This window comes from Kitasatospora sp. NPDC101157 (genome assembly GCF_044768255.1).
GTDB lineage: Bacteria > Actinomycetota > Actinomycetes > Streptomycetales > Streptomycetaceae > Kitasatospora.
This window is the reverse complement of sequence record NZ_JBIWPL010000027.1, coordinates 1-115,343: the sequence shown is the minus strand read 5'-3', so window position 1 is coordinate 115,343 and position 115,343 is coordinate 1. Positions and strand designations below refer to the sequence as shown.

94 protein-coding genes (1 of these 94 running past the window's edge) are annotated in these 115,343 nt (G+C 73.4%); 68 read left to right on the top strand and 26 right to left on the bottom strand.

What is annotated here, in order from left to right; genetic code table 11:
• A protein-coding gene (gene rny / locus ACIRVF_RS35625; RefSeq protein WP_402827539.1) for a ribonuclease Y crosses the window boundary here: on the top strand, positions 1-526 show its final stretch. It extends 941 nt beyond the left edge of the window; only the last 526 of its 1,467 coding nucleotides appear in the window; the start codon falls outside the window, past its left edge; the stop codon is at positions 524-526.
• Positions 527-532: 6 nt separating this feature from the next.
• Here rny and ACIRVF_RS35620 read toward each other — a convergent pair whose 3' ends face one another.
• The 5 genes from ACIRVF_RS35620 to ACIRVF_RS35600 form a co-directional block, all read right to left on the bottom strand.
• Entirely contained in the window at positions 533-2,248 is a 1,716-nt protein-coding gene (locus ACIRVF_RS35620; protein WP_402827537.1) for an FAD-dependent monooxygenase, read from the bottom strand.
• A 122-nt stretch (positions 2,249-2,370) separates the two neighbouring features.
• Positions 2,371-3,225: an amino acid ABC transporter permease gene (locus ACIRVF_RS35615; RefSeq protein ID WP_402827535.1), complete on the bottom strand. Its 855-nt coding sequence runs from the start codon at positions 3,223-3,225 to the stop codon at positions 2,371-2,373.
• 73 nt (positions 3,226-3,298) lie between these two features.
• Entirely contained in the window at positions 3,299-3,949 is a 651-nt protein-coding gene (locus ACIRVF_RS35610) for an amino acid ABC transporter permease (RefSeq protein ID WP_402827532.1), read from the bottom strand.
• A 43-nt stretch (positions 3,950-3,992) separates the two neighbouring features.
• Positions 3,993-4,895 (bottom strand): glutamate ABC transporter substrate-binding protein, encoded by a 903-nt coding sequence (locus ACIRVF_RS35605; RefSeq protein WP_402827529.1) that lies wholly within the window; start codon positions 4,893-4,895, stop codon positions 3,993-3,995.
• 119 nt (positions 4,896-5,014) lie between these two features.
• Positions 5,015-5,788 carry an amino acid ABC transporter ATP-binding protein gene (locus ACIRVF_RS35600; RefSeq protein ID WP_402827526.1) on the bottom strand — a complete coding sequence of 258 codons (774 nt, stop codon included), beginning with the start codon at positions 5,786-5,788 and terminating at the stop codon, positions 5,015-5,017.
• Positions 5,789-6,180: 392 nt separating this feature from the next.
• Here ACIRVF_RS35600 and ACIRVF_RS35595 point away from each other — a divergent pair, with 392 nt between their 5' ends.
• Both ACIRVF_RS35595 and ACIRVF_RS35590 read left to right on the top strand, forming a co-directional pair.
• Positions 6,181-6,939, top strand: coding sequence for a response regulator transcription factor (locus ACIRVF_RS35595; protein WP_402827523.1), 759 nt, complete (start codon positions 6,181-6,183; stop codon positions 6,937-6,939).
• 6 nt (positions 6,940-6,945) lie between these two features.
• A complete protein-coding gene (locus tag ACIRVF_RS35590; RefSeq protein WP_402827520.1) occupies positions 6,946-8,379 on the top strand; it encodes a sensor histidine kinase in 1,434 nt (477 codons plus the stop codon).
• Positions 8,380-8,383: 4 nt separating this feature from the next.
• Here ACIRVF_RS35590 and ACIRVF_RS35585 read toward each other — a convergent pair whose 3' ends face one another.
• Positions 8,384-9,403 (bottom strand): TAXI family TRAP transporter solute-binding subunit, encoded by a 1,020-nt coding sequence (locus ACIRVF_RS35585; protein WP_402827518.1) that lies wholly within the window; start codon positions 9,401-9,403, stop codon positions 8,384-8,386.
• A gap of 139 nt (positions 9,404-9,542) precedes the next feature.
• Here ACIRVF_RS35585 and miaB point away from each other — a divergent pair, with 139 nt between their 5' ends.
• Together miaB and ACIRVF_RS35575 are read left to right on the top strand one after the other, a co-directional pair.
• The gene (miaB, locus tag ACIRVF_RS35580; RefSeq protein ID WP_402827516.1) at positions 9,543-11,045 is read left to right on the top strand and encodes a tRNA (N6-isopentenyl adenosine(37)-C2)-methylthiotransferase MiaB; all 1,503 of its coding nucleotides are present in this window, start codon (positions 9,543-9,545) and stop codon (positions 11,043-11,045) included.
• A gap of 103 nt (positions 11,046-11,148) precedes the next feature.
• A complete protein-coding gene (locus ACIRVF_RS35575) occupies positions 11,149-11,847 on the top strand; it encodes a class III extradiol dioxygenase subunit B-like domain-containing protein (RefSeq protein ID WP_402827514.1) in 699 nt (232 codons plus the stop codon).
• A 10-nt stretch (positions 11,848-11,857) separates the two neighbouring features.
• Here the strand turns inward: ACIRVF_RS35575 and ACIRVF_RS35570 are convergent, their stop codons facing one another.
• Positions 11,858-12,115 carry an antitoxin gene (locus ACIRVF_RS35570; protein WP_402827511.1) on the bottom strand — a complete coding sequence of 86 codons (258 nt, stop codon included), beginning with the start codon at positions 12,113-12,115 and terminating at the stop codon, positions 11,858-11,860.
• 178 nt (positions 12,116-12,293) lie between these two features.
• Between ACIRVF_RS35570 and miaA the strand changes: the two genes are divergently transcribed.
• The 5 genes from miaA to hflX all read left to right on the top strand — a co-directional run bounded on the left by miaA (position 12,294) and on the right by hflX (position 18,991).
• Positions 12,294-13,229: a tRNA (adenosine(37)-N6)-dimethylallyltransferase MiaA gene (gene miaA, locus ACIRVF_RS35565; RefSeq protein WP_402827508.1), complete on the top strand. Its 936-nt coding sequence runs from the start codon at positions 12,294-12,296 to the stop codon at positions 13,227-13,229.
• 229 nt (positions 13,230-13,458) lie between these two features.
• Positions 13,459-13,971, top strand: a complete 513-nt coding sequence (locus ACIRVF_RS35560) for a hypothetical protein (RefSeq protein ID WP_402827505.1) — start codon at positions 13,459-13,461, stop codon at positions 13,969-13,971.
• Between the two features lie 62 nt (positions 13,972-14,033).
• Positions 14,034-14,960: a diaminopimelate epimerase gene (gene dapF, locus ACIRVF_RS35555; protein WP_402827502.1), complete on the top strand. Its 927-nt coding sequence runs from the start codon at positions 14,034-14,036 to the stop codon at positions 14,958-14,960.
• Between the two features lie 168 nt (positions 14,961-15,128).
• Positions 15,129-17,492, top strand: coding sequence for a RelA/SpoT family protein (locus ACIRVF_RS35550; RefSeq protein ID WP_402827499.1), 2,364 nt, complete (start codon positions 15,129-15,131; stop codon positions 17,490-17,492).
• Positions 17,489-18,991 carry a GTPase HflX gene (hflX, locus tag ACIRVF_RS35545; RefSeq protein WP_402827496.1) on the top strand — a complete coding sequence of 501 codons (1,503 nt, stop codon included), beginning with the start codon at positions 17,489-17,491 and terminating at the stop codon, positions 18,989-18,991. Before ACIRVF_RS35550 ends, hflX begins: the two co-directional genes overlap by 4 nt.
• A 42-nt stretch (positions 18,992-19,033) precedes the next feature.
• Here the strand turns inward: hflX and ACIRVF_RS35540 are convergent, their stop codons facing one another.
• On the bottom strand, positions 19,034-20,215 hold the full coding sequence (locus ACIRVF_RS35540) for a trypsin-like serine peptidase (RefSeq protein WP_402827493.1): 1,182 nt from the start codon (positions 20,213-20,215) through the stop codon (positions 19,034-19,036).
• 64 nt (positions 20,216-20,279) lie between these two features.
• On the bottom strand, positions 20,280-21,458 hold the full coding sequence (locus tag ACIRVF_RS35535) for a trypsin-like serine peptidase (protein WP_402827490.1): 1,179 nt from the start codon (positions 21,456-21,458) through the stop codon (positions 20,280-20,282).
• Between the two features lie 337 nt (positions 21,459-21,795).
• On the opposite strand from ACIRVF_RS35535, the gene ACIRVF_RS35530 reads away from it, so the two are divergent.
• Genes ACIRVF_RS35530 through ACIRVF_RS35510 form a run of 5 tightly spaced genes read left to right on the top strand, consistent with a single transcriptional unit; the run spans position 21,796 to position 29,562 of the window.
• On the top strand, positions 21,796-23,592 hold the full coding sequence (locus ACIRVF_RS35530) for an IucA/IucC family protein (protein ID WP_402827487.1): 1,797 nt from the start codon (positions 21,796-21,798) through the stop codon (positions 23,590-23,592).
• The gene (locus ACIRVF_RS35525) at positions 23,484-24,176 is read left to right on the top strand and encodes a GNAT family N-acetyltransferase (protein WP_402827577.1); all 693 of its coding nucleotides are present in this window, start codon (positions 23,484-23,486) and stop codon (positions 24,174-24,176) included. Before ACIRVF_RS35530 ends, ACIRVF_RS35525 begins: the two co-directional genes overlap by 109 nt.
• A 9-nt stretch (positions 24,177-24,185) precedes the next feature.
• The gene (locus ACIRVF_RS35520; RefSeq protein WP_402827484.1) at positions 24,186-25,625 is read left to right on the top strand and encodes a lysine N(6)-hydroxylase/L-ornithine N(5)-oxygenase family protein; all 1,440 of its coding nucleotides are present in this window, start codon (positions 24,186-24,188) and stop codon (positions 25,623-25,625) included.
• Positions 25,603-27,426 carry an IucA/IucC family protein gene (locus ACIRVF_RS35515; RefSeq protein ID WP_402827481.1) on the top strand — a complete coding sequence of 608 codons (1,824 nt, stop codon included), beginning with the start codon at positions 25,603-25,605 and terminating at the stop codon, positions 27,424-27,426. The genes ACIRVF_RS35520 and ACIRVF_RS35515 overlap by 23 nt, the downstream gene beginning before the upstream one ends.
• A 12-nt stretch (positions 27,427-27,438) precedes the next feature.
• Positions 27,439-29,562 carry an ATP-dependent DNA helicase gene (locus ACIRVF_RS35510; protein ID WP_402827478.1) on the top strand — a complete coding sequence of 708 codons (2,124 nt, stop codon included), beginning with the start codon at positions 27,439-27,441 and terminating at the stop codon, positions 29,560-29,562.
• Between the two features lie 158 nt (positions 29,563-29,720).
• On the opposite strand, the gene lexA is transcribed toward ACIRVF_RS35510, so the two are convergent.
• Positions 29,721-30,506: a transcriptional repressor LexA gene (gene lexA / locus ACIRVF_RS35505; protein ID WP_402827574.1), complete on the bottom strand. Its 786-nt coding sequence runs from the start codon at positions 30,504-30,506 to the stop codon at positions 29,721-29,723.
• Between the two features lie 438 nt (positions 30,507-30,944).
• Here lexA and nrdR point away from each other — a divergent pair, with 438 nt between their 5' ends.
• The 14 genes from nrdR (at position 30,945) to ACIRVF_RS35435 (ending at position 47,815) form a co-directional block, all read left to right on the top strand.
• Positions 30,945-31,442, top strand: coding sequence for a transcriptional regulator NrdR (gene nrdR, locus ACIRVF_RS35500; RefSeq protein ID WP_402827475.1), 498 nt, complete (start codon positions 30,945-30,947; stop codon positions 31,440-31,442).
• A gap of 237 nt (positions 31,443-31,679) precedes the next feature.
• Positions 31,680-34,556, top strand: a complete 2,877-nt coding sequence (locus ACIRVF_RS35495) for a vitamin B12-dependent ribonucleotide reductase (RefSeq protein WP_402827472.1) — start codon at positions 31,680-31,682, stop codon at positions 34,554-34,556.
• A gap of 163 nt (positions 34,557-34,719) precedes the next feature.
• Positions 34,720-35,478, top strand: a complete 759-nt coding sequence (locus ACIRVF_RS35490) for an SDR family oxidoreductase (RefSeq protein ID WP_402827469.1) — start codon at positions 34,720-34,722, stop codon at positions 35,476-35,478.
• Between the two features lie 71 nt (positions 35,479-35,549).
• Complete coding sequence (locus tag ACIRVF_RS35485; RefSeq protein ID WP_402827466.1) at positions 35,550-36,080, top strand: Clp protease N-terminal domain-containing protein; 531 nt, start codon at positions 35,550-35,552, stop codon at positions 36,078-36,080.
• A gap of 228 nt (positions 36,081-36,308) precedes the next feature.
• The gene (locus tag ACIRVF_RS35480) at positions 36,309-38,075 is read left to right on the top strand and encodes a sensor histidine kinase (protein ID WP_402827463.1); all 1,767 of its coding nucleotides are present in this window, start codon (positions 36,309-36,311) and stop codon (positions 38,073-38,075) included.
• Positions 38,075-38,515: a roadblock/LC7 domain-containing protein gene (locus ACIRVF_RS35475; RefSeq protein ID WP_402827460.1), complete on the top strand. Its 441-nt coding sequence runs from the start codon at positions 38,075-38,077 to the stop codon at positions 38,513-38,515. Before ACIRVF_RS35480 ends, ACIRVF_RS35475 begins: the two co-directional genes overlap by 1 nt.
• Positions 38,512-38,880, top strand: a complete 369-nt coding sequence (locus ACIRVF_RS35470; RefSeq protein WP_402827457.1) for a DUF742 domain-containing protein — start codon at positions 38,512-38,514, stop codon at positions 38,878-38,880. Before ACIRVF_RS35475 ends, ACIRVF_RS35470 begins: the two co-directional genes overlap by 4 nt.
• Complete coding sequence (locus tag ACIRVF_RS35465; RefSeq protein WP_402827454.1) at positions 38,861-39,490, top strand: GTP-binding protein; 630 nt, start codon at positions 38,861-38,863, stop codon at positions 39,488-39,490. The genes ACIRVF_RS35470 and ACIRVF_RS35465 overlap by 20 nt, the downstream gene beginning before the upstream one ends.
• Positions 39,487-40,725, top strand: a complete 1,239-nt coding sequence (locus ACIRVF_RS35460; RefSeq protein WP_402827451.1) for a cytochrome P450 — start codon at positions 39,487-39,489, stop codon at positions 40,723-40,725. Before ACIRVF_RS35465 ends, ACIRVF_RS35460 begins: the two co-directional genes overlap by 4 nt.
• A 60-nt stretch (positions 40,726-40,785) precedes the next feature.
• Positions 40,786-42,000 (top strand): cytochrome P450, encoded by a 1,215-nt coding sequence (locus tag ACIRVF_RS35455; RefSeq protein ID WP_402827449.1) that lies wholly within the window; start codon positions 40,786-40,788, stop codon positions 41,998-42,000.
• Positions 42,001-42,289: 289 nt separating this feature from the next.
• Complete coding sequence (locus ACIRVF_RS35450) at positions 42,290-43,675, top strand: ABC transporter substrate-binding protein (protein ID WP_402827446.1); 1,386 nt, start codon at positions 42,290-42,292, stop codon at positions 43,673-43,675.
• Positions 43,676-43,810: 135 nt separating this feature from the next.
• Positions 43,811-44,833, top strand: coding sequence for a carbohydrate ABC transporter permease (locus tag ACIRVF_RS35445; protein ID WP_402827444.1), 1,023 nt, complete (start codon positions 43,811-43,813; stop codon positions 44,831-44,833).
• The gene (locus ACIRVF_RS35440; protein WP_402827441.1) at positions 44,830-45,864 is read left to right on the top strand and encodes a carbohydrate ABC transporter permease; all 1,035 of its coding nucleotides are present in this window, start codon (positions 44,830-44,832) and stop codon (positions 45,862-45,864) included. The genes ACIRVF_RS35445 and ACIRVF_RS35440 overlap by 4 nt, the downstream gene beginning before the upstream one ends.
• A 268-nt stretch (positions 45,865-46,132) precedes the next feature.
• The gene (locus ACIRVF_RS35435; protein ID WP_402827438.1) at positions 46,133-47,815 is read left to right on the top strand and encodes a DUF4153 domain-containing protein; all 1,683 of its coding nucleotides are present in this window, start codon (positions 46,133-46,135) and stop codon (positions 47,813-47,815) included.
• Between the two features lie 158 nt (positions 47,816-47,973).
• On the opposite strand, the gene ACIRVF_RS35430 is transcribed toward ACIRVF_RS35435, so the two are convergent.
• Positions 47,974-49,425 (bottom strand): MFS transporter, encoded by a 1,452-nt coding sequence (locus tag ACIRVF_RS35430; RefSeq protein WP_402827571.1) that lies wholly within the window; start codon positions 49,423-49,425, stop codon positions 47,974-47,976.
• Between the two features lie 495 nt (positions 49,426-49,920).
• On the opposite strand from ACIRVF_RS35430, the gene ACIRVF_RS35425 reads away from it, so the two are divergent.
• From ACIRVF_RS35425 to ACIRVF_RS35415, 3 genes are all read left to right on the top strand, one after another.
• A complete protein-coding gene (locus ACIRVF_RS35425) occupies positions 49,921-50,556 on the top strand; it encodes a TetR-like C-terminal domain-containing protein (protein ID WP_402827435.1) in 636 nt (211 codons plus the stop codon).
• Between the two features lie 248 nt (positions 50,557-50,804).
• Positions 50,805-51,503, top strand: coding sequence for a ribonuclease HII (locus ACIRVF_RS35420; protein WP_402827432.1), 699 nt, complete (start codon positions 50,805-50,807; stop codon positions 51,501-51,503).
• A 99-nt stretch (positions 51,504-51,602) separates the two neighbouring features.
• Positions 51,603-52,292 carry a hypothetical protein gene (locus ACIRVF_RS35415; RefSeq protein ID WP_402827430.1) on the top strand — a complete coding sequence of 230 codons (690 nt, stop codon included), beginning with the start codon at positions 51,603-51,605 and terminating at the stop codon, positions 52,290-52,292.
• 234 nt (positions 52,293-52,526) lie between these two features.
• On the opposite strand, the gene ACIRVF_RS35410 is transcribed toward ACIRVF_RS35415, so the two are convergent.
• Positions 52,527-53,246, bottom strand: a complete 720-nt coding sequence (locus ACIRVF_RS35410) for a hypothetical protein (RefSeq protein ID WP_402827428.1) — start codon at positions 53,244-53,246, stop codon at positions 52,527-52,529.
• A 366-nt stretch (positions 53,247-53,612) separates the two neighbouring features.
• The gene (locus ACIRVF_RS35405) at positions 53,613-55,808 is read right to left on the bottom strand and encodes a RecQ family ATP-dependent DNA helicase (protein ID WP_402827426.1); all 2,196 of its coding nucleotides are present in this window, start codon (positions 55,806-55,808) and stop codon (positions 53,613-53,615) included.
• A gap of 229 nt (positions 55,809-56,037) precedes the next feature.
• On the opposite strand from ACIRVF_RS35405, the gene ACIRVF_RS35400 reads away from it, so the two are divergent.
• Complete coding sequence (locus tag ACIRVF_RS35400) at positions 56,038-57,555, top strand: DUF4192 domain-containing protein (RefSeq protein WP_402827424.1); 1,518 nt, start codon at positions 56,038-56,040, stop codon at positions 57,553-57,555.
• Positions 57,556-57,590: 35 nt separating this feature from the next.
• On the opposite strand, the gene ACIRVF_RS35395 is transcribed toward ACIRVF_RS35400, so the two are convergent.
• Positions 57,591-58,904 carry an alpha/beta fold hydrolase gene (locus tag ACIRVF_RS35395; protein ID WP_402827421.1) on the bottom strand — a complete coding sequence of 438 codons (1,314 nt, stop codon included), beginning with the start codon at positions 58,902-58,904 and terminating at the stop codon, positions 57,591-57,593.
• Between the two features lie 711 nt (positions 58,905-59,615).
• On the opposite strand from ACIRVF_RS35395, the gene ACIRVF_RS35390 reads away from it, so the two are divergent.
• The 8 genes from ACIRVF_RS35390 (at position 59,616) to ACIRVF_RS35355 (ending at position 70,249) form a co-directional block, all read left to right on the top strand.
• On the top strand, positions 59,616-61,739 hold the full coding sequence (locus ACIRVF_RS35390) for a glycogen debranching N-terminal domain-containing protein (RefSeq protein ID WP_402827568.1): 2,124 nt from the start codon (positions 59,616-59,618) through the stop codon (positions 61,737-61,739).
• Between the two features lie 152 nt (positions 61,740-61,891).
• A complete protein-coding gene (locus ACIRVF_RS35385) occupies positions 61,892-62,650 on the top strand; it encodes an NUDIX domain-containing protein (protein WP_402827419.1) in 759 nt (252 codons plus the stop codon).
• A gap of 157 nt (positions 62,651-62,807) precedes the next feature.
• The gene (locus ACIRVF_RS35380) at positions 62,808-63,152 is read left to right on the top strand and encodes a hypothetical protein (protein ID WP_402827416.1); all 345 of its coding nucleotides are present in this window, start codon (positions 62,808-62,810) and stop codon (positions 63,150-63,152) included.
• 144 nt (positions 63,153-63,296) lie between these two features.
• Positions 63,297-64,778, top strand: coding sequence for an ATP-binding cassette domain-containing protein (locus ACIRVF_RS35375; protein WP_402827413.1), 1,482 nt, complete (start codon positions 63,297-63,299; stop codon positions 64,776-64,778).
• A 3-nt stretch (positions 64,779-64,781) separates the two neighbouring features.
• Positions 64,782-65,687: a hypothetical protein gene (locus ACIRVF_RS35370; RefSeq protein WP_402827410.1), complete on the top strand. Its 906-nt coding sequence runs from the start codon at positions 64,782-64,784 to the stop codon at positions 65,685-65,687.
• 242 nt (positions 65,688-65,929) lie between these two features.
• Positions 65,930-66,862, top strand: a complete 933-nt coding sequence (locus ACIRVF_RS35365; protein ID WP_402827408.1) for a FadR/GntR family transcriptional regulator — start codon at positions 65,930-65,932, stop codon at positions 66,860-66,862.
• A gap of 589 nt (positions 66,863-67,451) precedes the next feature.
• Positions 67,452-69,107 carry an RNA polymerase sigma factor gene (locus ACIRVF_RS35360; protein ID WP_402827405.1) on the top strand — a complete coding sequence of 552 codons (1,656 nt, stop codon included), beginning with the start codon at positions 67,452-67,454 and terminating at the stop codon, positions 69,105-69,107.
• Between the two features lie 338 nt (positions 69,108-69,445).
• Positions 69,446-70,249: a S1 family peptidase gene (locus ACIRVF_RS35355; protein ID WP_402827565.1), complete on the top strand. Its 804-nt coding sequence runs from the start codon at positions 69,446-69,448 to the stop codon at positions 70,247-70,249.
• 161 nt (positions 70,250-70,410) lie between these two features.
• On the opposite strand, the gene ACIRVF_RS35350 is transcribed toward ACIRVF_RS35355, so the two are convergent.
• Positions 70,411-70,644 (bottom strand): hypothetical protein, encoded by a 234-nt coding sequence (locus ACIRVF_RS35350; RefSeq protein WP_402827402.1) that lies wholly within the window; start codon positions 70,642-70,644, stop codon positions 70,411-70,413.
• Between the two features lie 539 nt (positions 70,645-71,183).
• Between ACIRVF_RS35350 and ACIRVF_RS35345 the strand changes: the two genes are divergently transcribed.
• The 6 genes from ACIRVF_RS35345 (at position 71,184) to ACIRVF_RS35320 (ending at position 78,377) form a co-directional block, all read left to right on the top strand.
• On the top strand, positions 71,184-73,295 hold the full coding sequence (locus ACIRVF_RS35345) for a type IIA DNA topoisomerase subunit B (protein ID WP_402827399.1): 2,112 nt from the start codon (positions 71,184-71,186) through the stop codon (positions 73,293-73,295).
• A 156-nt stretch (positions 73,296-73,451) separates the two neighbouring features.
• Entirely contained in the window at positions 73,452-73,937 is a 486-nt protein-coding gene (locus tag ACIRVF_RS35340; RefSeq protein ID WP_402827396.1) for a DUF1453 domain-containing protein, read from the top strand.
• Positions 73,938-74,022: 85 nt separating this feature from the next.
• Entirely contained in the window at positions 74,023-75,180 is a 1,158-nt protein-coding gene (locus ACIRVF_RS35335) for a sensor histidine kinase (protein ID WP_402827562.1), read from the top strand.
• Positions 75,177-75,962, top strand: coding sequence for a response regulator (locus ACIRVF_RS35330; RefSeq protein WP_402827393.1), 786 nt, complete (start codon positions 75,177-75,179; stop codon positions 75,960-75,962). Before ACIRVF_RS35335 ends, ACIRVF_RS35330 begins: the two co-directional genes overlap by 4 nt.
• Positions 75,963-76,089: 127 nt before the next feature.
• Positions 76,090-76,704 (top strand): DUF485 domain-containing protein, encoded by a 615-nt coding sequence (locus ACIRVF_RS35325; protein WP_402827390.1) that lies wholly within the window; start codon positions 76,090-76,092, stop codon positions 76,702-76,704.
• Positions 76,701-78,377, top strand: coding sequence for a cation acetate symporter (locus ACIRVF_RS35320; protein WP_402827387.1), 1,677 nt, complete (start codon positions 76,701-76,703; stop codon positions 78,375-78,377). Before ACIRVF_RS35325 ends, ACIRVF_RS35320 begins: the two co-directional genes overlap by 4 nt.
• Positions 78,378-78,467: 90 nt before the next feature.
• Here ACIRVF_RS35320 and ACIRVF_RS35315 read toward each other — a convergent pair whose 3' ends face one another.
• Together ACIRVF_RS35315 and ACIRVF_RS35310 are read right to left on the bottom strand one after the other, a co-directional pair.
• The gene (locus ACIRVF_RS35315) at positions 78,468-79,157 is read right to left on the bottom strand and encodes a response regulator (RefSeq protein ID WP_188306076.1); all 690 of its coding nucleotides are present in this window, start codon (positions 79,155-79,157) and stop codon (positions 78,468-78,470) included.
• Entirely contained in the window at positions 79,157-80,749 is a 1,593-nt protein-coding gene (locus tag ACIRVF_RS35310; protein WP_402827384.1) for an ATP-binding protein, read from the bottom strand. Before ACIRVF_RS35310 ends, ACIRVF_RS35315 begins: the two co-directional genes overlap by 1 nt.
• A 300-nt stretch (positions 80,750-81,049) precedes the next feature.
• Between ACIRVF_RS35310 and ACIRVF_RS35305 the strand changes: the two genes are divergently transcribed.
• From ACIRVF_RS35305 to ACIRVF_RS35295, 3 genes are all read left to right on the top strand, one after another.
• Positions 81,050-81,856: an ABC transporter ATP-binding protein gene (locus tag ACIRVF_RS35305; RefSeq protein ID WP_402827381.1), complete on the top strand. Its 807-nt coding sequence runs from the start codon at positions 81,050-81,052 to the stop codon at positions 81,854-81,856.
• On the top strand, positions 81,846-82,727 hold the full coding sequence (locus tag ACIRVF_RS35300; RefSeq protein WP_402827378.1) for an ABC transporter permease: 882 nt from the start codon (positions 81,846-81,848) through the stop codon (positions 82,725-82,727). The genes ACIRVF_RS35305 and ACIRVF_RS35300 overlap by 11 nt, the downstream gene beginning before the upstream one ends.
• A 96-nt stretch (positions 82,728-82,823) precedes the next feature.
• Positions 82,824-83,882: an ABC transporter substrate-binding protein gene (locus ACIRVF_RS35295; protein WP_402827559.1), complete on the top strand. Its 1,059-nt coding sequence runs from the start codon at positions 82,824-82,826 to the stop codon at positions 83,880-83,882.
• 106 nt (positions 83,883-83,988) lie between these two features.
• On the opposite strand, the gene ACIRVF_RS35290 is transcribed toward ACIRVF_RS35295, so the two are convergent.
• Both ACIRVF_RS35290 and ACIRVF_RS35285 read right to left on the bottom strand, forming a co-directional pair.
• Positions 83,989-84,891: a sucrase ferredoxin gene (locus ACIRVF_RS35290; RefSeq protein WP_402827375.1), complete on the bottom strand. Its 903-nt coding sequence runs from the start codon at positions 84,889-84,891 to the stop codon at positions 83,989-83,991.
• A gap of 132 nt (positions 84,892-85,023) precedes the next feature.
• Positions 85,024-87,474 carry a DNA topoisomerase (ATP-hydrolyzing) subunit A gene (locus ACIRVF_RS35285; protein ID WP_402827372.1) on the bottom strand — a complete coding sequence of 817 codons (2,451 nt, stop codon included), beginning with the start codon at positions 87,472-87,474 and terminating at the stop codon, positions 85,024-85,026.
• Between the two features lie 307 nt (positions 87,475-87,781).
• Here ACIRVF_RS35285 and ACIRVF_RS35280 point away from each other — a divergent pair, with 307 nt between their 5' ends.
• From ACIRVF_RS35280 to ACIRVF_RS35270, 3 genes are all read left to right on the top strand, one after another.
• Positions 87,782-89,125 carry a M16 family metallopeptidase gene (locus ACIRVF_RS35280; protein ID WP_402827369.1) on the top strand — a complete coding sequence of 448 codons (1,344 nt, stop codon included), beginning with the start codon at positions 87,782-87,784 and terminating at the stop codon, positions 89,123-89,125.
• Positions 89,126-89,145: 20 nt separating this feature from the next.
• The gene (locus ACIRVF_RS35275; protein WP_402827556.1) at positions 89,146-90,510 is read left to right on the top strand and encodes a M16 family metallopeptidase; all 1,365 of its coding nucleotides are present in this window, start codon (positions 89,146-89,148) and stop codon (positions 90,508-90,510) included.
• A gap of 346 nt (positions 90,511-90,856) precedes the next feature.
• The gene (locus ACIRVF_RS35270; RefSeq protein WP_402827366.1) at positions 90,857-92,050 is read left to right on the top strand and encodes an RtcB family protein; all 1,194 of its coding nucleotides are present in this window, start codon (positions 90,857-90,859) and stop codon (positions 92,048-92,050) included.
• Positions 92,051-92,123: 73 nt separating this feature from the next.
• Here the strand turns inward: ACIRVF_RS35270 and ACIRVF_RS35265 are convergent, their stop codons facing one another.
• On the bottom strand, positions 92,124-92,405 hold the full coding sequence (locus ACIRVF_RS35265; RefSeq protein ID WP_402827363.1) for an HPr family phosphocarrier protein: 282 nt from the start codon (positions 92,403-92,405) through the stop codon (positions 92,124-92,126).
• Between the two features lie 227 nt (positions 92,406-92,632).
• Here ACIRVF_RS35265 and ACIRVF_RS35260 point away from each other — a divergent pair, with 227 nt between their 5' ends.
• From ACIRVF_RS35260 to ACIRVF_RS35245, 4 genes are all read left to right on the top strand, one after another.
• On the top strand, positions 92,633-95,479 hold the full coding sequence (locus ACIRVF_RS35260; RefSeq protein WP_402827360.1) for a GNAT family N-acetyltransferase: 2,847 nt from the start codon (positions 92,633-92,635) through the stop codon (positions 95,477-95,479).
• 92 nt (positions 95,480-95,571) lie between these two features.
• Positions 95,572-96,171 carry a DUF5998 family protein gene (locus ACIRVF_RS35255; protein ID WP_360237602.1) on the top strand — a complete coding sequence of 200 codons (600 nt, stop codon included), beginning with the start codon at positions 95,572-95,574 and terminating at the stop codon, positions 96,169-96,171.
• Between the two features lie 94 nt (positions 96,172-96,265).
• Positions 96,266-97,453: an alkaline phosphatase family protein gene (locus tag ACIRVF_RS35250; RefSeq protein ID WP_402827357.1), complete on the top strand. Its 1,188-nt coding sequence runs from the start codon at positions 96,266-96,268 to the stop codon at positions 97,451-97,453.
• 70 nt (positions 97,454-97,523) lie between these two features.
• On the top strand, positions 97,524-98,180 hold the full coding sequence (locus ACIRVF_RS35245) for a thymidine kinase (RefSeq protein WP_402827354.1): 657 nt from the start codon (positions 97,524-97,526) through the stop codon (positions 98,178-98,180).
• A gap of 42 nt (positions 98,181-98,222) precedes the next feature.
• Here the strand turns inward: ACIRVF_RS35245 and ACIRVF_RS35240 are convergent, their stop codons facing one another.
• Complete coding sequence (locus tag ACIRVF_RS35240; RefSeq protein ID WP_402827554.1) at positions 98,223-98,966, bottom strand: VOC family protein; 744 nt, start codon at positions 98,964-98,966, stop codon at positions 98,223-98,225.
• Positions 98,967-99,194: 228 nt separating this feature from the next.
• On the opposite strand from ACIRVF_RS35240, the gene ACIRVF_RS35235 reads away from it, so the two are divergent.
• Entirely contained in the window at positions 99,195-100,070 is an 876-nt protein-coding gene (locus ACIRVF_RS35235; RefSeq protein WP_402827351.1) for a sulfurtransferase, read from the top strand.
• Positions 100,071-100,131: 61 nt separating this feature from the next.
• Here the strand turns inward: ACIRVF_RS35235 and sepH are convergent, their stop codons facing one another.
• Entirely contained in the window at positions 100,132-101,211 is a 1,080-nt protein-coding gene (gene sepH, locus ACIRVF_RS35230; RefSeq protein ID WP_402827348.1) for a septation protein SepH, read from the bottom strand.
• Positions 101,212-101,728: 517 nt separating this feature from the next.
• On the opposite strand from sepH, the gene ACIRVF_RS35225 reads away from it, so the two are divergent.
• Entirely contained in the window at positions 101,729-102,601 is an 873-nt protein-coding gene (locus tag ACIRVF_RS35225) for a hypothetical protein (protein ID WP_402827345.1), read from the top strand.
• A 49-nt stretch (positions 102,602-102,650) separates the two neighbouring features.
• On the opposite strand, the gene ACIRVF_RS35220 is transcribed toward ACIRVF_RS35225, so the two are convergent.
• Both ACIRVF_RS35220 and ACIRVF_RS35215 read right to left on the bottom strand, forming a co-directional pair.
• Positions 102,651-103,973: a D-arabinono-1,4-lactone oxidase gene (locus tag ACIRVF_RS35220; protein ID WP_402827342.1), complete on the bottom strand. Its 1,323-nt coding sequence runs from the start codon at positions 103,971-103,973 to the stop codon at positions 102,651-102,653.
• A gap of 158 nt (positions 103,974-104,131) precedes the next feature.
• A complete protein-coding gene (locus tag ACIRVF_RS35215; protein ID WP_402827551.1) occupies positions 104,132-105,394 on the bottom strand; it encodes an MFS transporter in 1,263 nt (420 codons plus the stop codon).
• A 131-nt stretch (positions 105,395-105,525) separates the two neighbouring features.
• Here ACIRVF_RS35215 and ACIRVF_RS35210 point away from each other — a divergent pair, with 131 nt between their 5' ends.
• Both ACIRVF_RS35210 and ACIRVF_RS35205 read left to right on the top strand, forming a co-directional pair.
• Positions 105,526-106,668, top strand: a complete 1,143-nt coding sequence (locus tag ACIRVF_RS35210; RefSeq protein WP_402827339.1) for a ferrochelatase — start codon at positions 105,526-105,528, stop codon at positions 106,666-106,668.
• An 18-nt stretch (positions 106,669-106,686) separates the two neighbouring features.
• Positions 106,687-107,505 (top strand): inositol monophosphatase family protein, encoded by an 819-nt coding sequence (locus ACIRVF_RS35205; RefSeq protein WP_402827336.1) that lies wholly within the window; start codon positions 106,687-106,689, stop codon positions 107,503-107,505.
• Between the two features lie 131 nt (positions 107,506-107,636).
• Here the strand turns inward: ACIRVF_RS35205 and ACIRVF_RS35200 are convergent, their stop codons facing one another.
• A complete protein-coding gene (locus ACIRVF_RS35200) occupies positions 107,637-107,822 on the bottom strand; it encodes a hypothetical protein (RefSeq protein WP_030285471.1) in 186 nt (61 codons plus the stop codon).
• Positions 107,823-108,265: 443 nt separating this feature from the next.
• On the opposite strand from ACIRVF_RS35200, the gene ACIRVF_RS35195 reads away from it, so the two are divergent.
• The 4 genes from ACIRVF_RS35195 (at position 108,266) to ACIRVF_RS35180 (ending at position 112,407) form a co-directional block, all read left to right on the top strand.
• The gene (locus ACIRVF_RS35195) at positions 108,266-108,919 is read left to right on the top strand and encodes a response regulator transcription factor (protein WP_030285473.1); all 654 of its coding nucleotides are present in this window, start codon (positions 108,266-108,268) and stop codon (positions 108,917-108,919) included.
• 111 nt (positions 108,920-109,030) lie between these two features.
• Positions 109,031-110,350, top strand: a complete 1,320-nt coding sequence (locus ACIRVF_RS35190) for a sensor histidine kinase (protein ID WP_402827332.1) — start codon at positions 109,031-109,033, stop codon at positions 110,348-110,350.
• A 267-nt stretch (positions 110,351-110,617) separates the two neighbouring features.
• Positions 110,618-111,601 (top strand): acyl-ACP desaturase, encoded by a 984-nt coding sequence (locus ACIRVF_RS35185; protein WP_402827329.1) that lies wholly within the window; start codon positions 110,618-110,620, stop codon positions 111,599-111,601.
• A 506-nt stretch (positions 111,602-112,107) separates the two neighbouring features.
• Positions 112,108-112,407: a DUF4193 domain-containing protein gene (locus ACIRVF_RS35180; RefSeq protein WP_030285479.1), complete on the top strand. Its 300-nt coding sequence runs from the start codon at positions 112,108-112,110 to the stop codon at positions 112,405-112,407.
• A gap of 229 nt (positions 112,408-112,636) precedes the next feature.
• Here the strand turns inward: ACIRVF_RS35180 and ACIRVF_RS35175 are convergent, their stop codons facing one another.
• Positions 112,637-113,086, bottom strand: coding sequence for a DUF3093 domain-containing protein (locus tag ACIRVF_RS35175; RefSeq protein ID WP_402827326.1), 450 nt, complete (start codon positions 113,084-113,086; stop codon positions 112,637-112,639).
• A gap of 135 nt (positions 113,087-113,221) precedes the next feature.
• On the opposite strand from ACIRVF_RS35175, the gene ACIRVF_RS35170 reads away from it, so the two are divergent.
• The 3 genes from ACIRVF_RS35170 to ACIRVF_RS35160 all read left to right on the top strand — a co-directional run bounded on the left by ACIRVF_RS35170 (position 113,222) and on the right by ACIRVF_RS35160 (position 115,131).
• Positions 113,222-113,800: a PaaI family thioesterase gene (locus tag ACIRVF_RS35170; RefSeq protein WP_402827548.1), complete on the top strand. Its 579-nt coding sequence runs from the start codon at positions 113,222-113,224 to the stop codon at positions 113,798-113,800.
• Complete coding sequence (gene dut, locus ACIRVF_RS35165; RefSeq protein WP_402827323.1) at positions 113,797-114,264, top strand: dUTP diphosphatase; 468 nt, start codon at positions 113,797-113,799, stop codon at positions 114,262-114,264. The genes ACIRVF_RS35170 and dut overlap by 4 nt, the downstream gene beginning before the upstream one ends.
• Before the next feature lie 69 nt (positions 114,265-114,333).
• Positions 114,334-115,131 carry a DUF3710 domain-containing protein gene (locus tag ACIRVF_RS35160; RefSeq protein ID WP_402827320.1) on the top strand — a complete coding sequence of 266 codons (798 nt, stop codon included), beginning with the start codon at positions 114,334-114,336 and terminating at the stop codon, positions 115,129-115,131.
• Positions 115,132-115,343 lie beyond the last annotated feature (212 nt).

Below are 115,343 nucleotides of genomic sequence, written 5' to 3'. Positions count from 1 at the left end.
GGCCGGGATGATGGCCGCCGAGCTGGGCGTGGACCCGGAGCCGGTGCGCCGGGCGGCGCTGCTGCACGACATCGGCAAGGCGCTCACCCACGAGGCCGAGGGCAGCCACGCGGCGGTCGGCGCGGATCTCGCCCGGCGGTTCGGCGAGGATCCCGAGGTGGTGCACGCGATCGCCGCGCACCACGGCGAGGTGGAGCCCCGTACGGTGACGGCCGTGCTGACCCAGGCCGCCGACGCCTGCTCGGGCGGCCGGCCAGGGGCGCGCAAGGAGTCGCTGGAACTGTACGTCCGGCGGCTGGCCCGGTTGGAGGAGATCGCGCGCTCGCACGCCGGGGTGGCCGAGGTGTACGCGATGCAGGCCGGGCGCGAGGTCCGGGTGATGGTGCGGCCGGACGCGGTGGACGACCTCGGGGCGGAGCTGATCGCCCGCGAGGTGGCCCGGCAGGTCTCGGCGGAGCTCACCTACCCGGGCCGGATCCGGGTCACGGTGGTCCGTGAGAGCCGGGCCACGGCGGTAGCCGGCTAGCTGGTCCTAGCTGGCGGAATCCACTTCCTGGGGCTCCTGGGCGGGCTCCGGTTCGGGCTGGGCGGCGAGCGGGGCCGGGCCGCCGCGCGCGCGGTCGGCGAGGGCCAGGAGGTCCTCGGCGGCGGCGCCCTGGGTGACGCCGACCAGGTGGCCGTCCGGGCGGATCAGCAGCACGGTGTGCGGCCCGGCGCCCGGGTACTCCTCGGTGACCAGCACCTCGGCCGGCACGGGCAGTGCGGCGGCGACCTCGGCCAGCCGGGGCATCAGCCCGGCGCCGAGCCAGTGCTCGGCCGACCAGACCGCGGTGCCGGGGGCGACCAGCAGCAGCAGGAAGGTGGCGCCGAGCCGGGCGTGCAGGTGGTCCGGGGTGCCGTCGTCGGTGAGCACCGGAAGGTCCGGGACGAGCACGCCGGGGGCGGTGGCGGGCAGCAGTTCGCTGAGCGAGGTGACGCCGCGCGCGCCGCGCTGCACCGGTACCCGGCCGGGGACGCCGGAGGGCGCCGCCGGGTAGGCGGGCGCACCGCCGAAGCGGCCGGTGCCCAGCTGGCCGTCGGCGAGCAGCGGGGCGTGCTTGCGGAAGCCGCCGACCAGCAGCGAGCGCCGGGTCTGCTGCCAGCCGCGCAGCGGGCGCAGCAGCGGCATGGACTGGTCGACGGCGCGCAGTCGGGCGCCGACCGCGCCGCGGCGCTCGACCTCGTAGCCGTCCAGCAGGGAGCCGCCGGGCTGGGGGCCGCCGGAGTGGAGGTGCCAGGCGAGGGCGAGCCGCCAGGCGAGGTTGTCGGCGTCGCGCAGCCCGTCGGCGAGGTTCTGCATGCCGAGTGCGCCGTGCAGGTGGGCCGCGTCGCCGGCCAGGAAGCAGCGGCCGTTGCGGAAGCGGGCGGCGAGGCGCTGCTGGGCGGTGTGGTCGGCGGCGGCGAGCAGCTCGTAGCGGGGGAGTTCGCCGCACCAGCCGGTGAGGGTGGAGGTGACCCGGGTGAGCAGGGTGTCGCCGGTGACGATGCCGGGCCAGGTGGCGTGCGGGTCGACCGGTTCGGTGGGGGCGGGCCGGCCCGGGGGCAGCCGCCAGTCGAGCCGCCAGACGCCGTCCGGCAGCGGTCGGGCGGTGGCCTCGCGGTCGCCGCGCCACGGGGGTTCGCGGTGCAGCCGGGCGCCGTCGAAGGGCAGGTCGACCCGGACGGTGGCGATGGCGTTGCGGTCGACGGCCGGGCGGCCGGGGAAGCGGATCTTCAGCAGCTTGCGGACGGTGGAGCGGGCGCCGTCGCAGCCGACCAGGTGGCTGCCGCGCCACCAGGTGCTGGAGCCGTCCTGGGTGCCGTGGGTGCGGACGCTGACGCCGTCCCGGTCCTGTTCGAGCTCGACGACCCGGTTCAGCGGGACCAGCCGGACCAGCGGGGTGCCGGTCAGGGCGTCCCGCAGGCCGCGCTGGAGGCGGTGCTGGGGGAGGTGGAAGGTGGGCGAGTCGGTGAGGTCGATCCGCAGCACCTCCTGGCGGCGGCGCCAGATGGCGAAGGAGTCCCACAACGCGGAGTCGGAGACGGCCCGGGAGTAGCCGATCCGGGTCAGGAAGGCGGTGGCGTCGGCGCCGAGGACGACGCTGCGGGGGCCCTCGGGGCAGAGCCCGGAGCCCTCGTCCAGGACGACGGTCGGCACCTCGTGCCGGGCCAGCGCGAGGGCCAGGGCCAGACCGACCGGTCCGGCCCCGACCACGATCACCGGGTCCATGCGGGGACCTCCGGGCACGAACCGGCCCATGGGCCGGCGTCAGTTACCGCTGCCGCATATGCCGCGTGGATGCTCCCGGGAGGTGTCACGAACAGCAATGCAACAGTTCACCTGCGTGTCCGTCAAGCAGCAGCTGAAGTGCGCCGGTTCGCGCCGCGACGGCCGCGTGCTTCGATCCACCGCGCGAGCGCGGTCAGGAGCAGGCACAGCGCGATGTAGATCGGTGCGATCACCAGGACCACGGGGATGTAGGGGAAGCCCGCGGCGTTCATCGGCTGACTGGCGATCTTCTTGCCCATGAACAGCAGCTCGTTGTACGTGATGATGTAGCCGAGCGAGGTGTCCTTGAGGGTGACGACCAGCTGGCCGATCATCGACGGCAGCATCGAGCGGACGGCCTGCGGCACCAGGATGGTGGACATCACCTGGGTCTTGCGCATTCCGAGGGCGTACGCCGCCTCGCCCTGGCCGCGCGGCACGGCGTTGACGCCGCTGCGGATGATCTCGGCCTGGACCGAGCCGTTGTAGAGGGTGAGCCCGAGCACCAGCGCCCACATCGGGTCCTTGGCGAAGAACGCGTAGTAGAGCGCGACGATCAGGATCAGCAGCGGCATCGCCCGGAAGAACTGGACGATCGCCGTGCAGACCCAGCGGACCGGCCGGTGGTCGGAGAGCGTGCCGGAGGCCAGCAGCGCGCCCAGGGCGAGCGAGAAGGCGGCCGCCAGGCCGAAGGCCTTCAGAGTGGCCAGCAGGCCGTCCACGATCATCTGCTGGACGAAGTTGTACTGGAACGGGTCCCACAGGTCGGCGTCGAACTGGCCGTTGTCGGCGAGCGCGCTGACGGCGTACCAGAGGAGCCCCGCGATGCCGAGCAGGGAGAGGACGCCGAACAGCCGGTAGCGGGCGCGGGTCCGGGGGCCGGGGATGTCGTAGAGGACGCTCGCCGAGCCCTGCCGCTGACGCTGGAGCATGCTCATGCGCCCACCTCGCTTCGCACGGCAGGGGCATCCGCCCACGCGCACCTCTTGATCATGTGCTCGCTGCGCTCGCTCATCGGACCACCGCCAGTCGGGATTCCAGGAAGCGGAAGAAGGAGGCGACCGTCGCACTGATCAGCAGGTAGGCGCAGGCCACCCAGAAGAAGATCGAGAAGATCGAGTAGCCGCGCTCGGAGAAGGTCTGCTGGGCGCTGTACAGCTCACTGACGCTGAACGCTCCGGCGATCGCCGAGTTCCTGGGCAGCGCGATGAAGACGCTGCTCATCGGGCCGAGCACCGTACGGGAGGCCTGCGGCAGGATCACCAGCGTGAGGGTCTGGAAGAAGTTCATGCCCAGGCTGCGGGCCGCCTCGGCCTGGCCGAGCGGCACGGTGTTGACACCGGAGCGGATCACCTCGCAGACGAACGAGGCGGTGTAGCCGCCGAGCGCCAGCACCGCGAAGGTGAGGTGGCTGAAGTGCACCCCGAGCGGCGGCAGGCCGAAGGTGACGGCGAAGAACAGCAGGGTCAGCGGGGTGTTGCGGAACAGCGTCACCCAGGTGGTGCCGAAGGCGCGCAGGACCGGCACCGGGGAGACCCGGAAGGCCGCCAGCAGGGTGCCCAGCAGCAGGGCGAGCAGGGCGCTGAGCGCGCTCAGCTCGATCGTCTGCAGGAAGCCGTCGCGGAACAACGCGAAGTTGTCCTGCTCGAACAGGAACCCCATCCGGCGGCCCTCCTCTCACAGATGGTCGGGAAGCGGGGGTGGATCAGTAGCGGTCGAGGGTCGGGATCGCCGGGGCGGCCGAGCCGGACGCGCCCAGGGTCGCGTCGTAGGCCTTCTTCCAGTCGCCGTTGTCCTCGTGGGCCTTGAGGGCGTCGCTGATCGCGTCGCGCAGCGCCTTGTCGTCCTTGTTCAGGCCGACGCCGTAGTTCTCCTTGGTGAACGGCTTGCCGACCACCTTGAGCTTGGGCGCGTACTTGGAGGCGTAGCCCTTGAGGATCGCGTCGTCGGTGGTGACCGCGTCGACCTCGCCCGACATCAGCTTCTCGACGCAGGCCGAGTAGGTGTCGAACTGGGTGATCTTCGGGTTGTACGGCTGGATGTTCTTGATCGAGGTCGAGCCGGTGGCGGTGCAGACGTTCTTGCCGCTGATGCTCTCCGGGCCGGTGATCGAGGTGTTGTCGCTCTTCACCAGGAAGTCCTGGCCGGCGATGTAGTACGGGCCGGCGAACGAGACCGTCTTCTTGCGCTCGTCGTTGATGCTGTAGGTGCCGACGTAGAAGTCGATCTGGCCCTTGGCGATGGCCGGCTCGCGCTGCGAGGACACCAGGGTCTGCCACTTGATCTGCTGCGGGGAGAAGCCGAGGTCGGCGGCGACCATCTTGGCGATCTCGATGTCGAAGCCGCTGCGGTCACCGCTGGCGACGTCCTCCCAGCCGAGGTTCGGCTGGTCGGCCTTGGCGCCGATGATCAGCTGGCCGCGCTTCTTGGCCTCGGCGATGACCGGGGAGTCGACCTTGACGTCGGTCTTGACCGTGTAGGTCGGCAGCGCCGGGGCGTTGCTCGCGGTCGCCGCGTTGGAGGCGGGGGTGCCGTCCTTGCCGCAGGCGGCGGTGGCGGTGAGCGCGACGGCACAGAGCGCCACGGCGAGGGTGCGGGAAGTCCTCATGAGGGTTGTACTCCTGGGGCTTGGCCACGGTGCGGACCGGGCTCTGGCGTCTGGAAGTCGTGCACGGGCAGGGCCGTCCGGCGCCGTTGCCGGAGGCGGCCCCGCGTGGTCTCGAAGCGTCAGTGGTGCAGGATCTTCGAGAGGAAGTCCTTGGCGCGGTCGGAGCGCGGCGCGGTGAAGAACGCGTCCGGGGTGTTCTGCTCGACGATCTTCCCGTCGGCCATGAACAGCACCCGGTTCGCGGCGGAGCGGGCGAAGCCCATCTCGTGGGTGACGACGACCATCGTCATGCCGTCGGCGGCCAGCTGGCGCATGACCTCCAGCACCTCGTTGACCATCTCCGGGTCGAGCGCCGAGGTCGGCTCGTCGAAGAGCATCACCTTCGGCTTCATCGCCAGCGCCCGGGCGATCGCCACGCGCTGCTGCTGGCCGCCGGAGAGCTGGGCCGGGAACTTGTCCGCCTGCGCCCCGACACCGACCCGGTCGAGCAGTTCGCGGGCGGTCTTCTCGGCGTGCGAGCGGATCACCTTGCGGACCTTGACCTGGGCCAGGACCACGTTCTCCAGCACGGTCTTGTGCGCGAACAGGTTGAAGCCCTGGAACACCATGCCGACCTCGGCGCGCAGCTTGGCCAGCTCCCGGCCCTCGGCGGGCAGCGGGCGGCCGGACAGGGTGATCGTGCCGGAGTCGATGGTCTCCAGCCGGTTGATCGTCCGGCAGAGCGTGGACTTGCCGGACCCGGACGGTCCGATCAGGACGACCACCTCGCCCTGCCTGATCTCCAGGTCGATGTCCTGGAGCACGTGCAGCGCTCCGTAGTGCTTGTTGACGTTGCTCAGCACGACCAGCGGGGCGGCTGCGGGGGTGGAGTCCTCGACCGGGCTCTCGGTCATCGCGCCTGCTCCCTAACTGTGTCGAACTGGGTCGTTTCGTGCCTACCCGGAAGTCCCAACTCCCTTGGATGGCAAAGGTGGTGCGAATCCGGGAGCCGCGACCGGCGGAGCCGCAGCCCCCGGTGGGGTGACCTTAGGAGCGCTGACGGTGCCCCGTCAGCCGATCTGAGCGGAACTTGAGGATCACGAAACGGCCACACGGTGCGTACGCACCGTTCGCGAGTGGGCCGACGGGGCATGTCACAGCGGGAATCCGTGCCGGTGCTCGCCGTCCCCCACGAGCCCGGTACGCGGTCGAGCCTGGCGCCCGGCCGCGCACTGGCCCATACTGCGCAGGACCGGGCCCCCACCGAATCGGCCCGGCGACCACGTGGGGGAGGGAGGAGAACGGGATGCGACTGCTGCTCGTCGAGGACGACGAACGCGTGGCCGCGGCGCTGGTAGCGGTGCTCGGACGGCACGGCTTCCAGGTGCGGCACGCCCGCAGCGGGCACGAGGCGCTGGACGCCCTGGTGCCGGACGGCAACGAGCCGTACCGCGTCGTGCTGCTCGACCTCGGGCTGCCCGACCGCGACGGCTTCGAGGTGTGCAGCCGGATCAGGGCCGGCAGCGGCGTCCCGGTGATCATGGTGACGGCCCGCGCCGACATCCGCTCCCGGATCCACGGCCTCAACCTGGGCGCCGACGACTACGTCACCAAGCCGTACGACATGGGCGAGCTGCTCGCCCGCATCCACGCGGTCGCCCGCCGCGGCGCCCAGCCGTCCTCGGCGGCGGTGCCCGCGCCCGACGCCGTACCGCAGCAGCGCGGCCCGCTGGAGTCCCGCGGCATCCGGATCGACCGGGAGCGCCGCCGGGTCAGCGTGGACGGCCGCGACGTGCCGCTCACCCGCAAGGAGTTCGACCTGCTGGCGCTGCTCGCCCAGAGCCCCGGCGTGGTCTACCGGCGCGAGCAGATCTTCAGCGAGGTCTGGCGCAGCGGCTGGGAGGGCAACGGCCGCACCCTGGAGGTGCACATCGGCTCGCTGCGCAACAAGCTCGCGCTGCCGGGCCTGGTCGAGGCCGTGCGCGGCGTCGGCTACCGGCTGATCCCCGACGGCCCGACCTCCACCGCGGCCGACCAGGCCCCGTCCGCCCCCGCGGAGCACTGACCGCACGTGCGCACCCGCCTGCTCGGCATCCTGATCGCCCTCATGCTCTGCGTCCTGGCCGCCCTGGGGCTGCCGCTCGCGGCGGCGTTCGCGGCGGCCGAGCAGAGCAGGGTGGTGGTCGACCGGCTCGACGACGCCGCCCGCTTCGCCCAGGACCTGCCCACCTCCGGCGCCGCCGCCCTGGACTCAGCGTTCAAGGCCGACCCCGAGCCCGCCCCCGGCGACCTCAGCCGGCGGCACGCGATCGAGGCCGAGGTCCAGCGCTACTTCGACCTGTACGGCGTGCGCCTGGGCATCTTCCAGCGCGACGGCGCGCCGATCGCGGTCGCCCCGCGCGACTGGCGGGTGCCCGCCGTCGGCTGGGGCGCCCAGGCCTTCCAGGAGGCGCTGGACGGGCGGCGCAGCCACAACCCGCCGCAGGTCTGGCCGTGGTCCGAGGAGCGGACGATCACCGTCGCCGCCCCGGTGGTGCGCGACGGAGACGTGGTCGCGGTGGTGCTGAGCGAGTCCCCGGCCGGGGCGCTGCGGGCCCGGGTGCTGCACAAGTGGCTGGTGCTCGCCGGCGGTGAGGCGGCCGCGATGGCCGTCGCCGTGCTGCTGGCCGTGCGGCTCACCGAGTGGGTGCTGCGCCCGGTGCGCACCCTGGACCGGGCGACCCACGACATAGCGACCGGCCGGATGGCCGCGCGGGTCGCTCCCGGCGGCGGACCGCCCGAACTCCAGCGGCTGGCACGGTCGTTCAACGAGATGGCGGACCACGTGGTGCACGCCATGGACCAGCAGAAAGCCTTCGTCGCGGACGCCTCGCACCAGCTGCGCAACCCGCTCTCGGCCCTGCTGCTGCGGGTCGAGGTGCTCGGCCTGGAACTGCCCGAGGGGCACGAGGAGGAGCTCGGCGGTGTGCGGGAGGAGGGCTCCCGGCTGGCCCGGGTGCTGGACGACCTGCTGGGGCTGGCCACCGCCGAGCACGCCCGCCCCGAACCCGAGCAGACCGACCTCGCCGAGCTGACCCTCGCCCGGGTGGACGGCTGGCGGCCGGTGGCCGAGCAGCGCGGGATCGAGCTGCGCTGGGACGGCCCGGCGCTGGCGATCGGCATGGCGGACCCGATCGGCTTCGGCTCCGCGCTGGACGCCGTCCTCGACAACGCGCTCAAGTTCGGCCCGTCCGGCAGCGAGGTGCGGCTGCGGGTCGCGGTGCGCCGGGACGAGGTCGCGGTGACCGTCAGCGACGCCGGGCCGGGGCTGACCGAGGACGAGCTGTCCCGGGCCGGGGACCGGTTCTGGCGCAGCGCGCGGCACCAGAACGTGGACGGCTCCGGGCTGGGCCTGTCCATCGCCCGCACCCTGCTGGCGGCCAGCGGCGGCACGCTCGGCTTCGCCCCGGTCAAGCCGACCGGGCTCGCGGTGACCCTGGCGGTGCCGCGGCCCGAACAGCCGTGAAGCCCTAGGGTTTCACCGACCGGTAGTAGCGCGCCGCGCCCTCGTGCAGCGGGAGCGGGTCGGTGTAGACGGCGGTGCGCAGGTCGACCAGCTGGGCGGCGTGCACCTGGGCGCCGATCTGGTCCCGGCTGTCTATCACCGCCCGGGTCATGCCCTCCACCAGGCCCGGGTCCACGTCGTCCCGGGTGACCAGCAGGTTGGGCACGGCCATGGTGGCGACCGGGTCCTTGGGATCGGCGTTCGGGTAGGTGCCCTTGGGCATGGTGGCCGCCCGGTAGGCGTCGACGCCGTCGCCCTCCGCCTTGTGCAGCGCCTCGGACAGGTCGGCCAGCGGGACGACCCGGATCCGGAAGCGCTCGGAGAGGTCGGTGAGCGCGCTGGTGGGCAGGCCGCCGGACCAGAAGAAGGCGTCCAGCTTGCCCTCGCGCAGCGCGTCCGAGCCGTCGCTGACGCCCGCCGGGACGGCGGTGATGTCGTGGTCCGGGTCCAGTCCGGCCGCGGTCAGCAGCCGCCTGGTCACCAGGTTCACCCCGGACTTCGGCAGCCCGACGCCGACCCGCAGGCCCTTGAGGTCGGCGGTGCGGTGCACCGGGGAGTCGGCCGGGACGATCAGCTGCAGGTAGTCGTCGTACAGCCGGGCGATCGCCCGCAGCCGGTCCTTGCCGGGGCCCTGGTAGGCGGCGACCGCGTCGGCGGTGGCGATGGAGAAGGTGTCCTGGCCGTTGATCACCCTGGTCAGGTTCTCCACCGAGCCGTCGGTGCTGTCCAGGGCCAGCCGCACCCCCGGCATGGTCTGCGAGACGTGGGCCCGCAGCAGCTGCCCGTACCGGTCGTAGACCCCGCGCGGGACGCCGGTCGCGAAGTGGGTCTCCCCGCGCGGGTACCCGGGTGAGCGGCCCGCCGACAGCCACCAGCCGCCGAGGCCGGCCACCAGGAGCACCAGGACCAGCACCGTCCGCCACAACGGGCTGCGGGCCGCGCGGCGGACGGCGGCGCCGAGACGTGACGGTTCGGTGGGGGTCATGCAGGGATAGTGCCAGGCGCTCCGGCCGAACGGGAGGGGAACGGACCGGCGAAGCTGCGGGAGCCGGCCGGCGAAGCCCCGGGACCGCCGCGGTGAAGCTCCGGGAAAACCGGCTCGCGGCTGCCCGTACCCTGGTCTGGTGAGCGGTGAGAGCGGATTGAAGAGCTACAAGGTCGTCACGCACGGCTGTCAGATGAACGTCCACGACTCCGAGCGGCTGTCGGGCCTGCTGGAGGACGCCGGGTACGTCAAGGCCGGCCAGGACGGCGACCCGGACCTGGTCGTGTTCAACACCTGTGCGGTGCGCGAGAACGCCGACAACAAGCTGTACGGCAACCTCGGGCAGCTCGCACCGGCCAAGAGCCGCCACCAGGGCATGCAGATCGCCGTCGGCGGCTGCCTGGCCCAGAAGGACCGCGAGACCATCGTCAAGCGCGCCCCCTGGGTCGACGTGGTGTTCGGCACCCACAACATCGGCCACCTGCCGGCGCTGCTGGAGCGGGCCGCCGTCGAGCGCAAGGCCCAGGTCGAGATCCTGGAGTCGCTGGAGACCTTCCCCTCCACGCTGCCCACCCGCCGTGAGTCCGCGTACGCGGCCTGGGTCGCCATCTCGGTCGGCTGCAACAACACCTGCACCTTCTGCATCGTCCCCGCGCTGCGCGGCAAGGAGGAGGACCGCCGTCCCGGCGACGTCCTCGCCGAGATCGAGGCGCTGGTGGACGAGGGCGTCATCGAGGTGACCCTGCTCGGCCAGAACGTCAACGCCTACGGCTCCGACCTGGGCGACCGCGAGGCCTTCTCCAAGCTGCTGCGCGCGGCCGGCGGGATCGAGGGCCTGGAGCGGATCCGCTTCACCTCGCCGCACCCGCGCGACTTCACCGACGACGTGATCGCCGCGATGGCCGAGACCCCGAGCGTGATGCACCAGCTGCACATGCCGCTGCAGTCCGGCTCGGACCGCGTCCTCAAGGCGATGCGCCGCTCCTACCGGCAGGAGCGTTTCCTCGGGATCATCCGCAAGGTCCGCGAGGCGATGCCGGACGCGGCGATCTCCACCGACATCATCGTGGGCTTCCCCGGCGAGACCGAGGAGGACTTCGAGAAGACGATGCACGTCGTCCGCGAGGCCCGCTTCACCAACGCCTTCACCTTCCAGTACTCCAAGCGCCCCGGCACCCCCGCCGCGGAGATGGCGGACCAGGTGCCGAAGGAGGTCGTCCAGGCCCGCTACGACCGGCTGATCGCGCTCCAGGAGGAGATCTCCTGGGACGAGAACAAGAAGCAGGTCGGCCGCACCCTGGAAGTCCTGGTCGCCGAGGGCGAGGGCAAGAAGGACGACCGGACCCAGCGGTTGTCCGGGCGCGCGCCCGACAACCGGCTGGTGCACTTCACGAAGCCCGAGGAGCCGGTGCGCCCCGGCGACATGGTGACCGTCGAGATCACCTACGCCGCTCCGCACCACCTGCTGGCCGAGGGCCCGGCCTTGGCCGTGCGCCGTACCCGGGCCGGCGACGCCTGGGAGAAGCGCCAGGCCAAGCCCGCCGACAAGCCGGCCGGCGTGATGCTCGGCCTGCCGAAGATCGGCGCCCCGGCCGAACTGCCGCTGGCCGCCCCGGCGGGCGGCGCCTGCTGCGGCGACTGACGCCCGCGCCCTGACGGCGGCCCGGCGGGAGCACCTGCGCTCCCGCCGGGCCGCCGTCGTCCCCGGGCCCGGTTCGCGGGCGGCAGGGCCTAGAGTGATCAGCATGCTGGTAGCCGCCGCCGTGTGCCCCTGTCCGCCGCTGCTCGTCCCCGAGGTCGCCGCCGGGGCCGCGCCCGAGCTGGACGCGCTGCGCGCCGCCTGCGACGAGGCGCTGGCGGCGCTCGTCGCCGCCGAACCGCAGCTGGTCGTGGTGGTGGGCGCCGGGCCGGAGGCCGAGGTGTGGACCGAGGGCGGGGCCGGGTCCTTCCACCGCTACGGGGTGCCGCTGGTCGCCAAGCTGCCCGGGGCGCGGGTCGAGGGGCCGGAGCTGGCGCCCTCGCTGACCGTCGGCGCCTGGCTGCTGGAGCGCGCCGGGGTGACCCTGCCGACGCACGCCTGCGCGGTGCCCGCCGACGCCCCCGCCGACCGGATGCTCGGCCTCGGCCAGGGCCTGGCCGGCCTCGCCGACCGGGTCGCCCTGCTGGTCCTCGGCGACGGCAGCGCCTGCCGCTCGCTGAAGGCGCCCGGTTACCTGGACGAGCGGGCCGAGGGCTTCGACGCCGCGCTGGCCGCCGCCCTGGGCTCCGCCGACCTGCCCGCCCTCGCCGCCGTCGACCCGGCGCTGGCCGCCGAACTCAAGGCGGAGGGCCGGGCGCCCTGGCAGGTGCTGGCCGGCGCCGCCGAGGGCGCCGGACTCACCGGGCGGCTGGGGTACCAGGACGCCCCGTACGGCGTCGGGTACTTCGTGGCGTCCTGGTCCTGACCGGTTACGGCTACGGCTGCGGGGGGCGGGGGGTCTGACCCTCCTCGCCGCCCGGCTTCGGCTTGTGGGCGAAGTCGCCGACCGCGTCCTTGGCCTTGCCGGTGCCGTGCTCGATCTTTTCGCTGTACTTGCCCTTGGTGGCCTTGTCGATCGCGCCGCCGGCCTTGTCCACGAACTGGTCGATCTGGTCGCTGTGCTTGCCCGCGAGCTCGCTGGCCTTCTCCTTGAGCTCCTCGGCCTTGCCCTTGAGGTTGTCCATCAGACCCATGGCGATCTCCTTCGTTCCCTGTCCCCTGTACAACGCACGCGACGGGTAAAGCGTTCGCAAAAACGGCGGTCGGCCGCGGCGAGGGCCGGGCGGGCCGGGGAACGGTCATGTCCTCGCGCAGTCGGGGGCGGGCGGCAGCCCGGTCCCGGCCGCCGCGGCGGTTTGCGAGACTGGAGCGGTGAGCAGCTCCCGTGTGATCAGCATCGTCGGCGCGACCGCCGCCGGAAAGTCCGACCTGGCCGTCGCCATCGCCCGCAGCCTCGGCGGCGAGGTGATCAACACCGACTCGATGCAGCTGTACCGGGGCATGGACATCGGTACGGCCAAGCTGACCATGGACGAGCGCGGGGGCGTGCCGCACCACCTGCTGGACGTCTGGGACGTCACCGAGGCCGCCAGCGTCGCCGAGTACCAGCGGCTGGCCCGGGCCGAGATCGACCGGCTGCTCGCCGCCGGGCGCACCCCCGTCCTGGTCGGCGGCTCCGGGCTGTACGTCCGGGCCGCGATCGACGAGATGGAGTTCCCCGGCACCGACCCCGGGGTGCGCGCCCGGCTGGAGGCCGAACTGGAGCAGGCCGGCCCGTACGCGCTCCACCGGCGACTGGCCGAGCTGGACCCGGCGGCCGCCGAGGCGATCCTGACCGGCAACGGGCGGCGGATCGTCCGCGCCCTGGAGGTCATCGAGATCACCGGACGGCCGTTCACCGCCAACCTGCCGAGCAACACCGCGGTGTACGAGGCGGTGCAGATCGGCGTCGCCGTCCCGCGCCCCGAGCTGGACGAGCGGATCACCCTGCGGGTGGACCGGATGTGGGAGGCCGGGCTGCTGGACGAGGTGCGGGAGCTGGAGAAGGCCGGACTGCGGGAGGGCCGGACCGCCTCCCGGGCGCTCGGCTACCAGCAGGTGCTCGACCACTTCGCCGGCGAGTGCACCGAGGGCGAGGCGCGGGCCGAGACCGTCCGCGCCACCAAGCGCTTCGCCCGCCGTCAGGAGTCCTGGTTCCGCCGGGACGACCGCATCCACTGGCTCTCCCGGCCGGCCGGCACCGACCCGGTCGAGTTGCTGGACCGCTCCCTCGAACTGATCGGCCGTCAGGAAGTTCCGGCCGCGTAGGACGGGTTCCGGCCAATTCGGTGGTGCACCTGCGTGCGCAGGCGACCGTGCAGAGCGCACCGGGGGTCACGGCCCGATCACGTGATGGCCACGGATCACCCGAGGACCCCGGTCAGGCCCCGAACGTCCCCTCTGGACATGCCATCATCGATGCCATAAGGGTCGGCCCGCGCGGGTCGACCGTGCCCGGCCGCGAGTCCGCTCGTGTCGAACTGTCAGGGGAGGCCGTGTGTCGACGGGTACCGGCCCCGAACCCGGCCAGAGCGGGAGCGTCACCGCACCGGCCGAGGAGTTCGACGAGTCGACGATGGGCGACCTCCCCGTGCTGACCGGCCTGGAGGCGCCGACCTCCTACGCCTCCGCGGTGCCCGCGCTGGACACCCGCACCCCGCCGGACGCCGCCGTGCACGAGCGAGAGATCCGGCCGCTGCGCCGGCTCCGCTGGTGGCAGACCCTGCCGATCGCGCTGCTCGGCACCCTCGGCTCGCTGATGTTCGCCTTCCCGCTCGCCTTCGGCTCCGCCGGGGCGCGGGCCACCATGATCGGGATGCTCGGGCTGCTGTTCACCGCCGCCTCGTTCGGCTGGGGTGCGATGGCCGCCCGGCACGCCGGCTACAAGTGGCCGGGGCTGCCGCGCCGGGGCTCCGGGCAGCGGGCCGGCTGGAAGGCCATCGTGGTCTACACCCTGATCGCGCTCGCCGCCTGCGCGCTCGCGGTCTGGCGGGTCGCCTACCTGCGCTGAGCCGGGCGGCGCCCTCCTTCCCGCCCGGCGGCGGGCGGGCGGGCATCAGTACCATCGGAGGGGTGAGCGCATCCTCTCCCCAGCAGTCCTCCTCCCAGCGGGCCGGCCTCCCCTTCTTCAAGGGGCACGGCACCCAGAACGACTTCGTGATCGTGCCGGACCCGGACGGCGTGCTGGAGATCGGCCCGGAGGCCGTCGCCGCGCTGTGCGACCGGCGGGCCGGCATCGGCGGCGACGGGCTGCTGCGCGTGGTGCGCGCGGCCGCCGACCCGGCCGCCGCGGACCAGGCCGACCGGGCCGAGTGGTTCATGGACTACCGCAACTCCGACGGCAGCATCGCCGAGATGTGCGGCAACGGCCTGCGGGTCTTCGCCCGCTTCCTGGTCGAGACGGGCCTGGCGAAGCCGGGTGAGCTGGCGATCGCCACCCGCTCCGGGGTGCTCACCGCGAAGGTCGCCGAGGACGCGGGGGACGGCACTCCCGGCCAGGTCACCATCGACATGGGCCGGGCCCGGCTGCCCGGCCCGGACGGCATCGAGGTCGCGGTCGGCGGGCGGCGCTGGCCCGCGCTGAACGTCAACATGGGCAACCCGCACGCGGTGGCCTTCGTGGAGAGCCTGGACCACGCCGGGGACCTGTTCACCGCGCCGCTCACCAGCCCCGAGGGGGCGTACCCGGAGGGCGTCAACGTCGAGTTCGTGGTGGACCGCGGCCCGCGGCACGTCGCGATGCGGGTGCACGAGCGCGGCTCGGGCGAGACCCGCTCCTGCGGCACCGGCGCCTGCGCCGTCGCGGTGGCGGCCATCCGCCGGGACGGCGTGGACCCGGCGGTCACCGGCGAGGCGGTCTCGTACACCGTGGACGTGCTGGGCGGCCGGCTGGTCATCACCGAGCACCCGGACGGCCAGGTGGAGATGACCGGGCCGGCGGTGATCGTGGCCGAGGGGCGGCTCGACGAGCGCTGGTGGGCGGCCCTGACCCAGGCCTGACAGCCCGGTTTGCCCAGTTCGCGCGGTGACGAATCCCCCCGATCGGGTGATACCGCTCGCGGACGGGAATCACTGCGTCGCGGAACGTGCTCTGCTCGGTAGCATGGACCACCGGGTCGATCACCCCGCGGGGAGGGGCAGCGCCCGGCGACGTTGCCGGAGGTGCCGATGACCATCGAAGCCGGGCAGCCCCCTTTCGCGGGGCAGCCGACGAGCGTACGGCAGGCCGGGGCCAGGAGGCCCCTCGGAGAGCTCGGCCGGGCCGCCCTCGGCCGGGCCGGGCGGGCCGCCTTACTGGCGACCGGGCGCCCGCCCGTGCCGGACGCCCTGGAACCGCTGGTCCGGGTGCACCGGCAGCACCACCCGCAGGCGGACCTCGCCCTGCTCGCCCGGGCGTACCGGCTGGCCGAGGCCAGCCACCGCGGCCAGAAGCGCAAGAGCGGCGAGCCGTACATCACCCACCCGCTGGCCGTCACCATGATCCTGGCCCAACTCGGAGCCGGGACGACCACCTTGGTCGCCTCGCTGCTGCACGACACGGTCGAGGACACCGAGTTGACGCTGGACCAGGTCAGCGCGGGGTTCGGCCCGGAAGTCGCCTACCTGGTCGACGGGGTGACGAAGCTGGAGAAGGTCGACTTCGGCGCCGCCGCCGAGGCCGAGACCTTCCGCAAGATGCTGGTCGCCACCGGGGACGACGTCCGGGTGATGGTGATCAAGCTCGCCGACCGGCTGCACAACATGCGCACCATCCGGCACATGAAGCCGGCCAGCCAGGTGCGGATCGCCAAGGTCACCCGGGACGTGCTGATCCCGCTGGCCGAGCGGCTCGGCATCCAGGTGCTCAAGGCGGAGCTGGAGGACATCGTCTTCGCCACCCTGCACCCCGAGGAGCACGCCCGCACCCGCGCCCTGATGGCCGGTCACGAGGCCGAGCCGGACGCCCTGCTGGAGCCCTTCGCCCGCCGGCTGGCCCGCCAGCTGGCCGAGGCCGGGATCGCCGCCGAGGTGACGGTACGGCCCCGGCACTGCGTCTCGCTGCACCGGGTGCTGGTCAAGCGGGCCGCCGCACCCGGCCCGGACGGGCAGCCGCAGCGGCCGCAGCCGGCCGACTTCGGGCGGCTGCTGGTGGTGGTCGAGGAGAACGCCGACTGCTACGCCGTGCTCGGTGAGCTGCACACCTGCTGGACGCCGTTGCCGGGGGAGTTCAAGGACTTCGTCGCCGCCCCCAAGTTCAACCTCTACCAGTCGCTGCACACCGCCGTGGCGCTGGACGGCGAGGTGGTGGAGGTACTGGTCCGGACCCGGCGGATGCACGAGGTGGCCGAGACCGGGGTGGTCGCGCTCGGCGACCCGTCCCGGTCCGGCGCCGCCCAGGACGCCGACGAGCTGGACCGCACCGACCCGGCCCGGCCCGGCTGGCTGAGCCGGCTGCTGGAGTGGCAGCAGGAGACCCCCGACCCGGACGCCTTCTGGTCCGCACTCACCGCCGACCTGGCCGGCGACCGCGAGATCACCGTGGTGACGGAGAGCGGTGAAACGCTTCAGCTCAGGGCCGGGGCCAGCTGCGTGGACGCCGCCTACCTGCTCGGCGAGGAGACCGGCCACCGATGTATCGGCGCCCGGGTCAACGGCCGGCTGACCGCACTGTCCACCGTGCTCCAGGACGGGGACGTGCTCGCGGTGCTCACCGAGGGCCCGCCGGCCGCCGGCCAGCGCGGCGCCGAACCCTCGGGACCCTCCCCGGAGTGGCTGGCGCACGCCCGTACCCCCGCCGCCCGGCTGGCCATCGAGCGCTGGCTCGCCGACCACCCGGCCCGGCTGCCGGTGGTGCGCACCGGACCGGCCGGCGGCCAGCCCGCCCCGCCCGCGCACCCGGCGGGCGAGCGGCGGTCCGCCCCGGTCGCGGTGGCCGGCCGGCCCGGGGCGACGGTGCGGCTGGCCCGCTGCTGCACGCCCGTCCCCCCGGACGAGGTGGCCGGCTACCCGATCCGCGGCGGCGCGGTCGCCGTGCACCGCACCGGCTGCCCCGCCGGGCAGCGGCTGCGCGCCGACGGGCGCGCCGAGCTGGAGGTCCGCTGGCAGCCGGAGGACGCCCCCGCGGCCGGCCACCCGCCGACCCTGCTGCGGGCCACCCTGCGGGCCGAGGCGCTGAACCGGCCCCGGCTGCTCGCCGACCTCACCGCGGCGATCTCCGCCGAGGGCGTGGGCATCGTCTCCGCCGAGGTCGAGCCGCCGCAGGAACTGCGGGTCCGGCACACCTACACGGTCGAGCTGCCCGAGCCGGGCGCCCTGCCCGCCCTGATGCGGGCGATGCTCAGGGTCTCCGGGGTGTACGACGTGAGCCGTCCGCACGCCCCCGAGGGGACGCAGGCCCGGCACTCCGGTGGAAATGGGGGTGACCCGCCCCTGCCGGGCGTGGGACCATCATGGGGAATTCACGGCCGGTCCACGGCGTTCCCAGAGCACAGGAGCTCTGGCGGGACTCAAGGGCCTCCGCCGCAGCATTCCAGCGACCAAAGGACAGAATGACCTCCACGTTCGACACCCGCGACCACGCCGACGCCCCGCGCCGCCTCGACGGTCTGCGGGCGGAAGCCCTCATGGACGAGGACCTCGCGGCCATCGACGAGGACCTCGGCCACAACTACGACGGCGACCAGTACGACCGCAGCGAGCGCGCAGCGCTGCGCCGGGTCGCCGGCCTCTCCACCGAACTCGAAGACGTCACCGAGGTCGAGTACCGCCAGCTTCGTCTGGAGCGCGTGGTGCTCGTCGGCGTCTGGACCGACGGCACCCTGGAGGAGGCGGAGAACTCGATGGCCGAGCTCGCCGCCCTCGCCGAGACGGCCGGCTCCGAGGTCCTGGACGGCGTCATCCAGCGCCGCGACAAGCCCGACGCGGCCACCTACATCGGCTCCGGCAAGGCGCAGGAGCTGCGCGACATCGTCGCCTCCAGCGGCGCCGACACCGTGGTCTGCGACGGTGAGCTCACCCCCGGCCAGCTGATCCACCTGGAGGACGTGGTCAAGGTCAAGGTCGTCGACCGGACGGCCCTGATCCTGGACATCTTCGCCCAGCACGCCAAGTCCCGGGAGGGCAAGGCGCAGGTGTCGCTGGCGCAGATGCAGTACATGCTGCCGCGCCTGCGCGGCTGGGGTCAGTCGCTGTCCCGGCAGATGGGTGGCGGTGGCTCCGGCTCCTCGGGCGGAGGCATGGCCACCCGTGGTCCCGGTGAGACCAAGATCGAGACCGACCGGCGCCGGATCCGCGAGAAGATGGCGAAGCTCCGCAAGGAGATCGCCGACATGAAGAAGGGCCGCGACACCAAGCGCCAGGAGCGCAAGCGCCACCAGGTGCCGTCCGTGGCCATCGCCGGGTACACCAACGCCGGCAAGTCCTCCCTGCTCAACCGGCTCACCGGCGCGGGCGTGCTGGTGGAGAACGCGCTGTTCGCCACCCTGGACCCGACCGTGCGCCGGGCCCAGACCCCGAGCGGGCGGCTGTACACCCTGGCCGACACCGTCGGCTTCGTCCGGCACCTGCCGCACCACCTCGTCGAGGCCTTCCGCTCGACCATGGAGGAGGTCGCCGACGCGGACCTCATCCTGCACGTGGTGGACGGCTCTCACCCCGAGCCGGAGACGCAGCTGGCCGCCGTCCGCGAGGTCATCGTCTCGGTCGACGCGCAGAACGTCCCCGAGATCGTGGTGATCAACAAGGCGGACGCCGCCGACCCGCACGTGCTGCAGCGCCTGCTGCGCCGCGAGCCGCACGCCATCGTGGTGTCGGCCCGCAGCGGGGCGGGGATCGAGGAGCTGCTGAAGCTCATCGACGACGAGCTGCCGCGTCCGGCCGTCGAGGTGCGGGCCCTGGTGCCCTACACCCAGGGCGCGCTGGTCTCCCGGGTGCACAAGGAGGGCGAGCTGCTCGCCACCGAGCACACCGGCGAGGGCACGCTGCTGCACGCCAAGGTGCCGGCCGAGCTGGCCGCCGAGCTGGAGCACTTCACGGTCGCCCTGCAGGGCTGACCGGCCCGCTGGAGCAGCCCCCGGACGATTTCCGTCCGGGGGCTACTTCACGTTCTTGGCGAAGTAGTCGAAGGCCTGCTTCGCCTGCTCCTGGAGGGACGGCCCGGCCAGGTAGCCGACCGGGTTGCGGTTGCCGATCGAGCTGACGCTGACCAGGTTGGGCTTGCCGTCCCGGGTGACGAACCAGCCGCCGCCGCCCGCGCCGCCGGTCATGGTGCAGCCGGTCACGTACATCGGCGGGCGGGCCGGGTCGAAGGACAGCCGGCCCGGCGCGGCGGCGGAGTCGCAGCGCTGCAGCTCGGTGCCGTCGAAGGGCCGCTCGACCGGGTAGCCGAAGACGGTGGCCGAGGTGATCCGCTCGCGGGGGGCGTTGAACCAGACCGGGACGGAGCCGCCGACGGTCTCCTCCAGGGAGCGGCCGGAGTCGGACTCCCCGCGCACCCGGACGATCCCGTAGTCGTACTGGTCGTGGGCGCCGACGCCGCCCTCCTGGAGCCAGGTCGGCGACACCAGCGCGCGCACCGCCGTCCAACGGCCGTACGGGGCGGCCTGCCGGTCGTCGTACGGCTTGCCGCGGGCCGCCCGGCCGTCCCGGTTGAAGGCGGGCACGAAGACCAGGTTCTTGACCCAGCCGCCGCCCTTGCCGTCGTGCAGGCAGTGGGCGGCGGTGTAGACCAGGTCGCTGCGGCCCGGGTTGAGCGGGTCGGAGACCACCGTGCCGGAGCAGACCGCGTCGCCCTGGGAGGTGGTCATCAGCAGCTTGCCGACCAGGGCGGCGTCCGGGCCGTACGGGTGCGGCTGCGGACGGGCCTGGACGGCGGCCGGCGGGGTGTCGCGCTGGACGGTGGCCGGGGAGGCGGCGGTCAGGGAGTACTCGGGGGTGGGCCGGGCCCTGGCGGCCTCCGTCCGGGCGGCCGTCCAGTAGCCGGGGGCCACCTGGTTGCTGAAGCCGCTGTCGGCGACGTACCGGGCCCAGTCCTCCAGCTTCCAGCCGCTCAGGTCGCCGAGGCTGGTCGGCGCGGCCTTGGGCAGCGCCGCGGGCGGGGCGGCCGGGGCGGCCGGGGCGGCGGGGCCGTCCGGGCCGCAGGCGGCCGCGGTGAGCGTCAGGGCGGCGAGCAGCGCGGCGCCGGCCGTGGCGGCCCGCCGCGCCCTGGAGTCTCCGGCGCGGGTGTTGCTCGTGGTGCTCACAGTGTCCGTGGTGCTGATGGTGCTGGTGTTGCTCATGGTGCCGTCAATGCTGGTGGTGCTGATGGTGCGCAAGCTGAGGAGACCCCCGTGGTGGTGCCGGTCACTGCTTCCTGGAGATCCAGTCCAGGGCCTGCTTGGCGACCGTCTCCAGGTACGGGCCGCTCAGCGAGGTGTGCTCCTGGGTGCCGATCGAGGTGTTGCTGACCAGCGCGGTCCGACCGTCCGGCATGGTGGCGAACCAGCCGCCGCCGCTGGCGCCCTGGGTCATGTTGCAGCCGACGGTCAGCATGGACGGGCGCTTGGCGTCGAAGGACAGCCGGGTGGGCTTGCCCCCGTCGCACTTGTACAGCTCCTGGCCGTCGAACGGCTTGACCAGCGGGTAGCCGACGGCCGACACCTTGAGCTGGTCGCGGGGCGCGTCGAACCACACCGGGGCGGCCGAACCGACCGTCTCCTCCAGGGACTTGCCGTTGTCGTTCTGGTTGTGCACGCGCATCACGGCGAAGTCGTACTGGTTGGCGGCGTCGCCGGTCGGGCCGCCCTCGACCATCCACTGCGGGGAGGTGACGACCTGGTCGGCCCACCAGGTGCCGAGCGGGGCCAGCTCGGACAGCGGGGCCTTCCTGCCGCCGCTGGAGGCACCGGAGTTGTTGTACGCGGGGACGAAGACCAGGTCCTTGTAGAAGTCGCCGCCCTTGCCCTGGTGGACGCAGTGGGCGGCGGTCCAGACCAGGTTGCTCCTGCCCGGGTGCTGGGGGTCGGCGACCACCGTCGCCGAGCAGTTGCCGCGGCCGCCCTGGGCGGAGAAGAACACCTTCCCGGAGGGCTGCTTGAGGTACGGGCGGGGCACCTGGACGGCCTTGACCACCGGCGGCTCCGGGTCGGTCACGCCGTCGTCCGCGGCCGGCTTGGCGGTCGGCGGGGCCGGGTCGGCGGGCTTGGCGTCGCCCATCTTGTCCGGGTTCCAGAAGTCCTTCACCACCGGGTTGTTGAAGACGTGCTTGGACGCCCACTTGTCCCAGTCGTCGAACTTCCACTTCTTCAGGTCGTCCCAGCTCTTCGGCAGGCCCTCCAGCAGGCCGCTCGGCAGGCCGGACGGAAGGGTGATCCCTCCGATGACGCCGCCGCCCGGGCTCGCCGAGGCGCTCGCGTCCGTGGCGGGCGGCGGCGCCGCGGTCCGGTCGTCACCCGCCGGGCCGTCCGGTCCGCAGGCGCTCGCGGCCAGCAGTGTTCCGGTGACCAGGGCGGCGGCCATGGCTGACCGGTGGATCGATGGCATCTGTGCGCTTCCCCCTGTGCTCGGTGCGGACTTCGGTACGGCGGCTCGCCGCCCTGGAGTCTTCCATCGACGGCGAGGACGGCGGCGGCCGCCCCCCGGGTTCCGCAACTGACCGGTGGTCACCGGTCCGTGACGCGGGGCCGTTCCCCTCGTTGGCACAGCAGGGCGGCCCGGCCCGGTGGTGCACTATCCCCGGTCTTCACCCGGACGAGTGATCCATCCTTGTGATCTCCCGTCAGGGATAGGTAACCCTTACCTGACGCGACGGTGCGAGCGCCCGCCCACCTCCTCCGCCACCAGCGCGCGTCCGCACCTCCACGCGCACCAAGGAGCAGCCTTGAGCACCACCCTCACCGGAGCCCCGCCCGTACCGCCGCCGACAGCGGCCCGGGCCGCCTCGCCCGACCCGCTGCTGCACCCCGACCCCGCCGTCGCCGCCGAACAGGCCGCGCTGGAAGCCCTGTTGAGGTGCTGGACGCGGGAGACCGGCGCCCGCCCCGGAACGGACGGCCGACTGCGGATCGACGTCCTGGGCGGCGCCGCCCGGCTCACCGCCCCGGTCCGCTACTGGTCGTCCGGCGGCTGGCACCGCTTCGGGCCGGCCACCCTCTCCGCCGGCGAGGGGACCGCGGCGGCCCCGGTGGACGCCGTCACCGCCGCCGCACTGCTCGCCGCCGCGGCCGCCGAACGGCCCGACCCGGGACAGGTCGCCGACCTCGCCGCCCGGGTCGCCGACTCGGTGATGCGCACCGCCGAGATCCTCGCCCACCGCCGCACCGGCGCCGAACCCGGCGGGCCGGAGAGCTCCCACTTCCTCTCCGCCGAACAGTCCCTGCTGCTCGGCCACCCGCTGCACCCCACCCCGAAGAGCCGCGACGGCCTCGGCCCGGCCCAGAGCGCCGCGTACTCGCCCGAACTCCACGGCTCCTTCCAGCTGCACTGGTTCGCCGTGGACCGCGCACTCCTCGCGACCGGCTCGGCCGTCGCCCGGAGCGCCGACCGGCTCACCGCCGCCCTGCTCGGCGGCGCCGCCGCCCTGCCGCCCGGCACCGCCGCCCTGCCGCTGCACCCCTGGCAGGCCCGCGAACTCGCCCACCGCCCGGCCGTCGCCGCCCTGCTCGCGGACGGACTGCTGCACGACCTCGGCCCGGCCGGTGAACCCTGGTACCCCACCTCCTCGGTGCGCACCGTCTACCGGCCCGGCGCGCCGTGGATGCTCAAGCTCTCGCTCGGCCTGCGGATCACCAACTCCCGCCGGGAGAACCTGCGCAAGGAGCTCCACCGCGGCCTGGAGGTGCACCGGCTGCTGGAGAGCGGGCTCGCCGCCGAGTGGCGCGCCGCCCACCCCGGCTTCGACATCGTCCGCGACCCGGCCTGGATCGGCGTCGACCACCCCGACCTCGGCGACCCCGGCGGCCTGGACACCGTGCTGCGCGCCCAGCCCTTCGCGCCCACCGAGCGCGCGCTGTGCGTGGCCGGGCTGGTCGCCGAACAGCCGCGCGGCACCGGCACCACCGTGCCGTCCCGGCTCGGCGACACCCTGCGCTCGCTCGCCGCCCGCACCGGCCGCCCGCTGCCCACCGTCGCCGCCGAATGGTTCCTGCGCTACCTGGACGCCGTCGTGCTGCCCGTCCTCTGGATGGACGGCCGGGGCGGCATCGCGCTGGAGGCGCACCTGCAGAACAGCATCGTCCTGCTGGACGCCGAGGGCTGGCCCAGCGGCGGCCGCTACCGCGACAACCAGGGCTACTACTACCGGGAGAGCGCCGCCGAACGGCTCACCGCCCGACTGCCCGGACTCGGCGCGCAGAGCGACACCTTCCTGCCCGACGCCGTCATCGACCACCACTTCGCCTACTACCTCGGCATCAACCACGTGCTCGGGCTGATCGGCGCGCTCGGCTCCCAGGGCCTCGCCGACGAGAGCGTGCTGCTGGCCGGGCTGCGCCGGTTCCTGGCCGGCCCGCGGGCCGCCGCCACCGGCTCGACGCTGCCCGCCCTGCTGCTGGACGCGCCCGCCCTGCCCTGCAAGGCCAACCTGCTCACCAGGATCAACGGCCTGGACGAGCTGGTCGGGCCGGTCGCCACCCAGTCCGTGTACGTGGACATCCCCAACCCGGTGGCGAGCGGCTGATGCTGGACGACCTGCCCGGGTGGGGCGAAGTCCCCACCCCGGCCGGCCGGTTCCGGCTCAGCCCGGTCCGGCTGCCGGCCGACCTGGAACTGCTCACCTGCTGGATGAACGACCCCGAGATCGACGAGTTCTGGGCGCTCGCCGGGCCGCCTGCCGTCACCGAGCGGCACCTGCGGGCCCAACTCGACGGCGACGGGCGCAGCGTGCCCTGCCTCGGCCTGCTCGACGGCGCGCCGATGAGCTACTGGGAGGTCTACCGCGCCGACCTCGACCCGCTCGCCGCGCACTACCCGGCCCTGCCGCACGACACCGGCGTGCACCTGCTGCTCGGACCCGCCGCCAGCCGGGGCCGGGGACTCGGGGCCCAGCTGCTGGCCGCGCTCGCAGAAATGATTCTCCGCCGACTGCCCGACTGCGGACGGGTGGTGGCCGAACCGGACGTCCGCAACCGCCGATCGGTCCGCGCCTTCGAACGGGCCGGGTTCCGGGCCGCCGCCGAACTCGACCTGCCCGACAAGCGCGCCGCCCTGATGATCCGTGACCGCGACGCAGGGCCTGTCCTGCAGGCCCGACTCCCCGCCTAGGAAGCCCCAGTGGACACCCTCCTCCCGCACGACCCCCCGTACGACCTGCTCGGCGTCGGCATCGGCCCGTTCAACCTCTCGCTCGCGGCCCTCGCCGAGCCCGTACCCGGCCTGCGCACCCTCTTCTGCGACCAGCGCCCGGAGTTCCGCTGGCACCACGGCATGCTGGTGGACGGCGCCCGGATGCAGGTGCCCTTCCTCGCCGACCTGGTCTCGCTGGTGGACCCGACCAACCCGTGGTCCTTCCTCAACTACCTGCGCGCCCAGGACCGGCTCTTCCCGTTCTACTTCGCCGAACGCTTCCAGCTGCCCCGCCGGGAGTACGACCACTACTGCCGCTGGGCCGCCGAGCGGCTGCCCAACTGCCGCTTCGGCACCGAGGTCACCGCCCTGCACCGGGAAGGCGCGCTGTTCCGGGTCGAGCTGACGGACACCGCGACCGGGCGGCGCACCGAGGCCAGGGCCCGCAACCTCGCGCTCGGCGTCGGCACCCGGCCCGTGCTGCCCGACGCCTTCGCCGCCCTGGCGGACCACCCCCGGGCCTTCCACTCCGCCGAGTACCTGGACCGCCGCGCCGACCTGGCCGGCGCCCGGGACATCACCGTGATCGGCAGCGGCCAGTCCGGCGCCGAGGTCTTCCTCGACCTGCTCCGCCGCCACGACGGCGACGACGTCCGGCTGCGCTGGCTCACCCGCACCAGGGCGCTCGCCCCCATGGAGTACTCCAAGCTCGGCCTGGAACACTTCACCCCCGACTACACCCGCTACTTCCACGGCCTGCCCGGGCCCGTCCGGGACGCCCTGGTCACCGCCCAGTGGCAGCTGCACAAGGCCGCCAGCGCCGAGACCCTCGCCGAGATCCACGACCACCTCTACGAGCGCACCATCGGCCGCCCGATCGACGCCGCCCCGGTCGAGATCACCCCCGGCACCGCCGTCACCGACGCCCGGCCCGGCCCCTGCGGCGGCCTCGAACTCCACTGCCGGCACACCGACTCCGGCGCCGAGCACGTGGTGCGCACCGACGCCGTGGTGCTCGCCACCGGCTACCGCGCCGCCCGCCCGGCCGCCCTCGAACCGCTCGCCCACCTGATCGACTGGGACGAGTACGGGCGCTACCGGGTCGACCTGGACCACCGGGTCGCCACCCGGCCCGGGCTCACCGGCGGCCTCTACGTGCAGAACGCCGAGCTGCACACCCACGGCGTCGGCACCCCCGACCTCGGTCTCGGCGCCCACCGGGCCGCCGTCATCCTCAACGCCGTCACCGGGCGCACCGTCCACCGGCTGCCCGAACGCACCGCCTGGACCGGCTTCGCGCCACCCGTCCCCGCCGCCCCCGCCAGCCCGGCCGCCGCTCCGGCCGGCGCCACCGCCCGGCCCGCACACCCCACCCCCGTCGTCCCCCGCCCCCAGGAGCTGACCCGTGCCGCAACCGTCGGCCGCTGAACCGCCGCTCTACCTGCCCCCGCACCTCACCGCCGGGCACTGGCAGCGGGCCGGCCGCGCCCTGCTCGCCAAGATGCTCGGCGAGTTCGCCTACGAGGAACTGCTCAGCCCCGTCCCCGGCGCCCTCGACGGCGAGTACCTGCTGAAACTTCCCGCGGCCGAGTACCGCTTCGCGGCCCGCCGCGGCGCCTACGACAGCTGGCAGGTCGACCCGGAGTCGATCCGCTGCTCACGACCGGACGGCCTGGACCCGCTGCGCTTCCTCCCGTACGCCCGGGAGACCCTCGGGATGGGCGGTGAGACCACCGCCCACCTGGTCCGCGAGCTCTCCGCCACCCTGACCGCCGACGCCCGCCAGCTCGCCACCGCGCTCACCGCCGCCGAACTCGCCGACCTCGACCACCCCGCGCTGGAGGGCCGGCAGGGCGGCCACCCGTGGATCGTCCCCAGCAAGGGCCGGATCGGCTTCTCCGGCACCGACGCCGCCCGCTGGACCCCGGAGGCCCGCAGCCCCCGGCCGCTGCCCTGGATCGCCGTCCACCGCCGGCTCGCCCAGTACCGCGGCGTGCCCGGCCTGGAGCACCCCGAGCAGCTCTACGCCCGCGAGCTGGACGACGTCGACGCGCTGCGCGCCCCGCTCGGCGCCGACGCCGACGACTACCTGCTGCTGCCCGTCCACCCCTGGCAGTGGGACGAGACGGTACTGCCGCTGTTCGCGCCCTGGATCGCCTCCGGCGAGATCGTCCCGCTGGCCTCGGACGGCGACCCACGGCTGCCCCAGCAGTCCATCCGCTCCTTCTTCAACACCGCCCACCCCGAGCGCTGCACCGTCAAGCTGCCGCTGTCCATCCTCAACACCCTGGTCTGGCGCGGACTGCCGGTCGAACGGACCCTCGCCGCGCCCGCCGTCACCGCCTGGCTGCACCGGCTGCGCGACGCCGACCCGTTCCTACGGGACGAGTGCCGGGTGATCCTGCTCGGCGAGATCGCCTCCGTCACCGTCGACCACCCCCTCTACCGGGAGATGCCCGAATCCCCCTACCAGTACAAGGAGCTGCTCGGCGCGATCTGGCGCGAACCGCTCGGCCCCTTCCTCGCCCCGGACGAACGCGCCCGCACCCTCGCCGCCCTGCTGCAGACCGGCTCCGACGGGCGCGCGCTCGCCGCCGAACTGATCACCCGCTCCGGCCTCACCCCCGCCGGGTGGACCGGCCGGCTGTTCGCCGCGATGCTGCCGCCGCTGCTGCACTTCCTCCACCGCTACGGACTGGTCTTCTCCCCGCACGGCGAGAACGCCATCGTGGTCTTCGACGACCGCGGCACCCCGACCCGGCTCGCGGTCAAGGACTTCGTCGACGACGTCAACCTCAGCGACCAGGACCTGCCCGAACTGCGCGACCTGCCCGCGGAGGTCGCCGACGTGCTGCTGCGGGACGACCCCCAGGGCCTGTGCCAGTTCATCCACTCCGGGCTGTTCATCGGCGTCTTCCGCTATCTCGCCCCGCTGCTGGAGGCGCAGACCGGACTGCCCGAGACCGAGTTCTGGGCCCTGCTGCGCGCCGAGATCCACCGCTACCAGGACCGCTTCCCCGAGCTGCGTGAGCGCTTCGAGCTGTTCGACCTGTTCCGGCCCCGGATCGACCGGCTCTGCCTCAACCGCAACCGGCTGATCATGGACGGCTACCAGGACCGCCCGCACCGCCCGCACGCCGTCCGGCACGGGACGGTGCCGAACGCCCTGGTCGCCGTGGAGGTACGCGTTCCGGCCGAGCGGGACCGGATTGTCACCCCCGCCCCGTAGGGTGGAAGGGTCATGACGAACGACTCCGAATCCCACGACTTTGAATCCCAGGGGGCGACGGACCTCGGCGACGAGGCCGGGGACGCCGTCGCCGTCCCGCGCTCGCGGATCCCCGAGCTGCTCCACGCCGCGGTCGAGTCCGTCGGCGGCGTCGAGCGCCCCGGCCAGGTGCGGATGGCCGAGGCCGTCGCCGACGCCGTCGACCACGGCGAGCACCTGCTCGTCCAGGCCGGCACCGGCACCGGCAAGTCCCTCGCCTACCTGGTGCCGGCCCTCGCCCACGGCGACCGGGTGGTGGTCGCCACCGCCACCCTGGCGCTTCAACGCCAGCTGGTGGAACGGGACTTGCCGCGCACGGTCGAGGCGCTGCACCCGGTGCTGCGCCGCCGCCCGCTGTTCGCGATGCTCAAGGGCCGCTCCAACTACCTGTGCCTGCACCGCGCCAACGAGGGCACCCCGAGCGACGAGGGAGAGGGCCTCTTCGACCCGGTGGACGCGCTCGGCGGCCCCGCGGGCAAGCTCGGCCAGGAGGTGCTGCGGCTGCGCGACTGGGCGGAGGAGACCGAGACGGGCGACCGGGACGACATGAGCCCCGGCGTCTCGGACAAGGCCTGGGCACAGCTGTCCGTCACCTCCAAGGAGTGCCTGGGCGCCACCCGCTGCGCGTACGGGCAGGAATGCTTCGCGGAGAAGGCCCGGGAGCGGGCCAAGCTGGCGGACGTCGTGGTCACCAACCACGCGATGCTCGCGATCGACGCGATCGAGGGTGCGCCGGTGCTGCCCGAGCACGGGCTGCTGATCGTGGACGAGGCGCACGAGCTGGTCAACCGGGTCACCGGCGCGGCCACCGCCGAGCTGACCGTCGGCGCCGTCAACCGGGCGGTGAAGCGGGCGGCCCGGCTGGCCAACGAGAAGGCCGTGGACCTGCTCCAGGCCGCCGCCGAGAACTACCACGGCCTGATGGAGACCGCCCAGCCCGGCCGGGTCGAGGAACTGCCCGAGTACCTGGCGTACGCGGTCACCGCGATCCGGGACGCCGCCCGGCAGGTGATCACCTCGCTCGGTGAGACCAGGGACAAGGGGCTCAGCGACGAGGACGCGGTCCGCAAGCAGGCGATGGCCTCGGCCGAGACCCTGCACGAGACGGCCGAGCGCCTGCTGGAGGACTCCGAGTACGACGTCGTCTGGATCGAGCGCAGCGACCGCTACGGGCTGGGCACCGCCTCGCTGCGGGTCGCGCCGCTGAGCGTGTCCGGGCTGCTGCGCGAGGGGCTCTACAAGGAGCGATCGGTGGTGCTCACCTCGGCCACCCTCAAGCTGGGCGGGGACTTCAACGCAGTGGCCGGCTCGCTCGGCCTGCCGAAGGAGACCAGGCTGCCGGACCAGCGCACGCCCGGCGACAACCCGGAGCCGGGCTTCGGGGAGGACGCCGTCCCGTACTGGCGGGGGATCGACGTCGGCTCGCCGTTCAAGTACCCCAAGCAGGGCATCCTGTACGTCGCCAAGCACCTCGCCGACCCCGGGCGCGATCCCGAACGGCCGGACATGCTGGACGAGTTGGAGGAGCTGATCGGCGCAGCCGGCGGGCGGGCGCTCGGCCTGTTCTCCTCGATGCGAGGTGCCCAGGCGGCCGCCGAGGCGATGCGGGAGCGGCTGGACCACCGGATCCTGCTGCAGGGCGAGGACACCCTGGGCGAGTTGATCCGGGAGTTCGCCTCGGACGCGACCACCTGCCTGTTCGGCACGCTCTCGCTGTGGCAGGGCGTGGACGTGCCCGGCTCGGCCTGCCAGCTGGTCGTGATGGACCGCATCCCCTTCCCGCGGCCGGACGACCCGCTGATGAGCGCCCGTCAGAAGGACGTCGAACAGCACGGCGGCAACGGCTTCATGGCCGTCGCGGCGACGCACGCGGCGCTGCTGATGGCGCAGGGCGCGGGCCGGCTGGTGCGCGCGGCGGACGATCGGGGCGTGGTGGCGGTGCTCGACCCGCGGGTGGAGACCAAGCGGTACGGGGGCTTCTTCCGGTCCTCGATGCCGGAGTTCTGGTACACCACGGACCGCAACCAGGTGCGCCGCTCATTGGCGGCGATCGACGCGTCGGCGCCGCCGGTGCGGCCGGTGGCCAAGCGGGGCTGAGCGGTGGCCGAGCGGGGCTGAGCGGCCCTCGGGGGCCGCGGCCCTTTCGGGCGTCGCCCGGGAACGCCGCTTCGGGCGTCGCCCGGGAACGCCGGAGGGGCTCCCCGCTGCGGCGGCGGAGCCCCTCTCCGGTGTGTGGGGTGCGCGGGCGGGCGTCGTCAGAGGCGGCGCAGGACCGCGACGACCTTGCCGAGGATGGTGGCGTTGTCGCCGTTGATCGGCTCGTAGGCCGGGTTGTGCGGCATCAGCCAGATCCGGCCGTCCTCGCGCTTGAGCCGCTTGACGGTGGCCTCGCCGTCGATCATCGCGGCCACGATGTCGCCGTTCTCGGCGACCGGCTGGCGGCGCACGGTGACCCAGTCGCCGTCGCAGATGGCCGCCTCGATCATCGAGTCGCCGCGCACGGTGAGCGCGAACAGCTCGCCCTCGCCGACCAGCTGGCGGGGCAGCGGGAAGACGTCCTCGACGGTCTGCTCGGCCAGGATCGGGCCGCCGGCGGCGATCCGGCCGACCAGCGGCACGTAGGAGGTGGAGGGGCGCCCGGCCGTCTCGGCGGTGTTGGGGCGGGCCACCTCGACGCCGCGGACCTCGTAGGCGCGCGGGCGGTGCGGGTCGCGGCGGAGGAAGCCCTTGCGTTCCAGGGCCATCAGCTGATGGGCGACCGAGGAGGTGCTGGACAGGCCCACGGCCTGGCCGATCTCGCGCATGGACGGCGGGTAGCCGCGGCGCTGGACGGAGTCGCGGATGACCTCGATCACCCGGCGCTGGCGCTCGGTGAGGCCGGCCTCGTCGGTGCGGATACCGGGGGGGCGGCCGGGCATCGCGCGGGCCGGGGAGGCGTGGGTGTCGTCCATTGCGGGGGAGTGCTCGATCGGCTGGTCGGGGACGCGGCCGGTGGTGGAAACGGCCGGGCCGGAGAGGCGGTGGTCTTCGCTACGGTCCATGCTGATGTCCACGCTCTGCTGATTCGTGGTGCGCTGCCCCACCTTGAACTGGGAGTGTTCCTGCACCGGGATGGTGTTGCTTTCGATGGTGTTCACGGCGGCCCCTCTCGACGGCTGTCCTCTCCCTTTTCCAGCCCAACGCACCTCCTATCGAAAGGTTGCGCCAAACACACGTTCGAGTGAATTATTCGGGAGTTGGCTGACTCGATCAAGGCTTTGTTGTACATCGAGCAATTGTTCGACCGGATGTCGACCCCGGAAGTCTAATCGGCGTCGACACGCCATGGGTGTCGCATCCCCCGAAGACCTAGATGTAGTGGCTAGAGTCCTCTCCGTGCCCAGTACTAGTGGTCGCGTCGCATGATCAGCTTGCCGAGGCCGGGGGCGCATCGCATAGACTCAACCGGTCCGCACGTCCTGCCAGGGAGGGATCCCCAGGTGCACTGCCCCTTCTGCCGGCACTCCGACAGCCGCGTTGTCGACAGCCGGACCACCGAGGACGGCAGCTGCATTCGCCGTCGTCGACAGTGCCCGGACTGCGGTCGTCGATTCACCACGGTGGAGACGGCCGCGCTGATGGTCGTGAAGCGCAGCGGCGTCACCGAACCCTTCTCCCGCCAGAAGGTGATCACCGGAGTCCGCAAGGCCTGTCAGGGCCGCCCGGTCACCGAGGACGCCCTCGCCCAGCTCGGGCAGCGGGTCGAGGAGTGCGTGCGCGCCAGCGGCAACGCCGAGCTGACCACCCACGACGTCGGGCTGGCCATACTCGGCCCGCTGAAGGAACTCGACCTGGTCGCGTACCTGCGCTTCGCCAGCGTGTACCAGGCCTACGACGGACTTGAGGACTTCGAGGCCGCCATCGCGGAACTCCGCGCCGAGCGGCCCGCCACCGAGGCGGACGGCACCTGCGTGCCCGTTGCCGCCGCCGCGCCCTAGGAGGCGCGCCGGGCCCCCGCGGGCCCGCCACGAGCCAACGCGACGACGGTCCCCAGCGGGCCGTCAGCACCACAGGCCCCGCGTGGGCCCACGCGTGCCCGGAAACGGGGCACGTAACACTACAAACCGTGCGTAAGCGGGCGAGGACTCCGCCTGCCCGCACACCGGAAGAACGAACCAGCGGTGCCCGGATTTTTCGGGGCACTTCGGGCGTTTGCCCAGGAGGAGGAGCGAGAAGTGACAGACACCACGAGCGGTTCCGCACGCGGGTCGAAGTCCGAGAAGGCCGCGGCCAAGGGCGCCAAGGCCCCGAAGGGCGGTCTCCGGATGGAGCGCATCTACACCACCCCTGGCGTGCACCCGTACGACGAGGTCCGCTGGGAGCGGCGCGACGTCGTCATGACCAACTGGCGCGACGGCTCGATCAACTTCGAGCAGCGGGGCGTGGAGTTCCCGGACTTCTGGTCGGTCAACGCCGTCAACATCGTGACGTCCAAGTACTTCCGCGGCGCCGTCGGCACCCCGCAGCGCGAGTGGAGCCTCAAGCAGATCATCGACCGCGTGGTGCTCACCTACCGCGCGGCCGGCGAGAAGCACGGCTACTTCGCCACCAAGGACGACGCCGAGATCTTCGAGCACGAGCTGACCCACGCCCTCCTCCACCAGGTGTTCAGCTTCAACTCGCCGGTCTGGTTCAACGTCGGCACCAAGCAGCCCCAGCAGGTCAGCGCCTGCTTCATCCTGTCCGTCGACGACTCCATGGAGTCGATCCTCGACTGGTACAAGGAGGAGGGCATGATCTTCAAGGGCGGCTCCGGCGCCGGTCTCAACCTCTCCCGCATCCGCTCCTCCAAGGAACTGCTGTCCTCCGGCGGCAACGCCTCCGGCCCGGTCTCCTTCATGCGCGGCGCCGACGCCTCGGCCGGCACCATCAAGTCCGGTGGCGCCACCCGCCGCGCGGCCAAGATGGTCGTGCTCGACGTCGACCACCCGGACGTCGAGGCCTTCATCGAGACCAAGGTGAAGGAGGAGGAGAAGATCCGCGCCCTGCGCGACGCGGGCTTCGACATGGACCTCGGCGGCGACGACATCGCCTCCGTGCAGTACCAGAACGCCAACAACTCGGTCCGCGTCAACGACGAATTCATGACCGCCGTCGAGAACGGCACCGAATTCGGCCTGCGCGCCCGGATGACCGGCGAGGTCATCGAGACCGTCGACGCCAAGAAGCTGTTCCGCAAGATGGCCGAGGCCGCCTGGGCCTGCGCCGACCCCGGAATCCAGTACGACTCCACCATCAACCACTGGCACACCTGCCCGGAGTCCGGCCGCATCAACGCGTCCAACCCGTGCTCGGAGTACATGCACCTGGACAACTCCAGCTGCAACCTCGCCTCGCTGAACCTGATGAAGTTCCTGCGCGAGGACGACTCGTTCGACGCCGAGGCCTTCGCCAAGGTCGTCGAGCTGGTCATCACCGCGATGGACATCTCCATCTGCTTCGCCGACTTCCCGACCGAGAAGATCGGCGAGACCACCCGCGCGTTCCGCCAGCTCGGCATCGGCTACGCCAACCTCGGCGCCCTGCTGATGGCCACCGGCCACGCCTACGACAGCGAGGGCGGCCGCGCCCTGGCCGGCGCCATCACCTCGCTGATGACCGGCACCGCCTACCGCCGCGGCGCCGAACTCGCCGGTGTGGTCGGCCCGTACGACGGCTACGCCCGCAACGCGGCCGCCCACCAGCAGGTCATGAAGCAGCACGCCGACGCCTCCCTGGACGCCGTCTCCTTCGACGACCTGGACGCCCCGGTCTGGCTCGCGGCCAACAAGTCCTGGCAGGACGTGCTGCGCATCGGCGCGCAGAACGGTTTCCGCAACGCCCAGGCCTCGGTGCTCGCCCCGACCGGCACCATCGGCCTGATGATGGACTGCGACACCACCGGCGTCGAGCCCGACCTGGCGCTGGTCAAGTTCAAGAAGCTGGTCGGCGGCGGCTCGATGCAGATCGTCAACGGCACCGTCCCGCGCGCCCTCAAGCGCCTCGGCTACCAGGACGAGCAGATCGAGGCGATCGTCGCCCACATCGCCGAGCACGGCAACGTGGTGGACGCCCCCGGCCTGAAGACCGAGCACTACGAGGTGTTCGACTGCGCGATGGGCGAGCGCTCCATCTCCCCGATGGGGCACGTGCGGATGATGTCGGCGATCCAGCCGTGGATCTCCGGCGCCATCTCCAAGACGGTGAACATGCCGGCCAGCGCGACCGTCGAGGACGTCGAGGAGATCTACTTCGAGGCGTGGAAGATGGGCGTCAAGGCGCTCGCCATCTACCGCGAGAACTCGAAGGTCGGCCAGCCGCTCTCGGCCAAGAAGAAGGACGCCGAGGGCAAGGCCGAGGAGGCCGCCGTTCCCGCCGCGGTCGAGAAGGTCGTCGAGTACCGTCCGGTCCGCAAGCGCCTGCCCAAGGGCCGTCCGGGCATCACCACCTCCTTCACGGTCGGTGGCGCCGAGGGCTACATGACCGCCAACTCCTACCCGGACGACGGCCTCGGCGAGGTCTTCCTGAAGATGTCCAAGCAGGGCTCGACCCTCGCGGGCATGATGGACGCCTTCTCCATCGCCGTCTCGGTCGGCCTGCAGTACGGCGTGCCGCTGGAGACCTACGTCTCGAAGTTCACCAACATGCGCTTCGAGCCGGCCGGTCTGACCGACGACCCGGACGTGCGGATGGCCCAGTCGATCGTCGACTACATCTTCCGCCGCCTGGCGCTGGACTTCCTGCCGTTCGAGACCCGCTCGGCGCTCGGTATCCACTCCGTCGAGGAGCGCACCCGCCACCTGGAGACGGGCTCCTACGAGCCGCTGGAGGCCGAGGAGCTCGACACCGAGTCGCTGGCCCAGTCCGCCCCGGTCGCCACGGCCAAGCCGGCCCCGGCCGTCGAGGCGCCCAAGCCGGCCCCGAAGCAGGCCCACAACTCCACGGAGCTGATGGAGATCCAGCTCGGCCTCAACGCCGACGCGCCGCTCTGCTTCTCCTGCGGCACCAAGATGCGCCGCGCCGGCAGCTGCTACCTCTGCGAGGGCTGCGGCTCCACCAGCGGCTGCAGCTGACCGCCGGACCGCCCCCGCGCGGGGTGAGCCACCGCTGAGGCGGGGCGAGGACTTCACGTCCTCGCCCCGCCTCTTCGCGTTGCCCGCGGGAGCCGATGTCACGAATGCGGGCGGTGTCCGGTCGGTAGGGGTGACGGCGTGTTCCGAGAGGAGTGGTGCGGTGATGGCGACGGTGCTGGTGACCGGGGCGACGGGGACGTTGGGCCGGGAGGTGGTGCGGCTGTTGGTGGCGCGAGGGGTGGCGGTGCGGGGGCTGAGCCGGCGGGCGCGGGCGGCGGGGGACGGCGTCGAGTGGGTGGTCGGGGACCTGGTCACCGGGGAGGGGATCGCGGCGGCGGTCGCCGGGGTCGGGACGGTGGTGGACTGCGCGACCACCCAGGGGAAGAAGGACGTGCCGGCGTTCGGGCGGCTGGTGGCGGCGGCCCGGGAGGCCGGGGTGCGGCACCTGGTGTACGTGTCGATCGTGGGGATCGACCGGGTGCCGATCGCGTACTACCGGGCGAAGCTCGGCTGCGAGCGGCTGCTGCGGGAGTCGGGGCTCGGGTGGACGGTGCTGCGGGCGACGCAGTTCCACGACCTGCTGCTGAAGGCCTTCGACCTGAGCGCGAAGCTGCCGGTGTTCCCGGTGGTGAGCGGCGCGCTGATCCAGCCGGTGGAGGTCCGGGAGGTGGCGGAGCACGTCGCCGAGCTGGTGGGGCGGGAGCCGGCCGGGTTCGCGCCGGAGGTGGGCGGCCCGCGGGTGCGGTCGTACCGGGAGCTGGCCGAGGCGTACCTGCGGGCGTCGGGCCGGCGGCGGCCGGTGCTGCCGCTGCGGCTCCCGGGGGCGGTGGGCCGGGCGCTGCGGGCGGGTGGGCTCACGGCGCCGGAGCGGGCGGTGGGGCGGGGCACCTTCGAGGAGGCGCTGGCGCGGCGGTTCGGCTGAGCCCCGCGGCCGAGCCCCGCGGCTGAGCCCCGCCGCCCGCCGCCCGTTTCACCGAAGCGGCGCGGCGGGTCGTGGTCGGCGCGCAGGAGGAGGCGAGGGGGTTGCGGCACGGCCACGTCGGGACGGAGCACCTGCTGCTGGCGGCCCTGGCCCGGCCGGACGACCCGGCGGCCGCGGTCCTGGCCGGGATGGGCCTGGACCACGAGGCGGCGCACCGCGCGGTGGTCCGGCTGCTCGGGCCGGGGGACGACGCCCAGGTGCTGGCCTCCATCGGCGTGGACCTGGACGCCGTCCGGGCCGCCGTGGAGTCGGCCTTCGGGGAGGGCGCGCTGGACTCGCCGGCGGACGAGGAGCCCAGGCGGCGGAACTGGTTCCGGTCCGGAGGGTCGAAGCCGGCGCGCAGCCCGTTCGGCCCCGGGGCGAAGAAGGCGCTGGAGCTGTCGCTGCGCGAGTCCCTGCGGCTGAAGTCGGGGGAGATCGCGGTCGGCCACCTGCTGCTCGGGGTGCTCCGGGTGGAGGACGGCCTCGGGCTGCGGATGGTCACCGACCACGGGCTGGACCCGGCGGCCGTGCGGCAGGCGGTGGAGGCCAAACTGTCCTGAGCGACCCCCGCTCGGCGGGAATGAAGGAGATTGGCCGTCAACTAGCGGGTTGAGGCCAATGTCTGAATCGATATGATCGGCCGAATGCGTGAACCGATCAGCCGCCCGTCGACGTTTCGCGACGTCGCCGGGCGGTCTGGTATGCGCCCGACCAGCTGTCGGCGGCCGCAACCGTCGCCGACCCGCCGCCCGCGCCGCCGCCCGCCGACGTTGCCGAGGACCGCCCCGATGAGAGAAGCCACCAGCCCCGACGGTCGGCCGCGCCGCCGGCCGGCGCCACGCACCGCCGCCCTGACCGCGGCCGCCGTCCTGCTGGCGTTGGTCGCCGCACCGGTCGGCGTCGCCCGGGCCCTGGACGCGCACCAGCCGCTCACCGCCGTCGCCGTGGCCGCCGTGGCGGTGCTCTGGCTGATCGCGGTGGGCGTCGCCGCGACCGGCGCCGAGCGCTCCCGCCGGCTCGCCGAGGAACTGGCCGCGCAGCACGAGGAGACCCGGGCCGCGCTGGTCGCCGCCGGCGCCGCCCGGCAGGCCGAGACGGCCGCCCGGGACCGGGCCGCCGCCGCGCTCACCGAACGGGACGCCGCCCGGGCCGAGCAGGCCCGCGCCGAGGCGGACGTCGCCGCCGCTCACGCCGAGCTGGCCGGGCTGCGGATCCGGCTGGACACCGAGCGGGCCGAGGCGGAGGCGGAGCGGGAACGGACCGCCGCCGAGCGGGCCGAGCTGGAGCGGATCCCCGAGGTCGTGCTGCCCGAGGTGGTGAAGAAGCTGCGCGGGGGCGCGGCCGTGGACAGCGCCCTGGCCGCCCACCGCAAGCACCCCCAGTACGCGCTGCTGCGCGCCGTCGGCGAGGAGATCGGCCGGGGCGAGCGGCTGCGGGCCGCCGCGCTGGCGGTCTGCGCGACCGCCGCCGGCCGGGTCCAGGCCCTGGCCACGAGCATGCACGCGGAACTGCGCGAGATGCAGCACCGGCACGACGAGGAGGTCCTCGGCGACCTGCTGCGGCTGGACCACTCGACCGCCCAGGCGGGCCGGATGGCGGACAGCATCGCGGTGCTCACCGGCGCCCGCTCGGGCCGCCGCTGGGCCAAGCCGATCGCGGTGGAGTCGGTGCTGCGCGGCGCGCTCGGCCGGATCGGCGCCTACCAGCGGGTGCGGCTGCACAACGCCAGCACCGCCGCGGTCGCCGGCTTCGCGGCCGAGGGCGTGATGCACGCGCTGGCCGAGCTGCTCGACAACGCCACCAACTTCTCCGCTCCGCCGTCCGAGGTGCACGTCTACGTCGAGGAGGTGCCGGCCGGTCTGGCGGTCACCGTCGAGGACAGCGGGCTGGGCCTCGGCGACAGTTGGCTGCGCCGGGCCGAACGCGCCGTCTCCACCGAGCCGCTGGACCTCGCCACGCTCTCCGCGGGTACCCGGCTGGGCCTCGCGGTGGTCGGCGTGCTGGCGCGTAAGCACGGATTGCAGATCTCCTTCCGGCCGTCCGCGCGCGGTGGTACCGGAGTGGTGATGCTGATCCCGCAGCAGCTGGTCACCCACGTCTCTCCGGCGTCCGCCGCAGCTCCCGCCACGGCGCCCGCGCCCGCGCCCGCGGCGGAGGCCGTGCGCCCCGCGCTCACCCCCGCCCGGCCGGCGCCCGCCTCACTGCCGCCCGCTCCCAGCGCGCCCGGCGCCGGACCGGCTCCGGTGCCGGCCGCCGTACCGGCCGGCACGGCCGTCCCGGCACCCGCCGTCCCCGCCCGGACCCCGGCCGCGCCCGCCCGGATGACCGACAGCGGCCTGCCGCAGCGCCGCCGCGGGCAGACCCTGGCCACGACCACCACCTCCGCCGCGGCCCCGGTCCCCGAGCCCGTACGGACCGACGCGGCGCGCGCCGCCGCCCGGTTCGGCGCCTTCCGCCGGGCCGCCCAGCCGGCGCTGCCCGCCTCCGGGCCGACGCCGACCGCGGACACCGACACCACGCCCGACGCTTCCCCCGTCACCGAGAAGGACACCTGATGAGCAGCGCCCCCGACCGCGACCTCGACTGGCTGTTGGAAAACCTGCTGGCGGCAACCCCCGGCACCCGGCACGCCCTGGTTCTCTCCGCCGACGGCCTCAAGCTCTGCCACACCGCCGGGCTGAGCGCCGACCAGGCCGACCAGCTGTCCGCGATCGCCTCCGGTCTGCAGAGCCTGGCGCACGGCGCCTCGATCGAGTTCGGCGACGGCAGCGGCGGTGTGCGGCAGTCGATGACCGAGTTCCACGGCGGCATCCTGTGCATCGTGGCGGCCGGTGAGGGCGCCCACCTCGCGGTGGTCACGGACGACGACGCGGACGTGGGCGTGGTCGGCCACAACATGCACGGCCTGATCGAGCAGATCGGCATCCACCTCAGCGCGCCCGCCCGGGGCTCGGACCCCGGCGAGGCCGCCGCGCAAGAGAGCGCCGGGATATGACCGGCGGGCCGGTGCTGCCGGGCCGGGACGACGACCCGGACCGCCTCTACACCATCACCGGGGGCCGCAGCCGCGCCCCGGAGAACGCCTTCGACCTGGTCACCCTGATCGTCGCCGAGCGGCAGCCGGCGCCGGGGATGCAGTCGGAGCACGCCCGGATCCTGCGGATGTGCGAGGCCCCGACCGCCGTCGTGGAGGTGGCGGCGGAGCTGTCGCTGCCCGTCTCGGTGGTGAAGATCCTGCTCGGCGACCTGCTGGAGTCCGGGGCGGTCACCGCCCGCCACCCCAGGTTCGCGCCGAACAAGGCCCGGCTGCCCGATCTCGACACGCTGAAGCAGGTGCTGCATGGCCTCCAACGGCTCTGACGACCCGCCGGTGGGGCGCACCCCGCTGCGGGCGACCGCCGACAACGCGCTGAAGATCGTCGTGGTCGGCGGCTTCGGGGTGGGCAAGACCACCCTGGTCGGCTCGGTCAGCGAGATCCGCCCGCTGAACACCGAGGAGGTGATGACCCGGGCGGGGGAGGGCATCGACCCGGCCGGCAGCTGGGGCAAGCGCTCCACCACGGTCGCCTTCGACTTCGGCCGGATCACCCTGTCCGAGCGGCAGGTGCTGTACCTGTTCGGCGCGCCCGGGCAGGAACGCTTCTGGTTCCTCTGGGACCGGCTGTTCAGCGGTGCCCTGGGAGCGGTCGTCCTGGTGGACACCCGGCGGCTGGAGGACTCCTGGTACGCGATCGACCGGCTGGAGCACCACGGCACCCCGTTCATCGTCGCCCGCAACAACTTCGGCGAGCCCGGCCACACCCTGGAGCAGGTCCGCGAGGCCCTGGACCTGCCGCCCGAGGTCCCGCTGGTGGACTGCGACGCCCGCGACCGCGAGTCCGGCAAGCGGGTGCTGATCGAACTGGTCCAGCACCTGGCCGCCCTGGCCGGGGCCGAGACCCCGTTGACGTACGAGGAGAGCACCCCGTGACCGAGCCCGCCGTCACCCCGCCCCCGGGCTGCCCGGCGCACGCCGGCGCCACGCCGCTGTACGGGCCGCGCTTCCAGACCGACCCGGCCCAGCTCTACCGCGAGCTGCGCGCCGCCCACGGGCCGGTCGCCCCGGTCGAGCTGGCCGGCGGTGTGCCCGCCTGGCTGGTCATCGGCTACCGGGAACTGCAGCAGGTCACCGGCCAGCCGCAGCTGTTCGGCCGGGACTCCAGCCGTTGGCACGCCTGGGACACCCTGCCGGCCGACTGGCCGCTGAAGCCGATGATGGCCCCGGTGCCGTCGGTCCTCTACGCCGAGGGCGAGGAGCACGTCCGCCGGTCCCGGGCCGTCACCGACGCGCTGGCCGGGATCGACCCGTACGAGCTGCGCAAGCACTCCGAGGAGATCGCCGACCGGCTGATCGACGAGTTCGCCGGGCGCGGCGAGGCCGACCTGGTCGCCGAGTACGCGCACCGGATGCCGTTGCTGGTGCTGTGCCGGGTCCTCGGCCTGGACGAGGAGCAGGCGCCGCAGCTGATCGCGGCGCTGCTGGCGATGCTGGACGGCGGCGCGGACGCCCCGGCCGGTGCCCAGCGGCTGCTGGAGCTGATGCTCGCGCTGGTCGAGGAGAAGGCCGAGCACCCGGGCGCCGACGTGACCTCGCGGATGCTGGAGCACGATGCCGGGCTGACCCACGACGAGGTGATGCGCGACCTGCGGGTGCTGCTGATCTCCGGCCACCAGCCGAGCTCGTACTGGATCTCCAACGCGCTTCGGCTGATGCTCACCGACGAGCGCTTCGCCGCATCGCTGGCGGGCGGACGGCGCAGCATCAGCCAGGCGCTCAACGAGGCGCTCTGGGAGGACACGCCGGTCCAGATCTTCGCCGGTCGCTGGGCGGTGCGGGACACCCAGCTCGGCGGCCAGCGGATCGGCGAGGGGGACATGCTGCTGCTCGGCTTCGCCGGGGCCAACGCGGACCCGTCGGTACGCCGGCCCGACGGCCGTCCGGCCGAGGGCAACCGGGCGCACATGAGCTACTCGTACGGCGAGCACGGCTGCCCGTTCCCGGCGCAGGAGGCGGCCGAGGTGATCGCCACCACCGCGATCGAGGTCCTGTTGGACCGGCTGCCGGACCTGCGGCTGGCGGTGGCCGAGCACGCCCTGGTGTGGCGGCCCTCGGCCTGGGTGCGCGGGCTGGTCGCGCTGCCCGTCTCGTTCACCCCGGGCTACTGACCACCGGGCCCACGCCCGAGTCGACCCCATGTCCCCGTACGCGAAGGAGAGTTGCCGCCGATGACCGCTGCCCCGGCCCCGATCGCCCTCGACCCGCTGGCCCGTGACAACGCCGCCGAGGGTGCCCTGCTGCGGGCCGCCGGCCCGGCGGTGCCGGTGGTGCTGCCCGGTGGGGTCGCCGCCTGGGCGGTGACGCAGCACGCGGCCGCGCGCGACCTGCTCACCGACGCCCGGCTGGTGAAGGACGCCCGGCACTGGGCGGCCTACCAGCGCGGCGAGGTGCCGAAGACCTGGCCGCTGATCGGCCTGGCGGTGCCGGGCCCGAGCATGGTGACCACGGACGGCGCCGAGCACCGTCGGCTGCGGGCGCTGGTCGCCCAGGCCTTCACCCCGCGCCGGGTCGAGCTGATGCGGCCGCGGGTGGAGGAGATCACCCACGGGCTGCTGGACGCCCTGGCGGCCGGGGATCCGGTGGTCGACCTCAAGACCGCCTTCGCCTTCCCGTTGCCGATGACGGTGATCTGCTCGCTGCTGGGCGTCCCGGCGTCGGACCACGACCTGCTGCGTGACCTGTACGAGCGGTTCTTCGGCATCAAGCCCGACCCGGAGGGCATCCAGGCGACCGTCGCCGGGCTGAACGCCTTCGTCAACGGCCTGGTGGCGCAGCGCCGTTCGGTGCCGGGCGACGACCTGGCGAGCGTGCTGCTGGCGGCGGAAGCCGAGGGCGGGGCGCTCACCGACGCGGAGGCGGCGGCCACCCTGCGGGTGATCATCGCGGCAGGGCACGAGACGACGGTCAACCTGATCGGCAACGCCGTACGGGCGCTGCTGGCGCACCCGGACCAGCTGGAGCTGGTGCGTTCGGGCCGGGTGTCCTGGGACGCGGTGGTCGAGGAGTCGCTCCGCTGGACGCCGCCGACCAGCAACTTCCTGTTCCGCTTCGCGGCCGAGGACATCGAGGTCGGCGAGCTGGTGATCCCGGCGGGCGAGCCGGTGCTGGTCTCGTACAACGCGATCGGTCGGGACCCGCTGCAGCACGGGGTGGCGGCGGAACTGTTCGACATCACCCGGGACCCGGCCCGGCACCTGTCGTTCGGGCACGGTCCGCACGTCTGCCCGGGCTCGCCGCTGGCCCGGCTGGAGGCGGGGGTCGCGCTGCCGGCACTCTTCGAGCGCTTCCCCGGGATCTCGCTGGCCGTGCCGGACGGCGAGCTGCGACCGAGTCCGTCGCTGGTGGTGAACAGCCTGCTGGAGCTGCCCGTCCGGCTCTGGTGACGACAGGTCAGCGGCGAAGCCCCGTCCGGTTCCGGGCGGGGCTTCGGCGTTCGGTCCCTCCGGTCGTCCCCGCGGTCGTTGCGCCGGCCGCCGGGTTTCGGGGGCCGTGGTGGGGGCACCGGTGGGTGAAGGTCGACCATGGACCTTGGCGGCGGCCGACGGCTGCGTTAACGTCGTCCAATCGGTTCGGCCGACCGACTCTCCCGGCGACCCCTGCCCGCCCATCTCCGGTACAGCGCAATGTCGTTCAGCCCACCCCAGGCAGCACGCCCTGGCGAGGAGGACCGCATTGACCCTCAACCCGACCGCGCCGGCTCCGAGTTCCCGCCGCCGACTCGTTGCCGCACCCGCCCTGCTGGCGGCACTGGCCCTGACCGCGGCCTGCTCGAACAGCTCCGGCGGTTCGGGTGGCGGCGGTGGAGCCGCCCAGACGCTGACCGGTGACTGTGCCAAGTACCAGCCCTACGCCGGGCATTCGGGCACCACCGTGACGATGTTCGCCTCCATCCTCAGCCCGGAGTCGGACAACCTGGAGAAGTCCTGGGCCGAGTTCGGCAAGTGCACCGGGATCAAGATCAGCTACGAGGGGTCCAACGACTTCGAGTCCCAGCTGCCGGTCCGGGTGGCCGGCGGCAACGCCCCGGACTTCGCGATCATCCCGCAGCCTGGCCTGCTGGCCCAGATGGTCAAGAGCGGCAAGGTGGTCAAGCCGCCCGCCCAGACCGTCGCCAACCAGGACAAGTGGAGCCCGGTCTGGAAGACCTACGGATCCGTCGACGGCACCTTCTACGCGGCCCCGATGAGCGCCAACATGAAGTCGCTGGTCTGGTACTCGCCGAAGGCCTTCGCGGGGGCCGGCTACCAGGTGCCCAAGACCTGGGCGGACCTGATGGCGCTCAGCGACCGGATCGCCAAGGCGGGCGGCCCCAAGCCCTGGTGCGGCGGCATCGCCTCCGGCACCGCCACCGGTTGGCCGGCCACCGACTGGCTGGAGGAGGTGGTGCTGGGCACGTACGGCGGCGACGTCTACGACCAGTGGGTCGGCCACCAGGTGAAGTTCTCCGACCAGAAGATCACCACGGCGATGCAGACCGTCGCCGACTGGATGCTCAACCCGGCCTGGGTGAACGGCGGTTACGGCGACGTCAAGTCGATCGCCACCACCACGTTCCAGGACGCGGGCGCGCCGATCCTCACCGGGAAGTGCGCGATGCTCCAGCAGGCCTCCTTCTACGAGGCGCAGTGGCCCAAGGGCACCAAGGTCGCCCCGGACGGCGACGTCTTCGCCTTCCACCTGCCCGCGGTCAACCCGGCGATCGCCAACCCGGTCGAGGGCGGCGGCGAGTTCCTGGCCGCGTTCTCCAGCAAGCCCGAGGTGCAGGCGGTGCAGAACTACCTGTCCAGCTCGGACTGGGCGAGCAGCCGGGTGAAGACCGCGAGCGGCTGGGTCTCGGCCAACCAGGGCGTGGACAAGAGCCTGTACACCGATCCGATCGACAAGCTCTCGGCGGAGGCGCTGACCGACCCGAGCGCGACCTTCCGCTTCGACGCCTCCGACATGATGCCGGCGGCCGTCGGCTCCGGGCAGGAGTGGAAGTCGCTGACCGCCTGGTTCGCGGAGGGGCAGTCGGTCCAGAAGGTCGCGGGCGACATCGACGCCGCCTGGCCGAAGTAGCCCGGCCCGGCCTCGGGGCGGGTGTTCGCCGTCGGGCCGGAGTGCGCACAGCGGAACCACCTGTCGAGGGCGGTGCGGGACCACCCACCCGCACCGCCCGTCCCCTTCCCACCGGACCCGAAGGGACGTGCAGCCATGTCCGTATCCGGCTCACCGCCGGCCGCCGGCCCCCTGGCCGTCGGCGCCTGGGGTGACGCGGCGGTCAAGTTCGGCAACAGCATCGGCGCGATCGCGGGCTTCCTCGGCATCCTGCTGGTGGTCTTCCTGGCGGCCGGCCGAGCCCGCGGCCGCCTGGCCCGCCCCCTGGCCGTGCTGGTCTTCCTCGGACCGGCGGTGCTGTTGCTGGTGGTCGGCCTGGTGGCTCCGCTGATCCGCACCGTGTACCTGAGCCTGCACGACGCGGACGGCGGCAAGTTCGTCGGCGGCGAGAACTTCGGCTGGGCGTTCACCACCGACTCGGTGCAGAAGGTGCTGGTCAACACGCTGCTGTGGCTGGTGGTCGCCCCCCTGGTGGCGACCGGCCTCGGCCTGGTGCTGGCCCTGCTGGTGGACCGGATGCGCGGCCAGGCCGCCTACAAGTCGCTGATCTTCATGCCGATGGCGATCTCGCTGGTCGGCGCCTCGATCATCTTCAAGTTCGTCTACGAGGCCCGCGGGGAGGACCAGCCGCAGATCGGTCTGCTGAGCCAACTCGCCCACGCGGTGGGCTGGTCGGACCCGCCGAACTGGCTGCTCACCCAACCGCTGAACACCTTCCTGCTGATGGCCGTCATGGTCTGGGTGCAGACCGGGTTCGCGATGGTGGTGCTGTCGGCGGCGATCAAGGCGATCCCGGACGAGGTGGTGGAGGCGGCCCGGCTGGACGGCGCCACCGGGGTGCGGCTGTTCTGGCACGTCACCGTGCCGATGATCCGCACCACGGTGATGGTCGTGCTGACCACCGTCATGATCATCACGCTCAAGGCCTTCGACATCGTCCGCACCATGACCGGCGGCAACTTCGGCACCCAGGTGCTGGCCAACGAGATGTACTCGCAGTCCTTCGTGCAGTTCGACGACGGGCGGGGCGGCGCCCTCGCGGTGCTGCTGTTCCTCGCGGTGCTGCCGCTGGTGGCCTACAACATCGTCCAGCTGCGGAGGGAGCGTGAGGTGCGGTGAGCGGTCGAGAAGCGGTGGGTGACGGGAGCGCGGTGGGCGACCGGGGCTCGGTGGGTGTCCGGCGCTCGGTGGGGGTCCGGCGCGCGGTGGGGGTCCGGGGCCCGGTGGGTGGTGGTGGCGCCGCCCGCCACCGGAACCCGGTGCGGAAGTCCTTCAGCAGCCCGCTGGCCTCGGCGTTCGTGATCGCGATGACGGTGCTCTGGACGGTCCCGACCCTCGGGTTGCTGGTGACCTCACTGCGCCCCAAGCAGGACGTGACCACCGACGGCTGGTGGAACGCCCTGATCCATCCGGACTTCGGCCTCGGCAACTACCACGCGGTGCTGTTCGAGGGCGGCTCCGGCGGCTCCACCGGGCTGATGCCCTTCCTGGTGAACTCACTGGCGATCAGCATCCCGGCCACCTTCTTCCCGCTGGTGCTGGCGGCGATGGCGGCGTACGCGCTGGCCTGGGTGCGCTTCAGGGGGAGCGACGCGGTGTTCTTCACGGTGTTCGCCCTCCAGGTGGTGCCGCTCCAGATGGCGCTGATCCCGTTGCTGCGGCTGTTCTCCAGCGGCGCCCACCTGGGCTCGCTGACGCTGATCCCTGCGGTGGACCTGAAGGGGAGCTACGCACCGGTATGGCTGGCGCACACCATGTTCGCGATGCCGCTGGCGGTGTTCCTGCTGCACAACTTCATCGCCCAGCTGCCCCGCGACCTGATGGAGGCGGCGGTGGTGGACGGCGCCTCGCACTTCAAGATCTTCCGGTCGATCGTGCTGCCGCTGTGTGCGCCGGCCCTGGCCTCGTTCGCGATCTTCCAGTTCCTGTGGGTCTGGAACGACCTGCTGGTCGCCCTGACCTTCGCGGGCGGCACGCCGGAGGTGGCGCCGATGACGGTCCGGCTGGCGCAGCTGTCCGGCTCGCTCGGCGGGCGCTGGGAGCTGCTCACGGCCGGGGCGTTCCTGTCGATCATCGTGCCGCTGATCGTCTTCTTCAGCCTGCAGCGGTACTTCGTCCGGGGGCTGCTGGCCGGCTCGGTGAAGGGGTAGCCGGGGCGGTCGCCGCGCGGGCACCCGGGCGCGCGCCAGACGGTCGCTAGGCGGGCACCCTGGCGGTCGCAGGGTGGGCGCTGGACGGTCGCAGGGCGGTCGTGGGGAGGGAGAGCCCTGGTCAGGGAGATTCTGAACACGTTCAGAAGAGACTTTTGAACTTGTTCAGAATGGTCTACGGTCGGCTGCGGCGAAGGCGTTGACGCGCCCGCCGCCGGACCGCCCGGAGGGTGGCTTCCGCATGCCCGCCGACCACCGAGGGGGACCCATGACAGGCCCGTCCACGCCTGCCCCGGCCGATCCGCAGCCCACGTCCGACCCCCGGGGGTCGGGGGACCCGTACGCGCCCTATGCGTCCGCGGACCCGTATGCGCCGTACGCGTCGGCGGACCCGCACGGGTCGCACGGGCCGCATCGGCCGTACGACCGGCCGCAGGCGTCCGGGGGGCCGACGCTCGCGGCACGGCTTCACGGCACCGACCCCGACCGGCGGGCGGCGGCCACGCCGCGGGTCCTCCTGTTCGCCCTGCTCACCGGCCTGCTGGCGGCCTGGCTGCTGTACGACGGGGTGGGTGCCAACCTGCTGATCTGCGGCGCCGCCACGGCCGCCGTCGCCGGTGCCGTCGCCCACGCGGCCGGTCGCCGGATCCGGCCCTGGACGGCTGTCTGGAGCCTGCTGGCCCTCGCCCTGCTCGCCGTCCCGGCCTGCTGGGACGCGGGCTGGCCCGGGCTGCTGGCCTCCGGCTGTGCGTTGGGCCTGGCCTCGCTCGCCCTGCACGGCGGTCGCCGCTGGTCGGGGGTGCTGCTCGCGCTGCCGGCCGTGCTCTGGCAGTCCGTGTCGGGCGTGGGCTGGGTCTGGGACGCCATGGAGGGTCGCGCGCTGCCCGGCCGCGGCCGGATCGTCCCGGTGCTCAAGGCGCTCGCGGTCGCCGTCGCGCTGCTGGTCGTCTTCGGCCTGCTGTTCGCGAGTGCCGACCCCGCCATGGCCGACCTGCTGACCGAGCTGAGTCCCACTGTCGACGTCCGGCAACTTCCCCTGCGCGGGCTGCTGTTCGCGATCGGGACGCTCACCGCGCTGGGCTTCGCCCACATCGGGGCCGGCCCGCGCCGCTGGGACCGGCTGGCGGTGCGCCCGGGGCGGGAGCGCCGACGGCTGGAATGGGCGCTGCCCCTGGTCGCGCTCAACCTGATGTTCGGCGCCTTCGCCGTGATCCAGGCCGTGGTGGTGCTGGGCGGCGCCGACGCCGTGCTGAGCAGCACCGGCATGAGCCGCTCCGCGTACGCCCGGCAGGGCTTCTGGCAGCTGAGCGTGATCACCGTGCTGACCCTGGTCGTGGTGGCCGTCGCCAAGCGCTGGGCCCCGCGCACCACCCCGGCCGACCGCCGGCTGGCGCGGATCCTGCTCGGGCTGCTCTGCCTGCTCGCGCTGGCGGTGGTCGCCTCGGCGCTCGGCCGGATGTGGTTCTACGTGGACGCCTCCGGGCTCACCCGGCTGCGACTGTGGGTGCTGGTGGTCGAGATCTGGCTGGGCGTCGTCTTCCTGCTGCTGATCACCGCCGGGCTGACCCGCCGTACGGGCTGGCTGCCGCGCGCCGTCGTCCTCAGCGGCATGCTCACCGTCGCGGTGTACGGCCTGATGGGACCGGACGCGATCGTCGCGGAGCAGAACGTGGCACGGTACGAGCGTTCGCAGCAGATCGATCTGCGCAACGTCCGTGAACTGTCGGCGGACGCGGTGCCCGCCCTCGACCGGCTGCCCGAGCCGCAGCGGAGCTGCTCGCTGCAGCTGATCCGGGTCGACCTGGACCGCGACGTCCGGCCCTGGTACGCGGCCGGGAGTTCGGTCCTGCGGGCCCGGGGGGTCCTGGCCGACCACCCGCTGGTGGAGGGGCCGGTGCGGGGGCGCGGTGCCTGCGAGTGGGCCGGGCTGGTGTCCGAGGACCGCTGGTAGCGGTAGCACCGGTCGGGGGCGGGGCGAAGGGGGAAGCGGCCGGGCCGGCCGGGAGTGGGTTGCTCCCGGCCGGCCCGTGGTGGTGGCTCCTGCGGTGGTTCCCGCGGTGGTTCCCCCCGCGGTTCCCGCAGCGGTCCTCGCGGTGGTTCAGGGGCTGGTCAGTGCATCGCGACGCCGGCGGTGTCGCCGCTCGGCAGGTCGCCGGGCTTCGCCTTGACGGCGAACAGCGCGACCAGCAGCGCGACCCCGGCGAGCGCCGCGCCGACGATGAAGCCGTGCGAAATGCCCTGGGCGAGCACGGTGTTGGCGGCGTCGGAACCCGGCGGGAAGTCGCTCTTGTCGTGGAAGTAGGCCAACTGGTCCGGCGAGGCCGTCTGCAGGAACTTCGGCAGCTGCGCCTTGAACTCGGGCACGGCGTAGTGCGCGAAGACCGTGGTCAGGATCGAGAGACCGAGCGAACCACCGATCTGCTGCATCGAGTTGAGCAGGCCGGAGGCGGCGCCGGTCTCCTCGCCCGGCACGCCCGCCACGGAGAGCAGCATCACCGGGACGAAGATCAGGCCCATGCCGAAGCCGAAGATCACGGTGGGGGCGAGCACGCCGTCCAGGTAGCCGCTGTCCTTGTGGATCTGGGTCAGCCAGGTGAGGCCGACGGTGACCAGCAGCGCGCCGCCCGCCATGAACGGCTTCGGGCCGTACTTGGCCTGCAGGCTCGACGCGACCTGCGCGGCGATGATGATCGAGACGCTGATCGGCAGGAACGAGACGCCCGCCTTGAGCGGGCTGTACCCGAGCGGCCCCTGCACGAACAGGACGACGTAGAAGAAGATGCCGAACATGGCCGCGGCCAGGCAGAGCATCATCACCAGGCCGCCGGTGCGGTTGCGGTCGGCGAACAGGTGCAGCGGGGTGATCGGCTGGTCGGTGCGCCGCTCGATCACGAAGAACGCGGCCAGCAGGATCGCGCCGGCGGCGAAGGAGCCGAGGGTCAGACCGTCCGACCAGCCGTCCGAGGCGGCTCGGATGAAGCCGTAGACCAGGCCGACCAGGCCGAGCGTCGAGGTGAGCGCGCCGGGGATGTCGAACCGGCCCGGGTGGCGCTCGGACTCGGTGATGTAGCGCGGCGCGGCGATCGCGATCAGGACGGCGATCGGCACGTTGACGAAGAACACCCAGCGCCAGTCGAGGTACTCGGTGAGCAGACCGCCGGCCAGCAGGCCGATCGCGGCTCCGGAACCGGCCACCGCCGAGAAGACGCCGAACGCCTTGTTGCGTTCCGGCCCCTCGTCGAAGTTGGTGGCGATCAGCGCGAAGGCGGTCGGCGAACAGATCGCGCCGCCGATGCCCTGGAGCGCGCGGGCGGCCAGCAGCAGGGTGCTGTCCTGGGCGAAACCGCCCAGCAGCGAGGCCAGGCCGAACAGCAGGGTGCCGAAGATGAACACCCGGCGGCGGCCGAGGATGTCGCCCGCCCGACCGCCGAGCAGCAGCAGGCCGCCGAAGGTCAGCGTGTAGGCGTTGATCACCCACGACAGGTCGGTGGTGGAGAAGTTCAGCGCGTCCTTGATGTGCGGCAGCGCGATGTTCACGATGGTCGCGTCGAGCACCACCATGAGCTGGGTGGCCGCGATGACGGCCAGGGTGATGCCCTTCCCCCGGCTCTGGCCGCCCTTCGGTGGCGCGTTCTTGCTGAGTGTGTCGGAGATAGCCACGAATGTGCCCCCTGCTGGCTACGTGCTTGGGTGCTTGGGTGCTTGGGTCTGCCGCGGATCTGCTGGCGCGAACATGCTGTTGCGCGGTGGCGCGACCTAGGAAGGAACGGTGCCGTTCACTAATCTGGACGATATCCTGGCGTGAATAGTGAACGCAAGCGTTCCTTACGGAGGTAGGCGATGGATCGGTTGGTGCGGCGCCTGACGGCGGACCGGGCGTCCGGTCGGGCGGCCGCCCGACCGGCGGAGGAGACGGGTCCGCCGATCCCGGTGCGGGTGGGGCCGGGGGTGTCCGGGGCGCCGGGGTCGTACGGGGTGCCGGCGGCGTCCGCCGCGCCTGCGGATGCCGGCGTGGCGTTGGAGTCCTTGGAGTCCGCAGTGCCCGCGGATTCCGGCGTGCCGGCGGAATCCGGGCGCTGTTGTTCGATGCGGGCCGCCCGGGAGGTGCTGGCGCGACCGGTGCGGCGTCGGGGGAAGGAGTTGGAGAACGCGATCTTCGAAGCCGCGCTCGACCAGCTCACCTCCGGCGGTTACGCGCGACTGACGATGGAAGGCGTCGCCGCTGCGGCGCGAACCGGGAAGGCCGCGCTCTACCGGCGCTGGGCGTCCAAGGTCGAACTCGTCATCGACGCCCTGGACTCCACTCTGCCACGCCCTCACGGGGTCCCCGATCTCGGGTCCGCCCGTGCCGAATTGCTGCAGCTCATCGAGCTGTTCACGGACGCGATCGGTTCCCGCTCGGGCGCCGCCCTGCACGCACTGATGGCCGAGCTGTCCCAGCAACAGGCCGCGGTGTTCAAGGACTTCATCGTGCAGCGGGTGATCGGGCCGACCAAGGACACCATCCTGGACATCCTCCGTCGTGGCGTCGCACGCGGGGAGGTCCGGCCCGACGCGGTCTCCCCGCTGGTCGCCGACATCGTCCCGGCGATGCTGATGTTCCAGGTCAAGGTCTTCGACGGGGGGCTGGCCCCCGACTTCGCGGTCCGGCTGGTGGACGACGTGCTGGTCCCGATGGTCCGGCAGCCGTAGCCGGGCTCCGGCGGGCGCACCTGGGTGGTCCTCCCGGGCGGGAGGTGGGGGCGGCCGTCCCGGCCGGCAGACGGGCGGCAGACGGGCGGCAGACGGGCGGTGGGCTGGGTGGGCAGGGGGTGGGGTGGGCGGCGTCCGGGAGGGGCCGTGAGCGGGCTTAGGCTGGAGACTGCCCCACCGGAGCGGGCTGCCTCGCCCGAACCGGGCTGTCCTGCCCGACGGGGCTGCTTTGCCGAACGGAGTCCGTGATGCCCATCGTCCCGCCGACGCACTCCGTCGAACGCTCGCTGCGCCGGGCGGGCGCCAAGATCGTGGTCGGGCTGGACGAGGTGGGGCGCGGCGCATGGGCCGGACCGGTCACCGTCGGCGCGGCCGTCACCGGTCTGCGCAGGGCGCCGGAAGGGCTCACGGACTCCAAGCTGCTCACCGAACTGCGCCGCCAGGCCCTCGCGCCGGTGCTCGCCGAGTGGGTCACCGCGTACGCGCTCGGTCACGCCTCGCCGGAGGAGTGCGACGAGCTCGGCATGACGGCGGCGCTGCGGCTGGCCGCCGTCCGCGCGTTGGACGCCCTGCCGGTCGAGCCCGACGCGGTGATCCTGGACGGCAAGCACGACTACCTCGGCGGCCCGTGGCGGGTGCGCACGGTGATCAAGGGCGACCAGTCCTGCATCTGTGTCTCCGCCGCCTCGGTGCTCGCCAAGGTCCACCGCGACGGACTGATGGCCGAATTGGGCGGAACCTGCCCGGAGTACGGCTTCGCGGACAACGCCGGATATCCCTCTCCGGTGCACCGCGCCGCACTGGAGGAGTTCGGCCCCACCGAGCACCACCGGCTCTCCTGGGCGTACTTGGACGCACTGCCGAAGTGGCGCCACCTGAAGCGCGGTCGGGACGTCGTGGGTGCGGCCGAGGGCTCCGCCGACGAACAGTTGACGCTCGGTTTCTGACAGTCCGTCTGGAATTGCCCCGCCGGCAGCGGGGATGCCCGGTGCCCAAGGGGTGGGGCGCCCGTGCGCGTTCGACCGGCATTTGATAGATATCCGGGTATGCCTGTCTTCCCCGAGGAGCCGGAGATTCACGAGAGCCTCCCGGGCCCCGGCGTTCCCTTCCCCCGCGAGTCGGACGCACAAGCCCTCCACGCGACTGCCGCCGGCAGCGCACCCGCCACCGCACCCACCACCACCGCCGCCGCACCGCTCCCGGTGCCCGGCCCTCGTCCGGCGCCCCCGCGTCCGGCACCGCCGCGTGCCGACCGCCCGGGCCCGCCGCGCCTGATCCCCAAGCCCGGTCCGGCACCGCGCCGCCCGGCCCCGGCCCCGGCCACGCCGCAGGTCGAGGTCCAGCGCGTCGCCGCCACCCCGGCCCAGGCGCTGGAGCGCGCCGATGACGCGGTCGACCGCCTGCTGGACGCGGGCCGCGACCCGGGCGACATCCTGGTGCTGACCGTCGGTGAGGCGCACCCCTGGCAGCAGCACGAGCTCTCCTTCGGCGAGGAGCGCTACTGGGCGCAGCTCACCGAGGGCGGGGACGTGTTCTACGCCGACTCCGCGCTGACCCGGCCGGCCCGCCGCGAGGTGGTCGTTCTGGTGGTCAACGGCGGTTCGGCCGCCCGGGCCGCCGAGGCGTACACCGGGGCGCTCGGCCGCGCGACCTCGTTGCTGGTGGTCTGCGGGGAGGCCGGCCCGGCCGCCACGGCGGCGGTCGGTGCCGCACCGGGGCGTCCGGTCAAGGCCTGACCGGAGGTCCGGCAGTCGTCTCCGCTCCGGGCTCGGCGCCTTACGGCGCCGGGCCCGGAGTCCGTCCGCGGTGCGCTTTCCCGTCGCGCGGTCCTGTTGCGCGGTCCTGTTGCGCAGTTCGATCGGGCGGCCGGCGCCCTGTTGCGCTTTGGCGCAGCCCTTTCTCGCTCATGGCCGTGCCCGTAGCGGAAACCGGTGCCCGGCTCAGGTGTCCGGACTGGGTGTCCGGGCCGCTCAGCGCGTGCCGGTACGGCGGTTCGGTTCGACGGCCGTGACCCGCGAGGGGACCCACGGGGGCTCGGACTGCTGGGAACGCGACGGAGCGTCGGCCCGCTTGGCCTGCTCGACCGCCTGCTGCCGGGCGCGCTGGCTGCGCGGGGCGTCGTCGAGCGCCGATCGCGGCGGCAGTTCCGTCACGGTGTGCACCGGCCCGTCCGCCCACGAACCCGCGTGCGGATTGCGCCCGCCGCGTCCGTCGCCGAGGATCTGCCAGCCCGCCGGGGTGAGCCCGATGTACGAGCCGCAGCGCAGCCCGTGCAGCCCGGCCGCGTCCCGGAGCGCCCACATCCAGGCGCCGTCCTGCTCCGTCCAGCCGGGTGCGCCGTCGCGGCAGCGCAGCAGCACGGCCGTCCGGGTGGGCGCGGGCAGTCGCAGGTCGTGCGGGGTGACCCGGCGCAGGTGCGTCAGCAGGGCGTTCCGGTGCTGCCAGCCGTCGGTGTCGTGCGGCCAGGGCGTGAAGGAGGCCGAGGCGGCGAGGTGGTGGAGCGCGTCCAGGACGGCGACCACGACCGTGCCCGGCTGGGGCAGGTGACGCTGGTGCAGTTCCAGGACGAACTCGCGCGGATCGCGCAGCAACGGGATCCCCGAGGCGGTCCAGGTCTCCAGGTCCAGCAGCCGTCTGGGCGCCGAACTCCCGGAGAGGGGATGTTGACCTCGGCCGATACCGTTGATCACGATCCTCCTTCCTGGCCCGCGGGCAGGCGGGTGCCTGGGTACGCCGAAGGGCGGGTCCAGCGGACCGGGTTTCGGGTACCTCCCAATTCTCGGGGTAACGGGGCCGGAGCGGCAATGATGAAATGACGAACGCCATCCGATAGCCCATGGTCTGCCGGATATGTTCCACGGAGACCCCGGCGCCCTTCGGGTGCCGCCCGGCCTTGATCCGCAGTGCGCCAAGGTCACTGCGAACTGTCGTCGGCATGGTGGCCACCCCTTTCTCGGGTCAGGTCTCCGGTGTGATCGAAATCGCCCTGCCGACTCCTTTCTGTTGAGCCGTTCGAGTGACGGCGGTTCCGGGTGCGGCGGCCGGTCGCCGCCCGCTCACCCCTGGACGGCCAGGACCAGGGGCAGCACCGCTCCGGCCCCCGCCCGACGCAGCAGCCGGGCGGCCACGGTGACCGTCCACCCCGAGTCCACGAGGTCGTCCACCAGCAGCACCGGCCCGGCGGCGGCCGCCACCGCCTGTTCCAGCTCCGGCGGCAGGACCAGCGCCCCGGCCAGCGAGTGGAGCCGCTGGGCACTGTTGCTCCGGGCCCCGTGCGGGGGCCGCCCGCCGGCGTACTCGATCCGGCCGAGCAGCGGCAGCCGCCCGATCTCGGCGATCCGCGCGCCGAGGCTGCCGACCAACTGGGGGCGGGTCGAGGAGGCCATCGTCACCACGCCGACCGGGCGGTCCAGCCGGGTGCCCTCCGCCGTCGCGGGCCCGGCCCAGCCGCCCGGGCCGCGCGCCCAGTCGGCGAGCACCGCCACCAGCGCGTCCACCACCTCGCCGGGCACCGGCACGTCCGGCGCCTGCTCTGCGAGCAGGGTGCGCAGCCGGTTGCCCCAGCCGATGTCGGACAGCCGGCCGAGCGCCCGGCCGGTCTCCGCCTGCTCGCCCGCCGGGATCCGGCCCTTCAGCGGCACTCCGAGCGCGTCCATCCCGGTGGGCCAGAGCCTGCGGGGCTCGAAGCTCACGCCCGGGCGGCCGAGCGCGGCCCGGGCCGCGGCCAGCGTCCCGTCGGAGACCTCCGGCGTGTGCAGCGGCCCCGCGCAGTTGTCGCACCGCCCGCACGGTGCGGCCTGTTCGTCGTCCAGCTGGCGGCGCAGGAACTCCATCCGGCAGCCGGTGGCCGCGGCGTAGTCGCGCATCGCCCGCTGCTCCGCCTCCCGGGAGGCGGCGACCTTGGCGTAGCGGGCCGTGTCGTACTCCCAGCTCTGCCCGGTGGCCGTCCAGCCGCCCTTGACCCGGCGGACGGCGCCGTCCACGTCCAGCACCTTGAGCATGGTCTCCAGCCGGGCGCGGCGCAGGTCCACCCGGGGTTCCAGGGCGGCGGTGGACAGCGGGCGGCCGGCCTCGGCGAGCGCGTCGATGGTGCGCCGCACCTGCTCCTCCGGCGGGAAGGCGAGCGAGGCGAAGTAGCGCCAGATCGCCTCGTCCTCGCGCCCGGGCAGCAGCAGCACCTCGGCCCGGTCCACCCCACGCCCGGCCCGGCCGACCTGCTGGTAGTAGGCGATCGGCGAACTGGGCGAGCCCAGGTGCACCACGAAGCCGAGGTCGGGCTTGTCGAAGCCCATGCCGAGCGCGGAGGTGGCGACCAGCGCCTTGACCCGGTTGGCCAGCAGGTCGGTCTCGGCGGTTCGGCGCTCGGCGTCCTCGGTGCGGCCGGAGTAGGAGGCCACCGGGAAGCCGCGCTCGCGCAGGAAGGCGGTGACCTCCTCGGCGGCGGCCACCGTCAGGGTGTAGACGATGCCCGAGCCGGGGAGCCGGTCGAGGTGGTCGGCCAGCCAGGCGAGCCGGTGCGCCGGATCGGGCAGGGCGAGCACTCCCAGGGTGAGGCTCTCCCGGTCGAGCGGACCGCGCAGCACCAGGGCGTGCTCGTCGGTGGTGCCGGTGCCGAGCTGCTCGGCGACGTCCGCGGTGACCCGGGCGTTGGCGGTGGCGGTGGTGGCGAGCACCGGGACGCCCGGCGGCAGGTCGGCGAGCATGGTGCGCAGCCGGCGGTAGTCGGGGCGGAAGTCGTGGCCCCAGTCGGAGATGCAGTGCGCCTCGTCGACCACCAGGAGGCCGGTGGAGGCGGCGAGCTTCGGCAGCACCTGGTCGCGGAAGTCCGGGTTGTTCAGCCGTTCGGGGCTGACCAGCAGGATGTCGACCTTGCCGGCGGCGACCTCGGACTGGATCTCCTCCCACTCCTCGGTGTTGGCCGAGTTGATGGTGCGCGCGTGGATGCCGGCCCGGGCCGCCGACTCGACCTGGTTGCGCATCAGGGCGAGCAGCGGGGAGACGATCACCGTGGGCCCGGCGCCGCCGGCGCGGAGCAGGGCGGTGGCGATGAAGTAGACCGCGGACTTCCCCCAGCCGGTGCGCTGGACGACCAGGGCGCGGCGGTGGTCGACCACGAGGGCCTCGATGGCCGTCCACTGGTCCTCGCGCAGGCTGGCGGCGGGGCCGGCCAGCTCGCGCAGGACGGCCTCGGCCCGTGCCCGGACCTCGGCGCGGTCGGCGGTGGCGGTGGTGTGGATGTCGGGCTGCTTCATGGCGTCGATGTAACCCCATGCCGCCGACAAGGGGCGAACGCGGGCTGGGTGCTGCCGGGGAAGGCGGAGTGTATTTCATCCGGAGATCAGCTGAACGGCTGCCAAAATCCACTCCGTGGGGTGAGTTTCCTGTGCGCCGAATGGATGAAGGAAAATCCGGAGGCCGAGTTATCCACAGGAAGGAAGAAAATTCCGGGGCCGCCGTCGGGGAGCGCGCACTCTTACGGCCATGAACGCGATGAACAACGAACACGTCACCCTGTCCCTCGGCCCGGCTTCCGGCCAGCGGCCGATCGTCGTGCGCGGCCCGGCCGACATGGCCGAACTGTTGCCCTACTTCCTGGGGTTCTACCCCGACGACAGCATTGTCGCGGTCGGCCTCCAGGGCCCCGACCTGCACCAGGGCGGGGTCATCCGGGCGGACCTCCCGGTCTCGCCTGCGGAGTGGCCCGCCGCGGCGGAGGAGACGGCCGCGCTGCTGGTCGCCCTCTCCGAGCGGCACGGTGGTCGGCCGCTCCAGGTGCTGCTCTACCTCTGCCAGGATCCGGCCACGGCGCACACACCGCCGCCGATGGAGCGGCTGCGGCCGCTGGCCGACGACCTGCGTGCGGCCTTCGGACGCAGGGGAGTGGCGGTCAAGGAGTCGCTGTGCGTCTCGAACGACCGCTGGTGGTCCTTCCTCTGCCGCCGACAAGGTTGCTGCGATCCGGCGGGCAACCCGGTGCGGCGCGGGCCCGATCCGGGCCCGGCGGCCGCCGCCGCGACGGTGGCAGGCCTGGTGCCGCGCGGCAGCCGGAAGGCGATCGTCGGGGCGCTGTCCCCGATCGGCCCGCCGGACGACGAACCGCAGCGCGAAGCGCTCGTGCGGACCGAGCCGCTCGCCGGGGGCGTCTCCCGGGAGAAGGGCCTCGAACTGCTGGAGCAGGCCTTCGCGGAGTTCGCGGCCGGAGCCAGGGAACTCGACGAGGAGCGGACGGCCCGGCTGCTGTTCGCCCTGCGGGACCGCCTCGTCCGGGACCGCGGCGTCGAGTACGTCCGGCCCGACGAGCTCGCCCCCGCCGAGCGCCTCTGGCGCTTCCTCGCCCGCCGGGCCGTGCCGCCGTACGACGGTTGCGCGGTGGCCCCGCTCACCCTGCTGGCCTGGGCGTCGTGGGTCGCCGGGGACATGGCCACCGCCCGGGTGGTGCTCGGCCACGTCCTGCGGCTCTCCCCGGACTACCTGCTGGCCGAGCTGCTCTACGAGTCGATGAACGACGGCATGACGCCCGGTGCGCTGCTGGCCGCCGTCGAGGCCCAACGGCGACGGCGCGAGGATCGCGCGGCCACGGCGCCGTCCGGGCCCGAGCCGGAGTCCGAGCCGGAGCCCGGGCCCGGGCTCGGGCCCGGCGGCGAGGCGGGGCGGCCGGGGTCCGGTCAGGCCCCGGGCGGCGGGCGCCGACGGCGGCGGGGCGGCCGGAGGAGGGGCGGGACCACGGCCGTGGTCCCGGCCGACCGCGGCCCCGGTGACCCGGGTAACCCCAGCGGTCCCTCCGTTCCCGGGGAGCCGGGGCCGCAGCGGAGCGGCCCCGGGCCGGTCTCCCTCCTCCCGGCGTCCGGGTGCGGTCCGGTGACCGGGGCGAGGCCCGCCCGGGGCGTGCGGCTCGGCCGGGCGGGGGCCTGCGCCTCGGCCGCCTTCCGGTCCGGCACCGGGCTCCACCGGTGTCGGACCGGAAGGCAGGCGGCGAGAGGAGCCCGCCGTGCCCACTGAACCGTTCGTTCGCCACCCCACCGGCCGGAAGGCCGCTACGCCTCGCCGTGCGCCATCCTGATCAGTCGGTCCAGCACCTTGCCGCCGCTCACCCGCAGACCGTCGTGCTCCCACTCGTTGGTGATCCAGGTCCGCAGGCCCCGCACCGCGCGGGCGGTCGCCAGCGAGTGGGCGGTGTCCACGTACATGTCGTCGTGGTACACCGCCGCCACGACGGGCACGGTGTTGGCGGCCAGGCGCGCCGGGTCGTAGAGGTCGGGCCAGTCGGTGCGGGCGGCGAGCAGGTCCGCGGTCTCCCGCACCGGGCGCAGCGCCGGGTCGGTGTCGAACATCCAGGGGTAGATCATCTCCCCGGTGAACAGCACCGGAGCGTCGGTCTCCAGCGCCGCCCGGGCGTCGAACTCCGGGAACTCCTTGCGGACCCGCTCGGCCGACCAGGCCGTGCCGCCCTGGTCCACCGAACGCTGGCCGTAGATCGACTCGTGCAGCACGGCGTAGAGCGGCCCCTCGGCGAAGGAGAGCCGGGCCTGGACACCGGCCAGGAAGGTGTCGGAGAGCTCGGCCCCGGCCGGGCCCTCCACCCAGGCCTCCTCCAGCAGGTAGTGGAGGGCACCGGAGCCGCTGCCGCCGCCGAGCATCATCCCGAGGGCCTGGAAGGCCTCGACGGTGAGCAGCCCGCCGTCCGGCAGGGTGGCGGGCGAGTCGGCGAGGTGGGCGACGATCCGCCGCACGGCCTCGACGTCCTGCGGGAAGCGGCGGTAGTGGTCCTCGTTCTTGCGGACGACGCGCGGGTAGGCGGCGCGGTAGACGTCGTCGGCCGAACTGCGGAGGCCGGCGAGGCCGCCGGTGATGAAGGCCTCGGTCAGACCCTCGGGGGCGAACGACAGGTAGGTGAGGGTGCAGAAGCCGCCGAAGCTCTGGCCGAGCACGCTCCAGCGCTTTTCGGCGCCGAGCAGCCGGTGGCGGATCAGCTCGGCGTCCCGGACGATCGAGTCCGCGCGGAAGTGAGCCAGATAGTCCGCCTGCTCCTGCGGGCCACCGCGGCGGGCGAGGGTCTGGCGGGTCGCCGGCGTGGACCGCCCGGTGCCGCGCTGGTCGAGCAGCAGGACCCGGTAGTCGTCCAGGGCGCGATCCAGCCAGGCGTCCCGGCCGAGCGGGCGGGCGGCCTTGCCGCCTGGGCCGCCCTGGAGGAAGAGCAGCCAGGGCAGGTCGTCCCGCTCGCGGCTGGAGGCCACCACCTCGCGGGCGTACACGTCGATCTGCTCGCCCTCGGGGGAGGTGTGGTCGAGCGGGACCTGGAAGACGTGGTCGGTCGTGACAATCCCGGGCAGCCGGCTGACGGTGGACATGCAACTCCTCGGTCTCTGCTGGTCACAGCGGTTGCGTCGCGGTTCGCGGGGTCACCGGGTACGGGCGCCGCGACCCCCGCACCGTATCCTGGCGCGGTCGAGCACCGGTTCGACCGCTCCCGTTCACCGAATCGGGCGGCGCCGGAGCCGGGCCCGGGGCGCGGACGGGCCAGGGGACATGACGGCACGTTCCGCGACGGTCCGACGGAGGCGGCACGACCGCCCTGCGGGCCGAGCGCGACCGCCGGCGGCCGTGCCGGCGTGACCTGGCGGCGGTGCGCGGCGTTCACCCTGGGGGCCGTGCGCCCGGGCGGCGTCCAACCGCAGTCCGGTTCCGGGTGGCCGCCCGGCGACGCGGACCGCCCCGAGGGCGGCCGTCGGCCCGTCGGGCGCGGGTCGCGAGGCGCGCGCCACGGGCAGACCGCCACGGGCAGACCGTCACGGGCGGTCGTCACCGGCGGGCCAGGGCGCGGGACCTGACGAGGTGCCGGGCACGAGGACGGGCCCGACGCGAAAGCGCGGTGTGCGGTACCCGCCCGGTATCGCACACCGCATGGCACGGCCCACCGCCGGGTACGGCCAGACAGGCACACCGGCCGGCGGGGCGAGCCCCGTCGGCCGGGCACCATCAGCACGCGATCGAGCATGCTCGCGGCCCACCGGCCTGACCGGCCACCGGACCGCCGAGGGGAGGAGAGTCCGGTGACCGCCATGAGGCCACTACAGGCCGCGCCGGCCGAGAGCGTGGTCGGCGCGCCCAGACCGGTCAGCCGTCCCGACCAGGTACCGGCGGCCGGGCCCGCAGGCGCGTCCCTCGGCCCCGGACGCCCCATGAGCCCGCCGCGCCCCCAGCCTCCCGCCGTCCACCACGCGCTGCTCTGCGTCAACGCCCCCGCGATGGCTGCCTCCGGCCCGGACGGCCAACTGCGCGGCCACGGCCTGCACGGCTTCTACCGCAACGGTGTCCGGGTGCTGGCCCGGATGGAACTGCGGGTGGGCGGCATCGAGCCGCTGCCGCTCCAGGGCACCCTGACCAGCTCCGCCCAGGCCCGCTTCCTCGGCGCCGTCCGCGTCCCCGGCGGCCTCGACCCGGATCCGGCGCTCACCGTCGAGCGGCTGCGCCACGCGGACGGGGTGGAGACCGTCACCGTGCGCAACACCGGCGCCCGGCCGGCCCGGCTGCCGCTGGAGATCGCCCTCGGCACCGACCTCGGCCCGGTCGGCGAGATCGCCGCCGGGCACCGCCCGCCCGACCTGCCCGGGCAGGTCCAGTCCGCCGGGCTGCGCTGGTCCGGCCCGGTGCACAGTGCCGTGGTCAGCGCCAAGCCCTCCCCGCACGCCGTCCTGGCCGGGGCCGGGGTGCTCCGCTGGGACCTGGAGGTCCAGCCCGGCGCCCGTTGGTCGGTCGAACTGCGCGTCGAACTGGAGAGCGCCCCCGGTGGCCCGCGCCCGCCCGCCGGGCGCGGCACCGGCGTCCCGCTGCCCTGGGCCGCACCGGAGGTGCGCAGCGACGACCCGCGCACCGCCCTGCTGGTCGACCGCTCCCTGGACGCCCTCGGCGGACTGCTGTTCGCGGACCCGGACCGCCCGACCGACCTCTACCCGGCCTCCGGCGCACCCTGGCGCTTCGGCCTCGCCCCGGCCGACGCGCTCTGGGCCGCCCGGCTGACCCTCCCGCTCGGCACCCGGCTCGCGGCCGGCACCCTGCGCGCGCTGGCCCGCCGCCAGCAGCTCACCCCGGTCCCGGGCCGCACCGAGGGCCTGCTGCCGGGCGCCCTGCGGCACGGTGGCCCCGAACTGCCGCCCACCTGCACGGCCACCGAGGCCACCCTGCTGTTCGTCACCGTGCTGGCCGAGGCCTGGCGTTGGGGCCTGCCCCGGGGGGAGGTCGCCGAACTGCTCCCGGCTGCCGAGCGGGCGCTGGCCGCGCTGCGCGAGGGTCTGGTGGACGGCTTCGTGACCGATCTGAGCCGTCCGGCGCAGGACCGGGCCGCCCACCCGGTGGCCGCCCGCGCCGAGGTCCAGGCGCAGGCCCACCGCGCCGCACTGCACGGCGCCGAACTCCTGGATGCCTTCGCCAGACCCGGAGCCGAGGAGTGGCGGGACTGGGCCGCCGAACTGCGCGGCCGCTTCCGCGAGCGCTTCTGGGTCGACGACCTCTCCGGCGGCCGTCCCGCCGCAGGACTGGCCCCGGGCGGCCAGCCGCTGCCGGCCCTCGCCTCCTCCCTCGTGCACCTGCTCGACACCGGGCTCGCCGTCGACGGCGGTCGGCACGAGAGCCTGCTGGACCGGGAACAGACCCGGCTGTTCGCCCAACGCCTGGTCACGCCCGAACTGGACAGCGGCTGGGGCCTGCGAACGCTCAGCGCCAAGTCCCCCCGCTTCAACCCGCTGGGCCACCGCGGCGGCGCGGTGCGGATCCACGAGACGGCGCTGGCGATCGCCGGACTCGCCGAGGCCGGCCACGAGAACGAGGCCGGCGCCCTGCTGGAGGGCCTGCTCGCCGCCTCCGCCCACTTCGAGGGGCGACTGCCGGAGATGTACGCCGGGGAACAGCGCGCCCCCGGCTGCCCCCCGGTGCCGCACCCGGCCGCCTGCCGTCCGGCGGCGGTCGCCGCGGCCGGAGCCGTTCACGCGGTGTTCGCGCTCGCCGGAGTCCGCCCCGATGTCCCGGGCGGCCGCGTCCTGGTCCGCCCGGCCAGCACCGCGCCGCTCGGCGAACTCGAACTGACCGGCCTGCGGGTGGCGGGCGAGCCCTTCTCGGTCCGGGTGAGCCGGATCGGGGTCGCGATGGTGGAGGAGGCGTCCGCCGAGCTGCAGCTGGTCGCCCGCTGACCCCCGGGCCCGGCCGCAGGCGCCCACGTCGCGCGCCGCCCGGGCCCACGGCCGCCCGTGCGCGAACCGTGCCGGGCGGCCACGGTCACCGGGCTGAGCGCTCCGTGCGCGGGCCTGTGCTTATCGTCAGAGAGACGACTATGATCGTCGCCATGTCGCGCTACGATCCGTCGGCCTTCCCCCCGTTCGCTGTCACGGTTGACCTGGTGGTTCTGACGGTGCGCGACCACTCGCTCTGCGCCCTGCTGGTCAGACGGGGCGAGCCGCCCTACCAGGGGTACTGGGCGCTTCCCGGCGGCTTCGTCCGCCCGGACGAGGGCTTGGCCGAGGCGGCCTCCCGAGAGCTCGCCGAGGAGACCGGCCTGCGCGCCCACTCCGCCCCCGGCCACGAGGCGGTCGGCCCCGGCGCGGCCGGTGCCCACCTGGAGCAGCTCGCCACCTACGGCCACCCCCAGCGCGACCCCCGGATGCGCGTGGTCAGCGTCGCCTATCTGGTGCTCGCCCCCGACCTCCCGACCCCCCGGGCCGGCGGCGACGCCAGCAGCGCCCGCTGGGCCCCGGTCAGCGAACTCATCGGCGAGAGCCCGGCCGACGGAGTCCCGCTCGCCTTCGACCACGGTCTGATCCTCGCCGACGGAGTGGAGCGCGCCCGCTCCAAGATCGAGTACTCCTCCCTGGCCACCGCCTTCTGCCCCACCGAATTCACGGTCGGCGAGCTGCGCCGCGTCTACGAGGCGGTCTGGGGCGTCGTCCTCGACCCGCGCAACTTCCACCGCAAGGTCACCGGCACCCCCGGGTTCCTCCTCCCCTCCGGCGGTACGACCACCCGCCAGGGCGGCCGCCCGGCCCAGCTCTTCACGGCCGGCGGCGCGACCGTCCTCAACCCGCCCATGCTGCGGCCCGACTCCTGAGCGCCTGGACGGCGGTGCCCTACCTCACCCGCACCGGCTTCGCCCGGGCGCGGCCGAACGGCTCCTGCGCGGGGGCGGAAGCAGGGACACCGGCCGCACAGTGGCGTTGGACGCTTCGGTCACCGGACCGAAGGCCTTCGACCCCGGGAGACCCGTGATGGCCGCCAACGACGACTGCGTCAGACAGCGGAACCTCATCGAGAGCCAGGTGGCGGACTTCAGGAGACTCAGCGCGACCGTCGCCACCACCGAGCGGCAGCTGGCCGCGCTGAAGGCCGATCCGCACGTCAATCCGGGCGCGATCATCTCGGTGCGGGAGACCCTGAGCGCCGAGGAGGAGCAGCTGGCCGAGATCGCGGCCGCGGGCAAGGCCGCCGTCGAGGAGTTCCAGGGGGAGTGCGTCGGCCAGACGCTGCCGCCCGGTGCCGCGGAGTTCCTGCTGACCGGTCCGTCGACCCCGGACCGGAGCGACGACGGCCCGCGGAGCACGCCGGCCCCGTGAATCGCAGGATCGGATTGTCCCCTGATCGGGTGAGGTGGGCGGGCGGCGGGCCCGTGGCGGTTCGGCAATGCCCGGAATCGGCGGTGCTGACCCCTAATGTGCTGGCGTCGAGCAGATCGGCCGAGGGCATGGGAGCAGCCAGCGATGATCCAGATCACCGGACTGACCAAGGTCCGCCGCAAGGGCGCACCTCCCGCCGTGCTCGATCTGACCTTCGACGCCAGGCCCGGCATGGTGACCGTGCTGCTCGGCGACGAGGGGGCCGGCAAGTCCACCGCGCTGCGGCTGATGCTCGAACTCGAACGCGGCCAGGGCATCACGCTCTTCGACGGCCGCCCCTACCGCCGGATCCGCCGCCCCGAACGCGAGGTCGGCGTGCTGCTGCCCGGGCCGGGGGAGGGGGCCGCGGCCATGGCCGGAAACCCGGGGCGCAAGGCGCGCGGCCACCTGCGGATGCTGGCCGCGGCCGTCGGCGTCCCCGCACGGCGGGCCGACGAGCTGCTGGAGCAGACCCGGCTGGCCGCCGTCGCCGAACAGCGGCTGCGCACCTTCTCGCCGGGCATGCACCGCCGGCTCTCGCTGGCCGCCGCGCTGCTCGGTGATCCCGGCACCCTCCTGCTGGACGCGCCCACCGAAGGCCTGTCCCCGCGCAACGTCGAGTGGTTCCACTCCTTCCTGCGCTCCTTCGCCGTCGCGGGCGGAACGGTGCTGGTGACCACCCGGACCCCGCAGGAGGCCGCGCAACTCGCCGACCGGGTGGTCACCCTGAACCTCGGACGCCTGGTGGCCGACCAGCCGGTCGCGGAGTTCTGCCGGACCAGGCTCAGCCCCGAGGTGGCCGTCCGGGGGCCGCAGATGGCCCGGCTGGCCGACCTGCTGGTCAGCCAGGGCGCCAAGGTGCGCCCGGACGGCGGCGCAGGCCTCGCGGTGGCGGGCATCGGCCGCACCGAGATCGGCGAACTCGCCTACCGCAACGGGATCCTGCTCCACGAACTGGCCGACCGGGTGGTCGAGCAGCCGGTGCCCCGCGCCGCCCTGCCGCTCACCTCCGGACGCTCCGGTCACCCCCGCCTCCGGCCGGAACCCGAGTCGGCGCAGGAGCCCGCACCCGGGAAGGCGCACGGGACGGCCGACGGGTCGGCGCACGCGTCCACTCCCGGGGCCGTGCCGCCGGCCCCGGAGTCGAGTACCGCACCGGATTCCCGGCCCGCGCTCGCCGGACCCACCGCCCCCACCGTCCCCGAGCCCGCCGCGGAGGGCCGAACCCGCGACGACGCGGCGGTCCGGTCCACCCGCGCGCTGCCCGTCGTGGCCGTGCCGGCCGCCCTGCCCGCCCTCGCCGCGGCCCCGCAGGCGGATTCCGCCCCCGCGACCGACCGGTTCTTCCGCGGCCACCTGACCCCCGTCGCCCGCCCCGCCCGGTCCGCCGAACCCGTCCGCACCGGTCCCGCCCACACCGAGTCCGGCCCCACCGGTCCCGCCCACACCGAGCCCGTCCGCACCGAGCCCGCACCCCCGCAGCGCCGTGGGAGCGCCGCCGACCTGCTCACCGACGACACCCTCCGCCTCGGCCGGATCACCACCGGCAAGGCCACCGCCACCCCCGACGACCACCGGAGCGAGTGAACCGTGCGTGCCCTGGCCTACGAGCTGCGCCGCCTGCGCAGCCTGCGTTCCACCTGGCTGCTGCTCGCCGCCGTGCTGCTCTGCGACGTCGTCGTGGCCGCCGTCCTGGCGAGCCAGGCCCCGGCCGGCCCACTGGCCGCCCCGGCCGGGGTGCGGCTGCTGACCGCCGCCGTCCCGCTGATCCCGCTGCCCTTCGCGGCGCTCGGTGCCGGACTGCTGGGCGCGCTCTCCTACGGGCACGAGGTGCGCCACCCGGGGCTGGCGGCCTCCCAGGTGACGTACTCGCGCCGGGTGCGGCTGCTGCTGGCCAAGCTGCTGGTGGTCGGCCCGGTGGCGGCGCTGCTGGCGCTGGCGACCCTGGTGCTCGACACGGTGGCCGTGCACCTCGCGCTGCCGGCCGGGGTGACGGTGGAGGCCTGGACGGATCCCGGAGCGCTGTCCGGCCGGGTGTCGGAGGCACTGGGCGCCGTCGGGCTGAGCGGTCCGGCCGACCTGCCGGGCGTGTTCGCCCCGGTGGCGCTGGTGGTGGGTCACGGGGTGCCGGCCGCGCTGCTGGCCTTCGTCCTGCTGACCGTGGTGGCCGCCTGGACCGGCGTGCTGATCGCCTCGCTGACCCGCAGCGCCGCCGCCGGGGTGCTGCTGCTGTGCGCGCTCCCGCCGCTGCTGGAGTCCGGCGTCGCCCTGCTGCTGCGTCGTACCGGCCGTCCGTGGCCGACCAGGGCGGCGGAGCTGCTGCCCTTCCAGTCCGGCATCGAGTGGGCCTACGGCTGGGTGTACGGCGGAGCACGCGAGGCCACGGCCGGGAGCGCGGCGCTGACGGACCCGGCACTGCTGGCGGCGGTCGCGGCTCCCGCGGTGGCCCTGCTGCTGGCGGCCCTGCTCGTCCAGGCCCGCCGCCGTTCGCTGTAGCGCCTCCCGGCCCCGCCTCCGCCCCCCCTGGAGCCGCCGGGAACCCGCCGGGATCCGTCCGGACCGATCCGGCAGTCGCCGCACCTCGCGCCAGGGCCCGTCGCGTCTCGCGTCGGGCCCTGGCGGCGTGTCCCGGCGCCGCGCACTGCCCCGAAGCAGCAAGATCGACCAGCAGTGACCGTAATGAGCGGTTCTTCCTGATAAGAAGTCAATTATCCAGTCACGGTCGATCACCCTTTCGTGTGCTTTTCACGAGAATTCTCAAGCTGCGCCTGTCGATCGCCGACAAAGGAGGCGTGAGTACCCTTGCGCACCCCCCCATGACCCCCGCCCGTTCCGCCGATGGGCCCATCCACGGCCCCGGCGATCTGGACCGCTTCTCGTACGCCGACCGTCCGACCCCGCCGGCGCCCCGCTGGGAGGGCGCCGAGTCCGACATCGGCCGGGTCGGCCGCAAGACCACCAGCAGCCGTGGGCGCGGTCTGCACGGCCAGCTGGTCCAGCAGCTCGGCCAGATGATCGTCTCCGGCGACCTCGGCGCCGACCGTCCGCTGGTGCCCGAGGAGATCGGCCAGCGGTTCGAGGTCTCCCGGACCGTGGTCCGCGAGTCGCTGCGCGTGCTGGAGGCCAAGGGCCTGGTCAGTGCCCGCCCGAACGTCGGGACCCGGGTCCGGCCGGTCGGCGACTGGAACCTGCTGGACCCGGACATCATCGAGTGGCGCGCCTTCGGCCCGCAGCGGGACGAGCAGCGGCGGGAGCTGTTCGAGCTCCGCTGGGCGATCGAGCCGCTGGCCGCCCGCCTCGCCGCCGGCCACGGTCGGGAGGACGTCCAGCAGCGGCTGGTCGAGCTGGTCGAGATCATGGGCCACGCCGCCGCCCAGGCGGACCTGTCCACCTACACCCGCGCGGACGCCGAGCTGCACGCCCTGGTCCTGCAGATGGCCGGCAACCGGATGCTGGAGCACCTGTCGGGGATCGTGTCCTGCGCGCTGCAGATCTCGGGCGGTCCGGCGATCTCCTGCGAGCGCCCCTCCGAGTCCTCGGTCAGCCTGCACGCCCGGCTGGTGGACGCGCTGGGCACCGGCGACGGCACCGCGGGCGAGGCCGCAATGCGGGCGCTGCTCACCGTCCACCCCGAGATCGAGCCCTCCGTCCCCGCGCCCCGGGAGCACTGAGCGGGCTGTTCTCGGCGAGCGGGCGCGCCGGGCGCGGTCCCGCTCCTCCAGGGCCCTCCGGCCGCACCGCGCGGCGCAGCCGGAGGGCCTCTGCGTGGCGCCGACCGCCCGGACCGACCATCCGGCCGCCTTCCCGGCGCGTCGGACCCCGCGCCACTGCGCCGGGCTGCTGCTCAGCGCCACTGCGCCGGGTCGCTGCCCAGCGCCACTGCGCCGCGCCACTGCGTCGAGCGACTGACCGGGCCGACGCCGCCCGCCAGCGTGACTCGTTCATGACAATCGATTCCGCCGAGAGTGCGCGATGATGGATCCCGGCCCCGGGGCCGCGGGCGCCGAGCGGTGTGACCCGCGACACGAAGGCCATGCGTAACACTTGACGAGTAGCAGCGATGTGTCCTGAGCGGAAGCAGCTCCGGAATACTCCAACATGTCAGAATGCTGTGTTGGTCCGCGGCGCTGCTGCCGTCCTGCAAACCCAGTCCTCAAGCCCGAGTCGGTCGGAATCGACACCGCGCGTCCGGCGCGCGATCTCCTTCCCCGCCCGCTCGGGCGGCCGGTACGGGTTCGAGTCCACTCATCGTCCGAGAGGTTGTTCGTGTCGGCCAGCACATCCCGTTCGCTTCCCCCCGAGATCGCCGAGTCCGCGGCTCTGCTGGCGCTCATCGAGCGGGGCAAGGCCCAGGGGCAGATCGCCGGTGACGACGTGCGCCAGGCGTTCGAGGCGGACCAGATCCCGGTCACCAAGTGGAAGAACGTCATGCGCAGCCTCAACCAGGTGCTGATTGAGGAGGGGGTGGACCTCATGGTCAGCGCGGCCGAGCCGGCCGGCGCCAAGCGCAAGAGCGTTGCTGCCAAGAGCCCCACCAAGCGCACCGCCACCAAGGCTGTCACCACCCGGACCCCGGCCGCTCCGTCGGCCCCGACCAAGCCGCCCGTGCGGATCGCCCCGGGCGCCCCCGTCGCGGCTCCGGCCGTCGCGGCCGCCGCCGCGGCGCCCGCCCCCACCGTGTCCGCCGAGATCACCGTCGAGGAGACGACCGGCGTCGTCACCGAGGTGAAGTCGGTCGCGGCGAAGAAGGCCGCTCCGGCCAAGAAGGCCGCGGCCAAGAAGACCGCCGCGCCCGCCAAGAAGACCGCCGCCAAGAAGACCACCGCCGCCAAGGCCGGCAAGGGTGGCGACGAGGAGCTGCTCGGCGACGAGGAGCTGCTTGAGGACGTCGCGCTGCCCGGCGACAAGACCGAGACCGAGGCGGGTCCGGAGGAGGAGTCGGAGGGCTTCGTCCTCTCCGACGACGACGAGGACGACGCGCCGGCCCAGCAGGTCGCCGTCGCCGGTGCCACCGCCGACCCGGTCAAGGACTACCTGAAGCAGATCGGCAAGGTCCCGCTGCTCAACGCCGAGCAGGAGGTCGAGCTCGCCAAGCGCATCGAGGCCGGCCTGTTCGCCGAGGACAAGCTCTCGGCCGCCGACAAGCTCGCCCCCAAGCTCAAGCGCGAGCTGGAGATCATCGCCGAGGACGGCCGCCGCGCCAAGAACCACCTGCTGGAGGCCAACCTCCGACTGGTGGTCTCGCTGGCCAAGCGCTACACCGGCCGCGGCATGCTGTTCCTGGACCTGATCCAGGAGGGCAACCTGGGTCTGATCCGTGCGGTCGAGAAGTTCGACTACACCAAGGGCTACAAGTTCTCGACCTACGCGACCTGGTGGATCCGTCAGGCGATCACCCGCGCCATGGCGGACCAGGCCCGCACCATCCGCATCCCGGTGCACATGGTCGAGGTCATCAACAAGCTGGCCCGCGTCCAGCGCCAGATGCTCCAGGACCTGGGCCGCGAGCCCACCCCGGAGGAGCTGGCCAAGGAACTCGACATGACCCCCGAGAAGGTCATCGAGGTCCAGAAGTACGGCCGCGAGCCGATCTCGCTGCACACCCCGCTGGGCGAGGACGGCGACAGCGAGTTCGGTGACCTGATCGAGGACTCCGAGGCGGTCGTCCCGGCCGACGCGGTCTCCTTCACCCTGCTCCAGGAGCAGCTGCACTCGGTGCTGGACACCCTCTCCGAGCGCGAGGCCGGCGTGGTCTCGATGCGCTTCGGCCTGACGGACGGTCAGCCGAAGACTCTGGACGAGATCGGCAAGGTGTACGGGGTCACCCGTGAGCGCATCCGCCAGATCGAGTCGAAGACCATGTCGAAGCTGCGCCACCCGTCCCGCTCCCAGGTGCTGCGCGACTACCTGGACTGATCGACGGCAGTACGCGACGAAGGCCCGGAACCGCACGGTTCCGGGCCTTCGGGCCGTTCGGGGGCGGTTCGTCAGCGTCCGGGTGGCCCGTGTCGCCCGTCCGGGTGGCGGCGCTACGGGAAGGAGTCGCGCACTGTGGTCGAGCACCTACGCTGTGCCGGTTGCCTGCTGCCGAGCCTTGTGGAGTCACGGTGCTGACCGACCCGGACCGAGCCGACCTGCCGACCCCCGCCCCTCGCCGGTCCGTCCCGACCGCCGTCCCTGGTGCCGTCCCGACCGCCGTCCCGTCCGCGGCCGGGGCGGCGGTCCGGGCGGACCGCCGTCGGCGCAGGGGCGCCCTGCTGGCGCTGCTCGCCGCCGTCCCCCTGCCGCTGGTCGCGCTCGGCACGGCCGCCCCCGCCGAGGCGCAGCGCCGGGTGGTCGGGGGCGAGGCCGTGAGCACCGCCGACCGTCCGTGGATCGTGGCGCTGGCCAGCCGCCAGCAGTTCGGCAGCGGTCGCTCCGGCCAGTTCTGCGGCGGCGCGCTGGTCACCCCGACCAAGGTGGTGACGGCCGCGCACTGCTTCTACGACGAGTCCAAGGGGGGCCGGGTGGACCGTCCCGGCCTCAAGGTGATCGTCGGGCGGGACGACATGCGCGGCTCGGCCGGCCACGAGGTGGCCGTCCAGCAGATCTGGATCCACCCCGACTACGACTTCGCCGCGAACATGAACGACGTGGCGGTGCTCACCCTCGCCGAGTCCCAGGGCGCCCGGCCGGTGGTCGGGGTGGTCGGCCAGGGCGACAGTGCGCCGTACGCGGCCGGGACCGATGCGCAGGTCTACGGCTGGGGTGACACCAGCGGTCGGGGCGACTACTCACCGGTGTTGCGCGGGGTGGACGTGCACATCGTCCCGGACCAGACCTGCGCGCACGCCTACCCGGGCGGCCCGGACGGCAAGTTCGACGCCCGTGGCATGGTCTGCGCGGGCGAGGAGAAGGGCGGCAAGGACGCGTGCCAGGGCGACAGCGGAGGCCCGCTGGTCGTGGCCGGTCGGTTGGCCGGGCTGGTGTCCTGGGGGACGGGCTGCGCCGAGGCCGCCCACCCCGGGGTGTACACCAGGCTGTCCTCGGTCGCGGACGCGTTGCGCTCCGCGCTCTGAGCATCGCTGCGGGTGATGGAGCGGTGACGTTCTGACGCCGTATCGGTGGAAAACAGCGAAGCCGGGTGGCCGACCCTCGGAGGGGTCGACCACCCGGCTCCCCGGTCGCGCATCGCGCACGACCGGACACAGCTCGACACCGGCTGGTTGGGCGCCTGGGATCAGCGCTCGTCGTCGGCGGCCGTCGCGGTGTTGCTGGTGGTGAGACGGCCGCTCTCGTCCTGTATCTCCACGGCGATCTTCTTGAGCTCGGGCTCGAACTTCCGGCCGTGGTGGGCGCAGAAGAGCAGCTCTCCGCCGCTGGCGAGTACGACGCGCAGGTAGGCCTGGGCGCCGCAGCGGTCGCAGCGGTCAGCCGCGGTCAGCGGGCTCGCAGGGGTCAGAACAGTAGTCACGTCGCCTCTTCTCTAGCTCGACGAGCTGTCGTACCAGGGTCAACATCCAACCAGGCCGAAAACGTTCCCGCTCGTGGCTTTTCTTCTCTGAGGATTCTGCTGTGTTGATGAGGACGTGCCCCGGGGGCCGGTGGTTCATGCGTGCCGGGAACCCGGGATCCGCCCATCGCTCGAACGTCCGATCGGGACCGGGGTCGAGGTCCGCGTAGCATAATCCTCTGCCGGGTTGGAGCATAAGCCCCGTCCCGGGCCCCGGTAGCCTGCATAACGGCAGTTCCGGAGCCTGAGCCGGACCCCACGATCCGCCAGGACCGGTGGTACCGGGAGGAGATGGCGCCCCCGGGGCCCACGGCCGGGTGCGGTCCTTGTTCGCGCAGCGCGTACAAGCTGCGCCGGGCCGGCCCGCCGTGCTGTGCACCCGTCGCAGGGGTGCGAGCACACGGAGCGACGACTGTCGGTGCGGCGTGCTGCACTGGCGGATGGTCCGGATGCGTCCGGATGTGACCGATGAGACAGAACTTCACCGAGGAGAGTGCCGCGTGAGTGCCGAAACGACCGTGCCGTCCGCGCTGCTGGCCGGCGACGACGGTTCCAACTACACCGCGCGGCACCTGCTCGTCCTGGAGGGCCTGGAGGCCGTCCGCAAGCGCCCCGGCATGTACATCGGTTCCACCGACAGCCGCGGTCTGATGCACTGCCTCTGGGAGATCATCGACAACTCGGTCGACGAGGCGCTGGGCGGCTACTGCGACCGCATCGAGGTCCTGCTGCACCCGGACTCCTCGGTCGAGGTCCGCGACAACGGCCGCGGCATCCCGGTGGACGTCGAGCCCAAGACCGGGCTGTCCGGGGTCGAGGTCGTGATGACCAAGCTGCACGCGGGCGGCAAGTTCGGCGGCGGCTCGTACGCGGCCTCCGGCGGTCTGCACGGTGTCGGCGCCTCGGTCGTCAACGCGTTGTCCGCCCGGCTGGACGTCGAGGTCGACCGCGGCGGCCACACCCACGCGATCAGCTTCCGCCGCGGCACCCCCGGCATCTTCACCGAGGCCAGCCCGGACGCGCCCTTCGAGCCCGCCAACGGCCTCACCCGGACCCGCAAGGTGCCCAAGACCCGTACCAGCACCCGGATCCGGTACTGGGCCGACCGGCAGATCTTCCTCAAGGACGCCAAGCTCTCCCTGGAGAACCTGCACAACCGCGCCCGGCAGACCGCCTTCCTCGTCCCCGGCCTGACCATCGTCGTGCGTGACGAGCGGCTCACCGAGAGCGAGCAGGTCGAGGAGTCGGTGTTCCACTACGACGGCGGCATCGCCGAGTTCTGTGAGTTCCTGGCCCCCGACAAGCCGGTCAGCGACGTGCTGCGGCTACGCGGGGAGGGCACCTTCAAGGAGACCGTGCCGGTCCTGGACGAGCTCGGCCACATGACCCCGACCGAGGTCACCCGCCACCTCGGCGTGGACATCGCGCTGCGCTGGGGCACCGGCTACGACACCACCCTGCGCTCCTTCGTCAACATCATCGCCACCCCCAAGGGCGGCACCCACGTCACCGGCTTCGAGCGCTCGCTGGCCAAGACCGTCAACGAGGTGCTGCGCTCCAGCAAGCTGCTGCGCGTCGCCGAGGACGACATCACCAAGGACGACGCCACCGAGGGCCTCACCGCCGTCGTCACCGTCCGGCTCGCCGAGCCGCAGTTCGAGGGCCAGACCAAGGAGGTGCTCGGCACCTCGGCGGCCAACCGGATCGTCGCGGCCGTGGTCGCCAAGGAGCTCAAGGCCTTCCTCACCTCGGCCAAGAAGGACCAGAAGCAGCAGGCCCGGGCCGTGCTGGAGAAGGTCGTCGCCGCGGCCCGCACCCGGGTCGCCGCCCGGCAGCACAAGGAGGCCCAGCGCCGCAAGACCGCGCTGGAGACCAGCTCGCTGCCGGCCAAGCTGGCCGACTGCCGCAGCGACGACGTCGACCGCAGCGAACTGTTCATCGTCGAGGGTGACTCCGCGCTCGGCACCGCCAAGCTCGCCCGCAACTCCGAGTTCCAGGCGCTGCTGCCGATCCGCGGCAAGATCCTCAACGTCCAGAAGGCCTCGGTGAGCGACATGCTCAAGAACGCCGAGTGCGCCGCGATCATCCAGGTGATAGGGGCCGGCTCGGGCCGCACCTTCGACATCGACCAGGCCCGCTACGGCCGGGTGATCTTCATGGCCGACGCCGATGTCGACGGCTCGCACATCCGCACCCTGCTGCTGACCCTCTTCCACCGCTACATGCGGCCGATGGTCGAGCAGGGCCGGGTCTTCGCCGCCGTGCCGCCGCTGCACCGCATCGAGCTCACCAACCCCAAGCGCGGCCAGGAGAAGTACCACTACACCTACTCCGACGCCGAGCTGCGCTCCACCCTGCTGGAGTTCCAGCGCAAGGGGCAGCGCTGGAAGGAGCCGGTGCAGCGGTACAAGGGCCTGGGCGAGATGGACGCCGACCAGCTGGCCGAGACCACCATGGACCCGCGCCACCGCACCCTGCGCCGGATCAACCTGGGCGACCTGGAGCAGGCCGAGAAGATCTTCGACCTGCTGATGGGCAACGACGTCGCCCCGCGCAAGGAGTTCATCGTGGACTCGGCGGCCACCCTGGACCGCTCCCGCATCGACGCCTGACGCACCCGGCCGACCAGGGCCCTCCACCCACGGGTGGAGGGCCCTCGCGCAGCCCGTTCCACCCGGGCTCCACCCCGGCGCCGATCAGCGGGGAGCGGCGGATCCGTAGCGTCGGAGAGGTCAGCGAAAGCCTCTCCCCGGGACGGAGAACCTCCCATGTCTGCCGTAGCAAACCTCCTCGTGATCGCCGCGGTGGTGGTCCTGGTGGTCCAGCGCCAGATGCACGTCCAGCGCCTGGACACGGAGCGCCGCTTCTGGCTGCTGCCGCTGATCCTGGGCGTGCTGGCGCTGCGCGACCCGCAGATCATCGACCACCAGCACGCCGCGCTGTCGGCCACCCTGCTCGCCGCCGGACTGGTCGCCGTGCTCGCCATGGGAACGGTCTGGGGCTGGACCGTCCGGATCTGGCGGGCCGGCGACGGCAAGGTCCTGGTCAAGGGCACCAAGGCCACCCTGGCCGCCTGGGGCGGGATGCTCGCCATCCGGATCGGCCTGTACGGGATCGGCTCGGCCCTCGGCGTCCACCAGGCGGGCAGCTCGCTGATGCTCGGCATGGCGGTCCTGCTGCTGGTCCGCTCGCTCGTGGTCAACTGGAGGGCCCGGGCGCTGGATCCCGCGCAGGCGAGCGCCGTACTGCACTGACGTACCGCACGGATCGATCGCAGTGAGCACCGAGGAGGCACCCGTGGCCGGGTGGTACTGGACCCGCTGGCCGTCCCGGGAGGGGATGGAGCGCGACGCCGAGAGCGGGCCGCGGCGGGTCCTCACCGTGCTCGGCCGGATCGTCCTGCTGGCCGTCGTCGGCTGGGGGACGTTCGCCGACGGCAGGTACACCGGCTGGGCGGTGGCGGCCGCGGCGGCCGGACTGGCCGCGGTCGCCGCCCTCTGCGTGGGGTTCCTCCAGGCCAGCCGGAAGCAGCGCCCGATCGCCTCCTACCTGTTGGCCGCCGTCCTGGTCGGGGCCGCCTGGCCGGCCGAATGGGGGCGGGCCTACACACTCGCCGATCTGGTCTGGGTGGGACTGGCCGTGATCGCGCTGGTCCGGCTGCCACCCGCGCCCGCGCTGGTCGTCGGCACGGCCGCGCTCGGCTCGTACACCGCGGCCAGCTGGGCGAGTTGGCTCAGCATCGCCGCCACCATCGGCGGGGTCGCCCTGCTCGGCTTCCTGCTGCGGCTGGACATCGAGGCCCGCGGCACCGCCCGCCGGCTGCTGGTCCAGGAACGTGCCGCCCGGGCCGCGGAGGCGGAGAGCGCGGCGCTCGCCGAACGGGCCAGGATCGCCCGGGAGATCCACGACGTGCTCGCCCACAGCCTCTCCGCGCAGCTGGTCCACCTGGAGGCGGCCCGGCTGATGCTGGACGCCGGGACGGACCGTGAGCGGATCCGCGAACGGGTCGTCGCCGCACGGCGGATGGCGCAGGACGGGCTGGTCGAGACCCGGCAGGCGCTGTCCGCGCTGCGCGGGGAGTTCACACCGGTCGGGGAGTTCCTGGTGGAGCTGACCGAGCGGGAGCGGGCCCCGTTCACCGTCACCGGCACGCCCCGGCCGCTGGCCGCCGAGGCCGGTCTGGCGGTGCGGCGCACGGCACAGGAGGCGGTGACCAACGTGCGCAAGCACGCGCCGGGCGCCCGGTGCTCGGTCGAACTGCGGTACCTGGACGACGCGGTGGAGCTGGAGGTGCGCAACGCCCGGGCGCCGCGCGGCCAGTCCGCGGGCGAGCCCGGCGAGCAGTCCTCGGGCGAGTCGTCCTCCCGTGAGCTGGCCGACAGCGGCAGCGGGTACGGTCTGCTGGGGATGCGCGAACGCGCGGAACTGCTCGGCGGCACCCTGCTGGCGGGCCCCGAGGACGGAGGGTGGCGGGTGTTGCTGCGGGTGCCGGCATGACGGCCGCGGTCACCAGGGTGCTGGTGGCGGACGACCAGACCGTGGTGCGCGAGGGCATCGTGATGCTGCTGGGGCTGCTGCCCGGCATCGAGGTGGTCGGCGCGGCGGCGGACGGGGAGGAGGCCGTCGCCCTGGTGGAGCGCCATCACCCGGACGTGGTGCTGATGGACCTGCGGATGCCGCGCGTCGACGGCGTCGAGGCGACCCGGCGGATCCGGGCCGCGCACCCGGGGACCGAGGTCGTGGTGCTCACCACCTACGCCGACGACGAGTCGCTGTTCCCGGCGCTGCAGGCCGGGGCGCGCGGGTACCTCACCAAGGACGCCGGCGGCGAGGAGATCGCCAAGGCCATCGCGGACGTCCGCTCGGGTGCGGCGGGACTCTCGCCGCAGGTCCAACTCCGGCTGCTGGAAAGGCTTTCGGAGGCTCCGTCGAAGTCCGCGTCGCCGGGCGCGCCCGGCGGGCCGGGCGGGTCGGGCGTGCCGAGAGGGTCAGGCGTGCCGAGAGGGTCGGGCGTGCCGGGCGTTCCCGGTGCTGCACCGGCTGGGCCGGGTGCCGCCCGGGCCGGGGAGCTGCCGGACGGGTTGACCGTCCGGGAGGCGGAGGTGCTCGCACTGATCGCCGAGGGGCTCTCCAACGCCGAGATCGCCCAGCGGCTGTTCGTCAGCCAGGCCACCGTGAAGACGCACATCAACAACCTGTTCGCGAAGACCGCGGTGCGGGACCGCGCGCAGGCGGTCGCGTACGCCTTCCGACACGGAATCACCGGGACGCAGCAGTAGTCGGATGAGCGTCCGTCGGATGATCGACCACCTCATTGAGTGAAGGTATCTGCGATGGTCAGGGACGGTGTCCGGCGGCCTCCATGATGGTTCGGGTCAGAACGCCCGGCCCGGCCCAGGAGCAGCAGTGCCACAGCAGCAGACCAGCAGTCCCGGCCAGGGGCAGCGATTCGACTGGTGGGCCGCTCAGGCCACCGCCACCGCTTCCGAGCAGGCTGCCGCGCCCCGCCGAACGGCCGTACCGGCCCAACCGGGGCCCGCCCGTTCGGCCGCCGCCGAGTCGACCGCCGCCACCGAGCCGGTGGCCGCCCCGCCCGTCCCGCCGACGGCGCCCGCGATGCCGCCGTTCGCCCCGCCCGTCGTACCGCCGGTCCCGGCGGCCGCCCCGGCCCCGGCGGCCCAGGAGCCGGCGCCGGTGAGCACCACCGACAGCACCGAGGTCTACCGGAGCGTCCAGGCCAGCGCGGCCTTCCAGGACATCCGGCGCAGCTACCGCACGTTCGTCTTCCCGACCTGCGCCGCCTTCTTCGGCTGGTACCTGCTGTACGTCGCCGCCGACGCCGCCGCGCCCGGCGCGATGCGCAGCCCGGTGGCCGGCCCGCTCAACGTGGCCTGGCTGCTCGGCCTGCTGCAGTTCGCCTCCACCTTCCTGCTCACCTGGCTCTACGCCCGCAACGCCCGGACCAAGCGCGACCGCGCCGCCCTGGGCCTGCGCTGGGACACCCAGGACCAGCTGCGATGACGACCACCACCGGCGTGATGACCACCGCCACCCCGCCCCCCGTCGCCCCCACCGGCCAGCACCACGGCCTGGCGGTCGTGCTGTTCGCCGTCATCGTCCTGGTCACCCTCGGCATCACCCTCTGGGTCGGCCGCCAGGGCAACGCCGCCGAGGACTTCTACGCCGGCGGGAGGGACTTCACCCCGCTGCAGAACGGCTTCGCGCTCTCCGGCGACTACCTCTCCGCCGCCTCGTTCCTCGGCGTCGCCGGGCTGATCGCCCTGTACGGCTACGACGGCGTGCTCTACAGCATCGGCTTCCTGGTCGCCTGGCTGGTCGTGCTGATGCTGGTCGCCGAACTCGTCCGCAACGCCGGCCGGTACACCCTCGCCGACGTCCTCGCGCTGCGGTTGCGCCGTCGGCGGGTGCGGGCGGCGGCCGGCGGTGCCAGCGTCGTGGTCACCCTGCTCTACCTGGTCGCCCAGATGGTCGGCGCCGGCTCGCTGGTCGCCCTGCTGCTCGGCACCGACAGCGCCCAGGCCCGGACCTGGACCATCATCGCGGTCGGCGCCCTGATGATCGTCTACGTCACGATCGGCGGCATGCGGGCCACCACCTGGATCCAGATCGTCAAGGCCTTCCTGCTGATCGCCGGCTCGGTGCTGCTCACCGTGCTGCTGGTGGTGCGCTTCCACGGCGACCTCTTCGCGCTGATGCGCCAGGCCGCCCAGCACAGCGGGGCCGGGCACCGCTACCTCGAACCCGGGCTCAAGTACGGCGCCACCTTCACCAGCCGGCTGGACTTCTTCAGCCTCGGCCTGGCCCTGGTGCTCGGCACCGCGGGCCTGCCGCACATCCTGTCCCGCTTCTACACCGTGCCCACCGCCCGGGCCGCCCGCCGCTCGACGATGTGGGCGATCGGCCTGGTCGGCGGCTTCTACCTGATGGCCATCGCACTCGGCCTGGGCGCTACCGCGCTGATCGGCTCGGCCGAGGTGCGGCACGCCAACTCGGCCGGGAACACCGCCGTTCCGCTGCTCGCCCTGGTGCTCGGCGGCGGCAACGGCAGCACCGGCGGGGTGGTGCTGTTCGCGCTGATCTCGGCGATCGCCTTCGCCACCATCCTCGCCGTGGTCGCCGGACTGACCCTGGCCTCCTCCGCCGCCTTCGCCCACGACATCTGGGCGGGCGCCTGGCGCGGCGGCCCGCGCCGCCGCCGCGGGGGTGAGGCCGCCGAGAAGCCCAGCGAGCAGCAGGAGGTGGTGGTCGCCCGCTTCGCGGCCGCGGGGATCGGCGCGGTGGCGATCGTGATCAGCCTCTACGCCCAGCAGCTGAACGTCGCCTTCCTGGTCGGCCTGGCCTTCGCGGTCGCCGCCTCGGCGAACCTGCCGGTGCTGCTCTACAGCCTGTTCTGGTCGCGGTTCACCGTGCGGGGAGCGGTCTGGTCGGTGTACGGCGGACTCGTCCCGGCGATCGTGCTGGTCTTCTTCTCGCCGGTGGTCTCCGGGTCCAAGGTGGCGCTGTTCCCCGGCGTCGACTTCCACTGGTTCCCGCTGGAGAACCCCGGCATCGTCTCCATCCCGCTCGGCTTCCTGGCCGGGTGGATCGGGACGCTCACCTCGCCCGAGCCCGCCGACGCGGACCGCTTCGCGGAGCTGGAGGTGCGCGCCCTCACCGGTGCGGGCGCGGCCTAGTGCCGCGCCCCGGGAACCCCGGCGGGCTTGGGGCCGCCGGGGTTCCCGCACGTCCTGGGCGGATTGCCGCGCGTCCGCCGGGCGGTCGCCCTACGCGCCCCGCGCGGCCAGCCCGTAGCGGTGCTCGGGGCGGCCGGTGTCGCCGTAGCGCAGGGTCAGCCGCAGCCGGCTGTCCCGTTCCAGCTGCTTGAGGTAGCGCTGGGCGGTCGAGCGGCTCAGGCCGGTGGCGTCGGCGACCTCCTGGGCGGACAGCGGCCGGCCCGCCCGCCGCAGCACGCCCAGCACCAGGTCGGTGGTGGGCGCCGAGTGGCCCTTCGGCAGCGCCCCGGTGGGCGCGCAGGCGCTGCGCAGGGTCGCGAACAGCCGGTCCACCTCGTCCTGGCCGGCCTCCCGGGCGGGGGCGGCCAGCGCGTGCCGCAACTGGGCATACGAGACCAGCTTGTCCCGCAGCCCGGCGAAGGTGAACGGCTTCACCAGGTACTGGAGCGCGCCGTGCTGCATCGCGGCGTGCACGGTGGAGACGTCCCGGGCGGCGGTCACCATCATCACGTCGCAGGCCACCTGCCGTTCCCGGAGCCGGCGCACCAGGGCCAGGCCGGTCTCGTCCGGCAGGTGGTGGTCGAGCAGCAGCAGGTCGACCGGGCGGCGCTCCAGCGCGGCCAGGGCCTCCCCGGCGCTGTGGGCGGTGCCGGTGACCCGGAAGCCCGGCACCTTGGCCACGTACGCGGCGTGCACGTCCGCGACCCGGAAGTCGTCGTCCACCACGAGTACGTCGATCATCACGCCTCCACGAGCTGAGCGGTGAGCAGGGCCTCGGGCAGCTCCACGGTGAACCGGGCGCCGCCCAGCGGGCCGGTGTCGAGCACGATCCGGCCGCCGGTCCGTTCGACCAGCCGCCGCACCATCGCCAGGCCCAGCCCGCGCGGACGGTGCGCGGGCGCGTCCTTGCTGGTCCACCCCTCCTCGAAGACCTGCTCGCGCAGCTCCTCCGGCACGCCCGGGCCGCTGTCCGCGACCTGGAGCAGCAGGGTGGAGCCGGCCGCCGCCAGCGTCACCTCCAGCCGCCCACCCCCGCCCGGCACCAGCGCGTCCACCGCGTTGTCGATCAGGTTGCCGAGCACCGTCACCAGCGCCCGGGCGTCCACCACCGCGTCCGGCAGGTGCGCCGCGGGGGCCAGCACCAGCCGCACCCCGCGCTCGCCGGCCACCGCGGTCTTGCCCGCGAGCAGCGCCGCCACGTGCGGGTCCTGCACCTGCTCGGCGATCCGGGCGGCGACCACGGCGTGCGAGCCGGACTGCTCCGAGATGAAGGCCACCGCCTGTTCGTGGCGGCCGAGTTCGAGCAGACCGAGCAGGGTGTGCATCCGGTTGGCGTGCTCGTGGTCCTGGGCGCGCAGCGCCTCGGTCAGGCTGCGGGTGGTGTCCAACTCGCGGACCAGCGACTCCAGTTCGGTGCGGTCGCGCAGCGTCACCACCGCGCCCTCGGTGGTGGCCATCCGGTTGACCACCAGGACCCGGTCGTCCCGTACGGCGGGCAGGTCGGCGCCGGTGATCCGCCCGGTCAGCACGTCGGCCAGCCGGCCGGGCGGCAGCACCTCGGCGATCGGGCGGCCGGTACAGTCCTCGGGCAGGCCGAGCAGCCGGACGGCCTCGTCGTTGGCCAGCCGGATCCGGCCGCGCTCGTCCAGCGCCACCATGCCCTCGCGGATGCCGTGCAGCATCGCCTCGCGCTCGACCAGCAGCGCGGAGATGTCGGCGAGCGCGATGTTGTGGGTGCGGCGCTTGAGCCGGCGGGCCAGGACGAGGGTGGCGACCGTCCCGGCCGCCAGGCCCGCGCCGGCGCACAGCAGGATGCCGGTGAGCATCTTCAGCAGGCGGCGGCGGATCGAGTCGTCGCTGATGCCGACCGACACCTCGCCGACGATCCGGCCGTCCGCCGTCCGCAGCGGCACCTTGCCGCGGGCGGTGCGGCCCAGGGTGCCCTCCTGGATCGCGGTGACGCTTCGGCCGCCCAGCGCCGGCTCGGGGTCGGTGCTGACCCGCTGGCCGATCCGGCCCGGGTCGGTGTGCGAGAGCCGGATGCCGTCCAGGTCGGTGACCACGACGAAGCTGGCGCCGGTGGCCAGCCGGATCTGTTCGGCGTTGCGCTGGGCGGTGACGACGTCCCGGGTGTCGGCGGCCCGGGCGATCGTCTCGTCGGTGGCGGTGGCCTGGGCGATGGACAGCGCCCGCTGCATCGCGTCGTGGTCCAGTTCGCTGCTGACCGGGGCCAGGAAGAGCCCGGCGGTCACGGCGGCGACACCGAAGGTGACGACGGTCTGGCTCAGCAGGAGCTGGGCGAAGACCCGGCGGGGCCAGTGGGGGAGCTTCATCCGGGCCTCCTCTCGGGGTGGTGCGGACGGGGGGTACCGGGGGTCGGGACACCCTATGTTTCCGGCGTGTTTCTGTCAGCCCGCGTCCCGCAGTTGTAGCGGAAGCAAAACGAGCAGAACACCCCTCAACGCGGAGAAGCCGCACTACGCGGAGAAGGCTCCCGCCGGGGCCGGGCCCGCTCCTACCTTTCCGGGGCAAGCACTGACCCGGGAGGAACGAATGCGTGAGCGAGCGCAGCGAGTGAACCATCGAGAGGTGCCACCGGCGCGAAGCGCCCGCCGGGCGAAGCGAGGTGGGGAATGAGCACCCCGGCGATCGAGCTGACGGGCGCGACGAAACGCTTCCGCACCCCCTCCGGGGCGCTGCACACCGCCGTCCGCGATCTCGACCTGACCGTCGCCCAGGGCGAGTTCGTCGCCGTCGTCGGCCCGACCGGCTGCGGCAAGTCCACCACGCTGACCCTGGTCAGTGGCCTGGAGGAGCCCACTGAGGGCGACGTCCGGGTGTACGGCCGGCCCGTGCGCGGGATCGACCCCAAGGTCGGGTTCGTCTTCCAGCAGGACGCCGTCTTCCCCTGGCGCACCGTGCTGTCCAACGTCATGGCCGGGCCGCGCTTCCGCGGCGTGCCCGCCGCCGAGGCCAAGGAGCGGGCCCGGGACTGGCTGGGCCGGGTCGGCCTGGCCGCCTTCGAGGACCGCTACCCGCACCAGCTGTCCGGCGGCATGCGCAAGCGCGTCGCGCTCGCCCAGACCTTCGTCAACGACCCGACCATCCTCCTGATGGACGAGCCGTTCTCGGCGCTGGACGTGCAGACCCGCGCCCTGATGTCCGACCAGCTGCTGGAGCTGTGGGCCGGCACGGGCTCGTCGGTGGTCTTCGTCACCCACGACCTGGACGAGGCCATCGCGCTCGCCGACCGGGTCGTCGTGATGACGGCCGGGCCCGCCACCGTCAAGGAGATCTTCACCGTCGACCTGCCACGACCGCGCACCGTGGAGGCCGTCCGGCTGGAACCGAGGTTCGTCGAGCTGTACCGCGAGATCTGGGCCTCGCTCGGCGAAGAGGTTCGCATCACCCGGGAGAGAGGAGCGGGTCGTGCCGCTTGAGACCGCGTCCGAGACCGCCGCGACCGTGGCCGGGAAGTCCCCGGCCACCGGAACGCGCACCGAGGCCCGCGAACGGGCGGCGCGCAACCGGAAGTTGACCGTCCACACGGCCCGGGCCGGGGTGCTGATCGCCTTCCTCGGGCTGTGGGAGGTGTGCGCCCGCGCCGAGGTCATCGACCCGTTCAACTTCTCGCAGCCGTCGAAGATCTGGGACCAGATCTGGCAGTGGATCACCCACGGCACCGCCCAGGGCTCGCTCGGCGAGCAGATCGGCTACACCCTGTACGAGGCCCTCAGCGGCTGGGTGATCGGCGTGGTCTGCGGTGTGCTGCTGGGCATCGCGCTCGGCCGGGTCCGCTTCCTGGCCGATGTGTTCGGCCCGTACGTCAAGGTGCTCAACGCCATCCCGCGCATCGTGCTCGCCCCGATCTTCCTGATCTGGTTCGGCCTCGGCCCGGCCTCCAAGGTCGCCTCCGCGGTGGTGCTGGTGTTCTTCCCGGTGTTCTTCAACGCCTTCCAGGGCGCCCGCGAGGTGGACCGCAACCTGGTCGCCAACGCCCGCATCCTGGGCGCCGACAACCGCAAGGTCACCCTCCAGGTGGTCATTCCCGCCGCCACCACCTGGATCTTCACCAGCCTGCACGTCAGCTTCGGCTTCGCGCTGATCGGCGCGATCGTCGGCGAGTACATCGGCGCCACCAAGGGCCTGGGCCTGTTGGTCGCCGCCGCCCAGGGCACCTTCAACGCGGCCGGGGTGTACGCCGCCATGACCATCCTCGCGGTCGTCGCGCTGGTCACCGAGGGGTTGCTGACCTTCGCCGAGAAGAAGCTGTTCCGCTGGAAGCCCGCCGACGCCGGCGACGGCCGCTGATCGTCCCCGCCCGCCACGCGGCTGAACTCCCACCGCCGCCGTCGGCAAGGCGGCTGAACTCCCCCCGCCCGTAAGAAGAGAGAGGCTCCCCCCGTGATGCGCAGATCAGCCGTCGCCGCCCTCGCCGCCGTCCTGCTCCTCCCGCTCTCCGCCTGTGCCAACGACGCCGCCACCTCCGCGCACGGCGCCGCCGCCCCGGCCGGCAAGCAGGTCGACGGACCCAAGGTCAAGATCATGGTCGGCGGCCTGGACAAGGTCATCTACCTGCCCGCGATGCTCACCCAGCGGCTCGGTTACTTCGCCGACGCCGGCGTCAACGTCGAGCTGCTGACCGAGCCGGCCGGCGTCAACGCCACCACCGCGCTGCTGGCCGGCGACGTCCAGGGCGCCGTCGGCTTCTACGACCACACCATCGACCTGCAGGCCAAGGGCAAGCACGTCGAGTCCGTGGTGCAGTTCGCCCAGGCCCCGGGCGAGGTCGAACTGGTCTCCACCAAGCAGGCCGACGCCATCAGGTCCGGCGCCGACTTCAAGGGCAGGAAGCTCGGCGTCACCAGCATCGGCTCCTCCACCGACTTCCTCACCAAGTACCTCGCGGTCAAGAACGGCGCCTCCGTCAGCGACTTCAGCCCGATCGCCGTCGGTGCCGGCCAGACCTTCGTCGCCGCCCTCCAGCAGGGCAGCATCGACGCCGGGATGACCACCGACCCGACCGTCGCCAACGTCCTCGACAAGGGTCTCGGCAAGGTCCTCTACGACATGCGCACTCCCGAGGGCTCGCGCCAGGCGCTCGGCGGGCTCTACCCGTCCTCCTCGCTGTACATGAGCACCGAGTGGGTGGAGAAGAACAAGGACACCACCCAGAAGCTCGCCAACGCCTTCGTGAAGACCCTCAAGTGGATGTCCACCCACACCCCGGAGGAGATCGCCGCGCAGATGCCCGCCGACTACGCCCAGGGCGGGGCCGCGCAGTACGCGGCGGCGATCAAGTCCACCCTGCCGATGTTCACCACCGACGGGGTCATGCCCGCCGACGGGCCCAAGACCGTGCTCGCGGTGCTCGCCGCCTTCCACCCGGACGTCCAGGGCAAGGAGGGGACGATCGACCTGTCCCGGACGTACACCACGGAGTTCGTCGGCAAGGCCACCGGCTGATCACCGGATCACCGGACCTGCGGATCACCGGACCTCCGGACCTCCGGATCACCCGATCAACGGATCCGGCCGCGGTCCCGCGCTCACCCCCACGGGCGCGGGGCCGCTACACGCCCCGTACCGACAGCACGTCCATCCGGGACGGAGTTCCCGCCGCCTTGCCGCAGCTCTCCGGACGCGGCGGCTCGCTCACCGTCTCGATCACGTCCACCTCCCACGCCCGGCCGTCCCGGTGCACCACCCTCACCAGCCAGCGGCCCTCGCCGTCCGGCCGCTGGGCCACGGTCAGCGCGTCCACCCGGGTCTCGCCGGTCGCCAGCCGCACCGCGTGCTCGGCCGCCTGCCCCGGCCGCTCCCAGCCCGAGCAGCCCCGCGACCACTCCGGCACCATGTGCCCGGCCGCCGTCGCCGCCAGCACCTCCTTGGCGCTCTCCGGCGTCAGCCGCCCGTACGCGTAGCCGTACGGAAGCACCAGCATCGTGGGCGCGAAGCGGTGCCCGCCCAGGTGGGTCACCTCCCACACCTCGCTGTGCCCGGCCCCCGCCAGCTCCGCCGCGAGCGGACGGCCCAGCAGCGCGCAGCAGCGGTCCCGGCGGCCGTTGGTGCACACCAACGCCATCGGACCGCCGACGTGCTCCGCCCCGAAGCCCGTGTGGTCACCGGCGCCCAGCGCCGCGAAGTCCAGTTCCAGCAGCTCCGCCGGGTCCGCCACCTGTGCCCGGCGCACCCAGCCACGGCCCGGCACCGTGTGCGCGACGACCACCTCGTGCCGCGCCGTCGGCAGGCAGTCCGCGTGCCGGCCCGGCCGCCGGATCAGCGCCACCCGCACGCCCGTACCGGCCGTGGCGGCCTCCAGCTCCCGCCCGGTCGCCCGGTCGAGGTGGCTCTCGCCCAGTGCCCTCGCGCCCCACGGGCCGTTCTGCTCCACCAGCAGCCAGGTGGTCGCCACCGCGGCGGTCGCGGCCAGCGGCTCCGCAAGTTCACGCGAAAGGGTCGTACAGGTGCTCATCTAGGCAAGGCTACCCTCAGCGGTTCGGCCCGGCCCGGGGGCCTGCGTGGTGCCCGGATCCGGCCGGAACGGGAACCTCCGGGCAGGCCGGAGGGCGGGGTGCCCAGGCGCACCCCGCCCTCCCGACCCCGGCTACGCCGGGCCGGCGACCACCGCGATCGGCGTCGTCACCGGAGTGCCCGAGCCGTCCCGGCGCGGATCGCGCTCGGGCAGGTCGACCGGCGCGCCCTTGGCGGTGGCGGCCCGGGCCGGGGCGGCACCGACCCAGGCGAACGCCAGGCCGTCCTCGCCGCGCAGGAAGCGCTGGCAGCGCACGCCACCGGTCGCCCGGCCCTTGCGCGGGTACTGCTCGAACGGGGTGACCTTCCAGGACGTCTGCTCGACACCCGACAGCGTGCCCGAAGCCGCCGCCACCGAGACCACCACCGCGTCCGCGGCCGGATCCACCGCCGTGAACGACAGCACCCGGGCGCCGTCCGCCAGCTTGACGCCCGCCATGCCACCCGCCGGACGGCCCTGCGGACGAACCTGGCCCGCCGGGTAGCGCAGCAGCTGCGCGTCCGAGGTGACGAAGACCAAGTCCTCCTCGCCGGTCCGCAGTTCGACCGCGCCCACCAGCTCGTCGCCCTCCTTCAGGGCGATCACCTCGAACTCGTCCTTGTTCGCCGGCCACTCCGGCACCACCCGCTTCACCACGCCCTGCACGGTGCCCAGCGCCAGCCCCGGCGAGGACTCGTCCAGCGTGGTCAGCGCCAGCACCCGCTCCCCGGCCTCCAGCCGCAGGAACTCGCCCACCGCGGCGCCGCCCGCCAGCGTCGGCGAGGGCGTCGGCGGCAGCGCCGGCAGGTCGATCACCGGCAGCCGCAGCACCCGGCCCGCCGACGTCACCACACCCACGTCCGCCCGCGCCGTCGCCGGCACCGCCGACACGATCACGTCGTGCTTCGCCCGCTTCTCCGACAGCTCGAACGGCTCACCGTCCGCCGTCCGCGCCAGCAGCCCCGTCGAGGACAGCAGCACCCGGCACGGGTCGTCCGCGACCTCCAGCGGCACCGACAGCGCCGCCGACGGAGCCGCCCCCGCCTCCAGCAGCACCGTCCGCCGCTCCGTCCCGAACTGCTTGGAAACCGCGGCCAGTTCGGACGACACCACACTGCGCAGCTTGCTGTCCGACTCCAGGATCTCGGTCAGCTCCGCGATCTCCGAGGTCAGCTTGGCCTTCTCCTGCTCCAGCTCCACCCGGTCGAACCTGGTCAGCCGGCGCAGCGGGGTGTCCAGGATGTACCCGGTCTGCGTCTCCGACAGCGAGAAGCGCTCCATCAGACGCTCCTTCGCCTGCTGGGCGTTGTCGCTCGACCGGATGATCGCGATGACCTCGTCGATGTCGACCAGGGCCACCAGCAGACCCTCGACCAGGTGCAGCCGCTCCTCCCGCTTGCGGCGGCGGAAGTCGCTGCGCCGGCGCACCACCGTGAACCGGTGGTCGACGTAGACCTCCAGCAGCTCCTTGAGACCCAGCGTCAGCGGCTGCCCGTCGACCAGCGCCACGTTGTTGATGCCGAAGGTCTCCTCCATCGGCGTCAGCTTGTAGAGCTGCTCCAGCAGCGCCTCCGGCACGAAGCCGTTCTTCACCTCGATCACCAGCCGCAGCCCGTGCTCGCGGTCGGTCAGGTCCTTGACGTCCGCGATGCCCTGCAGCTTCTTCGCGTTGACCAGGTCCTTGATCTTCGAGATGACCTTCTCCGGGCCGACGTTGTACGGCAGCTCGGTCACCACGATGCCCTTGCGGCGCGCCGTCACCGACTCCACCGTCGCCGTCGCCCGGATCTTGAACGTGCCGCGGCCCGACTCGTACGCGTCCCGGATCCCCGACAGACCCACGATCCGCCCGCCGGTCGGCAGGTCCGGACCGGGCACGAACCGCATCAGCGTGTCCAGGTCCGCGCTCGGGTGCTTGATCAGGTGCCGGGCCGCCGCCACCACCTCGGACAGGTTGTGCGGCGGCATGTTCGTCGCCATGCCCACCGCGATGCCCGTCGCGCCGTTCACCAGCAGGTTCGGGAACGCCGCCGGCAGCGCCAGCGGCTCCTGCTCGCTGCCGTCGTAGTTCGGCCCGAAGTCGACCGTGTCCTCGTGGATCGACTCCACCATCGCCATCGAGGCCGCCGTCAGCCGCGACTCGGTGTAGCGCATCGCCGCCGGCGGGTCGTCGTTGCCCAGCGAACCGAAGTTGCCGTGCCCGTCGATCAGCGGCAGCCGCATCGAGAACGGCTGCGCCATGCGCACCACCGAGTCGTAGATCGACGCGTCACCGTGCGGGTGCAGCCGACCCATCACCTCGCCCACCACACGGGCGCACTTCACGTGCGCGCGGTCCGGACGCAGGCCCATCTCGTTGGCCTGGTACAGGATCCGGCGGTGCACCGGCTTCAGACCGTCCCGCGCGTCCGGCAGCGCACGCGAGTAGATCACCGAGTAGGCGTACTCCAGGAAGGAGCCCTGCATCTCGTCCACGACGTCGACGTCGAGGATCCGCTCCTCGAAGTCTCCGGGCGGCGGGGTCTGCGAACTGCGGCGGGCCATCGCGGCGGGGCTCCCTTACGTGTCGCTGGCTGTGTCGTCGGCCGGTCGTCGGCCGTCGGTCAAATCGTCGGACGGACGTCGCCGTCCTGCTTCGCCGTCCTGCCGCCGCGACCCGTCAACCGGGCGCGGTCAACAGGGCACGGCGCCCCCATTGTGGACCCTCGCGCCGACACTCCCGGTCAGCGGCCCTCTTCCGCCCCTGGCGAACGCCGCTTCCGCGCGGGCACGAACACGCTCCCCGCGCGTTGCACCACAATGGGGGACGCCACACGAACCCCGACATCGACGACGGGAAGGACCCGAGCGCATGGCCAACCCGGCCCCCGCCTCCAGCCGAGGCATCGCCATCACCGAGCACCGCCTGGCCAACGGCCTGCGCGTCGTCCTCTCCGAGGACCGCCTCACCCCGGTCGCCGCCGTCTGCCTCTGGTACGACGTGGGCTCCCGCCACGAGGTCAAGGGCCGCACCGGCCTGGCCCACCTCTTCGAGCACCTGATGTTCCAGGGCTCCGCCAACGTCTCCAACAACGGGCACTTCGAACTCGTCCAGGGCGCCGGCGGCTCGCTCAACGGCACCACCAGCTTCGAGCGCACCAACTACTACGAGACCATGCCCGCGCACCAGTTGGAGCTCGCCCTCTGGCTGGAGGCCGACCGGATGGGCTCCCTGCTCGCCGCGCTCGACGAGACGTCCATGGAGAACCAGCGCGCCGTCGTCAAGAACGAACGCCGCCAGCGCTACGACAACGTCCCGTACGGCACCGCCTTCGAGAAGCTCACCGCGCTCTCCTTCCCCGACGGCCACCCGTACCACCACACCCCCATCGGCTCCATGGCCGACCTCGACGCCGCCACCCTCGACGACGCCCGGGCGTTCTTCCGCACCTACTACGCGCCCAACAACGCCGTGCTGTCCATCGTCGGCGACATCGACCCCGAGCAGACCATCGCCTGGGTCGAGAAGTACTTCGGATCCATCCCCGCCCACGACGGCAAGCAGCCCCCGCGCTCCGGCGAACTCCCCGACACCATCGGCCGCGAACTCCGCCAGCACCTCACCGAGGACGTCCCCTCCCGCGCCCTGATGGCCGCCTACCGCCTGCCCCAGGACGGCACCCGCGAGGCCGACGCCGCCGACCTCGCCCTCACCATCCTCGGCAGCGGCGAGTCCAGCCGCCTCTACAACCGGCTCGTCCGCCGCGACCGCACCGCCGTCGCCGCCGGCTTCGGCCTGCTGCGCCTGGCCGGCGCCCCCAGCCTCGGCTGGCTCGACGTCAAGACCTCCGGCGACGCGACCATCGCGCAGATCGACGCCGCCGTCGACGAGGAACTCGCCCGCTTCGCCGCCGAGGGCCCCACCGCCGAGGAACTGGAGCGCGCCCAGGCCCAGATCGAGCGCGAGTGGCTCGACCGGCTCACCACCGTCGCCGGCCGCGCCGACGAACTCTGCCGCTACGCCGTCCTGTTCGGCGACCCCAAGCTGCTCAACGAGGCCCTCCCCAAGGTGCTCGACGTCACCGCCGAAGAGGTCCAGGCCGTCGCCAAGGCCCGACTCCACCCCGAAAACCGGGCCGTCCTCGTCTACGAGCCGACCGCGACCGCCGGCGACGCTTCCGACGCCGCTTCCGAAGAGGAGGGTGCCGCCGTATGAGCACCGACTACGTCCCCGCGATGACCTTCCACTCCCAGCCCCGGCCCGGCACCCCCAGCCCGTGGGCGTTCCCCGCCCCCGAGCGCGCCGCCCTCGGCAACGGCATCACCGTCCTGCACTGCCACCGGCCCGGCCAGCAGCTGGTCGCCGTCGAGGTCCTCCTCGACGCCCCGCTCGCGGCCGAACCCGAGGGGCTCGACGGCATCGCCGCCATCCTCGCCCGCGCCCTCAACGAGGGCACCGACACCCTCACCGCCGAGGAGTTCGCCGGCGAGCTCGAACGCGCCGGCGCCACCCTCGACGCCCACGCCGACCACCCCTGCATCCGGGTCGCCCTGGAGGTCCCCGCCTCCCGGCTCCAGCGCGGCCTCACCCTGCTCGCCGACGCCCTGCGCGCTCCGGCCCTGCCCGCCGAGGAGATCGAGCGCCTCGTCGCCAACCGCCTCGACGAGATCGTCCACGAGCAGGCCAACCCCGCCCGGCGCGCCGCCAAGGCCCTCTACGCCGAGCTCTTCGACGCCGCGGACCGCCTCTCCCGGCCCCGCAGCGGCACCGCCGACACCGTCAAGTCGATCGACCGCGCCGCCGTCAAGGCCTTCTACGACGCCCACGTGCGCCCCGCCACCACCACCGTCGTGGTGGTCGGCGACCTCACCGGCGTCGACCTGCCCGCCCTGCTGGAGAGCACCCTCGGCACCTGGACCGGCTCCGCCGCCGAGCCCTCCGTCCACGCCGCCGTCACCGGCGACGACCGCGGCCGCGTCGTCATCGTCGACCGGCCCGGCTCCGTCCAGACCCAGCTGCTGATCGGCCGGATCGGCCCCGACCGCCACGACCCGGTCTGGGCCGCCCAGATCCTCGGCACCTACTGCCTCGGCGGCACCCTCACCTCCCGCCTCGACCGCGTCCTGCGCGAGGAGAAGGGCTACACCTACGGCGTCCGCGCCTTCGCCCAGCCGCTGCGCTCCGCCGCCGACGGCAGCGGGCGCGCGCTGCTCGCCATCAGCGGCTCGGTGGACACCGCGTCCACCGCCCCCGCGCTCGCCGACACCTGGACCATCCTGCGCACCCTCGCCGCCGAGGGCCTCACCGACGCCGAGCGCGACGAGGCCGTGCAGTTCCTGGTCGGCGTCGCGCCGCTGAAGTACGAGACCGCGGGCTCGGTCGCCGGGACCCTGGCCGACCAGGTCGAGCAGCACCTCCCGGACGACTACCAGGCCGAGGTCTACCGGCAGCTGGCCGAACTGCCCACCGCGGCGGCCACCGAGGCCGTGGTCGCGGCCTTCCCGCCGGACCGCCTGGTCACCGTCCTGGTCGGCGACGCCGCCGAGATCGAGGCGGACGTGCGGGCGCTCGGGATCGGTGAGGTCACCGTCATCAGCTGACACCCCGTCGTCCGATGTCCGTCGCCGTCGTCCGGCCCGGTCGGAGCGCCTTCGCTCCGACCGGGCCGGACGTGTTCTAAATCCGTTGCGGGCCCAGGCGGTTCCGTGGATAGATGTTCCCCGACGCACAACACGTGCGAACCGCGAACTGCGACGAACGAAGGGAGGCGGTCACCATGCGGGTCGAGCGAGAGACACGACGACGCTCCCCAAGGCCGTTCCTCCCCTGTTCCGCTCCGGCTGCCTGAGCGCACCCGCCCCTGAACTTCCCCGAGCCACGCCGGGATTCCCTTCGCGCGGCACCCCATTTCTCGTGAATTCCCCGGCCCATGGAGGTCGTTCAACCATGACGTACACCGAAGTGCCCGGAATCCGGGTCCCGATCCGGATGTGGACCGATCCGGCGACGGTCGAGGGCGCGGCCCTCCAGCAGCTGCGCAACATCAGCTCCCTGCCCTGGCTGCACGGCCTCGCCGTGATGCCGGACGTCCACCTGGGCAAGGGCGCGACCGTCGGCTCCGTCATCGCCATGAAGGACGCGGTCTGCCCGGCGGCAGTCGGCGTCGACATCGGCTGCGGGATGAGCGCGGTGAAGACCTCCCTCACCGCCAAGGACCTCCCGGACGACCTCTCCGGCCTGCGCAACAAGATCGAACAGGCCATCCCGGTCGGACGGGGCCTCCACGCCGACCCGGTCGACCCGACCAAGCTGCACGGCTTCCGCGCGGCGGGTTGGAACGACTTCTGGCAGCGCTTCGACGGGGTCGCGGAGGAGGTCAAGTGGCGCCGCGAGCGGGCGATGCAGCAGATGGCGACGCTTGGCGGAGGAAATCACTTCATCGAACTGTGTGTCGATACGACTGGCGCGGTCTGGCTGATGCTTCACTCCGGCTCCCGCAACATCGGCAAGGAGCTGGCGGAGCACCACATGGGCGTCGCCCGTTCACTGCCGCACAACCAGGGCCTGGTCGACCGGGACCTGGCGGTCTTCCTCGCGAAGACCCCGGAGATGGCCGACTACCGCCAGGACCTCTTCTGGGCACAGGAGTACGCGAAGCACAACCGCGCCCTGATGATGGCGCTCTTCCAGGACGTCGTCCGGCGCGAGTTCACCAGGGCGGAGGTCACCTTCGACGAGGTGATCAGCTGCCACCACAACTACGTCGCGGAGGAGCGCTACGACGGCGTCGACCTGCTGGTGACCCGCAAGGGCGCGATCCGGGCCGGCTCCGGCGACTTGGGGATCATCCCGGGTTCGATGGGGACGGGCTCCTACATCGTCCGCGGTCTGGGCAATGCGGCTTCGTTCAACTCCGCCTCGCACGGCGCCGGTCGCAAGATGAGCCGCAACGCCGCCAAGAAGCGGTTCACCACGCGGGACCTGGCCGAGCAGACCAAGGGCGTCGAGTGCCGCAAGGACAGCGGTGTCGTCGACGAGATTCCGGGCGCCTACAAGAACATCGAAAAGGTCATCGACCAGCAGAAGGACCTCGTCGAGGTGGTCGCGCACCTCAAGCAGGTGGTCTGCGTCAAGGGCTGAGTCGAGGCCTCCCGAAGAGCGGATCGGGGTGCCGCCACGATGTGGCGACACCCCGACCGGGCAGCTGCGCGGGTCAGGCGGCGGCGGGGAGCTCGTCGAGGCCTTCGGCGACGAGCTTGGCGAGGCGGTCGAGGGCGTCGTCGGCGTTGGGGGCGTCGGAGGCCAGGATGACCTCTTCGCCGCCCTGGGCGCCCAGGCCGAGGAGGCCGAGCATGGAGGCGGCGTTGACCGGGTTGCCGCCCGGCTTGGCGATGGTGATCGGCACGCCGGTGGCCGTGACGGCCCGGACGAAGATGGAGGCGGGACGGGCGTGCAGGCCCTCGGCCCAACCGATGGTGACGCGGCGCTCAGCCATGAGACGTGCCTTTCCGGTGAAGCTGGTCACGGCCGTGCTCGGGGGAGCGGGGGAAACGACCGTGTTGTCTAGACCAGTGTTGCACGCAGACAACCCCTTCCAGGCGCGGCGTTCGGGACTTGTGATTGTTTCTTTTCGGGGCATAAGGCCCGGCCAGTGGCCCTGTCCACCCTGCCGTGAGCACGCGCCCGGCGCCATTCGGCCCGTCGCCGGATAACCTGACGAATGTGGAAGACCCGGCGGTGGCGAACTCCGCGCAACCCGACTATCCGCAGCACTGGGAAGCCGACGTCCTGCTGCGCGACGGCGGCACGGCCCGGATCCGGCCGATCACTCCCGATGACGCCGGGCGGCTGGTCGAGTTCTACGAGCAGGTCTCGGACCAGTCCAAGTACTTCCGCTTCTTCGCCCCCTACCCGCGGCTGTCCGACAAGGACGTCCGCCGCTTCACCCACCACGACTTCGTGAACCGGGTCGGCCTCGCCGTCGTGGTCCGGGACCACTTCATCGCCACCGTGCGCTACGACCGGATCGACGCCGAGGGGCGACCCTCCGAGCACGGCACCGACGCCGAGGTCGCCTTCCTGGTCCAGGACGCCCACCAGGGCCGCGGGGTCGCCTCCGCCCTGCTGGAGCACATCGCCGCGGTGGCCCAGGAGCGCGGCATCCGCCGCTTCCAGGCCGAGGTGCTGCCGGAGAACCGCAAGATGGTGAAGGTCTTCACCGACGCCGGCTACACCCAGCGCCGCAGCTTCGCCGACGGCGTCGTGCACCTGGAGTTCGACCTCGAACAGACCGACCGCTCGCTCGCCGTGATGCGCGCCCGCGAGCACCGCGCCGAGGCCCGCTCGGTGCAGCGGCTGCTGACCCCGCGCTCGGTGGCCGTGATCGGCGTCTCCCGCAACCCGCAGACCGTCGGCCGGGCCCTCCTGCGCGACCTGCTCGGCAGCTTCGACACCGAGTTCGGCAGCCGGTACGACCCCAAGCGGGCCCCGCGTGCCGTCTACGCGGTGAACCGCAGCGCCCCGCCCGGCACCGAGCTGGACGGCATCCCGGTGCACCGTTCGATTCTGGACATTCCCGGGCCGGTCGACCTCGCGGTGATCGCCGTCCCCGAGAGCGCCGTCCCGGCGGCCGTCGCCGAGTGCGGCGCGCACGGCGTTCAGGGCCTCGTGGTGGTCACCGCCGGCTACGCGGAGACCGGCCCGGAGGGCCGCGACCGTCAGCGCGCCCTGGTCCGCCAGGCCCGCGCGGCGGGGATGCGGGTGGTCGGCCCGAACGCCTTCGGTCTGATCAACACCGACCCCGACCACCAGCTGAACGCCTCGCTCGCCCCCCACCTGCCCGACCGCGGCGGCTTCGGGATCTTCTGCCAGTCCGGGGCGATCGGCGTGGCCCTGCTGGAGTCCGCCCACCGGCGCGGCCTCGGCGTCTCCTCCTTCGCCTCGGTCGGCAACCGCTCGGACGTCTCCGGCAACGACTTCCTGCAGTACTGGGCCGAGGACGACGCCACCGAGGTGGTGTTGCTCTACCTGGAGTCCTTCGGCAACCCCCGCAAGTTCACCCGGATCGCCCGCCGCCTGGCCGCCGCCAAGCCGGTGGTGGTGGTCAAGGGCGCCCGCCACACCGGCAGCCTGCCGCCCGGCCACGCCGTCCCGGCCACCGCCACCGGCCTGCGCGACGCCACCGTCGATGCGCTGTTCGAGCAGGCCGGGGTGATCAGGGTGGCGACCATCACCGAGCTCTTCGACACCGGCGAACTGCTCGCCCAGCAGCCGCTGCCGCCCGGCGACCGGGTCGCCGTGGTCGGCAACTCCGACTCGCTCGGCCTGCTCACCTACGACTCCTGCCTGAGCGCCGGGCTGCGCCCGTGCACTCCCGTCGACCTCACCACCGCCGCCACCGGCGAGAACTTCCGGATCGCACTGGACGTCGCGCTCAGCGACCCGAACGTGGACGCGGTGATCGCCGTCGCCATCCCGCCGATCGGCACCTCCGCACACGCCTTCATGGGCGGACGGCTGGCCGGCCCGGACGATCCGGAGATGGGCTCGGACGATCCGGAGATCGCCACCGCCCTGCTCGAAGCGGGCGCGCGCGCACGGGAGTTGGGCAAACCCCTGGTGCTGGCCCACCTGGCCCTGACCGACCTGCCGAGCCGGCTGCGCCCCGGCGGCATCCCGGCCTACGCTGCGCCCGAGCGCGCCGTGCGCGCCCTCGCGCACGCGGTGCACTACGCGCAGTGGCGCCGCCGCACCGCCGAGGCGGAGGAGACGGCGCGCGTCCCCGAGCTGGACCGGATCGACGAGCCCGGCGCCCGCGCCCTGGTGGAGGCGGCGCTGAGCACCCGGACCGCCGTGGCCGCGCGCACCCAGCCCGGCGGCGCCCGGATCACCCTTCCGGACACCGAGGCCCGGGCGCTGCTGGCGCGCTACGGCATCGACGTCTCGCCCACGCTGCCCGCCCCGGACGAGGAGGCCGCCGTCCGGGCCGCCGAGCAGCTCGGCTACCCGGTGGCCCTGAAGGCGACGGCCCCGCACCTGCGCCACCGCCCCGACCTGGGCAGCGTCCGGCTGGACCTCACGGGCGAGCCGGGCCTGCGCCGGGCGCACCGCGAGCTGGACGCCCTGCTCGGCGGCGCGGCCGGGGCCGAGCTGGTGGTGCAGCGGCTGGCCCCGCGCGGGGTGGACACCGTGATCGGTGCCACGGTCGACCCGGCGGTCGGCGCGATCCTCTCCTTCGGTCTGGCCGGGGCCCCGGCCGAACTGCTCGGCGACGTGGCCCACCGGCTCGTCCCGGCGACCGACCAGGACGTCGCCGGGCTGATCCGCGAGGTGCGGGCGGCGCCGCTGCTGTTCGGCTGGCGCGGCGCCGAGGCGGTGGACACCGGCGCCCTGGAGGAACTGCTGCTGCGGGTGTCCCAGCTGGTGGACGACGTTCCGGAGATCGCCTCGGTGGACCTCGAACCGGTGGTCGTGGCCCCGCACGGACTGGCGATCCTGGGGGCGCGGGTGCGGGTCGCACCGCTGCCCGTCCGCAGCGATCTGGGCCCGCGCGCGATGAGCACGCTGTAACCTTCCTTGGTTGCGCCTGCCCGTGGGCGCTGATGTCCGAAGCTCGGCGCCGTGCCGCCCGCTTCGTCGGCGGACCATGCCAGGATGGAGTTATGGCGAAGACCGGTACCACCACCACTCAGGACCTGCGCTCGGCGATCGAGCGCAGCGGCTACTACCCGGCCCTGGTGTCCGAGGCGGTGGAGTCCGCGGTGGGCCCGGAGCCGATCAGCTCCTACCTGGTGCACCAGGAGACGACCTTCGACTCCAACGAGGTGCGCCGGCACGTGACGGTGCTGGTGCTGACCCCGACCCGGTTCGTGGTGAGCCACACCGACGAGCAGTCCGGTGACGCGGGCAGCCCCGCCGTGCCGTTCGCGACGACCTCGACGGAGAGCGTCCGGCTGGACCGGATCGGCTCGGTCGTGCTGAGCCGGATGGTGGCGAACCCGGAGACGTACACGCCCGGCACCCTGCCGCGCGAGGTGGTGCTGACGATCGGCTGGGGCGCGGTGCAGCGCCTGGACCTGGAGCCGGCCGGCTGCTCGGACCCGAACTGCGAGGCGGACCACGGCTACACCGGTTCGGCGACGGCCGACGACCTCTCGCTGCGGGTGAGCGAGGCCGGGGACGGCCCGGAGACGGTGGCCCAGGCCCTGCTGTTCGCCCGGGCGCTGTCCGACGCGACGATCGACAACGGCCCGCGGGTCTGAGCGCAGGCCGAACCCCCGGCAGCCGTCTGCCGCTTCCGTCCGCGTGCCACTTCGCGCTCCCGCCCGCGTTTCCGACCGCTACGAATCCGGTTCCATGTCCTTCGCACCCTCCGACGGCTACGACGCCTTCGAGATCCTCGACCCGGCCGCCGCCCCCGCGCCCCCGTACGGCAGCGGCTCGCTCTGCGACCTGCTGCCCTCGGTGGCGGCGGGCATGGGCGTGCCCGGATTCACCGCGACGCTGCCGATCGCCCCGGCCGACCGGGCGGTGGTGTTCCTGGTGGACGGCCTGGGCTGGGAGCTGCTGCTGCGCCACCCCGAGTACGCCCCGTTCCTGTCCTCGCTGGCCGGCAGCTCGATGGGCGGCACCGGCCGTCCGCTGACCGCGGGCTTCCCGTCCACCACCGCGACCTCGCTGGCCTCGGTCGGCACCGGCACGCCGCCGGGCCTGCACGGCCTGGCCGGGTACACGGTGGCGGTTCCGGGCGCCGGCTACCTGATGAACCAGCTGCGCTGGCAGCCGCACACCGACCCGCAGGCCTGGCAGCCGTACCCGACGGTCTTCGAGCAGACCCACCGGGCCGGGGTGGCGACCGCCCAGGTGTCCTCCCCGCTGTTCGCCCAGACCCCGTTGACCAGGGTGGCGCTGTCCGGCGGCAGCTTCCTGGGCCGCACCACCGGCGAGGAGCGGATGGACCTGACCGCCTCCTGGCTGGCCGAGCACGACCGGGCACTGGTGTACACCTACGTCAGTGAGTTGGACGGCGCGGGCCACCGGTTCGGGGTGGACTCCGACGAGTGGCGGATGACGCTGGACGCGGTGGACCGGCTGGCCCGCCGGCTGGCCGAGCAGCTGCCGCCGCGCTCGGCGATGTACGTGACTGCGGACCACGGCATGATCGACATCGCGCCCGAGGACCGGATCGACTTCGACGAGGACTGGGAGCTCGGCGCGGGAGTCGCCCTGCTCGGCGGCGAGGGCCGGGCTCGGCACGTGTACGCCGTGCCGGGTGCCGCGGCCGACGTGCACACGGTCTGGAGCGAGGTGCTGGGCGACCGGATGTGGGTGGCCTCTCGCGACGAGGCGATCGCGGCGGGCTGGTTCGGCCCGACCGTCGACGAGCGGGTGTACCACCGGATCGGCGACGTGGTCGCCGCGGCACGCGACGACATCGCGGTCATCGCCTCCCGCAACGAGCCCGGCGAGTCCGCGATGATCGGGCTGCACGGCTCGATGACTCCGGTCGAGCAGTTCGTGCCGCTGCTCGAAGTCCGGGGCTGAGCCGGACCCTTGACCTCCCTGTGCCCGGACCGCCCGAACTCTCCTGATGTGAAAGGCCTTTGCCCCACCCATGGCTGAACTGGTGTTCTTCTCGGGCACGATGGACTGCGGCAAGTCGACGCTGGCGCTGCAGATGGACCACAACCACACCGCGCGCGGCCGGCAGGGCATCATCCTGACCCGCAACGACCGGGCCGGCGCGGCCACCCTCTCCAGCCGGCTGGGCCTGCAGGCCGACGCGGTCGAGGTGACGGACGACTTCGACTTCCACGCGCACGTGGTGCACCGGCTCTCGGCCGGGGGCCGGGTGGACTACCTGATCTGCGACGAGGCCCAGTTCTTCGCCGCCGAGCAGGTCGACCAGCTGGCCCGGGTGGTGGACGAGCTGGACATCGACGTCTACACCTTCGGCATCACCACCGACTTCCGCACCCGGCTGTTCCCGGGTTCGCAGCGGCTGATCGAGCTGGCCGACCGGGTGGAGGTGCTGCAGGTCGAGGCGCTGTGCTGGTGCGGCGCGCGGGCGACCCACAACGCCCGTACGGTCGGCGGGGTGATGGTGGTCGAGGGCGCCCAGGTGGTGGTCGGCGACATCTCGGTGAGTGAGGACGAGATCGGCTACGAGGTGCTGTGCCGCCGCCACCACCGCCGCCGGCTGACCGCCGCGACCGCCCGCGCCTCGGTGCTCTCCCCGGACGTGCTGCCCTTCGAGGACCAGCAGGCGTAGGGCCCGTCCGCGGGAGGACGGGCCCCGCTCACGGAACCGTTGCTAGGCCGAGGCTTCGAGCACCGAGAAGTGTCCGCCCTGCGGGTCGGCCAGCCGGGCGGCGCGGCCGCGGTCGGTGTCGTGCGGTTCGACCAGGACGCGGCCGCCGAGTTCGACGGCGTGACGGGCGGTCAGCGCCGCGTCCCGGACCGCGAAGTGGGTGCGCCAGCGCGGCGGGTGGCCGCGTAGGTCGGCGTGGTGGCGGATGCCCGCGACCGGGCGCCCGTGCACCAGCAGGGCGGAGCCGCCGACGGCGGGCCGCACCGGCCGGTTGAGCACCGAGCCGTAGAAGGTGGCGGCGCCGTCGGCGTCCGGGGTGAGCAGTTCGGCCCAGGCGGGGCCGCCGGGTTCCGTCCCGGCCTCCCGGCCGAGGTGCTCCTCGCCCTGCCAGAGGCCGAACACGGCTCCGGAGACGTCGGAGGCGATCGCCATCCGTCCGGCCCGTTCGGCCTGCAGCGGGCCGACCGCGACGGTTCCGCCGCACTCGCGCACCAGTTGGGTGGTGCGGTCGGCGTCGTCCACGGCGAAGTAGGTGGTCCACTGCACCGGGAAGCCGGTGGCGGTGGAGACGCCGAGCCCGGCGACGGGTGCGCCGTCGAGCTCGGCCCGGACGTAGGCGCCGAGTTGGCCGGGCCCGGGGGAGTACGTCCAGCCGAGCAGTTCGCCGTAGAAGGCGCGGGCGCCGGGCAGGTCGTGGGTCAGCAGGCTGACCCAGCAGGGCGTGCCCTGGGCCAGTCGGAGTTCCACCGCGGGCAATGCGGGCCTCCTCACGGGTGGTTGGCGCGCGGCAATCCGCGGGCGCGAGGGTGATGCTTCCACTCTGGGGCGCGCCCAACCCTCGACCCGCGCGGAAAGTCCGGCAAAGAGCGCACAAAGTGCGGTTGTTCGGGCGTGTCCTGCGGATTCCTGCCGGAACAGGACCCGGTGGCGGTCCGCAGGCTCGCCCCGAGGGCGCGCTGCGCGACAATGGCCGTCATGACGACCTTCAACGACGGTTCCCCGCTGATCTCCGCGGCCGAGCTGGGGGAGGCGCTCGCCTCCGAGCGTCCGCCGGTACTGCTGGACGTGCGCTACCAGTTGGTCGGCGCCGCACCGGGCGGTCCGACCGCGGCCGAGGAGTACCGGGCCGGGCACCTGCCCGGTGCCCACTTCGTCGAGCTGGACCGGGACCTCGCGGCCCCGCCCGGTGCCCCCGGCCGGGGCGGCCGCCACCCGCTGCCGGATCCGGAGCAGTTCGGCGCGGCGATGCGCGGCTTCGGGGTGAGCGCCGGGCGGCCGGTCGTGGTGTACGACGGGGCGGCCTCGATGGCGGCGGCCCGGGCCTGGTGGCTGCTGCGCTGGGCCGGGCACCGGGACGTGCGGGTGCTGGACGGCGGTTTCGCCGCCTGGCAGGCGGCCGGGCTGCCGGTGACGCAGGAGCTGCCGGAGCCGGCGGAGGGCGACTTCAAGCCGGTGCCGGGGCAGTTGCCGACGGTGGACGCGGACGGCGCCGCGGACTGGACGCGCGGCGATCTGCTGCTGGACGCCCGGTCGGGAGAGCGCTACCGGGGCGAGACCGAGCCGGTGGACCCGCGGGCCGGGCACATTCCGGGCGCGGTGTCCGCACCGACCTCCGAGAACGTGCGCCCGGACGGGCGGTTCCGCCCGGCCGCCGAACTGCTGGCCCGGTTCCGGGCGCTCGGCGCGGGGGAGCGCAGGACCGCGGTCTACTGCGGTTCGGGCGTGACGGCGGCGCACCAGATCCTGGCGATGGAGGTCGCGGGCCTGGACGCCACGCTGTACCCGGGCTCGTGGAGCGAGTGGTCGAGCGACGCGAGCCGCCCGGTGGCGGTGGCCGGCCGGCCGGGCTGAGCCCGGGCACGTCGAAGGGGCGGGAGGCCGAGCCTCCCGCCCCTTCGACATGCCTCGGGGACTACTCCTGCTTCTTGCGCCGGCTGCCGAAGACGATCTCGTCCCAGCTGGGCACGGTGGCCCGGCGGCCGGGCCGGACGCCGTCCGCCTCGGCCTGCCGGTCGGTGGTGCCGACCAGGCGCTCGCGGTGCGGGGCGACGGCGCGCGGCATCAGGATGTCGGCGTAGGCCGAGCCCGCGCCGACCGCCGGGGCGGCGGCCGCGGCCGGCTCCTCGCTCTCCTCGGCGACCTCGGCGGGCACCGGTTCGATCGGGGCGGGGCCGCCGACGGCGAGGTCGCCGCGGAAGGCGGGGACCACGTCGAGCAGGCTGGTCAGCGAGTCCCGGCCCTCGGCGGTGGCCTCACGCGACTCGCGGACCTCGCGGGCCGACATGATGCGGTCGGCGGAGGGCCGGTCGATCATCGGGCGGGGCGGCCGGTCCTGGGGGAGCCGGGCGATCCGCGGGATGAACGGGAAGACCGAGTCCTCCTCGCGCTCGACCGCCTCGCCGATCAGGGCGCGGGCCTCGTCGTCGTTGGGCTGGACCAGGCGCCGGGGCGGGTCGTACGTCCAGGACGCGCTGCGGCCCTCGCCGTCGGCGCGGTAGGAGAGGATGACCTCCCAGGTGCCGTCGTCGCGCCGCCAGGAGTCCCAGCGCTCGGTGTCCTTCTCGGCGCCGCGCAGCGCGAGCCGCTCGGCCACGGCCTCGCCGAGCTGCGGTCCGGGGGACTCGCCGTTGCGGCGGATGGCGGTCTTGCGGGCGCGTTCGGCCATGAAGGCGCGCTCGGCGAGGACCGGCCCCTCGAAGCGGCGGACGCGGTCGACGGAGATGCCGGCGGCCTGGGCGACCTCCTCGGCGGAGGCACCGGCTCGTATCCGCGCCTGGATGTCCCGGGGGCGGAGGTGGCTCTCGACCTCGATCTCGATCTGGCCGAGGCGCGGCCGGTCGCCGCGGATGGCGGCGCGCAGCCGCTCGTCGATGGGGAGGGTGTACTCCGTGCTGTCGGCAGCCTTGAGCACCAGCCGTGTGCCGTCGTTGCTGACGGCCACAACCCGCAGTTCGGGCACGGTTACCTCCCGGGTGGTGCCTGCCGACGTCACCTGCGTCGCTGCTCCCGTACTGAGTGTGGCCTGCCCACTCGCGACTGGCCACAACCTTGCTGAGTTCCCCGGCGTGTCGGGCATACGCCCGGGCACACCACTGTGGCACGGTTGCCTTTTTGCCACGTCATGCGTCGACGTCGCGCCTGGGTGTCCCGGCCGTCCTCGCACGCGGAGTGTTCGCGACGATCCGGGACCGGCGTCGCCGTGCGTGCCCGTTCAGTGGCTCTTCGTCAAGCTGCCGGTGTAGGCACAGTCGACAAGTCGACCCAAGGCTCGGGCTTTACGAACAGTACTCCATTCGTGGCATCCGGAGGGGCGGCTCGCCGCTCAAGTCTCCCGCGATTCACGGGAATCTCAAGAGCGCGCGCCCCCAATGGCGGACCACCACCGGATGAACGGTGATCATCTTCACACAATCCTGGCGCGCAGAACCGCATTTTCGTCCCTTGTGTCCTTCTTTGGGCAAGATGGAGTGGCTTGTTCGAGTAAGAGTCGTACGGACCGAGGGATGTTGATGCCGGAGCGGAACCCCGCCGAGGAGGGCGGCAAGGAGGAGCGCAAGCGGATCGATCTGAGTGTGGCTCAGGTCGCGGCGAGTGCGCTGGCCGCGGTGGTGGGCGCGCTGCTCGCCTCCGAACTCGGCGTGTACGGCACGATCATGGGCGCGGCGGTGGTCAGCGTCGGGGCCACCACCGGCGGCGCGGTGTTCCAGCACGTGTTCAGGAGGACCGGCCAGCAGCTGCGCGAGGCGGTGGACCGCGGGCCGAACCAGACCCTGAACTCCCTGCGCCAGGTGCCGGTGGAGCCGGAGCGTGCCGAGCCGGTGCCGGCCGGTCCGCCGGTGATCACCTCGGAGTGGAACGAGCCGCAGGTGGTGCGGGTGCGCCGGCGTCGGGGCTGGCGGACCTACGCGGCGGTGTCCGGGCTGGTGTTCGTGCTGGCGATGACGCCGATCCTGGCGTTCGAGCTGGCCACCGGCCAGCCGGTGGCGGCGACGGTGCAGGGCGAGTCCGGCAAGGGGACGTCCTTCGGCGGCGCGGTGAAGCCCGGTTCGTCCAGGCCGCAGGACGCCCCGGCGGACCGGCCGGCCACCGGGGGCGGCGGGCGGGGCCCGGCGGCCACGCCCTCCGGCGGTGCCTCGGCCCCGGCGGTCACCCGGCCGAGCCGGGAGCCGGGCCCGACCCCGAGCGGCGGCGCCGGAGAGCACGGCGGCGCGGCCTCCCCGTCGGCCGTCCCGAGCGCGACCCCCTCGGCCGGTGCCTCCCCGTCGGCGGGTGGCGGCACCGGTCCGACGGGCGGGCCCACGTCGCGCCCGCCGGTGTCCGGTGACGTCCCGGCGCACGCGACGGCGACCCCGCCGCCCGTCGCCGGTACCCCGGGGAGTTAGGGCGGGTCCGACGATTCCCGACGGGCGTGAATCCTCAGCGCCGGCCCGGCTAGGCCCCCAGTACGCGCCGCAGGTAGTCGTTGCCGAAGAGGCGCTGCGGGTCGACCTCGTCGCGCAGCGCCGTGAAGTCGCCGAAGTGCGGGTAGACGCCGGCCAGGTACTCGGCGTCGCGGGTGTGCAGCTTGCCCCAGTGGGGGCGGCCCTGATGGGCGGTCATCAGCTGTTCAACGCCGGTGAAGTAGCCCTGGTCCCGGGTGCCGCGGTAGAGGTGGACGGCGATGTAGGCGCTGTCCCGGCCGGAGGCCGTGGACAGCCAGAGGTCGTCGGCGGGGGCGAAGCGCACCTCGACCGGGAAGCTGATCTTCCAGTCGGAGCGTTCGACCAGGGCCTTCAGTTCACGCAGCACCTCCGCGACGGCCGCGCGCGGGACGGCGTACTCCATCTCCACGAAGCGGACCTTGCGCGGGCTGGTGAACACCTTGTGGGAGGTGTCGGTGTAGCTGCGGTCGGACCAGGCGCGGCTGGCGAGCGAGGCGATGGCGGGGATGGCGCCGGGGAAGCGGCGGCCGACCCGGCAGGCGCCCTCCCAGACGGTGTTGGAGAGGAAGTCGTCCTCCAGCCAGCCCTTGAACCGGGGCAGCGGGGCGGCCGGGCCCTGGCTGCGGTTGTTGCGCTTGGTGGAGCAGCGGTCGGTGTGGGGGAACCAGTAGAACTCGAAGTGCTCGTTGACGGCGGTGAGGTCGTCGAGGCGTTCCAGCACCTCTTCGAAGCCCATCGGCTGCTCGTGCGCGGTGAGCAGGAAGGCCGGTTCGACGCCGAAGGTGAGGGCGGTGATCACGCCGAGGGCGCCGAGGCCGAGCCGGGCGCCCTGGAAGAGCCGGGGGTTCTCGGTGGGGGAGCAGTGCCGGACGGTGCCGTCGGCGAGGACGATCTCCAGGGCGCGGATCTGGGCGGCGAGGGAGCCGGAGTCGCGGCCGGTGCCGTGGGTTCCGGTGCTGGTGGCGCCGGCGACGGTCTGGACCTCGATGTCGCCCATGTTGGTGAGGGAGAGGCCCTCGGCGGCGAGGCGCCGGTTGAGGCGGCTCAGCGGGAGGCCGGACTCGACGGTGACGGTGCCGGCCTCGCGGTCGATCTCGCGGACGGCGGTGAGCGCGTGGGGGCGGACCAGCAGGCCGTCGCCGGGTGAGGCGATCGCGGTGAAGGAGTGGCCGGAGCCGGCGGCCTTGACGCTGCGGCCCTGTTCGGCGGCGCGCAGGATCTCCTTGGCCAGTTCCTCCGCGGTGCCGGGGGTGGCGGTCCGGGCCGGGTGGGCGCTCTGGTTGCCGGCCCAGTTGGTCCACCGGGTGCGGGTCGCGGTGCTGGCCTGGGGCATTGCGCTGCCTCCTGCTCCGTGGCCGAACGGGGTCGGCGCGTCCGGGGCGGCGGGGCCGCCCTCAGGGCCCGGGGAGACCGGCCCTACCCACGGGTAGGGCCGTGGGTAGGGCGAGAGATTAGTCAGTTGACCGTTCGGCGTCTACGGGGTCGACCGGCCTATCCGGCGGAGGATTCGGATGCCGCTCCGGCGGCCACCTCGGCGGGCTGCTCGGTGGTGAGTCCGGCGCGCAGGCGGCCGAGGCCGACCAGGGCGGCGACGACTCCGAGCAGACCGGCGGCCAGCGGCACCGTGTAGCCCGCGGCGGCGCCGGAGCTGTCGACGACCCAGCCGGCGGCGGAGGAGCCGACCGCTACGCCGAGGGCGAGCCCGGTGGTGGTCCAGGTCATGCCCTCGGTGAGCTGGGCGGCCGGGACGAGCCGTTCGACCAGCGCCATCGCGGTGATCAGGGTGGGGGAGATGGCGATCCCGGCGACCAGCAGTGCGGCGCCGACCGCGACCAGCCCGCCGATGCCGTTCACCGCGTGGGCGACCAGCAGCAGCGGCACCATGCTGAGCGCCATGAACAGCACGCCGAGGAAGAAGCGCACGGCCATCGAGCCGGTCAGCTTGAGGGCGCCGAACACCACTCCGGCGAGGCAGGAGCCGACCGCCCACAGGGCGAGGATCACGCTGGAGACCGACTTGTGCCCCTGGGCCTCGGAGTAGGCGACGGTGACCACCTCGACCGAGCCGAAGATCGCGCCGGTGGCGACGAAGGTGAGGATCAGCACCTGCAGGCCGCGGTTGAGGATGACCGAGCTCCCCTCGTGCCGGGCGGTCTCGTGGACCGGCGGCTCGGTGGAGCGCTGCCCGGCGAACAGCAGCACGCCGACGGCGAGGAAGATCCCGGCGAGCAGCACGCCGGCCTCGGGGAAGACCGAGGTGGCCAGACCGATGGAGAGGATCGGGCCGACGATGAAGCAGACCTCGTCGACGACGGCCTCGAAGGAGTAGGCGGTGTGGAGCTTCCCGGCGTCCTCGCGGTAGAGGTGCGCCCAGCGGGCGCGGACCATCGCGCCGGTGCTCGGCATGACGCCCATGCCGGCGGCGAAGACGAACAGCGTCCAGTCCGGGGCGTTGAGCCGGGCGCAGAGCAGCAGGCCGACGACGGAGCCGATGGTGAGCGCCATGGCGGGGACGATGATCCTCGCCTGGCCGAGCCGGTCCACCAGCCGGGAGACCTGGGGCCCGAGGATCGCTGCGGAGACCGCCAGGGTCGCCGAGACCAGGCCGGCCACGCCGTACGAGCCGCGCAGCTGGGACAGCATGGTCACGATGCCGATGCCGGTCATGGAGATCGGCAGCCGGGACACGAAGCCGGTGGAGGAGAAGGCCACGGTGCCGGGCGCGGCGAATATTCGGCGGTAGCTGGACAGCACGGGAGCTCCGGGCAGGGGGGTAAGGAACAAGGCTGGTGAACACAGCTTACGTATGTTGGCAAACGGAATTTTCCGGACACCCACGCAGCCCCGGCGCCGGCCCCCGGCCCCTCAGTGGCAGGATCGGTCCCATGTCCGACGCGCGCAAACCCTCCTCCTCCGGCGCCGCCCCGTACGACGCCCTGCTGCTCCTCTCCTTCGGCGGGCCCGAGGCCCCGGAGGACGTCGTCCCGTTCCTGGAGAACGTCACCCGGGGCCGCGGCATCCCCAAGGAACGGCTCAAGGAGGTGGGCAGGCACTACTTCCTCTTCGGCGGGGTCAGCCCGATCAACGAGCAGAACCGCGAGCTGCTGGCCGCCCTGCGCAAGGACTTCGCCGAGCACGGGCTGGACCTGCCGGTCTACTGGGGCAACCGGAACTGGGCCCCCTACCTCGTGGACACCCTGCGGGAGATGGCCGCGGACGGCCGCCGCCGGATCGCGGTGCTCGCCACCAGCGCCTACGCCGGGTACTCGGGCTGCCGCCAGTACCGGGAGAACCTGGCCGACGCGCTGGCCGTCCTCGCCGAGGAGGGCCGCCCGTCGCTGACAGTCGACAAGCTGCGGCACTTCTACAACCACCCCGGCTTCGTCGAGCCGATGATCGACGCCACCGCCGCCGCCCTGGCCGAACTGGCCGAGGCCGTCCGCCCCGGCGCCCGGCTGGCCTTCACCACCCACTCCATCCCGGAGGCGATGGCCGAGACCTCCGGCGCCCCGGACGACCCGGCCCGCGGCACGCCCGGCGGCGCGTACGTCGCCCAGCACCTGGAGGTGGCCCGGCTGATCGCCGCGGCCGTGGCCGAGCGCACCGGCGTGGAGGACCGGCCGTGGGAGCTGGTGTTCCAGAGCCGCAGCGGCGCCCCGCACATCCCGTGGCTGGAGCCGGACATCTGCGACCACCTGGAGGCGCAGCACGCCGACGGCGCGCCGGCCGTGGTGATGGTCCCGATCGGCTTCGTCTCCGATCACATGGAGGTCAAGTACGACCTCGACACCGAGGCCACCGCCAAGGCCGCCGAACTCGGTCTGCCGGTCACCCGGGCGGCCACCGTCGGCGCCGATCCGCGGTTCACCGCCGCGGTGCGCGAGCTCGTCCTGGAGCGGGCCGCCGCCGAGCGCGGCGAGGGAGCGACCCGCTGCGCCCTCGGCGCCCTCGGCCCCAGCCACGACGTGTGCGCGGTGGCCTGCTGCCCCAACCCGCGCGCCCCCCGCCCGGCCGCCGCCGAGCGCTGACCCCAGGAGGAGAACCCCGTGCCCACCCCCGCCCCGCCCGCCGACGGACTGCTCGACGACCTGTTGGACGTCGCCCTGGACGCGGCCCGGCAGGCCGGCGCCCTGCTGCGCGACGGCCGCCCCGCCGACCTCGGCGTGGCCGGCACCAAGAGCAGTCCGGTCGACGTGGTCACCGAGATGGACCTCGCCTCCGAGAAGCTCATCGTGGAGCTGATCGCCGACCGCCGCCCCGAGGACGGCTACCTCGGCGAGGAGGGGGCCGAGCGCCCCGGCACCAGCGGGGTGCGCTGGGTCGTCGACCCGCTCGACGGCACGGTGAACTACCTGTACGGGCTGCCCTCCTGGGCGGTCAGCGTGGCCGCCGAGGTGGACGGCCGGGCCGCCGTCGGGGTGGTGTACGCCCCGGCGCGCGGCGAGCTGTTCCACGCCGTGCTGGGCCGCGGCGCCCGACTCGACGGCCGGCCGCTCTCGGCCCGCCCGGCCCCGCCCTGGGGCCAGGCGCTGATCGCCACCGGCTTCAACTACGTCCAGCCCGTGCGGGTGCGCCAGGCCGAGGTGCTGCTGGCGCTGATGCCCGAGGTGCGGGACGTCCGCCGGGGCGGCGCGGCCGCGGTGGACCTGTGCGACGTGGCCGCCGGGCGGCTGGACGGCTACTACGAGCGCGGCCTCGCCCCCTGGGACCGGGCGGCTGGCTGCCTGATCGCCACCGAGGCCGGCGCCCTGGTCGGCGGCCGCCCCGGCCACGGCCCGGACGGCGAGCTGACCGTGGCCGCCGCCCCGGGGGTGTACGAGCCGCTGCAGGAGCGGCTGGCCGCGCTGCGCGCCTGGGCCGACTGAGGCGCGCGGCGCCGACCGGGCCCCCGGACCCGGCCCCGGACAAGCGAAGAGCCCTGGCACACGGGGGATGCCAGGGCCTGGGGTTTCGCACGGCCCCCGCAGGGCCGCTGGTGCCGGAAACCGGCGTCGGGTCAGGCGGCGGTGCGGTGGCGGTCCAGCACGGTGTCCACACCGTGCTCGGCGGCGAGACGACGGAGGTCGTCCAGCTCGGACTGCTCCACCTCGGCGAGGAACTCGTCCCCGGCCTCGATCGCGCGGTGCAGATCCTGCTCGGCGTTGGCTATGCGCTGCAGGATTCCGGCCTTGAAGGCGTCCATACGGTGCCCCCTTACTGTGTCGGACGTGCACGGTCGTGCGCTCTCCGCCCCGAGGAGGGTCCAGCCGGTGAATGCGCCCGGTCCGACGGTGGTGGATCTCCGGTCGAGCGCGGAGACGGCCTTCGGCCGCTCCCGGTGACGCCCCAGCCCCAGGGCCGGCGCGGATGAACGCACGGCGGGTGGGTGCGATCGGCCGTCAGCCAGATCGCGGGTGTGCAGCTGTCCTCCCCGCCCCGGGGGCCGGGAAACCTCCGGGCTGAAGAAAGTTGCCGCTGTCACAGTCCAAGCGGAACGTTCCCGGCACGAACGGTCACCGCCGCGGGCTCCGGTCCCCTGCCTCAGGGGCAGCTTATCGCTGCTTTACCGCAGGACCAGGCAGGATGGAGGCACCGTCGGAGCCGTGCGTCCGCTTCCGGGGCCGGCCTGGAGAAGGGACAACGACCGTGCGGGTTCTCGTCGTCGAGGACGAGCAGCTGCTTGCCGAGGCCGTCGCGACCGGCCTGCGCCGCGAGGCGATGGCCGTCGACGTGGTGTACGACGGGGAGGCCGCGCTCCAGCGCATCGCGGTCAACGACTACGACGTCGTGGTCCTGGACCGCGACCTCCCGCTGGTGCACGGCGACGACGTGTGCCGCAAGGTGGTCGAGCAGGGCCTGGCGACCCGGGTGATCATGCTGACCGCCTCCGGCGACATCAGCGACCGGGTCGAGGGCCTGGAGATCGGCGCCGACGACTACCTTCCGAAGCCGTTCGCCTTCAGCGAACTCGTGGCCCGGGTAAGGGCGCTGGGCCGCCGCGCGACCATCCCGCTGCCTCCGGTGCTGGAGCGGGCCGGCATCTCGCTCGACCCCGGCCGGCGCGAGGTGATCCGCGAGGGCCGCACCGTTCAGCTCGCCCCCAAGGAGTTCGCCGTCCTGGAGGTGCTGATGCGGGCCGGCGGCGCGGTCGTCTCCGCCGAGCAGCTCCTGGAGAAGGCCTGGGACGAGCACACCGACCCCTTCACCAACGTCGTGCGCGTCACCGTGATGACGCTGCGCCGCAAGCTCGGCGACCCGCCGGTGATCGTCACCGTGCCCGGTTCCGGCTACCGGATCTGACCGGAATCCGCCCCTGGAATCCGCCCCCGCGGAATCCATCCCCCGGGATCCGCCCCCGGAGGATCCCCGCCGTACCAGCGCCCGCCCCGGCGGACGCCCGAGAGGACCATCATGACCACCCCGCCGCGTCCGGCCGGCGGGCCCTCCGGCGCGCCCGCCGGCGGCCCGCGTGCCGTACCGCCCAAGCCCGTGCACCCGCCCCGCGCGCCCCGAGAGGGCCAGCAGGAGACCTACGTGCCCGGTGACGGGCTGCTCGCCTGGCTGCCGTTCCGCCCGACGATCCGGATGCGGCTCACCCTGCTGTACGGCGGGATGTTCCTGATGGCCGGCGTGGTGCTGCTGCTGCTGATGTACTTCTTCGTCCGGCAGGCCCTGGACTACGTCGCGCCGCCGCAGATCAACTTCACCGTCGTCACCCCCAACGGCGTCTCGTCCAACTTCATGGTCAACGGCACCCAGATGTCCAGCGACCAGCTCAACGCGCTGCTCGCCAGCCGGCACGAGGCGGCCTCCACCGCCGCCCTCAACACGCTGCTCCGCAAGTCGCTCACCGTTCTGGTCTGCCTCGCCGTGATCGCCTTCGCGGCCGGCTATGCGATGGCCGGCCGGGTGCTGCGCCCGCTCGGCCGGATCACCCGCACCGCCCGGGACGTCGCCTCGTCCGACCTGCACCGCCGGATCGAGCTGGACGGGCCCGACGACGAGCTCAAGGAGCTCGCCGACACCTTCGACGACATGCTGGACCGGCTGGACCGCTCCTTCGACTCCCAGCGCCGCTTCGTCGCCAACGCCTCGCACGAGCTGCGCACCCCACTGGCGATCAACCGCACGCTGCTGGAGGTCCAGCTCTCCGACCCGGCCGCCTCCCCCGACCTCCAGCAGCTCGGCAAGACCCTGCTGGCCACCAACGAGCGCAGCGAGCAGCTGGTCGAGGGTCTGCTGCTGCTGGCCCGCAGCGAGAACGAGCTGACCGACCGCCGTGCGGTGGAGCTGTCCGAGGTGGCCACCCGGGCGCTGGAGCAGACCCGGGGCGAGGCCGACAAGCGGGAGGTCGAGCTGCGTTCCAAGCTCGCCCCGGCGGTGGTCGCGGGCAACGGCGTGCTGCTGGAGCGGCTCGCGCTGAACCTGCTGCAGAACGCCGTCCGCTACAACACCCCGGGCGGCTGGGTCGAGCTGGCCACCGCCACGGTGCCGGGCGGCGGCGAGCTGGTGGTCTCCAACACCGGCCCGGTGGTGCCCGGCTACGAGCTGGAGCACATCTTCGAGCCGTTCCGCCGGATCAAGGGCGCGGACCGCACCCGCAGCGACAAGGGGGTCGGGCTGGGCCTGTCGATCGTCCGCTCGGTGGTGCGCGCCCACGGCGGCACCATCGAGGCCACCCCGCGCGCCGGAGGAGGACTCACCATGCGGGTACGGATCCCTTCGCCGTAGCGACCCTCCTGCGCCGTTCCGCGCCGTAACGGCCCCGGACGCCGACGCGTTCCGTGGGCGACCGTTTTCAGCCGCCCCCGGCAGGCCTGTCAAGACGACATAAGGCCTGGCGGGGGCGGCTTGTCATTTCCGGCCCGGGCAACTTACGGTGTCGTAACCTACGCAACCGTAAGTGCGCCTGCCGGTCCGCCCGCCGACAGCTCCGCGCGACGGTTGCCCGCCCCACGCGCCCGTCCCGCGCGTATCCGTCCCCCCAGGAGCACGACCGTGACCATCGCCCCTGTGCAGAGCAGCCCCTCGCTCGGATCGAGCGGCTGGACCGACACGCGACTGATCCTGGCCCTCGAAGAGGTCGTGGAGAAGGAGCTCAACCGCCACCTGGGCGTGGCCAAGGAGTGGATGCCCCACGAGTTCGTGCCGTGGAGCCAGGGCCGCGACTTCGACGGCGTGCTGGGCGGCGAGGCGTGGAACGTCCAGCAGTCGCAGGTGACCCCGCTCGGCCGGGTGTCGCTGGTGGTCAACCTGCTGACCGAGGACAACCTCCCCAGCTACCACCACGAGATCGCGACCATGTTCGGCCGCGAGGGCGCCTGGGGCACCTGGGTGCACCGCTGGACCGCCGAGGAGGGCCGGCACGGGATAGCCATCCGCGACTTCCTGCTCGCCACCCGGGCCGTCGACCCGGTCGAGCTGGAGCGGGCCCGGATGTCTCACATGTCCGAGGGCTTCGAGTCCGACAACTCGCACAGCATGCTGCACTCGGTCGCGTACGTGGCCTTCCAGGAGCTCGCCACCCGCATCTCGCACCGCAACACCGGCAAGTACGCCGGCGACCCGCTGTGCGACCAGCTGCTGGCCAAGATCGCCAACGACGAGAACCTGCACATGGTCTTCTACCGGAACCTGCTGAAGGCCGCCCTGGAGATCGCCCCGGACCAGGCCATGCGCGCCATCGCCGACGTGGTCACCAACTTCCGGATGCCGGGCCACGGCATCCCGGGCTTCGAGCGCGCCGCCGCGCAGATCGCCCTCGGCGGGGTCTACAACCTGCGCATCCACCACGACGACGTGCTGCAGCCGGTGCTGCGCCACCTGAAGGTGATGGAGTTCGGCGGCCTGGGCCCCGAGGGCCTGGTGGCGCAGAACGAGCTGGGCGTCTTCCTGGACGGCCTGGACAGCCAGGCGCGCAAGTTCGAGGAGCGCCAGGCCGCGCTGCTGGCGCGCCGGGAGGCCCGCCGCAACGCCGGCTAGGACGTCCGCGGGGGCGCTCCCGCAGGACGGCCGCGCCCCCTGGCCGAGGGGGCGGAGTGGGTGGATTTTCCGGGTTTTGTCCCGGAAGATTCTGAACGTGACCAAGCTCACACCGTGTCGCTCCGCGGCGTCGGCCAACGCCGGAGAGTGATCACCTCCTCAGGGACGCCGATCGCCGTCCGTGACCGGAATCCGGACCGCCGACGAACCGCGGGATCGGTCGGCATCCCTGGTGGGCAAGGGATTTGGCGGACGCCGGTAAGGCTTCCGCTCACTGTGAGTCGCTGGAAGGACGGTCGTTCGGCGAGTCGACGATGGCCCAGCGTGAGGCCCTCCGCGCCCTGCGGGATCACCCCAACGGACCCCTGGCTGAGTGTCGATTGAGTAACGGGGCTTGAAGTAAGGCAAAATCTCCGCCTCGGGTCGGGCACAAGACCGGCCCCCCATGCGTTACGTGCGCTGGAGATACCGCACACACCGCACAACCCGGAGGGGGAGAGCGAAAAATGGCAACCGACTACGACACCCCACGCAAGACCGACGACGAGCTCAACGAGGACAGCATCGAGGAGCTCAAGGCCCGTCGGAACGACAAGGGCGGCAGCTCGGTCGACGTCGACGAGTTCGACGCCGCCGAGGGCATGGAGCTCCCCGGCGCCGACCTCTCGAACGAGGAACTCGCGGTTCGGGTGCTGCCCAAGCAGGCCGACGAGTTCACCTGCATGAGCTGCTTCCTGGTCCACCACCGCAGCCAGCTGTACAGCGAGAAGAACGGCAACCCGATCTGCCGGGACTGCGGCGCCTGAGCACCGCAGCGGACAGCGCCTGGAACCCGTGGCTCCCGCGGGACCGGCACAACGCTCCTTCCGGCCCCGGGCAGCGGGGCCGGACGGCAGGTCCGCGGACCGTCCGGAAGGGCGGACCCGGGAGGACGGAGTCGGTCGGCCGCGCGCCGGCCAGGACAAAGTCGTAGGGACGGTCCCGCAGCAGCGGAACCGTCCCTCTCGGTCTTTCCGGGGCCCTCGTGGGGGCCGGTCAGGTCCGGGCGCCGCGCCGGGCCTCCTCCAGCGCCTCGGCCAGCTTCATCGGCGAGCGGGTCGACAGATAGAGGTAGGGCGTCGGGTCGGCCGGGTCGCTCACCTCGACCCGCAGCGCGGTCGGGACGTAGCTGCGCAGCAGCATGAAGGCGCGGGGATCGGCCTTCGGACCGCGCCAGGCCGCTGCCTCGCCGGGGCTCAGCGCCTGCGCGGCGCCCAGCGCGTCCACCGGGATGCGGGCCGGTCCGGCCACCAGCGAGCCCTGCACCACCCGGATCCGGGCCGAGCCGTAGCTGCTGATCGCCACCGCGCCGGCGGCGATGCCGACCACCAGGCCGACCAGGGCGGCCGGACCGCTCACCCGGATCAGGATCAGCGCGAGGGTCAGGCCCACTGCGACCGGGAGCAGCCACCAGGAGCGCGGCACCGTGAGGCGTTCGTCGTACATGCCCTCCATTGTGGGCGCCCTGACGCCCGGCGCGGGACGCCACCCCCACCGGAGGCCTTGCTACCCCTGGGTAGGCTGCGAGCCGTGACCGGTACGACCACCCCCACCACCCCCGCCGTCCGGTCGGCGCCCGCGTTGCCGCCGACCCCGACCACGCCGCCCCCGGACGCCGTGATCCCGGAGCGCCATCCCCAGGCGCCTGCCCCCGGCACCCGCCTCGGCTCCCACTACGAGCACTGCTTCGGCTGCGGTCCGCAGCACCCCGGCGGCCTGCGGATCGACGCGGTCGCGGGCGAGGGCCTGGACGTCACGGCCGAGCTCACCGTCCGGGACGTCCACCAGGGCGGTCCCGGGCTGGCGCACGGCGGGCTGCTCACGACGGCGATGGACGAGACCCTCGGCACGCTCAACTGGCTGCTGCACGCGCCCGCCGTGACCGGCCGGCTGGAGACCGACTTCCTCAGCCCGGTGCCCGTCGACTCGGTGCTGCACCTGCGCGCCTGGATCACCGGGGTGCACGGCCGCAAGATCTACAGCGCCGCCGAGGCGCGGATCGGCGGCCCGGACGGACCGGTCGCCGTGCGGGCGCAGGCGCTCTTCATCCAGGTCAAGCTGGAACACTTCACCACGCACGGTCGTCCCGAGGACATCGAGAAGGTCCTCGACGACCCTGATCTGATGAAGCGCGCACGAGCCTTTGAGGTGAACCCTTGAGTGAGACCCCCCGCCCGCAGCTGGACGTCCTGATCAGGCGCATCGACCCCGAGCTGCCGCTGCCCGAGTACGCGCAGCCCGGGGACGCCGGCGCCGACCTGCGGACCACCGTCGACGCCGAGCTGGCCCCCGGTGAGCGGGCGGTGCTCCCCACCGGCGTCGCCATCGCGCTCCCGGACGGCTACGCGGCCTTCGTCCACCCGCGCTCCGGGCTCGCAGCTCGTTGCGGAGTTGCCCTCGTGAACGCCCCGGGGACGGTCGATGCCGGGTACCGTGGAGAGATCAAGGTGATCGTCGTCAATCTGGACCCGCGCGAGGGTGTCAGCTTCCGCCGAGGGGACCGGATCGCCCAGCTGGTCATCCAGCAGGTCGAGAGGGCCCGCTTCCACGAGGTGGCCGAGCTGCCCGGGTCGGCACGTGCCGAGGGCGGGTTCGGGTCGACCGGTGGCCACGCCGCGGTCTAGCATTCCCGCGGCCTCGCAGGAAGCCGAGCAGGTATTCGCATCGGTCTTGGACCGGGAAGGACAGTGACCGTGTTCCGTCGTCGCCAGAAGAGCGAGGACGCTGTCGAGCAGCTCGCCGACGACGCCATCAGCGCCGACGAGACGGCCGATGACGTCGAAGGTTCCGCCGAGAGCGAGAACGTGACCGAGCTGGACCCGGCCGACAGGGTCGGCCTGCCGCCGGCCCCGCGGCCGGACGGCCCGTGGGACCACAGCGAGCTGGAGACCCCGGAGGAGGGACGAGTCGACCTCGGGGGTCTGCTGGTCCCCGGAGTCGAGGGAATGGAGCTGCGCGTCGAGGTCGCCGGTGACGCGATCGTCGCGGCGACCCTCGTGCTCGGCAACAGCGCCATCCAGCTCCAGGCCTTCGCGGCCCCGAAGTCGGAGGGCATCTGGGGAGAGGTCCGCGAGGAGATCGCCAACGGCATCACCTCGCAGGGCGGCCTCGTCGAGGAGGAGGAGGGCCCGCTCGGCTGGCACCTCCGTGCCCAGGTCCCCGTGCAGCTTCCGGACGGCACCCAGGGCGTGCAGCTGGTGCGCTTCGTCGGGTGCGACGGCCCGCGCTGGTTCCTGCGCGGTGTGATCTCGGGCCAGGCCGCCGTGCAGCCCGAGATGGCCGGCATCCTGGAGCAGGTCTTCCGGCAGACCGTCGTCGTGCGCGGCGAGAGCCCGATGGCTCCGCGCGACCCGATCGTGCTGAAGCTTCCCGAGGACGCCCAGATGGTCGCCGACGGTGGCGGGGCTGCTGCCACCGCCGGCGAGGGCGAGGGCCGCTACGGCTCGCTCGACCCGTTCGCACGCGGCCCGGAGATCACCGAGGTCCGCTGACCCGGCTCGTTCACCGCGTGTCTGCGTCGCCTCCGTCCGGGCCCCGGGCGGAGGCGATTTGCATGTGGCGGGCCGGTGCCCGTACAGTTCCGGAGTCGCCGCGGGAGACCGGGGCGGCAAAGCGGAAAGCGAATCCGATGAATGAAACTCCGGAAAACGGAGCGGAAAACATCTGATAAGCTGGAAACACGAAAGAACGAAGCGCCCGGAGG

Excerpts from the sequence above, each read along its gene's own strand:
- ACIRVF_RS35620 (WP_402827537.1), bottom strand. The coding sequence starts at position 2,248 with ATGGACCCGGTGATCGTGGTCGGGGCCGGACCGGTCGGTCTGGCCCTG.
- ACIRVF_RS35615 (WP_402827535.1), bottom strand. The coding sequence starts at position 3,225 with ATGAGCATGCTCCAGCGTCAGCGGCAGGGCTCGGCGAGCGTCCTCTAC.
- ACIRVF_RS35610 (WP_402827532.1), bottom strand. The coding sequence starts at position 3,949 with ATGGGGTTCCTGTTCGAGCAGGACAACTTCGCGTTGTTCCGCGACGGC.
- ACIRVF_RS35605 (WP_402827529.1), bottom strand. The coding sequence starts at position 4,895 with ATGAGGACTTCCCGCACCCTCGCCGTGGCGCTCTGTGCCGTCGCGCTC.
- ACIRVF_RS35600 (WP_402827526.1), bottom strand. The coding sequence starts at position 5,788 with ATGACCGAGAGCCCGGTCGAGGACTCCACCCCCGCAGCCGCCCCGCTG.
- ACIRVF_RS35595 (WP_402827523.1), top strand. The coding sequence starts at position 6,181 with ATGCGACTGCTGCTCGTCGAGGACGACGAACGCGTGGCCGCGGCGCTG.
- ACIRVF_RS35585 (WP_402827518.1), bottom strand. The coding sequence starts at position 9,403 with ATGACCCCCACCGAACCGTCACGTCTCGGCGCCGCCGTCCGCCGCGCG.
- ACIRVF_RS35575 (WP_402827514.1), top strand. The coding sequence starts at position 11,149 with ATGCTGGTAGCCGCCGCCGTGTGCCCCTGTCCGCCGCTGCTCGTCCCC.
- ACIRVF_RS35570 (WP_402827511.1), bottom strand. The coding sequence starts at position 12,115 with ATGGGTCTGATGGACAACCTCAAGGGCAAGGCCGAGGAGCTCAAGGAG.
- ACIRVF_RS35550 (WP_402827499.1), top strand. The coding sequence starts at position 15,129 with ATGACCATCGAAGCCGGGCAGCCCCCTTTCGCGGGGCAGCCGACGAGC.
- hflX (WP_402827496.1), top strand. The coding sequence starts at position 17,489 with ATGACCTCCACGTTCGACACCCGCGACCACGCCGACGCCCCGCGCCGC.
- ACIRVF_RS35540 (WP_402827493.1), bottom strand. The coding sequence starts at position 20,215 with ATGAGCAACACCAGCACCATCAGCACCACGGACACTGTGAGCACCACG.
- ACIRVF_RS35535 (WP_402827490.1), bottom strand. The coding sequence starts at position 21,458 with ATGCCATCGATCCACCGGTCAGCCATGGCCGCCGCCCTGGTCACCGGA.
- ACIRVF_RS35510 (WP_402827478.1), top strand. The coding sequence starts at position 27,439 with ATGACGAACGACTCCGAATCCCACGACTTTGAATCCCAGGGGGCGACG.
- lexA (WP_402827574.1), bottom strand. The coding sequence starts at position 30,506 with ATGGACCGTAGCGAAGACCACCGCCTCTCCGGCCCGGCCGTTTCCACC.
- ACIRVF_RS35490 (WP_402827469.1), top strand. The coding sequence starts at position 34,720 with ATGGCGACGGTGCTGGTGACCGGGGCGACGGGGACGTTGGGCCGGGAG.
- ACIRVF_RS35480 (WP_402827463.1), top strand. The coding sequence starts at position 36,309 with ATGAGAGAAGCCACCAGCCCCGACGGTCGGCCGCGCCGCCGGCCGGCG.
- ACIRVF_RS35475 (WP_402827460.1), top strand. The coding sequence starts at position 38,075 with ATGAGCAGCGCCCCCGACCGCGACCTCGACTGGCTGTTGGAAAACCTG.
- ACIRVF_RS35470 (WP_402827457.1), top strand. The coding sequence starts at position 38,512 with ATGACCGGCGGGCCGGTGCTGCCGGGCCGGGACGACGACCCGGACCGC.
- ACIRVF_RS35465 (WP_402827454.1), top strand. The coding sequence starts at position 38,861 with ATGGCCTCCAACGGCTCTGACGACCCGCCGGTGGGGCGCACCCCGCTG.
- ACIRVF_RS35455 (WP_402827449.1), top strand. The coding sequence starts at position 40,786 with ATGACCGCTGCCCCGGCCCCGATCGCCCTCGACCCGCTGGCCCGTGAC.
- ACIRVF_RS35445 (WP_402827444.1), top strand. The coding sequence starts at position 43,811 with ATGTCCGTATCCGGCTCACCGCCGGCCGCCGGCCCCCTGGCCGTCGGC.
- ACIRVF_RS35435 (WP_402827438.1), top strand. The coding sequence starts at position 46,133 with ATGACAGGCCCGTCCACGCCTGCCCCGGCCGATCCGCAGCCCACGTCC.
- ACIRVF_RS35430 (WP_402827571.1), bottom strand. The coding sequence starts at position 49,425 with ATGGTGGTGCTCGACGCGACCATCGTGAACATCGCGCTGCCGCACATC.
- ACIRVF_RS35420 (WP_402827432.1), top strand. The coding sequence starts at position 50,805 with ATGCCCATCGTCCCGCCGACGCACTCCGTCGAACGCTCGCTGCGCCGG.
- ACIRVF_RS35415 (WP_402827430.1), top strand. The coding sequence starts at position 51,603 with ATGCCTGTCTTCCCCGAGGAGCCGGAGATTCACGAGAGCCTCCCGGGC.
- ACIRVF_RS35405 (WP_402827426.1), bottom strand. The coding sequence starts at position 55,808 with ATGAAGCAGCCCGACATCCACACCACCGCCACCGCCGACCGCGCCGAG.
- ACIRVF_RS35400 (WP_402827424.1), top strand. The coding sequence starts at position 56,038 with ATGAACGCGATGAACAACGAACACGTCACCCTGTCCCTCGGCCCGGCT.
- ACIRVF_RS35395 (WP_402827421.1), bottom strand. The coding sequence starts at position 58,904 with ATGTCCACCGTCAGCCGGCTGCCCGGGATTGTCACGACCGACCACGTC.
- ACIRVF_RS35390 (WP_402827568.1), top strand. The coding sequence starts at position 59,616 with ATGAGGCCACTACAGGCCGCGCCGGCCGAGAGCGTGGTCGGCGCGCCC.
- ACIRVF_RS35385 (WP_402827419.1), top strand. The coding sequence starts at position 61,892 with ATGTCGCGCTACGATCCGTCGGCCTTCCCCCCGTTCGCTGTCACGGTT.
- ACIRVF_RS35380 (WP_402827416.1), top strand. The coding sequence starts at position 62,808 with ATGGCCGCCAACGACGACTGCGTCAGACAGCGGAACCTCATCGAGAGC.
- ACIRVF_RS35375 (WP_402827413.1), top strand. The coding sequence starts at position 63,297 with ATGATCCAGATCACCGGACTGACCAAGGTCCGCCGCAAGGGCGCACCT.
- ACIRVF_RS35340 (WP_402827396.1), top strand. The coding sequence starts at position 73,452 with ATGTCTGCCGTAGCAAACCTCCTCGTGATCGCCGCGGTGGTGGTCCTG.
- ACIRVF_RS35335 (WP_402827562.1), top strand. The coding sequence starts at position 74,023 with ATGGAGCGCGACGCCGAGAGCGGGCCGCGGCGGGTCCTCACCGTGCTC.
- ACIRVF_RS35330 (WP_402827393.1), top strand. The coding sequence starts at position 75,177 with ATGACGGCCGCGGTCACCAGGGTGCTGGTGGCGGACGACCAGACCGTG.
- ACIRVF_RS35320 (WP_402827387.1), top strand. The coding sequence starts at position 76,701 with ATGACGACCACCACCGGCGTGATGACCACCGCCACCCCGCCCCCCGTC.
- ACIRVF_RS35315 (WP_188306076.1), bottom strand. The coding sequence starts at position 79,157 with ATGATCGACGTACTCGTGGTGGACGACGACTTCCGGGTCGCGGACGTG.
- ACIRVF_RS35310 (WP_402827384.1), bottom strand. The coding sequence starts at position 80,749 with ATGAAGCTCCCCCACTGGCCCCGCCGGGTCTTCGCCCAGCTCCTGCTG.
- ACIRVF_RS35305 (WP_402827381.1), top strand. The coding sequence starts at position 81,050 with ATGAGCACCCCGGCGATCGAGCTGACGGGCGCGACGAAACGCTTCCGC.
- ACIRVF_RS35295 (WP_402827559.1), top strand. The coding sequence starts at position 82,824 with ATGCGCAGATCAGCCGTCGCCGCCCTCGCCGCCGTCCTGCTCCTCCCG.
- ACIRVF_RS35290 (WP_402827375.1), bottom strand. The coding sequence starts at position 84,891 with ATGAGCACCTGTACGACCCTTTCGCGTGAACTTGCGGAGCCGCTGGCC.
- ACIRVF_RS35285 (WP_402827372.1), bottom strand. The coding sequence starts at position 87,474 with ATGGCCCGCCGCAGTTCGCAGACCCCGCCGCCCGGAGACTTCGAGGAG.
- ACIRVF_RS35280 (WP_402827369.1), top strand. The coding sequence starts at position 87,782 with ATGGCCAACCCGGCCCCCGCCTCCAGCCGAGGCATCGCCATCACCGAG.
- ACIRVF_RS35275 (WP_402827556.1), top strand. The coding sequence starts at position 89,146 with ATGACCTTCCACTCCCAGCCCCGGCCCGGCACCCCCAGCCCGTGGGCG.
- ACIRVF_RS35270 (WP_402827366.1), top strand. The coding sequence starts at position 90,857 with ATGACGTACACCGAAGTGCCCGGAATCCGGGTCCCGATCCGGATGTGG.
- ACIRVF_RS35265 (WP_402827363.1), bottom strand. The coding sequence starts at position 92,405 with ATGGCTGAGCGCCGCGTCACCATCGGTTGGGCCGAGGGCCTGCACGCC.
- ACIRVF_RS35255 (WP_360237602.1), top strand. The coding sequence starts at position 95,572 with ATGGCGAAGACCGGTACCACCACCACTCAGGACCTGCGCTCGGCGATC.
- ACIRVF_RS35250 (WP_402827357.1), top strand. The coding sequence starts at position 96,266 with ATGTCCTTCGCACCCTCCGACGGCTACGACGCCTTCGAGATCCTCGAC.
- ACIRVF_RS35245 (WP_402827354.1), top strand. The coding sequence starts at position 97,524 with ATGGCTGAACTGGTGTTCTTCTCGGGCACGATGGACTGCGGCAAGTCG.
- ACIRVF_RS35235 (WP_402827351.1), top strand. The coding sequence starts at position 99,195 with ATGACGACCTTCAACGACGGTTCCCCGCTGATCTCCGCGGCCGAGCTG.
- ACIRVF_RS35225 (WP_402827345.1), top strand. The coding sequence starts at position 101,729 with ATGCCGGAGCGGAACCCCGCCGAGGAGGGCGGCAAGGAGGAGCGCAAG.
- ACIRVF_RS35220 (WP_402827342.1), bottom strand. The coding sequence starts at position 103,973 with ATGCCCCAGGCCAGCACCGCGACCCGCACCCGGTGGACCAACTGGGCC.
- ACIRVF_RS35210 (WP_402827339.1), top strand. The coding sequence starts at position 105,526 with ATGTCCGACGCGCGCAAACCCTCCTCCTCCGGCGCCGCCCCGTACGAC.
- ACIRVF_RS35200 (WP_030285471.1), bottom strand. The coding sequence starts at position 107,822 with ATGGACGCCTTCAAGGCCGGAATCCTGCAGCGCATAGCCAACGCCGAG.
- ACIRVF_RS35190 (WP_402827332.1), top strand. The coding sequence starts at position 109,031 with ATGACCACCCCGCCGCGTCCGGCCGGCGGGCCCTCCGGCGCGCCCGCC.
- ACIRVF_RS35180 (WP_030285479.1), top strand. The coding sequence starts at position 112,108 with ATGGCAACCGACTACGACACCCCACGCAAGACCGACGACGAGCTCAAC.
- ACIRVF_RS35175 (WP_402827326.1), bottom strand. The coding sequence starts at position 113,086 with ATGTACGACGAACGCCTCACGGTGCCGCGCTCCTGGTGGCTGCTCCCG.